The sequence below is a fragment of the Nesiotobacter zosterae genome (genome assembly GCF_033843645.1).
GTDB lineage: Bacteria > Pseudomonadota > Alphaproteobacteria > Rhizobiales > Stappiaceae > Pseudovibrio > Pseudovibrio zosterae.
The window spans coordinates 38,699-151,921 of record NZ_JAWXVZ010000005.1 but is presented as its reverse complement, the minus strand read 5'-3'; the positions used below and the strand labels follow the sequence as shown (position 1 = coordinate 151,921).

110 protein-coding genes (1 of these 110 running past the window's edge) are annotated in these 113,223 nt (G+C 54.5%); 46 read left to right on the top strand and 64 right to left on the bottom strand.

All coding sequences use genetic code 11. The annotated features are described in order from the left end of the window. Both Q3Y58_RS08955 and Q3Y58_RS08950 read right to left on the bottom strand, forming a co-directional pair. Positions 1-673 carry the 5' portion of an ABC transporter permease subunit gene (locus tag Q3Y58_RS08955; RefSeq protein WP_319621981.1) on the bottom strand. The gene continues 338 nt to the left of window position 1, outside the view, so only the first 673 of its 1,011 coding nucleotides appear in the window; its start codon is at positions 671-673; its stop codon lies beyond the left edge, outside the window. Between the two features lie 127 nt (positions 674-800). Beyond that, positions 801-2,390, bottom strand: coding sequence for an ABC transporter substrate-binding protein (locus tag Q3Y58_RS08950; RefSeq protein WP_319621980.1), 1,590 nt, complete (start codon positions 2,388-2,390; stop codon positions 801-803). A gap of 837 nt (positions 2,391-3,227) precedes the next feature. On the opposite strand from Q3Y58_RS08950, the gene Q3Y58_RS08945 reads away from it, so the two are divergent. The 3 genes from Q3Y58_RS08945 to Q3Y58_RS08935 all read left to right on the top strand — a co-directional run bounded on the left by Q3Y58_RS08945 (position 3,228) and on the right by Q3Y58_RS08935 (position 5,458). Further along, a complete protein-coding gene (locus Q3Y58_RS08945; RefSeq protein ID WP_274217081.1) occupies positions 3,228-3,440 on the top strand; it encodes a SlyX family protein in 213 nt (70 codons plus the stop codon). Between the two features lie 61 nt (positions 3,441-3,501). Then, positions 3,502-4,566, top strand: coding sequence for a succinylglutamate desuccinylase/aspartoacylase domain-containing protein (locus Q3Y58_RS08940; RefSeq protein WP_319621977.1), 1,065 nt, complete (start codon positions 3,502-3,504; stop codon positions 4,564-4,566). A gap of 202 nt (positions 4,567-4,768) precedes the next feature. Then, entirely contained in the window at positions 4,769-5,458 is a 690-nt protein-coding gene (locus Q3Y58_RS08935; protein WP_274217083.1) for a GntR family transcriptional regulator, read from the top strand. Between the two features lie 12 nt (positions 5,459-5,470). Here the strand turns inward: Q3Y58_RS08935 and Q3Y58_RS08930 are convergent, their stop codons facing one another. The 38 genes from Q3Y58_RS08930 to motA form a co-directional block, all read right to left on the bottom strand. Next, positions 5,471-5,785 (bottom strand): hypothetical protein, encoded by a 315-nt coding sequence (locus Q3Y58_RS08930; RefSeq protein WP_274217084.1) that lies wholly within the window; start codon positions 5,783-5,785, stop codon positions 5,471-5,473. After that, the gene (locus Q3Y58_RS08925; protein WP_274217085.1) at positions 5,757-6,245 is read right to left on the bottom strand and encodes a hypothetical protein; all 489 of its coding nucleotides are present in this window, start codon (positions 6,243-6,245) and stop codon (positions 5,757-5,759) included. Before Q3Y58_RS08925 ends, Q3Y58_RS08930 begins: the two co-directional genes overlap by 29 nt. Before the next feature lie 6 nt (positions 6,246-6,251). Next, entirely contained in the window at positions 6,252-6,692 is a 441-nt protein-coding gene (locus tag Q3Y58_RS08920) for a hypothetical protein (RefSeq protein ID WP_319621976.1), read from the bottom strand. Continuing rightward, positions 6,692-7,189, bottom strand: coding sequence for a rod-binding protein (locus tag Q3Y58_RS08915; RefSeq protein ID WP_274217087.1), 498 nt, complete (start codon positions 7,187-7,189; stop codon positions 6,692-6,694). The genes Q3Y58_RS08920 and Q3Y58_RS08915 overlap by 1 nt, the downstream gene beginning before the upstream one ends. 59 nt (positions 7,190-7,248) lie before the next feature. Further along, positions 7,249-7,653 carry a hypothetical protein gene (locus Q3Y58_RS08910; protein WP_274217088.1) on the bottom strand — a complete coding sequence of 135 codons (405 nt, stop codon included), beginning with the start codon at positions 7,651-7,653 and terminating at the stop codon, positions 7,249-7,251. A 3-nt stretch (positions 7,654-7,656) separates the two neighbouring features. Then, positions 7,657-8,397, bottom strand: a complete 741-nt coding sequence (locus Q3Y58_RS08905) for a flagellar biosynthetic protein FliR (RefSeq protein WP_319622121.1) — start codon at positions 8,395-8,397, stop codon at positions 7,657-7,659. An 11-nt stretch (positions 8,398-8,408) separates the two neighbouring features. After that, positions 8,409-10,484 (bottom strand): flagellar biosynthesis protein FlhA, encoded by a 2,076-nt coding sequence (gene flhA / locus Q3Y58_RS08900; RefSeq protein ID WP_319621975.1) that lies wholly within the window; start codon positions 10,482-10,484, stop codon positions 8,409-8,411. Between the two features lie 111 nt (positions 10,485-10,595). After that, on the bottom strand, positions 10,596-10,862 hold the full coding sequence (gene fliQ / locus Q3Y58_RS08895; RefSeq protein ID WP_274217090.1) for a flagellar biosynthesis protein FliQ: 267 nt from the start codon (positions 10,860-10,862) through the stop codon (positions 10,596-10,598). 58 nt (positions 10,863-10,920) lie between these two features. Continuing rightward, positions 10,921-11,352: a flagellar hook assembly protein FlgD gene (flgD, locus tag Q3Y58_RS08890; RefSeq protein ID WP_319621973.1), complete on the bottom strand. Its 432-nt coding sequence runs from the start codon at positions 11,350-11,352 to the stop codon at positions 10,921-10,923. Between the two features lie 14 nt (positions 11,353-11,366). After that, positions 11,367-11,801, bottom strand: coding sequence for a flagellar biosynthesis repressor FlbT (flbT, locus tag Q3Y58_RS08885; RefSeq protein ID WP_274217092.1), 435 nt, complete (start codon positions 11,799-11,801; stop codon positions 11,367-11,369). A gap of 13 nt (positions 11,802-11,814) precedes the next feature. Beyond that, complete coding sequence (gene flaF / locus Q3Y58_RS08880; protein WP_274217094.1) at positions 11,815-12,162, bottom strand: flagellar biosynthesis regulator FlaF; 348 nt, start codon at positions 12,160-12,162, stop codon at positions 11,815-11,817. A 34-nt stretch (positions 12,163-12,196) separates the two neighbouring features. Then, positions 12,197-13,258: a flagellar hook-associated family protein gene (locus Q3Y58_RS08875; protein WP_274217096.1), complete on the bottom strand. Its 1,062-nt coding sequence runs from the start codon at positions 13,256-13,258 to the stop codon at positions 12,197-12,199. Between the two features lie 2 nt (positions 13,259-13,260). Continuing rightward, entirely contained in the window at positions 13,261-14,727 is a 1,467-nt protein-coding gene (gene flgK / locus Q3Y58_RS08870) for a flagellar hook-associated protein FlgK (protein WP_274217097.1), read from the bottom strand. 14 nt (positions 14,728-14,741) lie between these two features. Continuing rightward, complete coding sequence (locus Q3Y58_RS08865) at positions 14,742-15,956, bottom strand: flagellar hook protein FlgE (RefSeq protein ID WP_274217098.1); 1,215 nt, start codon at positions 15,954-15,956, stop codon at positions 14,742-14,744. 115 nt (positions 15,957-16,071) lie between these two features. Further along, positions 16,072-16,629: a transglycosylase SLT domain-containing protein gene (locus Q3Y58_RS08860; RefSeq protein WP_274217423.1), complete on the bottom strand. Its 558-nt coding sequence runs from the start codon at positions 16,627-16,629 to the stop codon at positions 16,072-16,074. Further along, positions 16,595-18,076 (bottom strand): flagellar hook-length control protein FliK, encoded by a 1,482-nt coding sequence (locus tag Q3Y58_RS08855; RefSeq protein WP_319621972.1) that lies wholly within the window; start codon positions 18,074-18,076, stop codon positions 16,595-16,597. The genes Q3Y58_RS08860 and Q3Y58_RS08855 overlap by 35 nt, the downstream gene beginning before the upstream one ends. Continuing rightward, positions 18,073-19,278 (bottom strand): hypothetical protein, encoded by a 1,206-nt coding sequence (locus tag Q3Y58_RS08850; protein ID WP_319621971.1) that lies wholly within the window; start codon positions 19,276-19,278, stop codon positions 18,073-18,075. The genes Q3Y58_RS08855 and Q3Y58_RS08850 overlap by 4 nt, the downstream gene beginning before the upstream one ends. A gap of 3 nt (positions 19,279-19,281) precedes the next feature. After that, positions 19,282-21,228: a flagellar motor protein MotB gene (locus Q3Y58_RS08845; protein ID WP_319621970.1), complete on the bottom strand. Its 1,947-nt coding sequence runs from the start codon at positions 21,226-21,228 to the stop codon at positions 19,282-19,284. An 8-nt stretch (positions 21,229-21,236) separates the two neighbouring features. Next, positions 21,237-21,869 carry a hypothetical protein gene (locus tag Q3Y58_RS08840; protein WP_274217102.1) on the bottom strand — a complete coding sequence of 211 codons (633 nt, stop codon included), beginning with the start codon at positions 21,867-21,869 and terminating at the stop codon, positions 21,237-21,239. Next, the gene (gene fliF, locus Q3Y58_RS08835; protein WP_319621969.1) at positions 21,866-23,566 is read right to left on the bottom strand and encodes a flagellar basal-body MS-ring/collar protein FliF; all 1,701 of its coding nucleotides are present in this window, start codon (positions 23,564-23,566) and stop codon (positions 21,866-21,868) included. Before fliF ends, Q3Y58_RS08840 begins: the two co-directional genes overlap by 4 nt. Before the next feature lie 134 nt (positions 23,567-23,700). Next, positions 23,701-24,630: a hypothetical protein gene (locus Q3Y58_RS08830; RefSeq protein WP_319621968.1), complete on the bottom strand. Its 930-nt coding sequence runs from the start codon at positions 24,628-24,630 to the stop codon at positions 23,701-23,703. 258 nt (positions 24,631-24,888) lie between these two features. Beyond that, positions 24,889-25,596 (bottom strand): flagellar type III secretion system pore protein FliP, encoded by a 708-nt coding sequence (fliP, locus tag Q3Y58_RS08825; protein WP_413697804.1) that lies wholly within the window; start codon positions 25,594-25,596, stop codon positions 24,889-24,891. Positions 25,597-25,634: 38 nt separating this feature from the next. After that, on the bottom strand, positions 25,635-26,123 hold the full coding sequence (locus Q3Y58_RS08820) for a flagellar basal body-associated FliL family protein (protein ID WP_274217107.1): 489 nt from the start codon (positions 26,121-26,123) through the stop codon (positions 25,635-25,637). A gap of 9 nt (positions 26,124-26,132) precedes the next feature. Further along, a complete protein-coding gene (gene flgH / locus Q3Y58_RS08815; protein ID WP_319621966.1) occupies positions 26,133-26,840 on the bottom strand; it encodes a flagellar basal body L-ring protein FlgH in 708 nt (235 codons plus the stop codon). Further along, on the bottom strand, positions 26,837-27,361 hold the full coding sequence (locus Q3Y58_RS08810; protein WP_319621965.1) for a MotE family protein: 525 nt from the start codon (positions 27,359-27,361) through the stop codon (positions 26,837-26,839). The genes flgH and Q3Y58_RS08810 overlap by 4 nt, the downstream gene beginning before the upstream one ends. Positions 27,362-27,446: 85 nt before the next feature. Beyond that, positions 27,447-28,511 carry a flagellar basal body P-ring protein FlgI gene (gene flgI / locus Q3Y58_RS08805; RefSeq protein ID WP_274217424.1) on the bottom strand — a complete coding sequence of 355 codons (1,065 nt, stop codon included), beginning with the start codon at positions 28,509-28,511 and terminating at the stop codon, positions 27,447-27,449. Between the two features lie 65 nt (positions 28,512-28,576). Further along, positions 28,577-29,053 (bottom strand): flagellar basal body P-ring formation chaperone FlgA, encoded by a 477-nt coding sequence (flgA, locus tag Q3Y58_RS08800; RefSeq protein ID WP_274217110.1) that lies wholly within the window; start codon positions 29,051-29,053, stop codon positions 28,577-28,579. Between the two features lie 26 nt (positions 29,054-29,079). Continuing rightward, positions 29,080-29,868, bottom strand: coding sequence for a flagellar basal-body rod protein FlgG (gene flgG, locus Q3Y58_RS08795; protein ID WP_274217111.1), 789 nt, complete (start codon positions 29,866-29,868; stop codon positions 29,080-29,082). A 10-nt stretch (positions 29,869-29,878) separates the two neighbouring features. Next, on the bottom strand, positions 29,879-30,232 hold the full coding sequence (locus tag Q3Y58_RS08790) for a flagellar hook-basal body complex protein FliE (RefSeq protein ID WP_274217112.1): 354 nt from the start codon (positions 30,230-30,232) through the stop codon (positions 29,879-29,881). Then, complete coding sequence (flgC, locus tag Q3Y58_RS08785) at positions 30,232-30,651, bottom strand: flagellar basal body rod protein FlgC (protein ID WP_274217113.1); 420 nt, start codon at positions 30,649-30,651, stop codon at positions 30,232-30,234. The genes Q3Y58_RS08790 and flgC overlap by 1 nt, the downstream gene beginning before the upstream one ends. A gap of 3 nt (positions 30,652-30,654) precedes the next feature. Then, the gene (gene flgB, locus Q3Y58_RS08780) at positions 30,655-31,038 is read right to left on the bottom strand and encodes a flagellar basal body rod protein FlgB (RefSeq protein WP_274217114.1); all 384 of its coding nucleotides are present in this window, start codon (positions 31,036-31,038) and stop codon (positions 30,655-30,657) included. Positions 31,039-31,202: 164 nt separating this feature from the next. Further along, positions 31,203-31,670: a hypothetical protein gene (locus Q3Y58_RS08775; RefSeq protein WP_274217115.1), complete on the bottom strand. Its 468-nt coding sequence runs from the start codon at positions 31,668-31,670 to the stop codon at positions 31,203-31,205. Positions 31,671-31,699: 29 nt separating this feature from the next. Then, positions 31,700-32,764 (bottom strand): flagellar biosynthesis protein FlhB, encoded by a 1,065-nt coding sequence (gene flhB / locus Q3Y58_RS08770; RefSeq protein WP_319621964.1) that lies wholly within the window; start codon positions 32,762-32,764, stop codon positions 31,700-31,702. 49 nt (positions 32,765-32,813) lie between these two features. After that, a complete protein-coding gene (locus tag Q3Y58_RS08765) occupies positions 32,814-33,851 on the bottom strand; it encodes a flagellar motor switch protein FliG (RefSeq protein ID WP_274217117.1) in 1,038 nt (345 codons plus the stop codon). An 18-nt stretch (positions 33,852-33,869) separates the two neighbouring features. Beyond that, positions 33,870-34,292, bottom strand: coding sequence for a flagellar motor switch protein FliN (fliN, locus tag Q3Y58_RS08760; RefSeq protein WP_274217118.1), 423 nt, complete (start codon positions 34,290-34,292; stop codon positions 33,870-33,872). Between the two features lie 27 nt (positions 34,293-34,319). Next, positions 34,320-35,039, bottom strand: a complete 720-nt coding sequence (locus tag Q3Y58_RS08755) for a hypothetical protein (protein WP_319621963.1) — start codon at positions 35,037-35,039, stop codon at positions 34,320-34,322. Then, positions 35,020-35,997, bottom strand: a complete 978-nt coding sequence (locus tag Q3Y58_RS08750) for a flagellar motor switch protein FliM (RefSeq protein WP_274217120.1) — start codon at positions 35,995-35,997, stop codon at positions 35,020-35,022. The genes Q3Y58_RS08755 and Q3Y58_RS08750 overlap by 20 nt, the downstream gene beginning before the upstream one ends. 3 nt (positions 35,998-36,000) lie before the next feature. Further along, a complete protein-coding gene (gene motA / locus Q3Y58_RS08745) occupies positions 36,001-36,861 on the bottom strand; it encodes a flagellar motor stator protein MotA (RefSeq protein WP_319621962.1) in 861 nt (286 codons plus the stop codon). A gap of 154 nt (positions 36,862-37,015) precedes the next feature. On the opposite strand from motA, the gene Q3Y58_RS08740 reads away from it, so the two are divergent. The 4 genes from Q3Y58_RS08740 to fliI are packed head-to-tail and all read left to right on the top strand — an operon-like array spanning position 37,016 to position 40,474. Then, a complete protein-coding gene (locus tag Q3Y58_RS08740; RefSeq protein WP_319621961.1) occupies positions 37,016-37,789 on the top strand; it encodes a DUF1217 domain-containing protein in 774 nt (257 codons plus the stop codon). A 2-nt stretch (positions 37,790-37,791) separates the two neighbouring features. Further along, complete coding sequence (gene flgF / locus Q3Y58_RS08735; RefSeq protein ID WP_274217123.1) at positions 37,792-38,511, top strand: flagellar basal-body rod protein FlgF; 720 nt, start codon at positions 37,792-37,794, stop codon at positions 38,509-38,511. A 4-nt stretch (positions 38,512-38,515) separates the two neighbouring features. Then, positions 38,516-39,157 carry a hypothetical protein gene (locus tag Q3Y58_RS08730; protein ID WP_319621960.1) on the top strand — a complete coding sequence of 214 codons (642 nt, stop codon included), beginning with the start codon at positions 38,516-38,518 and terminating at the stop codon, positions 39,155-39,157. Next, positions 39,158-40,474 carry a flagellar protein export ATPase FliI gene (fliI, locus tag Q3Y58_RS08725; protein WP_274217125.1) on the top strand — a complete coding sequence of 439 codons (1,317 nt, stop codon included), beginning with the start codon at positions 39,158-39,160 and terminating at the stop codon, positions 40,472-40,474. A 99-nt stretch (positions 40,475-40,573) separates the two neighbouring features. Here fliI and Q3Y58_RS08720 read toward each other — a convergent pair whose 3' ends face one another. Continuing rightward, positions 40,574-41,260: a response regulator transcription factor gene (locus tag Q3Y58_RS08720; protein ID WP_319621959.1), complete on the bottom strand. Its 687-nt coding sequence runs from the start codon at positions 41,258-41,260 to the stop codon at positions 40,574-40,576. An 864-nt stretch (positions 41,261-42,124) separates the two neighbouring features. Here Q3Y58_RS08720 and Q3Y58_RS08715 point away from each other — a divergent pair. Next, positions 42,125-43,441 carry a UDP-glucose dehydrogenase family protein gene (locus Q3Y58_RS08715; protein ID WP_274217127.1) on the top strand — a complete coding sequence of 439 codons (1,317 nt, stop codon included), beginning with the start codon at positions 42,125-42,127 and terminating at the stop codon, positions 43,439-43,441. A 57-nt stretch (positions 43,442-43,498) separates the two neighbouring features. Here the strand turns inward: Q3Y58_RS08715 and Q3Y58_RS08710 are convergent, their stop codons facing one another. The 5 genes from Q3Y58_RS08710 to Q3Y58_RS08690 form a co-directional block, all read right to left on the bottom strand. Next, the gene (locus tag Q3Y58_RS08710; RefSeq protein WP_319621958.1) at positions 43,499-44,344 is read right to left on the bottom strand and encodes an SDR family NAD(P)-dependent oxidoreductase; all 846 of its coding nucleotides are present in this window, start codon (positions 44,342-44,344) and stop codon (positions 43,499-43,501) included. A 10-nt stretch (positions 44,345-44,354) separates the two neighbouring features. Next, positions 44,355-45,860, bottom strand: a complete 1,506-nt coding sequence (locus Q3Y58_RS08705; protein WP_319621957.1) for a capsular polysaccharide export protein, LipB/KpsS family — start codon at positions 45,858-45,860, stop codon at positions 44,355-44,357. Continuing rightward, positions 45,857-47,176 (bottom strand): capsule biosynthesis protein, encoded by a 1,320-nt coding sequence (locus Q3Y58_RS08700; RefSeq protein ID WP_319621956.1) that lies wholly within the window; start codon positions 47,174-47,176, stop codon positions 45,857-45,859. The genes Q3Y58_RS08705 and Q3Y58_RS08700 overlap by 4 nt, the downstream gene beginning before the upstream one ends. Continuing rightward, on the bottom strand, positions 47,166-48,527 hold the full coding sequence (locus Q3Y58_RS08695; RefSeq protein ID WP_319621955.1) for a capsule biosynthesis protein: 1,362 nt from the start codon (positions 48,525-48,527) through the stop codon (positions 47,166-47,168). Before Q3Y58_RS08695 ends, Q3Y58_RS08700 begins: the two co-directional genes overlap by 11 nt. Positions 48,528-48,631: 104 nt before the next feature. After that, on the bottom strand, positions 48,632-49,768 hold the full coding sequence (locus tag Q3Y58_RS08690) for a polysaccharide biosynthesis/export family protein (RefSeq protein ID WP_274217132.1): 1,137 nt from the start codon (positions 49,766-49,768) through the stop codon (positions 48,632-48,634). Positions 49,769-50,358: 590 nt separating this feature from the next. Here Q3Y58_RS08690 and Q3Y58_RS08685 point away from each other — a divergent pair. The 10 genes from Q3Y58_RS08685 to Q3Y58_RS08640 all read left to right on the top strand — a co-directional run bounded on the left by Q3Y58_RS08685 (position 50,359) and on the right by Q3Y58_RS08640 (position 63,362). Further along, entirely contained in the window at positions 50,359-52,287 is a 1,929-nt protein-coding gene (locus Q3Y58_RS08685) for an autotransporter assembly complex protein TamA (protein WP_319621954.1), read from the top strand. A 46-nt stretch (positions 52,288-52,333) separates the two neighbouring features. Further along, on the top strand, positions 52,334-56,713 hold the full coding sequence (locus Q3Y58_RS08680; protein ID WP_319621953.1) for a translocation/assembly module TamB domain-containing protein: 4,380 nt from the start codon (positions 52,334-52,336) through the stop codon (positions 56,711-56,713). A gap of 44 nt (positions 56,714-56,757) precedes the next feature. Beyond that, positions 56,758-57,297: a GNAT family N-acetyltransferase gene (locus Q3Y58_RS08675; protein ID WP_319621952.1), complete on the top strand. Its 540-nt coding sequence runs from the start codon at positions 56,758-56,760 to the stop codon at positions 57,295-57,297. 98 nt (positions 57,298-57,395) lie between these two features. Next, positions 57,396-57,953, top strand: coding sequence for a GNAT family N-acetyltransferase (locus Q3Y58_RS08670; RefSeq protein ID WP_319621951.1), 558 nt, complete (start codon positions 57,396-57,398; stop codon positions 57,951-57,953). 44 nt (positions 57,954-57,997) lie between these two features. Further along, entirely contained in the window at positions 57,998-58,534 is a 537-nt protein-coding gene (locus Q3Y58_RS08665) for a class I SAM-dependent methyltransferase (protein WP_319621950.1), read from the top strand. Between the two features lie 307 nt (positions 58,535-58,841). After that, complete coding sequence (locus Q3Y58_RS08660) at positions 58,842-59,420, top strand: YceI family protein (protein ID WP_319621948.1); 579 nt, start codon at positions 58,842-58,844, stop codon at positions 59,418-59,420. A gap of 55 nt (positions 59,421-59,475) precedes the next feature. Further along, positions 59,476-60,048 carry a cytochrome b gene (locus tag Q3Y58_RS08655; RefSeq protein WP_319621947.1) on the top strand — a complete coding sequence of 191 codons (573 nt, stop codon included), beginning with the start codon at positions 59,476-59,478 and terminating at the stop codon, positions 60,046-60,048. 37 nt (positions 60,049-60,085) lie between these two features. Further along, positions 60,086-60,646 (top strand): YceI family protein, encoded by a 561-nt coding sequence (locus tag Q3Y58_RS08650; protein WP_319621946.1) that lies wholly within the window; start codon positions 60,086-60,088, stop codon positions 60,644-60,646. Positions 60,647-60,810: 164 nt separating this feature from the next. Further along, positions 60,811-62,445 (top strand): fumarate hydratase, encoded by a 1,635-nt coding sequence (locus tag Q3Y58_RS08645; RefSeq protein WP_319621945.1) that lies wholly within the window; start codon positions 60,811-60,813, stop codon positions 62,443-62,445. 323 nt (positions 62,446-62,768) lie between these two features. Further along, on the top strand, positions 62,769-63,362 hold the full coding sequence (locus tag Q3Y58_RS08640; protein WP_274217141.1) for a L,D-transpeptidase: 594 nt from the start codon (positions 62,769-62,771) through the stop codon (positions 63,360-63,362). 74 nt (positions 63,363-63,436) lie between these two features. On the opposite strand, the gene Q3Y58_RS08635 is transcribed toward Q3Y58_RS08640, so the two are convergent. Beyond that, positions 63,437-63,763, bottom strand: coding sequence for a gamma-butyrobetaine hydroxylase family protein (locus Q3Y58_RS08635; protein ID WP_319621944.1), 327 nt, complete (start codon positions 63,761-63,763; stop codon positions 63,437-63,439). A gap of 184 nt (positions 63,764-63,947) precedes the next feature. On the opposite strand from Q3Y58_RS08635, the gene moaA reads away from it, so the two are divergent. Next, the gene (gene moaA / locus Q3Y58_RS08630; RefSeq protein ID WP_319621943.1) at positions 63,948-64,979 is read left to right on the top strand and encodes a GTP 3',8-cyclase MoaA; all 1,032 of its coding nucleotides are present in this window, start codon (positions 63,948-63,950) and stop codon (positions 64,977-64,979) included. Positions 64,980-65,051: 72 nt separating this feature from the next. Here moaA and Q3Y58_RS08625 read toward each other — a convergent pair whose 3' ends face one another. The 3 genes from Q3Y58_RS08625 to apbC all read right to left on the bottom strand — a co-directional run bounded on the left by Q3Y58_RS08625 (position 65,052) and on the right by apbC (position 68,273). Next, positions 65,052-65,228, bottom strand: a complete 177-nt coding sequence (locus Q3Y58_RS08625; protein WP_274217145.1) for a Flp family type IVb pilin — start codon at positions 65,226-65,228, stop codon at positions 65,052-65,054. Positions 65,229-65,809: 581 nt separating this feature from the next. Continuing rightward, the gene (locus Q3Y58_RS08620; RefSeq protein WP_319621942.1) at positions 65,810-66,775 is read right to left on the bottom strand and encodes a DMT family transporter; all 966 of its coding nucleotides are present in this window, start codon (positions 66,773-66,775) and stop codon (positions 65,810-65,812) included. A 283-nt stretch (positions 66,776-67,058) separates the two neighbouring features. Then, positions 67,059-68,273, bottom strand: a complete 1,215-nt coding sequence (gene apbC, locus Q3Y58_RS08615; protein ID WP_319621941.1) for an iron-sulfur cluster carrier protein ApbC — start codon at positions 68,271-68,273, stop codon at positions 67,059-67,061. Positions 68,274-68,578: 305 nt separating this feature from the next. On the opposite strand from apbC, the gene Q3Y58_RS08610 reads away from it, so the two are divergent. The 6 genes from Q3Y58_RS08610 (at position 68,579) to Q3Y58_RS08585 (ending at position 73,749) form a co-directional block, all read left to right on the top strand. After that, the gene (locus Q3Y58_RS08610; protein WP_319621940.1) at positions 68,579-69,037 is read left to right on the top strand and encodes a BLUF domain-containing protein; all 459 of its coding nucleotides are present in this window, start codon (positions 68,579-68,581) and stop codon (positions 69,035-69,037) included. 146 nt (positions 69,038-69,183) lie between these two features. Continuing rightward, positions 69,184-69,903, top strand: a complete 720-nt coding sequence (gene mobA / locus Q3Y58_RS08605; RefSeq protein WP_319621939.1) for a molybdenum cofactor guanylyltransferase MobA — start codon at positions 69,184-69,186, stop codon at positions 69,901-69,903. A 341-nt stretch (positions 69,904-70,244) separates the two neighbouring features. Then, positions 70,245-71,021, top strand: coding sequence for an ABC transporter substrate-binding protein (locus Q3Y58_RS08600; protein WP_319621938.1), 777 nt, complete (start codon positions 70,245-70,247; stop codon positions 71,019-71,021). Between the two features lie 86 nt (positions 71,022-71,107). Further along, positions 71,108-71,818 carry an ABC transporter permease gene (locus tag Q3Y58_RS08595; protein ID WP_319621937.1) on the top strand — a complete coding sequence of 237 codons (711 nt, stop codon included), beginning with the start codon at positions 71,108-71,110 and terminating at the stop codon, positions 71,816-71,818. Then, positions 71,815-72,723, top strand: a complete 909-nt coding sequence (locus tag Q3Y58_RS08590) for an ABC transporter permease (RefSeq protein WP_319621936.1) — start codon at positions 71,815-71,817, stop codon at positions 72,721-72,723. Before Q3Y58_RS08595 ends, Q3Y58_RS08590 begins: the two co-directional genes overlap by 4 nt. 147 nt (positions 72,724-72,870) lie before the next feature. After that, positions 72,871-73,749: an NAD(P)-dependent oxidoreductase gene (locus Q3Y58_RS08585; RefSeq protein ID WP_319621935.1), complete on the top strand. Its 879-nt coding sequence runs from the start codon at positions 72,871-72,873 to the stop codon at positions 73,747-73,749. Positions 73,750-73,806: 57 nt separating this feature from the next. On the opposite strand, the gene Q3Y58_RS08580 is transcribed toward Q3Y58_RS08585, so the two are convergent. The 3 genes from Q3Y58_RS08580 to Q3Y58_RS08570 all read right to left on the bottom strand — a co-directional run bounded on the left by Q3Y58_RS08580 (position 73,807) and on the right by Q3Y58_RS08570 (position 75,858). After that, the gene (locus tag Q3Y58_RS08580; RefSeq protein ID WP_461668048.1) at positions 73,807-74,295 is read right to left on the bottom strand and encodes an Lrp/AsnC family transcriptional regulator; all 489 of its coding nucleotides are present in this window, start codon (positions 74,293-74,295) and stop codon (positions 73,807-73,809) included. Between the two features lie 297 nt (positions 74,296-74,592). Continuing rightward, positions 74,593-75,237: a uracil-DNA glycosylase family protein gene (locus Q3Y58_RS08575; RefSeq protein ID WP_319621934.1), complete on the bottom strand. Its 645-nt coding sequence runs from the start codon at positions 75,235-75,237 to the stop codon at positions 74,593-74,595. A 9-nt stretch (positions 75,238-75,246) separates the two neighbouring features. Beyond that, on the bottom strand, positions 75,247-75,858 hold the full coding sequence (locus Q3Y58_RS08570) for a glutathione S-transferase (protein WP_319621933.1): 612 nt from the start codon (positions 75,856-75,858) through the stop codon (positions 75,247-75,249). A 203-nt stretch (positions 75,859-76,061) separates the two neighbouring features. Here Q3Y58_RS08570 and Q3Y58_RS08565 point away from each other — a divergent pair, with 203 nt between their 5' ends. Further along, complete coding sequence (locus Q3Y58_RS08565; RefSeq protein WP_319621932.1) at positions 76,062-77,600, top strand: sensor histidine kinase; 1,539 nt, start codon at positions 76,062-76,064, stop codon at positions 77,598-77,600. A 46-nt stretch (positions 77,601-77,646) separates the two neighbouring features. Here Q3Y58_RS08565 and cobT read toward each other — a convergent pair whose 3' ends face one another. Beyond that, positions 77,647-78,675 (bottom strand): nicotinate-nucleotide--dimethylbenzimidazole phosphoribosyltransferase, encoded by a 1,029-nt coding sequence (gene cobT, locus Q3Y58_RS08560; protein ID WP_319622120.1) that lies wholly within the window; start codon positions 78,673-78,675, stop codon positions 77,647-77,649. A gap of 151 nt (positions 78,676-78,826) precedes the next feature. Between cobT and Q3Y58_RS08555 the strand changes: the two genes are divergently transcribed. The 4 genes from Q3Y58_RS08555 (at position 78,827) to Q3Y58_RS08540 (ending at position 81,903) form a co-directional block, all read left to right on the top strand. Continuing rightward, the gene (locus Q3Y58_RS08555; protein ID WP_319621931.1) at positions 78,827-79,645 is read left to right on the top strand and encodes an adenosylcobinamide-GDP ribazoletransferase; all 819 of its coding nucleotides are present in this window, start codon (positions 78,827-78,829) and stop codon (positions 79,643-79,645) included. Positions 79,646-79,772: 127 nt separating this feature from the next. After that, complete coding sequence (locus Q3Y58_RS08550; protein WP_319621930.1) at positions 79,773-80,975, top strand: alpha/beta hydrolase; 1,203 nt, start codon at positions 79,773-79,775, stop codon at positions 80,973-80,975. A 26-nt stretch (positions 80,976-81,001) separates the two neighbouring features. Further along, entirely contained in the window at positions 81,002-81,202 is a 201-nt protein-coding gene (locus Q3Y58_RS08545) for a DUF1289 domain-containing protein (RefSeq protein ID WP_274217166.1), read from the top strand. Next, positions 81,202-81,903 carry a retropepsin-like aspartic protease family protein gene (locus tag Q3Y58_RS08540; protein WP_274217167.1) on the top strand — a complete coding sequence of 234 codons (702 nt, stop codon included), beginning with the start codon at positions 81,202-81,204 and terminating at the stop codon, positions 81,901-81,903. The genes Q3Y58_RS08545 and Q3Y58_RS08540 overlap by 1 nt, the downstream gene beginning before the upstream one ends. 6 nt (positions 81,904-81,909) lie before the next feature. Here Q3Y58_RS08540 and Q3Y58_RS08535 read toward each other — a convergent pair whose 3' ends face one another. From Q3Y58_RS08535 to betI, 5 genes are all read right to left on the bottom strand, one after another. Further along, a complete protein-coding gene (locus Q3Y58_RS08535; protein ID WP_274217168.1) occupies positions 81,910-82,731 on the bottom strand; it encodes a sulfite exporter TauE/SafE family protein in 822 nt (273 codons plus the stop codon). A 39-nt stretch (positions 82,732-82,770) separates the two neighbouring features. Further along, positions 82,771-83,823 (bottom strand): tRNA dihydrouridine(20/20a) synthase DusA, encoded by a 1,053-nt coding sequence (gene dusA, locus Q3Y58_RS08530; RefSeq protein WP_319621929.1) that lies wholly within the window; start codon positions 83,821-83,823, stop codon positions 82,771-82,773. 244 nt (positions 83,824-84,067) lie between these two features. Then, positions 84,068-85,552: a betaine-aldehyde dehydrogenase gene (gene betB / locus Q3Y58_RS08525; protein ID WP_319621928.1), complete on the bottom strand. Its 1,485-nt coding sequence runs from the start codon at positions 85,550-85,552 to the stop codon at positions 84,068-84,070. Positions 85,553-85,562: 10 nt separating this feature from the next. Beyond that, positions 85,563-87,215 (bottom strand): choline dehydrogenase, encoded by a 1,653-nt coding sequence (gene betA, locus Q3Y58_RS08520; protein ID WP_319621927.1) that lies wholly within the window; start codon positions 87,213-87,215, stop codon positions 85,563-85,565. Positions 87,216-87,245: 30 nt separating this feature from the next. Beyond that, positions 87,246-87,845: a transcriptional regulator BetI gene (gene betI / locus Q3Y58_RS08515; protein ID WP_319621926.1), complete on the bottom strand. Its 600-nt coding sequence runs from the start codon at positions 87,843-87,845 to the stop codon at positions 87,246-87,248. Positions 87,846-88,120: 275 nt separating this feature from the next. On the opposite strand from betI, the gene Q3Y58_RS08510 reads away from it, so the two are divergent. From Q3Y58_RS08510 to Q3Y58_RS08485, 6 genes are all read left to right on the top strand, one after another. Continuing rightward, complete coding sequence (locus tag Q3Y58_RS08510; RefSeq protein ID WP_274217173.1) at positions 88,121-89,080, top strand: choline ABC transporter substrate-binding protein; 960 nt, start codon at positions 88,121-88,123, stop codon at positions 89,078-89,080. A 92-nt stretch (positions 89,081-89,172) separates the two neighbouring features. Beyond that, entirely contained in the window at positions 89,173-90,021 is an 849-nt protein-coding gene (choW, locus tag Q3Y58_RS08505) for a choline ABC transporter permease subunit (protein ID WP_319621925.1), read from the top strand. Beyond that, positions 90,018-91,076 carry a choline ABC transporter ATP-binding protein gene (gene choV / locus Q3Y58_RS08500; protein ID WP_319621924.1) on the top strand — a complete coding sequence of 353 codons (1,059 nt, stop codon included), beginning with the start codon at positions 90,018-90,020 and terminating at the stop codon, positions 91,074-91,076. Before choW ends, choV begins: the two co-directional genes overlap by 4 nt. 96 nt (positions 91,077-91,172) lie before the next feature. Next, entirely contained in the window at positions 91,173-91,652 is a 480-nt protein-coding gene (locus Q3Y58_RS08495) for an Lrp/AsnC family transcriptional regulator (RefSeq protein ID WP_274217177.1), read from the top strand. Between the two features lie 193 nt (positions 91,653-91,845). After that, positions 91,846-92,967 carry a saccharopine dehydrogenase family protein gene (locus Q3Y58_RS08490; RefSeq protein ID WP_319621923.1) on the top strand — a complete coding sequence of 374 codons (1,122 nt, stop codon included), beginning with the start codon at positions 91,846-91,848 and terminating at the stop codon, positions 92,965-92,967. Positions 92,968-93,082: 115 nt separating this feature from the next. After that, on the top strand, positions 93,083-93,568 hold the full coding sequence (locus Q3Y58_RS08485) for a hypothetical protein (RefSeq protein WP_319621921.1): 486 nt from the start codon (positions 93,083-93,085) through the stop codon (positions 93,566-93,568). Positions 93,569-93,599: 31 nt separating this feature from the next. On the opposite strand, the gene Q3Y58_RS08480 is transcribed toward Q3Y58_RS08485, so the two are convergent. Next, a complete protein-coding gene (locus tag Q3Y58_RS08480) occupies positions 93,600-94,376 on the bottom strand; it encodes an SDR family NAD(P)-dependent oxidoreductase (RefSeq protein WP_319621920.1) in 777 nt (258 codons plus the stop codon). A gap of 439 nt (positions 94,377-94,815) precedes the next feature. On the opposite strand from Q3Y58_RS08480, the gene Q3Y58_RS08475 reads away from it, so the two are divergent. Next, the gene (locus Q3Y58_RS08475) at positions 94,816-95,583 is read left to right on the top strand and encodes an IclR family transcriptional regulator (protein ID WP_319621919.1); all 768 of its coding nucleotides are present in this window, start codon (positions 94,816-94,818) and stop codon (positions 95,581-95,583) included. A gap of 57 nt (positions 95,584-95,640) precedes the next feature. On the opposite strand, the gene Q3Y58_RS08470 is transcribed toward Q3Y58_RS08475, so the two are convergent. Then, positions 95,641-97,137 carry a CoA-acylating methylmalonate-semialdehyde dehydrogenase gene (locus Q3Y58_RS08470; RefSeq protein ID WP_319621918.1) on the bottom strand — a complete coding sequence of 499 codons (1,497 nt, stop codon included), beginning with the start codon at positions 97,135-97,137 and terminating at the stop codon, positions 95,641-95,643. A gap of 153 nt (positions 97,138-97,290) precedes the next feature. Here Q3Y58_RS08470 and Q3Y58_RS08465 point away from each other — a divergent pair, with 153 nt between their 5' ends. Both Q3Y58_RS08465 and Q3Y58_RS08460 read left to right on the top strand, forming a co-directional pair. Continuing rightward, positions 97,291-98,169, top strand: a complete 879-nt coding sequence (locus tag Q3Y58_RS08465) for a LysR family transcriptional regulator (RefSeq protein WP_319621917.1) — start codon at positions 97,291-97,293, stop codon at positions 98,167-98,169. Between the two features lie 166 nt (positions 98,170-98,335). Next, on the top strand, positions 98,336-99,259 hold the full coding sequence (locus Q3Y58_RS08460) for a pirin family protein (RefSeq protein ID WP_319621916.1): 924 nt from the start codon (positions 98,336-98,338) through the stop codon (positions 99,257-99,259). Here Q3Y58_RS08460 and Q3Y58_RS08455 read toward each other — a convergent pair. The 3 genes from Q3Y58_RS08455 to Q3Y58_RS08445 all read right to left on the bottom strand — a co-directional run bounded on the left by Q3Y58_RS08455 (position 99,256) and on the right by Q3Y58_RS08445 (position 103,148). Then, positions 99,256-99,963, bottom strand: a complete 708-nt coding sequence (locus Q3Y58_RS08455; RefSeq protein ID WP_319621915.1) for a DUF6030 family protein — start codon at positions 99,961-99,963, stop codon at positions 99,256-99,258. The two genes, Q3Y58_RS08460 and Q3Y58_RS08455, sit on opposite strands and share 4 nt — an antisense overlap. 195 nt (positions 99,964-100,158) lie before the next feature. After that, positions 100,159-101,658, bottom strand: coding sequence for a phosphomannomutase/phosphoglucomutase (locus Q3Y58_RS08450; protein ID WP_319621913.1), 1,500 nt, complete (start codon positions 101,656-101,658; stop codon positions 100,159-100,161). Positions 101,659-101,741: 83 nt separating this feature from the next. Continuing rightward, entirely contained in the window at positions 101,742-103,148 is a 1,407-nt protein-coding gene (locus tag Q3Y58_RS08445; protein WP_319621912.1) for a mannose-1-phosphate guanylyltransferase/mannose-6-phosphate isomerase, read from the bottom strand. A 198-nt stretch (positions 103,149-103,346) separates the two neighbouring features. Between Q3Y58_RS08445 and Q3Y58_RS08440 the strand changes: the two genes are divergently transcribed. The 7 genes from Q3Y58_RS08440 (at position 103,347) to argE (ending at position 112,140) form a co-directional block, all read left to right on the top strand. Beyond that, entirely contained in the window at positions 103,347-104,627 is a 1,281-nt protein-coding gene (locus Q3Y58_RS08440; RefSeq protein ID WP_319621911.1) for an acetylornithine deacetylase/succinyl-diaminopimelate desuccinylase family protein, read from the top strand. A 34-nt stretch (positions 104,628-104,661) separates the two neighbouring features. Continuing rightward, entirely contained in the window at positions 104,662-106,170 is a 1,509-nt protein-coding gene (locus Q3Y58_RS08435) for an ABC transporter substrate-binding protein (protein WP_319621910.1), read from the top strand. Between the two features lie 178 nt (positions 106,171-106,348). Then, positions 106,349-107,296 carry an ABC transporter permease gene (locus Q3Y58_RS08430; RefSeq protein ID WP_319621908.1) on the top strand — a complete coding sequence of 316 codons (948 nt, stop codon included), beginning with the start codon at positions 106,349-106,351 and terminating at the stop codon, positions 107,294-107,296. Positions 107,297-107,298: 2 nt separating this feature from the next. Continuing rightward, positions 107,299-108,156, top strand: a complete 858-nt coding sequence (locus Q3Y58_RS08425; protein ID WP_319621907.1) for an ABC transporter permease — start codon at positions 107,299-107,301, stop codon at positions 108,154-108,156. Further along, entirely contained in the window at positions 108,156-109,805 is a 1,650-nt protein-coding gene (locus Q3Y58_RS08420) for an ABC transporter ATP-binding protein (protein WP_319621906.1), read from the top strand. The genes Q3Y58_RS08425 and Q3Y58_RS08420 overlap by 1 nt, the downstream gene beginning before the upstream one ends. A gap of 204 nt (positions 109,806-110,009) precedes the next feature. Further along, positions 110,010-110,912 carry an ROK family protein gene (locus tag Q3Y58_RS08415; RefSeq protein ID WP_274217196.1) on the top strand — a complete coding sequence of 301 codons (903 nt, stop codon included), beginning with the start codon at positions 110,010-110,012 and terminating at the stop codon, positions 110,910-110,912. Between the two features lie 82 nt (positions 110,913-110,994). Beyond that, positions 110,995-112,140 carry an acetylornithine deacetylase gene (gene argE / locus Q3Y58_RS08410; protein WP_319621905.1) on the top strand — a complete coding sequence of 382 codons (1,146 nt, stop codon included), beginning with the start codon at positions 110,995-110,997 and terminating at the stop codon, positions 112,138-112,140. The last annotated feature ends 1,083 nt before the right edge of the window (positions 112,141-113,223 follow it).

The following is a 113,223-nucleotide window of genomic DNA, read 5'->3' as shown; positions in this document are numbered from 1 at the left end:
TCGCTGACCGGGTCTGACGGGCAATCACCGCCAGCGGAATGGTTCCCAGAACAACGGTTGGAAGGATGAGGTGGTTCACAGCGGACCAGAATGCCCCTTCCTGATCGGAGAGCAGTGTGTCGATGAGCATGAACCCAGTGACAGGATCAATCCAGTACATCAGTGAGATACGACCGGAGACAGGCGTCCACTGGAGGATACCGGAGAACAGGATGATGAGCAGCAGACCCCACCAGAAGATCGGCATGGAGTAACCGACCAAAGCGGTGGTCATGACGGTGTGATCAAGGGTCTTGCCGCGACGCACTGCCGCCAAGATGCCCGCCGGGAGCCCCAGAACTGCTGCGAAAATGATCGCGCAGACGGAGAGCTCAACCGTCGCAGGGAACAAGGCCATGAACTCGCTCAGAACCGGCTGCTTGGTGACGATTGACGTGCCCAGATCACCTTGCAGGATGTTCCCAAGATAGGTCAGGTATTGCTGCCAGACCGGCTGGTCATAGCCGAATTGGACCATGAGTTCCTGATAGCGTTCCGGGCTTACGCCCCGTTCACCCGCAAGAAGAAGGATTGGATCACCCGGCAACAAGCGAATGAAAAAGAACGAAGTCAGTGTAACTCCGATGAATGTGGGGAGTAACAGCCCCAGTTTTCTCAGTATGAGACGAAGCATTCTGCTGACACACTTTTTGTCGGTTTGGAACACAACGACCAACAACAATCGTCGTGATACGTGAAAATACAAAAATGTATCCCGGCGAATACTCGCCGGGATACGCAAAGTCCAGCGGAAAATTATTCTACTTCAGGTCAACAGGGTAGAAGTAGTGCCCGCCAAGAGGGTCGATTTTGTAACCAACAACGCGGGTGCTGATTGGCTCAGAAACCAGTGAGTGAGCAATCGTTGCCCAAGGAGCCTGCTCCTTGAATACAACCTGTGCCTCTTCGTAGAGCTTGGTGCGCTCTTCTGCTGAAGAAACGGCTTTCGCCTTCATGATCAACTCGTTGAAGCCTTCATGGCACCACTGAGCACGGTTTGATCCGCCAACACCATCACAGCTCAACAAAACGGAGAGGAAGTTGTCAGGGTCACCGTTGTCACCGGTCCAGCCGAGAAGGATCGCACCGTCACGGTCGATATCGGTTGACCGCTTGAGGTACTCGCCCCACTCGAAGGACACGATCTCCACCTTGACGCCGACCTTGGAGAAGTCTTCCTGAATCAGCTCAGCCATACGGCGTGCGTTCGGGTTGTACGGGCGCTGAACCGGCATGGCCCAGATCTTCATGGAAAGATCCGTTACGCCTTCAGCTTCCAGTATCGCCTTTGCAGCTTCCGGATCGTAGGGATCGTCAACGATTTCATCGTTGTAGCCCCACATGGTAGGTGGCAGTGGGTTCTTTGCTGCCTTACCAGCGCCCTGGAAGACCGCATCAATGATGGCTTCCTTGTTGATGGCCATGTTTAGCGCCTTGCGGACCTTCGGATTGTCGAACGGTGCCATCTGGGTGTTGTAGCCCAGGTAACCGACGTTCAGGCCTTCCTGCTGCATCAGGTTGATGTTTTCATCAGCCTTCATTGCGTCGAGATCAGCTGGATTTGGGTATGCCATCACGTGACATTCGCCGGCCTTGACCTTTTGATAGCGAACGGATGCATCAGGGGTGATTGCGAAAACGAGGTTGTCGATCTTCGCAGGCCCAGCCCAATAGTCCGCATTTGCCTTGTAGCGAATGACAGCGTCCTTCTGGTAGCCAACCATCTGGAAAGGACCTGTACCGACCGGCTTCTGGTCGAATACGTCTTTGTTATCCATCATCTTTTCCGCGTATTCAGCGGAATGGATGGATGCGAAGTCCATTGCAAGGTTCGCGATCATCGGCGCTTCCGGACGCGTCAGCACGAACTTCACGGTGTAGTCATCGACCTTTTCGATGGACTTGATCAGATCCTTCATGGACATGGAGTTGAAGTACTCATAGGTCCCGCCGGATACCATGTGGTACGGATGGTCCTTGTCGTACTGACGCATGAAGGAGAAAATCACATCGTCCGCGTTGAAGTCGCGGGAAGGCGTGAATTCACGTGTGGTGTGGAACTTGACGCCCTCACGCAGCTTGAAGGTGTATTCGAGACCGTCCTCAGACACTTCCCAGCTTTCTGCAAGCGCAGGAATTACTTCCGTGGTGCCATACTTGAACTGCACCAGCTTGTCGTAGACCTGACGGGAGCTGGCATCAAATGTGGTGCCAGACGTGTACAGCGCAGGTGTGAAGCCTTCTGGAGATCCTTCAGAGCAATACACAAGCGTTTTTGCCATGCTTGGATTAGCAAAGGCCAGTGCGGCGACCAACGCGCCCCCCATGAGCAGGCTTTTCTTAAGTTCCATTTTATTCCTCAAGGTATTCAACCGATTGTTACAACAAAGATTTTGCGTGGTTGCTTGTTCCGCAACCTTGGAGCACCCTTCCCCGCCTCAAACGGCGTGCAGGGTGTTGAAGCATTTGCGGCTTATGAGGAAAGAGAAAGAGACACACGTTATCTGGCTTCCTTGACAATCTCGAACTCGCCCGACCGTCTCCTATTCCTCCGGCTAGCCCGAAGGAGAGTGGTTGTTACCCAGAATATCCCTTGGGCCTCATTTTCTTTCCCACAAACCTGCCAAGGGAGTAGAAAATTCCACCCTACGGCATTCAATTAGTCTTTGTACGTAGCATTTTTTACTTTACATGCGCATTTGTGCTACCAGCGCAAAAATAGGGCAGAAGAACTGACCAATGGAGCCATGCAAGCCTAATATTTAGGCATCTGAGCAATGAAAAGCCCTTCCCTTCGGGCCGTTTTGAGGGGATCAATTTTGTGGACAACACACCATCTGCGCAGTTTCCTCATGTGGACTTCAGCTTGCTGACACATTCAGTTTTCGTTTTTTGAGTCGATTGACGATTCGATACTGACCCTTAGGCGCAGTTTGAGAAAAAGCTGACGCTAGGGAGCCCTTTAAGCACCGTTGACAGAAAATCATCGAACCATTGAAATGCGCTCACTCTCCACAACCATAATGCGCCAACAGCCGGGAACTGCATATTTTGCAGTCAGTTGCGCGGCAAAGGCTCTGAATTTGTTGGATTTTCATTGAGTTTTGTCCGGCATCACCCCATTGTCATCGTTCATGGATAAATCGGCAGTGTCTTCCGTCAGAGACTGCTCACAAAAGGGGTGAAAAATGATTGAGGACGTCGAACAGCGCATTATGGATCTTGAAATTCATGTCGCACATCAGGCAGATACCCTTGAGACGCTCAATCAGGTAGTGACATCACAAGCCAAAACGATCGACCGGCTGATGAACTCACTCAATCAAATGAAAGAGCTCGTTACGGATCTGCAGGATCTGGTTGATCAGGCTCCAGCGGACCGCAAACCTCCGCACTACTGACCTCTCTCGGTAGTGCTCTTCCAGATGTAGAACAATGACGCTCAGACCTGCGTGAGGATAAATGAAGCGCACTATTGAAACGATTGAAGGGGACACCACGGGTGTGTCCTACAGCATTCCGGTTTACTCGTTTGCCGGCAAAAACGCGGACGAGGCCCCCTCCGCTTATCTTCAGGCGGGCTTGCATGCAGACGAACTGCCCGGCCCGGCCGCCCTGCACTTCTTTTTGGAAATGCTGAAGGAAGCGGAAGCAGAAAACCGCATCCTCGGAAAAATAACCGTTGTGCCGCATGCAAACCCGATTGGGGCAAACCAGTTCCACTTTGGCAAGATGGAAGGCCGCTTCCATCTTGGGACGCGAGACAACTTCAACCGAGCCCACCCTCACCTTGCTACGCCCGACGCCGCTCTTCTGAATGAAGACGAGAGCGCAATGAGCGCGGACAAGAAGCTGAAATGGCGCCTTGCCAAACTGTCTCTTGGCCATGACATCATCCTGGACCTGCACTGTGACGATGAGAGCTTGAACTACGTTTACATTGCAGAAGAGCTGTGGCCGCAGACGCAGGACCTTGCGAGCTGCCTTGAGGCCGATGCCGTGCTGTTATGGTCTGGCGATGCCGATCAGCCGTTCGAGTCTGCTGTTCTGGCTCCCTACCTAGGCCCGGACTACAAGAATGTGCTCGCAGAAAAGCTGGTGGTCTCAACACTGGAATTGCGTGGCCAACGCGATGTGGACCTGACCACAGCCCACATGGATGCACGCCGTCTGTTCCGCTTTCTTGTGGCACGCGGCGTAATCGAGGCCGATGTGGGCCAAAAGCATCCTGCAGACTACAAGGGCACGGTTGTTCCGCTCATCAACATCGACATGCTGGAAGCGCCAGTACCGGGCGTGATCCTTTATCATGTAGAGCCGGGCTCTGAAGTGGAAGAAGGCCAGCCGCTGGTCACCTTGCTGCAGGAGCCGGGAAACCCTGAAAAGGATGTGACGCTGAACGCGCCACAGGCAGGACTAATCCTAACCCGTAGAAGTCACCGTTACACGCGTTCCGGTGATGCACTATTAAAACTTCTGGGAACAAAACCGAGCAAAACCGGCAAGGGAAGTATTCTGGAAAGCTGAGGGCAAGCCTCATCTGGGACAAGTGTTAGAAAAGGTCTGGTGTGACACATGTTCGCATGGTTTCAGACCTTTTTTAATTAGCGTAAAAGCTGTAAAACTTGTTCCATCGATTTGACAGATATTTCTGCTGTCATCATCATTGGAAGCACCTGCCCATCGACAGGTTGCGATCGTGTGTATGCCTTAACAAGAAAGTGGCCCCATGGCGATTGACCATATACTGGCAGAACATTCGCGCGAAAGCTTGGCTGACAAAGCCTATCGTCTGATTGAAGAGTTGATCGTCAATCTTGACCTTTCGCCTGGAATGGTTCTGACAGAGAGTGATCTTTGTGAACGGACCGAGATTGGTCGTACCCCTGTGCGTGAAGCAATCAAGCGCCTTTCCACTGAAGGGCTGATTGTTATTCGTCCTCGAAAGGGACTGTTTGTTTCTGAAGTTGAACCACATGAGTATGTGCTCATGCTGGAAACACGAAAGCCTCTGGAACAGCTTCTTGTTGCATCAGCGGTAAAGCGTGCAACACCGGCAGAACGTGAAGCGCTGCATGAGTGCGCAGAAGAAATCCTGAAACAGGCCCGTGCAGAAGACGTCAAAGGCTACCTGCGCGCTGACAAGATCTTCGACGAAGTTCTTTGCGCTGTTTCAAGAAACCCCTACACAGCACGCGCCTGCGCCCCGCTGCAGACCATGAGCCGCCGGGCATGGAGCGCCTTCCGCGGCGCAGAAAAGCTCGAAGACTCTGCCATGCTGCACCGGGATGTTGCTGCTGCGCTTGCGGAGAATGATGCGGAGAAGGCTGAAGCGGCAATTGCCGAGCTGATGGACCACCTGACACGCTTTGCTGTTGAACAGGCAGAGCAGCATGAACAGATCGCGCTGGCCCGCTAAGCCTGCGCGATTTTAGATGGGTTCGAGGCGAGCGGTTCTGCCGCTCGCTCCCATCAAGATGGTGTATTGATGCCCCTGCTCGATAGCTACGCGGCGTCCACCATATAGCGTTGTTGCACGCACCCGCATATCCCCATGAGCTGTAGAGACCGTCCAGATACCGCCGTGCTGTTCGTAGAACCGTATGGGCGCGTACAGGATTTCGGAGCGCATTGGCGCCTCAGGCGGGCGCACGATCACGAGAAGATTGGCACGGATGTCGTGCCCCTCCTCATCCTGGTCGATATAGCCGACCGCCCTATGAATTATCTGATAGTCCGCGCTCATCGTCTGTCGGCTGCTCAACATCTCGTGGAATGTGGAAAGCAAACTCCTGAACAAGAACATCCTGAATGATCCCAACACCAAAGCGTGCGTTCACTTTGGCTTTGATCTCTTCTGTGATGTCCTTAAGCTCGGTGCGTTGCAGCTGCGCAAAGTGCTTGTCGGCGCGGCTGTAGATCAGGCGAAACGCCTCATCAACCACGAAGGCATGAGGCGGCACAGCAAGCTTATCCAGCGTATCTGCATCAATGGTGAAGACGAACTGGGCGATGATGTAGCCGTAGATTTGACCATCTTCCAGAACCGGTACGTTGATGGGCTGGGTCTTCTGATAGTCCAGCCCTTCAAGGTGGGCTTCCTTTTGCATCATGGGGTCGTTCTGGGTCTTCCAGAGCGCTGTGGCATAGCCTGCAAACAGTGTAACGCCGCAAATCCAGATACCGGTCAGGAGAACTTTAAACATGTGTTTCTACCACCCACCCGCAGAAGCGTCGTACGTGCCATCTGAATCCATTTCACGAATGGCGCTGGCCAGCTTGCCAGAAAGGTCTTTCACTGAATCAAGCTGCGTAGACAACAGCTTGAGGTTCAATGCGACCCGTTCCTGAAGGTTTTGAAGACGCTCTACAACAGCGGAAGGAAGATCATCCATGGAAATGCTCTCGCCAGCACGTTCCAGCTCCAGCATGACCTTGCTCTTGCGAAACGAAGCTTCTTCCATGTTGTAAGGCTTGTGAGTAGAGATCGCGTCAATCTCTTCTTCAATCACCTGCTCGGCGCGCGCTATAATCGCTTCAAGGCGCGCCAGATCCTGACTGGAGATGTACTGCGGCTCGCCCGTTTGAACCGGGGCGACCTGCTGATGCTGTTCATTTTCTGCGACCAAACTCGTCTGGGTCGTTTCAGACATTAGGCGTCACCTTTTTGTGTTTCAGTCTGGAGGCTTTCAGGAACCAGCTTCTCAGCAAGGCCAATGCCGCCACTGCGCGCCATCTGGGTGGCAAGCTGCTCAGCCATCAAGCCCTTCCACATGTGGCCTGCGGTGCCACTGCCAAAGAAGCTTTCCATTTCGCGAGGAAGCATGGACTTGACGAAGGTTTGCAGAACGGCGGCCTCAAGACGTTCGCCAAGAGATTCCTGCGTACGGTTTGAAATGTTGTGCTGGGCGAAGGAAGTGAGCGTTTCAACAGGTGTGCCGGAACTGGCCAACCCAACTCCGGAGGCCGCTGGCCCCACCTTTTCGGCGCGGCTCATGGCGCTTGCCCAGTCAGCCTGTTCGCCAGCGATGGGCAGATCGGCGGAGACTTTCACCGGCTTTGCCAGTGTCTCACGCGCAGAACTTGCTTCGAGCGGATCAGCCTGCTTGAGCACATCAAGAACAAGGTCACCAACCGGAGAAACAGCCATACCCAAACACCTCAAATCCCAAGAGCACGATTAGTGTGGCAAACACTAACCATCGAGGCTTATCCCGACCTGACCAGATTTTTGAGCACTTGAAGCTCACCGATCTCGGTCAGTGTCTTCTTTTCCTCGTTGCGGTCATGCTTTTGTTTGGCCACGTCACGCTGTTTTTGAGCCATGTTGGTCTTGCGCTTCTCACCAATCAGCTTGTCCGTAAGGGACTTGACCAGAGCTTCTTTGCGGAACTTTTCTTGCGCGGCGGTTTTGAGCTTGCGGTCGATCGACTTGTTTACGACTTCACCTAGAGCCCCCTCTTGCGAGCCCCAATATCCTGTCAGTTCAGCACTTTTCTCTTCAAGCTGTGTGATTTCGCTGTTGGCCACGGCAATCTCATAGCGCAGAGCATCTTCCTGCTGGCGCTGTACTTTCACGATGCGCTGCATGCGCAAAAACCGTTTCTTGTCCATGCCCTACTCCAACATCAACCATGTTCCCAATCCGTTGAAGAACAGGGAAATCATCTCTGAAATCGTGAGATACAAAACGAACACACCTCCGATCACGATCAGCGGCAGACCGACGAAGTACACCGGCATCTGTGGCATCAAGCGGTTGGTCAGGCCAAGCGCGAGGTTGATGATGATGCCGAAGACAAAAAATGGCGCCGTAATGCGCAGCGCCAGAAGCGCGCCGCGTGTCAGACGATCTGCCAGCTGCATCGTGGCCGCATCCGGCATGAAAAGGCCCTGCACCGGAACGGCGGCGTAGGACTCGGCCAACGCCAGGAAAACATCCAGATGAGCCCCGGAAATGAACAACATGGCGGTGGCTGACAGCGTAACGATACCCGCAAGCGGCGGAATTTGCTCGTTATCTTCCGGGAGAGCGGCAGGCATGCTGAAGCTGGAGGCATTGGCCGCAGCGCCCATCAACATCTGCAGCATTGCGAAGAAGGCGCGGCCAAAAATGCCGATGACAATTCCGATCATCAACTCGGACAGGATGATAAGATAGAGAAACGAAGTACTGGCATTTGAGACCACAGGCAGCACGTTGGCCATCATGAGCGGTGCGACCGCCAGACTTGCCGACAGGGCAATGAAAAGACGCACCTGCATGGATACCCGTGGGGAGGCATATCCGGGCATCACCATGAGACACCCGCCTAACCTGCAAAAAATAACGAAAGCCGATAGGAGAAGATCAGGCATCTCCGTCAGATTCACGATACGGTCCCCAAGGTCTCCACTTCGATGCCACGCGCCACTTCCATATGCGACAGGATCGGCAATGCCGGGAACATGCGTTCTGTAATCATGCGCACGTATTGGCGCGCTTCAGGCGACACAACAATTGCAAACCGGTGGCCTTGAGCAATTCTCTGACGGATCGCCTCGGAGACATCCTTGGCAAAGTCCTCCACCTGCTTGGGCTCCATGTCGAACTCGATGGCCTCACCGCTGGCATCGCGGCGCAGCGCCTGATGGAAAGCAAGGTCCCAGCGATTGCCAAGGCGAAGCACCTTCAGATGCCCATCGTCGGCAATATCACCGCAGATCTGGGTCGCCATGCGCACACGTACGTGATCAGCAATCTGTTCAGGACGGCGGGCATGCGGCGCAATTTCCGCAATCGCTTCAAGAATGAGCGACAGATTTCGGATCGAGATGCGCTCCGCGAGCAGCAGTTTCAAGACGGCCTGTAGACCTGAATAGCTCACGTGCTGCGGAACGATATCGTCTACCAACCGTTTGTAGGCGGGGTCGAGACGGTCGATGAGTGCGCGCATATCCTTGTAGGAGAGAAGCTGAGACAGGTTGTTTCGGATGACCTCTGACAGGTGTGTCAGAACCACGGAGAGGTTGTCGACCGTTGTGTAACCGGACCGCTTCACCTCGTGCTCGAACGCTTTTGGCACCCACATGGCGCGCATCCCGAACGCGGGTTCGCGTGTTTCCGTGCCCGGCAGAGCAGGAAGGTCCCGATCACCACCGATGACAAGAAGCTCACCCACCTTGATGTCCTGAGCCGCGACCATGGTCCCATGAATGCGGAACTCATAGCTCTTCGGCTCCAGATCAATGTTGTCAGTGAGCTTGATCTCGGGCACCACGAAACCGTACTGCTCGGCAAATTTCTTGCGCATTTTGTTGATGCGGGACCCGATCTCCGGCTTTGCGGCCAGAAGACGCGCGGTGAGCTGCTTGCCGAGGCGTACTTCGATTTCCGCCAGCTCCAAGCTATCCTTTACAGATTCCCGCTTTGCTTCCGCCTCGCGCTGAGCCACGGCCTGCTGTGCGGCAAGTACCTTTTGTCTTTCCGCCTCAAGCTTTCTTGGAATGCTGTAAGCGGCAAAGGCCAGAACACCAGCCAGGAAGGTGAACGGGAGGAACGGAAGCCCCGGCAGCAGACCCATAAGCAGCATGAGCATGGCTGCCACGCCAAGTGCACGTGGATAGCCACCAAGCTGGCCCATGACTGCCTGCTCGGCAGAGCCTTTGGTCCCGCCCTTGGACACAAGGAGACCAGCTGCAAGAGACACAATCAGAGCCGGAATCTGAGAGACCAGACCGTCGCCCACAGAGAGCTTGGTGAAGACGTCAGCGGCTTCGGCCAATTCCATGTTGTAGCGGGTCACACCAATGATGATCCCGCCAAGGATGTTCACCGCCGTGATGATAAGGCCTGCGACCGCATCGCCGCGCACGAACTTGGATGCACCGTCCATGGCGCCAAAGAACGAGCTTTCTTCTTCAAGCTCGTGGCGGCGGCGCTGTGCTTCCTTGTCATCGATCATGCCTGCGGACAGGTCCGCATCAATGGCCATCTGCTTGCCGGGGATCGCATCCAACGTAAAGCGGGCTCCGACTTCCGCGATACGGGTCGCACCCTTGGTGATAACGAGGAAATTGATGGTTACCAAAATTGCGAAGACAATCAGACCGATGACGAAGTCACCGCTCATCACGAATTTCGAGAAGCCGTGAATCACATAGCCTGCCGCAAGTGGCCCTTCATGGCCCTCGGCCAAGATGACGCGGGTTGTCGCAATGTTCAGCGCCAACCGCAGCATCGTGGCAATCAGAAGAATTGTCGGAAACGAAGAAAACTCAAGCGGCCGCTGAATCCAAAGCGCCACCATCAGAATAAGTACCGAGAATGCAACGGAAATTGCGAGCCCCATGTCAATCATGAAGGTTGGCATGGGAAGGAACAGAACAGACAGGATGAAGATTATGCCGACCGCAAACCCAAGGTCACGGCGGCTGGATCCTGCTGCTTGCACTGCGTCGCTCATTATTTATTTCACCCGAAATCGACAAGGACTGGTCCAACGTAATCTGGACCATGCCGAGCGAAACTTGTGCGAGCGTGGAAGCACGACGGATTGTCTTGGAGAACCTTCGGCTTAGAAGCCGTTTTCGATGCGTCCGTAGAGCATTTCTGTCAACGCAAAGATCTGCGCCCCAATGAAGGGACCAGTGACGGCGACCATGATCAAAATCGCAACAATCTTGGGAATGAACGTCAGGGTCATTTCCTGAATCTGCGTCAATGCCTGAAACAACGCGATTACAAGACCGACAGCCATGGCAACGCCTACGGCCGGACCGGTGGCAACCAGCACAGTCCAGACCGCGTTGCGCATTATATCGAGAGCGTCAGCTTCGTTCATTCCACTGCCTTATGGAGCCCCGAGGCTCAAGCATGTATTGGAAGAGGGCCATCCGGCCCTAGCTTTCCGTTGGTTTGGAGATGGTTACACCAGGCTGAACCAAAACGGCCGTTCCACCTTCCAGAATGGCTACGTTCCCCTCAGAGGTCACCTGAACAGATTCAACAATGCCTGAGACCTTGCCATCGTTTGTTGTCACCGTCATGCCGATGAGGCCTGAAGCCTGATCAATGGAGCTCTGCTTCAGCATGGACTCCAAGTTCTGGTTCATCAATGTGGACTGCTCCACGGCAGAGAACTGTGCCATTTGGCCCATGTACTCGGCGGTGTCCATTGGCTCGGTTGGATCCTGGTTCTTCAAGGATTCCATGAAGAGCTTCAAGAAGGCCTGATAGTCCAGATAGGCATCTTCCCGGTCCATCTGTGCTGTCGTTTGTGCCGTCGCTTGGGCGGCTTGGCTCTGAGTACCGGTAACGCTTGAAACGGTCATCTATTTGCTCCTGATCAAGCAGCGCGGCTGCTTACTTGCTCAATGGACGGCATCTCTGGCGTCACATCGGACTTGGAAAGCACTTCCGCTTCAACTGGGAAGAGCTTTCGAAGGGTTTTCAAGGCATCAAAATAACGACGCCGCTGAACGAGGTCCTCGATCTTGTCCAAGCCCTCATGAATGTCCAGATTGGCCACCGCCACACGCAGCGCAGAGAGCATCTCCTCGAACAGGTTGATCACCTGCCCCTCACTTGAGGGGTCAATCAGCGCATTTTGAACGACGAAATACATCTGGCGCAGTGGCGTGGTGGTGTCTTCCGGCTGCAATACGTGATTTTCAAGAAGGAACGTAGCGTCGTTCAACAGGTTGATTGTGGTCTTCTGGTCAAAACTCAATACAGCGCCGTTGATGAAGACTTTTTCACCAGCCCGAAGATGAATGCGCATGTAGCCCCTCCCCTTAGTTCAAGCCGTCACGAATTGTTTCGTTGATCTGAATGAGCGAAGCGAAGTCTTCGCTCTCGCCTGCGCGGATCTTGTCGGCCTGCTTGATGCAGAAAATGCCAATCGAGATCAGCTCCGCGCGCAGATCCGTAGGCAGTGCATTATCGTCGCTGCCCAAGTCGTCAATCAGAAAGGACCAGAGCTGACGGATTGTGGTGAGAGCCTTGTAGGACTCATCAGAAGTAGGCCCATTATCGCGCGCTTCTTCCAACTGCTTGATGGCAAGAGTGAAGACTTCGCGCTCCTGGGAGCGCTTGTCGACCGCCGAGTCCTCTAAGGTTTCCGCGTAGGACATCTGGTACATGACAACACCTATTCTATCTTTTTAATTCAACCGCTTAGCGGAGAAAGTTCAACAGGCTCAGATTATTGAGCCGCGCAGTGATCGCGTAGTTTGTCTCGAGCTGATCCTGGGTATCCCGCAGGCGAACTGCGACCTCATTCGGATCAACATTCTCAATGTCGTTGATGCGAATGTTGAGCGTCGTCATACGCGTCTCCAAGCTCTTCTCAGCGAGCTCAAGACGCTGCTGTCTCGCGCCGATCTTGGTCTGGATGAAGTTCACTCCGTCAATACCTGTGGTAATGGCTGCTACGGAGTTCTCGATAACAACAGCTTCGACCTCTGGCGATAGATCTGCGGTACCAATGAGACCCACCATCGCATATGCCTTTGCCAGTTCCTTGAAGGCCTGATCGTTGGCTGAGAGCGTCGTCTCAATATCTACGCCGGTCTCTATGTTTGCGCTCATCACGCCATCTGTCGCGCCGGACCAGTTTGCTGTCCAGTTTGCCGCAGAAAACTCGTTGGTGGCACTCGCCTCATCATTGAAAACATCATCCAGAAAGATCTGCATGTCTGCTTCAGTGATATTGGAGGTCTGCGCACCATCGGTGATTGGGAAACCAAAGTGAGTATTGAAGGCAGCTTCAATTGACGCCTTTGCTGCATCCTCGAACTCTTGCATCGGTCCGGAGCTGACATTCTCGCCACCAAACAAGTAAACGCCGCCAGCACTGGAGTTCATAACGGAGGTCAGCGAACTCATTTCTGTATTTGCCAGTTGCGAGAGGGTGATGATTGCCCCTCCGGTATCGCGCACACCGATCATTTGGGAACGGAATGCTTCGGCATTGTTGCGGATGGTGTCCACTGCTTGATAGGAAACATCAAGCTTCATCTCCGTCTGACTGTTGGACAGATCGAGACGCTCAGCGTAGTAAAAATCGTTCTTCAGCGATGCGGCTGTACCTGCCTGCGCGCCAACAGAAAGAGCCATGTCGGCATGCTTTCCTGTTGCGTTTTCAATGTTCAGGCGGTTGAGATCGTTGTTCTCATCCTGGATGTACTTGATCATCCGGGAAGACATGGTCAGGCTTGAAACGTTGTAGAGAGTCATTGTTACCTCACCGTAGCCAGAAGTTCTTTGAACATTTCATCAATGGTGTTGAGGAGAGAGGCAGATGCCGAGTAGGCATTCTCGATCTCCAACATGCGCTGCATTTCCGTGTCCAGATTGACACCGGTCGTGTTTGAAAGGGTGTCGACCGAGGAGTTGAAAGCGGCAGAGTCAACCAGAGCGATATCAGTTGAGCGCTGACGCTCTGCTGAATACCAACTTGTCGAGTTTGTTGAGAAGGTCAGAAGGCTCGAGTTCGGGTTGACGCCACTGGCAGGATCGAACGTGCGTCCCGCGGTCATGCCGTCGACCGTGTCGTTCAGCCGCTGCGCGAAACCATCCGTCCCCGCAGTGTTGTAAACGTAGTTGGCACCGTTGATGCCACCGTTACGGAAAACGTCCAAATCACCGCCCTGAGCAGGATCTACCGCAGCATTGACCGAGATATTGGCAGCAAGGCCCGGAACATCAGTGGCAGTTGGCATGCCCGGCCCGCCTGGCCAATCGAACAAGCCTGTCTGATCGGCGCCGCCACCTACCTGATCAACTTCTTTAAAGATGTCGATCAGTGCATTGGCGGTTTCATCCAACTGGGTCTGAAGGGTATTTGCCGTCACGTCGCGCAGCTGAGCGTAACCGGCCAATTTGCCGCCAGATATCGGCTTGGTAGCATTTGGACCTGCAACCGCAATTCCGTCCACATAGACATCGTTGCCGGTTACATTTGCATCATAAGCTGCAGTTGGCGCGAAAGTGACTTCGCGCGGAGACGTCTCAAACAGGGTAATGCCGCTATCGGTATAGAGCGCAATATCGTTGTTGTCGCGGTAAACAATCTCGATGCCGATTTCTTGAGACAGTGCAAGGAGTTGTTGATCACGCTGATCCAACAGCGCGTTCACATCATCGCCGCTCGCAGTTCCTTTTACGATCTTGGTATTGACCTTCTCGAGGTCCGCCAAGAGCGTATTGATGTTCTCAACCGATGCCTCCATCGACGCATCGGCTTCAGTACGCAGGTTTTGCACGCTCCGAGAGGCATTCCGCAGATTGGTTACCAGCTCATTGCTGGTATTTACAACGGTCTGCCCGAGCACAAGGTTGGTCGGATCGTTAGCATAGGCACGCAAATCAGACTCCAACGAACCAAGGTTCGAGGAGATGCCGCCTGAGAACGGATCACTAGTGGTCGTTCCCAGGCGGTCAAGTAGGGTCGCATAAGTCTCGGTGGCCGTCGCAGTACTGCCGTTTCCTATGACAGCTTCCAATGCCGTGCGGTTTGCAGCCCGCTGGGCATTGGAGACGTAGATACTGTTATTGCTATCTGTAACAATGGTGCTTACAACCGCCGTCTGGCGGCTGTAGCTACGATTGTTCACGTTCGCAATGTTTTGCGTGTTGATAGCGATTTCAGCGGAACGCGCCTGTAAGGACGCTTGAGCTGTCAGCAGTGCTGATGTCAGAGACATAGTTCAACGAACCCTTAACGCAGATTTACTAGTTCCTGAAGAACTTCAGAGCTGGTGGTGAAGACCTTGGAGTTTGCACTGTAGGTACGCTGTGCCTGGATCATCTCAGTCAGCTCGGTTGCAAGGTCGACGTTAGATCCCTCAAGCGCGCCGGAGAGCATCTCACCGAAGCCCGCATCACCGGGCAGGCCAATACGCAGCTCACCGGAAGCGTTCGTTACGGAGTAAACATTGCCGCTTTGTGCCGTCAGCATGTCCGGGCTCGGCACATCACCAAGCGGGATCTTGTAGATTGCGATTTCATCGCCGTTGCCGAAGATCGCGTTCAGCGTACCGTCCTGATCAATGCGGATCTTTTCGACGGAAGATGGCGCGTTGCCGTTTACATCCACACCGAGTACAGAGAAGTCATCTGTTGCAAGATGCTTGGTTCCGCTCGCGTCCATCGTGATGGCCTGCGTTGGCGCACCGGTGGTGAGGTTGTCAATATTGATATCGAAAGCACCACCTGCAGTAACCGCACCGGTCGTCGGGTCAAAATCCATAACCGCGGTTGCCGGGTTCAGCGCCACGTTATAGCCAGCGCTGCCAGAAGTCGCTGTGACACTCCACTGGTTAGCGCCAGTTTTCTCGTAGGTGAAATCGACCTTTACCTCGTTGCCAAGGTAGTCGTAGGTAACAATGGATGTGGTTTCGGTGTCACCAACTGCCGCGCCAGATGGCAGCCCGGTGTTGAGCAAACCTGTATCAGACGGAACAGCCTGCATTTCCATATTGGCAACATTCACGGTCTCAAGGCCTGCAGTGCTGTTGGCCGCTGAGTTGATGTTGCCATTGATGTCAATCGGATAACCCTGAAGGTAGTAACCTGCGGTGTTCACCAGATCGCCGTTTGCGTCGATCACAAATGAGCCCGCGCGGGTCAGATAAGGCGTACCAGAGCTGTCGTTCACGATGAAGAAACCGCTACCGGTCACAGCCAAGTCGGTTCCACTGGTCGTGAAGTTGTACCCCCCCTCCTGGGAGATAGACTGAGTAACCGAAGTGCGCACTGAACCGGAGTTATGGCCAGAGCCGCTTCCGCCAATCACCATTGAGGAGAACTGGGTCGCGACACCCTTGTAGCCAACCGTATTCACGTTCGCGACGTTATCAGCAACGGTAGACAGTTTGTTTGCCTGAGCGTTCATCCCGGAAACGCTCGTGTTCATGATACCGTAGATACTCATCTATCTATCGCTCCTAAAGACCGCAGGGACCCTTGATGTTCCCTAAGTTAACTGTTGTAAACTTGCCCGAGCCTGACTGGTAAAACCTCGCCCAGAACGGAAAAGTTGTAGTGTCTCACTTGCAAAACTGCCGAGCGTTGGAAGTCCACTTCCCGAACCCGCTTGCCACCATGTTGGCAATCACCCGGCAGATGTATCGTTTTTGGGCAGGATTGTTGTTTGGACCGGCGTGATACCTGGCCACAGCCATGGTCCAAGTCCCTTCCCTGCGTTTCAATTCACTGAGAAAACGCGCCGCATAGGTGACGTTTTCCCTTGGGACCAACATCTCACGCACGGAAGCGAATTTTTCTCCGTGGTAGTGAATGTTGATCTGCATGCACCCGACATCGATTAGCTTTTTGCCGCGAGCTTGTGCTCGGCGGATTTCCCGAACCGCATCAGATGCGTTCGGAGCAAAATGGGAGTCCCCCTCAATGTTCAGAGCAAACGGATGCAAGGATCCGCGCCGCCCTGTTTCAGTAAGCCCAACGGAGTACAAAATGCCCAGCGGCACGTCGTAGAGCGCAGAAGCACGTTCCAGCTCACGCTCGCAAAGCCGAACTCCTGTTTTTGACCCCGATGCAGCCAGAACCACGCTAGAGGTAAATGCCGTCGCGCAAATCACGAGCATCAACGCCAGTACGCGTTTCACCGCCCATGCCCTCCTGGTAGCTCTGATCACGTCCATTGTGTTGGCGCTGCTCGTCACCACGGCTTTCACCGCCCTGACGCCCCTCACCAGCCTTGTCGCCTGACGCGCCACGATCGCCCTGACCAGAGAACTGCTGCTTCAACTGGTCTGAGCCATCGTTGCGATGGTTGATGGTGATGTTGGTGCTGTCCGTGCGATAGCCGGCATCACGCAGCACCTTGGTTAGTGCCAGCGCATCACGCTGGAGCATGTCCGCAGCGTCCTTGCTGCTCGCAGTCATCGTGATTTCGAGTTCATTCCCAACCAGCTGCATGGACACTTTTACCGTACCCAGATTGTCTGGGCGCAGCTGGATCTCCAAAGTCTTGACCGGATTGCCGTTTTTCACGTTTTGAGCAGTTTGCGAAAGCTCACGAGCGAGCTTGGCCGGATCACCCAGACCATTGTCGGGACCAAGTAGTGCATTGGCTACCTGGCGGGTCGGCCCTTTAAGGTCAGCAGCTGGCATGAAATGCGTTTCAGCTTTCAAGACCTTTACGTCACCCGCCTCTTTTGGAAGCTCGCCCTCAGCGCCCGACTTGGCCGCGACCAGATCAACGGTCACCTTCTCTGAAGCATTCGATGGCATCAGCTTGCCATCAGCAGACTGTTCAGCGACAGCGACTTTGGCAGCTGAGGCATCAGTGCCCAAAGACGCGGCAGCCGCTTTTCCTGCCTCTTTTCCTGCTGTTGCTGTGGCCGCAGCAAGATCAACGGTCTTACCTCTTTCGCCAGAGGCTTGAGCTGGGACAGCAACTGCAGCTGCAGATGTGGCAGCCGATGAAGGCACTTGAGCCTGCGCACTCGTTTGTGATGAAACCGCGGCCAAAGCCACTGCCAATCCTTGGCCTGCGCTTCCAACCTCTGAGGAGACTGCGCCTGCGGCTTCACCGTCTTGGCCAGCGCCTGGGGTAACTTCAAGTTGCGTTTCAGAAGGCAGTTCTGCGTCTTTAGCTTTTGCAGAGCCGCCGCTGCCAGTCGCAGCCAAAAGGTCTTTTAGGGCTTTTTCGGCATTCTCAAGCGTATCACCCTCACTTGCCCCTAAAAGCTTTGCTTCCAGCCCCTTTCCCTCTTCCGAGGCTTGACCTTGTGTTTGCGCAGCTCCCTTTTTGCTGCCCTCCACTTTGGCCAGCAGGCTGTGCAAAGCTGTTTCAGTGCCATCAGGTGCAACACCGGCCTTTGCCGATGCTTTTGGTGTTTGCTGGGCAATTTCGCCCTTCACCAAGCTTGCAGGGAGCTTCTGCTCCTTGCCTTTTCCGAGCTGCTCGAAAACAGCATTGAACTCACCGCTACGGCCCTGTGCATCGGCTTTCTCGCCGAGGGCGTTCTTTGCGGCTTTGTTTTCTCCACCCATACCGGGGGTCATAAGGACTTGTGCGTTACTCAAAATTCTGCGTCCTTCAGTGTGGTGTTCGCACTGTCCAGGGAGGCTTGAGCCTGAGCGAGAACGCTCATATCCACGCCGTTCCGCTTCAAAACGGCCTGAGACAAGTGCGGTGCAAACATCGATGCATGTTCGATCTGAGGGGTTGGCCAATCGCGGATGGAGTTCGCAACACGCGTTGCCGCGTCAGCCAGAACCTGGTTTTCCGGAGAGAGCGACCAATAGTCGAGCTGACCAATGCCGTTCAGCGCATCGCGCCAATCCTCTGTTGAGGCAAGGGAGGCGGCGATGAACAGATCTGCCTTGAGATGCTCTTCTTCTGAAGTGCTCTCCATGTCCTTGATGACTTTGCCCGCCTTGGAGGCAAACTCAGTATTGCCGCTCACCAACGATGCACGAGACAGCGTCAAAAGCACATGCCGACGAGAATCCTCATCAAAGTCCGCAAGGAGTTGGAACACTTTCTCCCAGTCGCTTTCACGCTGCAGGTAGTAAGGCGTGCTCATGGTCGCGGCCATCTTGTCCCTGAAGTCAGGGGCAAAAACCGAGTCCGGGTACTGAAAGAGGTAGCGCTGCGCGAGGCGCTCGAACTTGTCGTGATTGCCAAGGCGCGCAGCCAGAGGTACCTGACGACGAAGCGCACTTTCCTCGACCAATGTGCCCGGCATCAAAAGGCGTGCCAAATCAAACCGTTTGTTAGCCTCTTCAGGCTTGTTTGCGCTCAGCAGAATACCCTGCGCAAGCGCTACCTGTCCCGCCAATCCGGAAGGCAGACGGTGAACATCCACCTTCAACAATAGATTTTTGGCGGCCTGACGGTTGCCTTGAGAATAAGCCATCGCGCCAGCAAACAGGTTCTGGTCCGTATTGAACACAATGCCTTGACTGGCCAACTGCTGAAAGACGGAGCCTGAACCACCGCTCAGCATGAACGCCACAGCTGCGTTTGCCTGTTTCGGGATTTCCCAAACCTGCGGATCAACCGTCAAAAACCGGCGCCCCAGAACAAGAAGCGAAGGCTGAAGAAGGTCATAGGCCTCAAGATTGCCACGGATGATCTCATCCTGAAGGATCTGCATTTCCAGAACCATCAGATCCGGATCGGCACTGACAGATACCTGTGCCGTAGCCGGGTTGGTACCAACCCCGGCACCAACCAAGCTTAGAGCGACAAACGCGGCACGAAGATGTTTTCCAGCCCGCATCCGTTACACCTCGGTATCGTTTAGAAGCATGATTTCGATACGGCGGTTTTGTGGGGCCAGTGTATCCCCAGCGATCTTGGGACGCTTGTCTGCATACCCTTCGATACCCACGATGCGGTCTTCCGGGATGCCACCGCGCAGCAGCATGTAGTAGGCCATGTGGGCACGGGCTGTAGACAGACGCCAGTTATCATAGTCACGCGACCGGAACGGACGGCTGTCCGTATGCCCGCGAATGACGATGGCACCCTTCTTCGACTTCAGCACCTCGGCAATGCGCTCCATAGCAGCAACAACCTGTGGGCGAGGCTCAGCAGACCCCACGGCAAACATACCGAAACGCTCGTTATCCATGATCTGGATCAGAACACCGTTAGCGTTTTGCGAGAAGTCTATACTTGCGCCCGATGCAACACCCTTCAGAGCGTTACCAATTTCAGAACGGATTTCCGCAAGCTCTTGAGCGTCAACAGGTTTCGCCTGGGGTACGGTTGGTTTCGTCTCTCCGATGCCCTGTTCGCTCTTGTCAGAAACACCCACAAGCGCAACGTTGGTTTCACCGTCTAGCGGCTGATCCGAAGTGCCATCTTCTCCCTGCGAAGAAGTGCCAGTATCCGTCTCAGAGGATGTGCCGTTTTCAGCCTCCCCAGAAGATCCGTTCTCTGTGAAGTTAGAGGTTCCGTTCTGGTTGACGTTGGACGTGCCGTTGAAAGGAAGCTCTGAACTGCCGTTTTCTGTTTGCTCGGAAGTTTCATCAACGGACACGTTGAACTCTGTGCTCTCCGCATTGTTTGCGGCGAGTTCGGCCTGTTCCGAACCGTCGGCTTCCGATTGCGTCGCCCGCACTGCCCGAGTCTCTGCAACAGCGCCTGCGATCTCTGCAAACTCCTGCTGTTCAGGATCAAGGCCAACGTTTTCCGGAGATTGGCCCAGCACGATCACACGGCTGTTGCTGCCGCCTTCTTCCTGCGTTTCAGCGCGTTCGAGCAAGCCAGTTTCCGTGCCCTGCTCCAGTCCTTCGGTATCAGACCCAGCTTCCGGACGATAAACGACGGAAGACCCACTGGTGAGCGCTTCTTCTGAGCCCTCCATGTTCGGGTCGCTGATGCCTGCACGCGCAAGATCTTTTGCATCTTCCAGAACACGGATTTGCTCTGCGGAAAGTTCTGTTACGTCGAGACCGTTCTCAACCTCAGTCACGATCGGAACGCGGGCCAACAATGGCGAGTTGCCCGGAAGCTCCTCACTCTGCCAGCCAGATGGATCGAATGGATCGCGGAAACTGGACCCATCAGCGAGACCCTGGCCGTCAGGATCGCGGTTAGGACGGGCAAACAAGACCGGCGTCGTTGCTGCTTCCATGGAACCCGGACCACCCTGACCTGCGGAGCCGTCCGTTTGAACCAGAGCCTCGGCTTCAACTGCCAGTGCAGCAAGGATCGCATAAGGATTGTCGAAGAGTTCTTGTTCAGTATAGCGCCCTGCTTCACCGGCCTGCGGGGTGCGCATGCGGGAAGCTTCGCCCGGAACACTGTCAGCTGTCTGGCCGGGTCCCTTGGGCTGCTTGTCAACATCTTCGGTGATTGGCTCAGCTTTGTCGCTGCCGCCGCCGGTGGTGGGGCCCTCAAGTTCAGTGCCACCCTCACCGGCCTTTTTCATGTCGTCAACGCCTTCGTTGCCCTCAGCCGGCGGGTTTTCATCCTCAGGATCACGAAGACCTTTTCGCTCGGATGCAGTGTCTACAATCTTCATCGGATTGAAGTAGGCCACAACACCCTGACGCGTTGCGTTGTCAGAGGCATTGACCAGCCACATGACCAGAAAGAACGCCATCATTGCGGTGGTAAAGTCAGCGTAGGCGATCTTCCAGACACCGGATTTGACACCCTGGTCCATATCGTCATTTCGCCGACGAACAATGATGATTTCAGACTGTTCTTTTTCAGCCATTGCCACACTCAGCCTTGATTTGTTTCGTTAAGTTCAGCGAGCCAGTCCGCAAGACCGGATGACAACGTCATGTCGGAAACTCGGACCTCCAAATCGGCGTCCTCGGTTTCCTTGTATTTCATGATGTGACACATCTCGCCTGAAGAGCGTTGAAAGAGGTCGAAGAGATCTTTGGGGCCACTCACTTCGACCACACTCTCCTTGTTGCCGGCCAAGTGCCGGCGGAGAACCTGTGATAAACTGAGGATCGCTTTTTGGCGCGCTTCCTCGTGCAGGAAAGGGATAAGGATATCCGCCACAGTTGCGGACACCCGTTCCTCAAGAATGGTTAGGGAGCGCTTGATTTCCTCTTCGAGGATGCGACCCTGTTCTTCTTTCCAGGCCTTCTGTGTTGTTTCAAGCTTCTCGTCGAGTTCTTGCTTCATGGCCTCGATGCGTGCGTCACATCCCGCCTTTGCAGCTTCTTCCCCCTCAGAAAAGCCGTTCTCATAGGCTTCAAAAACTCGGTTTACCCAGTCTCCGCCCTCACCGTAGGCCTTGGGCAGAAACGCCACTACATCGCTTTGCTCAAGTACATCGCTCTGCGCAGAAGCTGTTGCGTTGGTAAAATCAGCAAGCGTTTCGGACAGCGCCTTACTCATGAAGCACGATCCTGATTGTACATCCACTGCTTGAGAATGATGGCCGCCTGAACGTCATCCAGATCAACGGCACGCTCAAGCTTGCGCAGGGCAACGCGGTTGACCATCGTTGGATCATCGTCTTCATGGGCCTGCGACATGTCGGCAAGGGCAGCAAAGGCACCCTCTGCACCTGGCGCTGCGCCTTCAATCATACCTGGTGCTGCACCACCTGCGGCCAGAGCAGCCTGACCTTCAGGCAGGGCTGCAATGGCAGTGGAAGCTGCTTTTTCGTCTTCCATCTCCTGCTGGCTTGGCAGCAGGAAGGCAACTGCTGGACGCAGACCGAACCAGATGATCATGAGCGTCACAACAAGGATCGCAAGCGCGTTCACCAAGCTGCCCATGTTACGCATCAAAGCGTCCATGATTGTTTGCTGCGGGATTGGCTGGAGCTGACCTTGAGGTGTGAGAAAGTTCACCGCACTGACGTTGATCTGGTCACCGCGCTGAACATCCAGACCTGCTGCTGTAGCGATGATCTGTTGGATCTCGTCCAGCTTGCTCTGAATTTGCTCAGGCGTCACTTCCTCGCCATTCGGGCTATCTGCCAGAAGGCGTGCGCGGTCCACAACAACGGCCACAGAAAGACGATCGATCTTGTAGTCATCGAAGATGGTCTCAACTGTGCGGCTGGAGATTTCGTAGTTGGTCAGTTCTTCGCGGCGTTCATTTTGCTCAGAAGAGCGTTCCCCGCCCTGCGCATTGACATCTTCTTCAGGCAAGTTCTGCTCGACAGTAACAGGCGTTTCAACGCTGGCGTTCTGCGACTGTTCGTTTTCGCGCACCACACGGAAAGAGCGTTCCACGCGGCTTTCCGGATCAAAAGTGGTCTCGGAGACGCGTTGCGTATCCGTATCGAGCTGCGCTGAGACGCTGACCTCAAAGTTACCGATACCCAAGTAAGGCAACAACGCACGACGGATCGACGACTGCGCTCGAGAGACCATGGTCTCTTCCAGCATGACCTTTCGACCACTCGACGCATTTGACTCGCTGTCCCCGGCAGCAAGAAGCTGCCCTTCGGTGTCGAGGATGGTGACACCGTCAGGAGAAAGGCTTGGAACGGCAGCTGCCACAAGATGACGGATGGACTGGGCTATACCGTTGATCTGGCCCGCATCCGCCCGAATGAGAACAGAAGCGGTCGGCTTTTGATCTTCACGGCGGAACGTTGCCTTTTCGGGAATCACCAAGTGAACGCGCGCGGCTTTAACCCCGCGCATTGACTGGATTGTTCTTGCGATTTCGCCTTCAAGCGCACGCACGCGCGTCACACTCTGCATGAACGAGGTCAAACCAAGAGACCCCATCTCATCGAAGAGCTCGTAACCGGCGCCGGAACCACGCGGCAACCCTTTTTCAGCAAGCAGCATCCGCGCCTGTGCTGTTGACCCCACATCAACAGTCACCACAGAGCCGTCGGAGCTCACATCAAACGGGATACCAGCATTTTGCAATGCAGTGCCGATCTGGCTTACGTCATCACGCTCAAGATTGGCGTAGAGAATTTCTTGCTGTGGACGTGACAGGAGATATGCAGCAACACCAATCGCTACAAAGGTGACTAGTCCAACAAATCCAAGGGCGATCAACCGCTTTGTGCCTAGTTGAGCCAAGTTGGAATAGATTTTTTCTGCATTTTCGCGGGCAGCCATACGCACCTCTGATGCTATACATTCGTGCCCTATTTTGACCAATAACCTTGCGCGAAGGTGGTGCAGCAAGATTTGGCGGAAAACCTAGGGTTTTCCGCGGTGGCCGCGGCAGGAAATCCACCGCGGCGCAAGCTTCAAGCCGGTATCGGCAAGTTTTGCAGGGACATCAACCGTCCGTTGGCGATTCCCTCTCGGCTCGCGCCGAGGTGTGCCTTGGTCAAACCGGCAAGCTCGAACGCGCGCTTGAGCGACAGAGCTGGATCGACCTTGTCGTACATTTCCAACTTGCGCCTTGAGATCTTCTCTTCCAACGCTCGCTTGTGCGCAGAAAGCTGCGCCTGATAACTTTCAAGCGTATCAGCAGCCATTCTCAGACCTTGCTGGACAACGGTTGTCACACCAATCAATTGACGGAACTTGCCTGGATCTTCAAAAATCTCGTCAAGCTCGGTGAGATCCAGATCAAGGATTGTGGCAGGATCTTGAGTGAACGCTCCAGCCCCAACCAACGGCTTGTCGAGAAGTCCTTCGCCTTCAACACCAATCAGCAAGAGCTTTGAAACATTCAAGAGCATATGGGTCACCGTCGCAGATCCATCTGCGTGACCGTCAATGTCGACAGGTACTGACTTGAAACTGATCGATGCACCGCTGCCGCGCCGCAGGCGGCCAATCAGCTCCTGCTTGTGCGCTAGTGAGTTGGCACAAAGCGACAGCCGCTCCTGCAGATGCGCAATTTCGAACTGAATTTCGCGACGGTCCGCGAGCGGCTCAACAGCCTTCTTCAGAAGGTGCCTTATTTGCGTGAGATGGCCAATCAACTCCACCTGAAGCTCTGCAATTTCGAAAGCTTCACGCATGCCATCACCAACCACTTCGCGGTAGGCAGAGCATATTTGTGTTGCGGCCACATTCGGAAGGTCTTGATGATCGACAGCAAGCGCCAGACCTGCCCCCGTCTCCCAAGACGTAACATTCACCACGCCCTCGAGAACTCGCTGTGATGGGCGAACCCGGCTTTCACAACGATTGTCTCTGACGGCCCTGAATGGAAAAGGTCCCATGCCCTCACCTTTCCATGGACTTTCACCGTTGCTTTGAAGATCGTGGAGCTAACAACAACGACCAATCAGAAACTCATAAAACGGCGAATCTCAAACTCGTACTTTTAAACTCGCCGTCCAGTATAGGGAATGAACTTGCTCGAGACTGACCGTAGCTACAATTTTAATTAGTTTGCCGGATATGGTTGTACGTAGTTCATACGAAAAAGCCGATCCAAGGTCGACTTTTTCAGAACTCTTTGTGTTCATGAGGGAAATCTAGACAAACGACCTTATGAGACCGGCAGTCAACAAATGCCACCCGTCCACCAACACAAAGAACAGAACCTTGAATGGCAGAGAGATCACGGTTGGGGGCAGCATCATCATACCCATGGACATGGTGAGAGTTGCCACAATCAAGTCAATGACCAGAAACGGCAGGGCAATCAGAAAGCCGATTTCAAAACCTCGGCGTAGTTCTGAGACCATGAAGGCTGGTATAAGAACGCGAAGATCGATCTCTTCAATGGGCGTATTGCGATCATAGTCGAATGATTCAACGGCGAGCTCATCAAACAATGCCAAGTCCTTTTCACGGACATTGTTCAGCATGAACTCCCTGAAGGGACCGGTGATCTTGTCGTAGGCCTCTTCCTCAGTGATCTCATTGTTGATCAAGGGCTGCAAGCCGTCTTCCCACGCCTTATCGAAGGTGGGTGCCATGACATAAAAGGTCATGAACAAGGCCAGAGAGATGAGGATGATATTTGCTGGCGTGGTCTGAAGTCCCATACCAGAGCGCACGAACGACAGCGCCACCACGAAGCGGGTGAAGCTGGTCACCATGATCAGAATGCCGGGCGCAAGCGACAGGACCGTCAGGATCGCGATGTATTGAATGATGCGCCCGGTGGTGCTGGCCTGCCCATCCGGCAAGATGGAGGACAGATCAATTTCCTGGGCCAAGCCCGCCGTTGCGCTCATCAAGAATACAACGGCAAAAAGACTAAGCGCTTTGATCTTCACTGAATGACCACCGATTCTAGGATGAGTTCATGGACAGCGTCGCCGCCGCGCATGCGGGCGCGCTCGTTCAGATCGTCCCGCAGGCGCAAAAGGCCACGTGACCCTTCCAACTGACGCGGACCCAACGTGCGGGCGTACACCAGCAGATCTTGTTCGATTTCCTTTGCAAGAACATCGCGATCCTTGCCGCCCATCTTCGCAGTCTCCACGACCAGTGAAGACTCGATGCGGATCCAGTTCTCAGAGGAAGACAAGAGGTTCGTCACGATCGGGTTCAAGGAAACAATCTGACTTTCCTCGGCATAAATCGGATTTACGATACCCTCGTCTTCCACTTCACGTGCAGCGATCAGTTGATCATGCACCTGAACAACCAAATGACCGCCAAGCAAGTACCCACTAACCAACGCCACAACCGTGACGATGAAAATGGCTATGATGTTTTCAATCAGAGAAGACTCTCGCTTTAGAAGTCCACCAATCATGAGCTACTCCTAGTACGGCGAGATGATGTCCATCACCTGTTGACCCCAGCCTGGCTGCTGGACCTCGGTGATGCGACCACGACCGCCATAGGAGACACGAGCCTCAGCGATCTTGTCATAAGGAATTGTGTTACGCCCGGTGATGTCCTCAGGGCGAACAATGCCGGCGACAGAAAGAACGCGAACCTCATAGTTCACACGGACTTCCTGCTGACCGCTGATAATCAGGTTTCCGTTTGGAAGCACCTGTGTCACGATCGCAGCAATGGAGAGATCGATCTGCTCAGACCGGTCAATTGCGCCCTCACCTTTGCTGGTTGTTGAGCCAGTGGCCCCGATATTGCCGTTTGCGCTGCCACTGGAAATCGCCCCCCAAGCAAAAGCGGCGTCAGCAGAAGTACGCGCATTTGAATTGCGTGAGCGCTCAGACTCGTTGTCCAGCTCCGCTCTGTCGTCGATCTCGATGGTAACAGTCAGGACATCACCGATCTGCTTTGCGCGCGGATCGCGGAAGAAGTCCTGCTCACCCTCAGCCCACAGACCATGAAACGCCCGCTTTTCGGTTTTGGTCTGCATGGATGTGGCAACGGGAAGAGCCCCCACATTTGGGGCCAGGCCATTACCCAAGGGGGTCAGCTCCGGCTCTTTGCCGACGTTTTTCAACGAATTACAACCGGCCAAGGAAAGAGCCAGAAGGAGAAGAGCGGCTTTCTTCACGAGTCGGCCCCTTTTTTGTACTTTTGCGTCAACAGCGCCATGGTGTCTGTCAGGTAAGCGGCGCGCTCTGCTGGCATCTCCGCCAGAATCGCGCCTGCCTGACGAGGCTTGAGCTGCATCAGCACTGAAACTGCGGTGATATCGTCCAAGGTGGAAAGCTGAGTTGCGGCCGCCTCAGAGCGCATTTTCGCGTAAATCTCAACCACATGCCCCTCAGCGCGCTGCAGGATCTGCTCGCGCCGTTCAACCCAATTACGAAGTTCTTCGATCTTGGCGTCCAGCTCGATGATCTTGGCGTTCATCTGCTCTTCAGCATCGAACATCGCCCGCAACTGCCACTTCATACGAGCGGCATCGGCATCTTCTGAGACGTTCTGACAATAGTTCAGTGCGTCTTCGATGCTTTGCTGCTGCTGCTTTTCGCTCATCTCAGCTTCCTGAGCTGAGACGGACAGCGTCAGAGCCAGCACCGCAGCTGCGCATACACCCGTAAGATTTAGCGATTTTCTGCTAAAAGCCATCGCACCCTTGTTCCCGAAGAATGAATTGACCCGATCATGGGGTTAGAAACTTGCCCGTGGCTTGTAGAGGCACACAGGCCGCCAATTACTTGACGACCAGTGTTGCCTGAAGCGCGCCTGCTCGCTTGATGGCTTGCAGGATTGCGATAATGCCACTTGGCTTGAGGCCAATGCGGTTCAGCCCGTTCACCAGTGTCTGAAGGTCGGTCCCGCCAACGATCTGAAGCTGGCCATCTTCTTCCGTCGCTTCAATTTCGGTGCGCGGTACAACAACCGTTTCACCCTGCTCTGCAAACGGATTCGGTTGGGAGACCTCAGGCTGCTCTGAGACGCGAACAGTCAGGTTGCCATGAGTGACAGCCACTGTAGAGATGGTCACGTTCTGCCCGATGACCACGGTGCCTGTGCGCTCGTCAACAACCACTCGCGCTGGCGTATCTGGCTGCACGAGAAGGCTCTCAATCTGAGAGATGAAACGCACAGCGCTCAACCCATTGGGGCGCTGAACCTCAATGGACCGATAGTCGTTTTCCTTGGCAAGCTTGCGTCCGTAGCGCGTCGTGGTGAATGCATTGATCGCATCCGCAACACGCACAGCCGTCTTGAAGTCCGGGTTTTTCAGCTCGAACACCAGCTTCTGCAAGTTGCTGAAATAATCTGGCAGGACGCGTTCAATGAGTGCCCCATTAGCAATCATGCCGGAGGTCGGAACGCCTTGCGTCAACGTTTCTGCATCCCCCTCAGCGTTGAAGCCGGATACGGATACAGAACCTTGCGCCACTGCATAGACATTGCCATCAGCACCCATGAGCGGGGTAACCAAAAGCATCCCACCCCGCAGCGACGATGCATCGCCCAAAGAGCCCAAGGAAATGTCGATGCGGGACCCATTGCCAACAAAAGGGGGAAGTTCGGCTGTGACAACAACCGCGGCAACGTTCTGAGCACGAAGCTGCGATTCACGCACGTTGACGCCCATACGTTCCAGCATGGATTGCAGTGACTGTTCGGTAAACGGCGAGTTCCGCATGGTATCGCCCGTACCGTTGAGGCCGATTACAAGACCGTAGCCAACGAGTTGGTTGTCGCGAATGCCGCGAAGCTCAGCAATGTCTTTGATGCGCACGAGCGCATCGGCGTTGACGACCATCAGGCAGCTGAGCACCGCCGCGCCCAACACACTCTTGAATAGCTGCGAAACCCTTGCCAACACCGTCAATCACCTTTTATCAGCAGGGTGCCGTTGAGTTGAACGACCCCTGTTACCTGCTGCCCTGTGTCCACGTTACGGGCCTTGATCAGCTCACCTTCAGCGCCGGACTGAAGCGGCTCTACCACCGCTCTGATCTCCAGACCGTTTTCGCGAAAGACCAAATTTGTGAGCGTGCCACGCTTGACCACGAGAGGTTCTTGAAGTGCGTTCAAAGGCATGGGCTGACCCGGCACCAATGTGCGACGCACTTCTTTTCCGATCGCATCCTCTGCATTGAGAACCACGGCCATTTCGGCAACACCACGGTTCAGGAAAACCTTGTCCTGAAGCATTCCCTCACTGATGATATCGCCTGGATAAATCACCATGGAGGGGGTTGGCAGCTCTGTAGTTCCCCGGTCGGAAGCGTGAGCGAACGACGAGAAAAGACCTGCCAGAACCAACGCGGTTGCGCCTAGGATGGAGCGTTTTTCTTTCACAGTGAGACCACCTTCAAGGAGGAGTATTAGCGGATGCCCTTGCTGACGGTGCCAGCCATATCGTCTGCGGCCTGAATGACCTTTGAGTTCATCTCATAGGCGCGCTGCGCGCTGATCAGCTCGGTAATTTCCTTCACTGGATCGACGTTGGCGCTTTCCAGATAGCCCTGATGAACAACACCAAAGCCCGGATCACCTGGCACGCCTTCTGTAGCTGCGCCTGAAGCCTCAGTTTCGCGGAACAAGTTACCGCCCAGAGCCAAAAGGCCCGCATCATTGACAAAGGTTGCCAATGACATCTGGCCGAGATCCTGCGGTGCCTGATCGCCGTCAAGGATCGCGAAGATTTCGCCGCTCTGGTTGATGGAAACGCGGATCGCGTCTTCCGGCACTGTGATACCCGGCTGAACTTCATAGCCATCGAGTGTCACGAGCTGGCCCTCATTGTTCACATTGAACGCGCCAGCACGTGTGTAGAGGGTTTCACCATCAGGGCCGGTTACCTGAAACCAGCCTTTGCCATCAATCGCCAGATCGAAGGTGTTGCTGGTTTCTACAAGCGCACCTTGAGCATGAAGCTTGCGGACTGCTGCCGTCTTCACACCCAAGCCCTGCTGGATACCTTCAGGAATTGGAGACTCGCCGGCTTGCGTGGATACACCTGCAGCCCGATCCACTTGGTAAAGCAGATCAGTGAACTCTGCACGCGAGGCCTTGTAGCCCGTGGTGTTCATGTTGGCGATGTTGTTGGAAATAACTTCCAGATTGGTCTGCTGGGCAGCCATACCCGTTGCAGCAATTGCGAGAGCTTTCATGGGGCTAACCTCAGATTGTCATTCTGGAGAATTCTTGATAGGCGGAGACCACCTTGTCGCGAATGGCGATGGCGCTCTGAAGCTGAACTTCAGCGTTCATGACAGCTTCAACAACTGCCTGCGCTGAAACTTCGCCCTTGATGCCCGCAACTGATGTTACTTCAGCAGTCTTGAGCGTATTGGCCGTCTCTTTCATGGCGTCTGCCATTACATCCGTGAAACTGGCTTCCTGCGTGGCAGTTGTATCGCTCACTGGAGCGTACTGACGAGATTCCGCAACACCGCCGATAGAACCTGTTCCGGCAAGGCGGGAGCTGGAAGACAGACTTCCAATAGCACCAAGGCCTTCGATAAAACCAACCATTAACGCGACCTCAACAAGTCAATTGTTCGGGTAATCATTTCACGTGACTGCTTCATCAAAGACAGACCAGCTTCATAAGAGCGCGTCGCTTCGCGCATGTCTGCCAGCTCGATGAGCGTGTTCACGTTCGGGTACTTAACATTACCGTCCTTGTCCGCAGCTGGATGGGACGGATCATATTCAATTCGGAAAGCGCTATCGTCTTTGCCGATACCATCGATCTCAACAAGCTCAGCGCCCAGTGCGCGATCCATTTCACTTTGAAAAGTGATGGTCTTGCGCTGGTATGGATCGGATCCTTCGGTCTTGCCGGTGGACTGCACGTTGGCAAGGTTCTCTGAGACCACACGCATGCGCTGAGATTGCGCATGAAGGCCAGAGCCACTGATTTTCAGAGAGGCTACGAGTGGATCAACCATGATTTAGCGCTTTCCCAAACTTGCGAGCATCAGGCCGTGAAACTTCTGCACAACAGCCGTATTCAGCTGGTGAGCACGAGCTACTTCACCTGACTTGATCATTTCCTGCTCAAGGGAGACGGAATTCTTAGAAGCTGAAACCTGCCAAGGCTCTGCTTCTTCTGTTCCAATATCGCGAGCATTCCTGAAGTCACCGCCGATATGACCTGCACTGGTTGCGGCCATACCCAACTGGGTCTTGTCAAGCACATCGCGAAACGGCTCAACTTCCTTGGCTGCATATCCAGGTGTATCTGACTGAGATACGTTCTCAGCAATTGTCGCCTGCCTTACTGACAGCCAAGTCGACTGGCGCGAAGCAAGATCGAACAGGTAAACCGGTTCCAAAACGCTACTCCATGGATAACAATAGTGCCCTTGGGTACCAATTGAATCTTGCACGGGGCTGACGGCTGCAACGAACCGCGTCACGAACTCGTTTTTTTGGGAGTGCTAAAACAAAAAGCCCGCAACTGATGTGCGGGCCTGAAAAATCCAATAGAGGCTGAAGTTTAGCTGCGCTTTACCAAAGCATCTTCCAGAGCCTCAGTAAAGCGCTGAGAGTTGTCTGCAATGTCATCCTGAATGCGATCAAACGCGATGAACTTGACATCCACTGCCGACTTGAGCGGCAACAAGAACAGCTCGAACATCACCTTAACTCCCTTGTTCTGGAAGTTCAGATGAAAGCAGATCGACTGATCCCCTCCCCAATTGAGATCAATGGTGGAGGTACCTGCATAGGTGAGTGTGCCTTCTTTAAAGGACAACTCAGCGGAGGACTCTATCAGATCGGAAATATTCGCCGTCTCGTTGCCCAAAATATGTCGGGCAAGACAGGTCAAGTCGACAAGCCGAAGCTCAGCCGCAACAGGACGTACGGCCTCAGCAAGCAAAGCCTCGCGCTCCGCATGTTGCGAAACCGAGGTGTCTACTTCAGCACCCGATATTAGACTTTCGGCGAATGCAACTGTTTGCATAGTATCCTTACACGCCGCTACAGCACTACTCATCTTCTACTCACATACACGTAAGAAATGATTTCTGCAACAGCTCTGTAATATTCAGGGGGAATATACTGATCCACAGAAACTGCTGCATACAGCCCGCGAGCGAGCTCCTTATTCTCCACCACTGGCACGTCGTGCTGATAGGCAAGTTCTTTAATCTTGAGCGCAACCAGATCCTGCCCCTTCGCGGTAACACGTGGGGCGGAGTTCTCACCGCGGTCATAGTAGAGCGCAATTGCAAAGTGCGTTGGGTTGGCAATGACCACCGTCGCCTCTGCAACGTTAGACATCATACGCTTACGTGCACGATCACGTGCCAGCGAGCGCATCCTGGCCTTTAGGATTGGATCGCCTTCGGCCTGCTTGAACTCATCCTTGATGTCTTGCCGGGTCATGCGCAAGTTCTTGCGCCACTGGAACCGAGCCAGAACCAAATCGAAACCCACAAGCGCAATGGTTGCAACACAGATCGCGGAGAGCAGCTTGATAGCAATCTCGAGAATGGTTTGCGGCAGAAGTGTTGGATCTTGATACATGGCAGTCAGCGCTGCTGCCTGTTGAGAGCGCAACACAATGACCGCCACCGCGCCCACAATGGTGAGCTTGATCAGAGACTTCACGAACTCCATCAACCCATTCATACTATAGATACGCCCAAAACCTTTCAGCGGAGATATACGGTTCATCTTCGGCTGAATGCGATCAAGAACCATTCGCGGTGAATTCTGAAGAAACGAAGACGCCAGACCCAGAATGGCAAGTAGAGCAGCGCACGGCAAAAGGAAGCTGCCAAATTCCAAAGATACGACCCGTAGCAACTCAACCCCATCCTCATCACTGAGCATGCGGATCTCACCCGGGTTATCCAGAAACCAGCGCAGGAACCCAGTAATACCGGCTCCTGCATCATTGAGCATGAAGGTGAGAATAAACATCATGCCCACAAAGGAAGCGAGTACCGACGCCTCTTTAGAAACGGGAATATTCCCCTTCTCAATGGCATCGCGAACCCGCTTCTCCGTGGGTTCCTCGGTTTTACTCTCTTGATCCTGATCTTCGGCCATGCCCCCTCGCCGCTTTTAGAAAGCGCCATACTCCTCCCGGCATGCCGGACTAGATGTACACCTCGTCGCCACGTCCAAGATCAAGATCAATCTCGCCGCTGTTGGCCTTTTCCAGTGCAAGGTCGGTGATCTGACGGCGCGCATCGAGAACTTCGCGCTGCGGTGAAGGCTCACCGGAGGCCAAATCATTTTCAACAATACGCTTTGCACGCGAAGAGATGGAGGACAGTATTGCCTGACGGAACTCGTTCTCCGTCCCCTTAAGGGCCAGCGTGATCGTGTCCGTGTTTACATCGTCGAAGATCGCCATACGGGTCCGCTGATCCAGATTGACGATATCGTCGAAGGTAAACAGAAGACCGGCCAGCTGCTCTGCAGATTTTGGAAGAACTTCACGCAGATTGCTGAGCGTATCTTCCAGATCGTCGCGCTCCATCTTGTTGAGGATGTCTGCCATGCGAGCATGCGCATCGGTACCAACTGTCCGAGCGAAGTTCACCATGAAGTCTTCGTGAAGCGTCTTTTGAACCTCGTCCATGACGTCTTCCACGATCGGCTTCAGAGTGAGCATCCGACGCACGATCTCATTACGCTTGCGACGTGGGATCTGAGAGATTACACCAGCCGCCGCATTTGGAGAGATCTTGGAGAGAATGAACGCAGCCGTCTGCGGGTGCTCTTTCGACAGATAGGTTGAGAGAACGTGATCAGAGATCTGCGAAACCTTGTCCCAGATGGAGCGCTTGGAATACCCCATCACGTCAGACATGATTTCAGCAACCTGCTCTTCAGGCAGGATGCCGCGCAGCAGCCCTTCAGCGCCCTCAGCGGTACCGAACAGGTTCACACCGCCTGAGAACAATTCAATGAACTCTTCAATGAGTTCATCAAGCTCATTCGCAGGGACCGTGCCAAGTTCGGCTGCGGACCGAATGATCAGGCGCATCTCGTCGTTGTCGAAATGCTTGAGCACCCGCGTCGCCTTCTCATTGCCCATTGCAAGGAGAAGTGCCGCCGCCTTTTGAGTACCGGTCTTCTTTACCGCCGTGCCAGGGCTTGTTCCCTGAACCTGAAGCGCTGTGTTCATACTGATTTCCTAAAGGTCTTACGCGTAACTACCCTTCGCACCAACAATCTCGGTGAGAGAAACACCAAAACGGGAGTTATCGTCTTCAACAACAACGATTTCACCACGTGCTACAGTGCGACCATTCACCACGATGTTGACCGGCTCACCAACGCGGTGATCGAGTGGAATAACCGCACCGCGTCCCAGCTTGAGAAGGCTGGCTACAGGCATGGTTGCTGACCCCAGAACCACCTGCATATCTACCGGAATGCCCAGAACGGCATCCAGGTTGCGATCTACGTTGCTATCGCTCATTCCATCATTATCAGCGGGCGCGGCAGGTGTAGCAGCTGCGGGAGTGGCAGCCATGGCCTCCTCCATGCTCATATCAGCCTCTGCTGCAGCAGCTTCCCACTGAAGGGCAAGAGCCTCATCGCTCATATCGTTGGAATTGGTCATTACCTGTCACTCCAAAAGAGAGGTCATTTAGTCTTTGACATTCACGCTTCTAAAAGGCGCAGCCTGTCCAAAGCTGACTTTGCGCACGCGCAAATTCTGTTTATCAACGGCAGAGACAGCAGTCGCTGAACCATCGGCATTCTGCTCGCTCACAGGCCTTTGACCAGCACTCTTTGCTTCACTTCCATGGCCAGCAGGAGCCGCAGCCCCAGCGCTCGCCGCCCCTGGCTTTGCACTACCCGGTTTCGCGGCAACACCTCGACCAGCTCCCGGCTGCGGGCGCTGCGCCGTTGCAGAGCCCTTGGACGCAGAGGCTGCACGCCCACGATGAGCAGGTGCGCGACTGCCACGCCCGGGCGCCTGAGAAGCCCTATCAGGGAGGCGCGCAGAGACGTGAGCCAAGTCCACGCCAACCTTGTCGGAAGCGGCCTGCAACCACTCTACATACTCTTGCATGGCGCTCATTTCGTCCTGCGCCTTCTGGATGACGGCGTTCATATCAACCGTTGTCTCTTTGGCAACATCGATACGCTCACCAAGCGTCTTGGTGATTTCTTCACCACGCACCTTCAGCTCCTGAAGCGAGACGTTGATGCCGTCCATCGCCTCTGAAGTCTGATCAAAGATGCGCTGATAGTCTTCGTGATGCGAGGACATGACGCGCAGCTGGCGATACATGAGGACCACCCGCCACGTGGTCACCAGGAGAGCAAGGAATAAAAACCCGTCAATTAGATATGATGTCATCGAGAAGATCTCCGTCTTGCTGGATCAACTCGTCAATTCGAACGGTATATGATCCGGCAACCTGCCCAAGTTTACAGTTGAACAGGGGTTGTCTGTTGCACTCCAGCCGCACAGGTGTTTTAGGTGTTGCATTGAGTTCCAGAACAAGCCCAACTTCGAACTGCGCCACTTGCTCAAGCGTGAGACGCTGCTCCTCCAGGACCGCTGTTAGCTTCACCTCTGTTTTTTGAATTTCATGCTGGAATTGTTTGGTCCAGCGCGTGTCACGTCCGGCTACTTCGCCAGACAATACTTGCGTCAGATTCTGTCGCAGCGGGTTCAGAACCGACTGCGGAATTACGATAAAGATCTCGCCCTCACGGCCAATGAGTTCGGCATTCATCTGGCACACAACGCATTGGTTGCTGCGCCGGCCAGTCTGAGCAAACTCGGTACGCGTTTCGAGACGCTCAACCTTGATGGTCACGTCCGCAATGGCCTCAAATGCGCTCTCCATGGCCGAGGCTGCCTCCTCGAACATCTTGTGCGCGAGACGCTGCTCTACACTGGTAAGCGCGCGGTCCTCATCAAAGGCCTCTTCCTCGCCGTCACCGCCAAGGAGAAGCTCGACCATCGAGAATATGAACTGCTTGTCAAAACCAAGGAGGATGCGTGCATCCCATTCTTGAGCATGCAAAACCGCAATGATCGCACGATCCTCATACTGATCCAGAGCATCGCCGATACGGTCGTTTCTTACGGACTGCACGGCAATGTAAGGCGCACTCGCCGCCATCTGACGAAGCGTATCGATGTACTGCCGCGCCATCCGGTCGAACACCACGTGCAGCATCGGCAGACGATCAACACCAATGCCAGCAGCATCCAAGAGACGAGATGGCAGATCGAACTTCTGCGCCTCGGTTTCCTCGGTGTTCTCGTATCCACCCGGCTCGATCACATCACCTTGATATTGCATGGCTTATGCAGCTCCCGCGTTCATTGTTTCTTCCTCAACCTCATCAATCGATGGGCGCTCGTCAGCGGCAATGGTCTTACGTCCATGCTCCAGAGCGATCTGAGGGGCTGCACCATTCATGAATGCAAGAAGGGTTTGCTTGACTTCGATGTAGAGGCGATAGCGACGCTCACGAACCGTCTTGATGCGACCGTTGATCGGACTCACGATGCCGTAGGACAGAAAAATACCAAGGAAGGTACCCACAAGAGCCGCACCAATGAGCGAACCGAGAATTTCAGGCTCCTGATCAATCGCGCCCATCGCCTTGATGATGCCGAGTACCGCTGCCACAATACCGAGCGCAGGCAGCGCCTCTGCGATTGTTGACAGAGAATAGTAAGGCTTTAGCTCCTCACGACCAATTGTGTGAAGCTCCTCATCCATAAGCGCCTCAATTTCATGAGGCCGCACATTGCCGATCACAATCAAGCGGAAGTAGTCGCAAATAAAGTTGGTCAGCGAGCTGTTGTTCAAGACGCCAGGGAAGCGCTGAAACAGCTCCGACTCGCTCGGATTATCGATGATTGCTTCGACATCATTTCGCCCCTTGGCACGCAAGGTACGCATCAGCCCATAAAGAACACTCAGCGTATCCAAGTGATCTCGTTTTGTTGGCACGGCATATAGGAATGCCTGCATGATGCCTTTGCCGGTATCCTTCATTGTCTTAAATGAGTTACCGACAACAAAGGTGCCAAATGCCGCCCCGCCAATAATGACGAACTCGAAAGGCTGCCACAACACACCGAGGTGACCGCCCATTGCCATGTAACCACCGAGCAAAGACCCGACAACGATTACCAGTCCGACCGCAATATTCAAAACGCGCTCCACTCTTCGAGCCAATTCCATATTGGGACATTCATAGGAGCGCATGCTTGTCTGAAACTGGCGCAAACTGAAAAAGTTCTCATCAGCTTCAGGCAAGCCAGAAAACGTAGTTTAAGGGCAAGTATGCTTTTTGTTGAGGTGCCCTATGCTTGATACAGCGTTGCGTTATACCATGCTCACACGTGACATGGATAAAACCATCGAGCGAACTTCCAAAGATCCGATCGTCGATCGCGAGACACAGTACTACCAAGAAAACATTCGCAGTATCAAAAGCATAGATGATTTCATGGACAATGACCGGATATATCGGTATGCCATGAAAGCTATGGGCCTCGAGGACATGATCTATGCAAAAGGCCTTGTTCGTGACGTGCTGGAGCAGGGCATCACTGATCCGACCAGCTACGCCAATCGCCTTCAAGATAAACGATACAAAGAGCTTGCAACTGCCTTCAATTTCGAGACCTACGGCTCGACAGCCACAAGCTTTGACCGCGCACAGCAAGACGTTGTCGACGCCTACGTGCTTCAAACACTTGAGCTGAATGAAGGTCAGGACAACGAAGGCGTGCGCCTCGCGCTCTACTTCAAACGAAAAGCGCCTGAGCTGACCAACACCTATGAGATTCTTGCAGATCAAGCGCTTTATGCCGTTGTACGCACCGCCATCGGCATGCCTGAGGCGATGGTCGGCGGCGACGTTGACGCCCAAGCGAAATACATAGAATCGCGTCTTGATCTTGAGATCCTCAAAGATCCCGAGGAACTGGATAAGTTCTTAACTAAGTTTACCAACCTCTATGATGTGCAGAACAATATCTCGATAGCCCCTACCCTCTCCCTGTTTCAAAACAACGGATCCGGCGTCAATCCAGATGTTCTGCTCAAGGTCAACTCTCTCAAGTTTGGCGGGTAAAAATGGAATCTTCGCTTTACGTTCAACTGTCTGGCCAGCTTTCACTCGAGCGCCGCATGGAAACAGTGGCCCGCAATGTGGCCAACATGGACACGGCAGGGTATCGCGCTGATGCTGTGAAGTTTAACAGTGAAATCAATCGCGCAGGTGCCGATCCCGTTGCCTACGCATCCACCGGCGACAATTACATAAATCGTCAGGGCGGCCCGATTAAACAGACAGGTAATCCCCTTGATGTCGCAGTCGCTGGCAATGGCTGGCTCGGCATCGAAACCGGCAACGGGCCAGCGTACACCCGTGATGGCCGCATGCAGATCTCCGTTGACGGTCTCCTGCGCAGCGTTGAGGGCAATCCGATTCTCGACGCAGGCGGCGGCGTGATCGCGCTCGATCCTGCTGGAGGGCAGCCTGAGATTCTCCGCGATGGCTCTGTGTTCCAGAACGGCCAGCGTGTCGCCGTTATCGGTCTGTTCGACATTCCAGAAGGTGCCAAGCTTAGCCGCTTAGGCGGGTCTGCCGTTGTGCCAAATCAACCTGCCCAGCCCATTTTCGAGTTTACCGAAAACGGGCTCGAACAAGGCTACGTTGAGGGCTCCAACGTGAACCCAATCATGGAAATCTCCCGCCTGATTGAAATCAGCCGCGCCTTTGAAAGCACAAACTCAGCCATGCAAACGGCTGAGTCCGCCAGACAGAATGCAATCCGCCAGCTCGGAGGCTAATCCAATGTATGTTGATGGTGTTTATTCCAAGACTGGCCCACAGTTGGATCCGGACCTCAAAGCACAACAAAACCAGAGCGCTGCGTCAACGGCACCGGATTTCACGATGGATGAGTTCATCGACATGATCAATCCGCTGCAACACATTCCGGGCGTCAACACGCTCTATCAAGGCATGACAGGCGACACCGCCTCGGTACGCTCCCGCGCAATCGGCAGCACCTTGTTCGGCTTGATCGGCGGCCCGCTCGGCATGGTTGGCCTTATGGGCGCAAACATGGTTCAGATGGCCATGGACGGCACGCTTGAACAAGAAAGCCAAATGGCAACTGGCGCTGACGCGGTGAACCAGAAGCTCGCTGCGCTGGAAGGCAACGCACCGCCAACCGCCGTTGCCGGGGTTGATTACAACCAGATGGGCACCGACGTACCGCCCCTGTTCGGCAACGTGGAGATGAATCAGTCCTTGTCGTCCCGCGCCCTTGAAATTCCATCCGTGAGCGAAGCGGATCTAGTGGCAGCCCTTTCAAAAAACACCTCTTTCTCAGAGCCTCCAAACGTTACGGCGCTGGCGAATGATCCTCGCAACGTCTTTCCAGAAGACGTCTTGAGAGAGCTACAGGCCAAGCACCTGGGCAACTCGTAAATGCACCATCTTGAGAGGCTTCAAAAGCTGACGAGAAGCATCCCGGCAGATGCTTGGGATATCGATATCAGCGGCACGCTCAGTGAAGTCACGGCAAACTATCTGCGGGTAAAAGGGCTTTCCAGCGGGGTCAGCTTGGGCGACCAAGTCTCGTTTTCGAACGGGCGAGAGACCTGCTTTGGCGAGATCATCAAGATTGATGCTGAAAGCGTCATCGTCAAACCCTATGCCACCCGCAACGACCTGGGACTGGGCACCAAAATCAAACGTAGCGGAGATTTGAGCCTGCGTCCTGATGCAAGCTGGAAGGGCCGGGTCATCAATGCCATGGGCAAACCGGTTGACGGAAAAGGGGCACTGGGACGCGGTGAAGAGGACATTCCCTTCAATCAATCCCCTCCCCCTGCCATCAACCGAGCCCGGGTTACCAAACACGCGCGAACTGGGGTTCGCGTCCTCGACATATTCACCCCTATGATGCACGGGCAGCGCCTTGGCATCTTTGCCGGTTCGGGCGTTGGCAAGTCCACAACGCTCTCAATGATTGCTCGAAGTAACTCCTTCGATACGGTTGTGATTGGCCTCATTGGCGAACGTGGGCGAGAAGTTCGTGAGTTTATCGAGGACACGCTTGGCGAACAGATGGGTAAATCTGTTGTTGTCGTCGCTACGGGTGATGAAAGCGCAATGATGCGCCGCCTGGCCCCTAAGACCGCTGTTTCCGTAGCAGAATACTATCGAGACAGAGGCGATTCCGTTCTACTGGTACTGGATAGCATAACCCGCTATGCGCACGCATTACGCGACGTTGCTTTGGCTGCAGGTGAGCCCGCTGTATCGCGTGGCTATCCTCCGAGCGTCTTTACCGAGCTTCCAGCTCTTCTGGAACGCACGGGACCCGGCGTCGAAGGCAGCGGCATGATCACTGCTGTCATCTCCGTGCTTGTCGATGGCGACGATCACAACGATCCAGTCGCAGACAATATTCGTGGTCTTCTGGATGGTCATATTGTTCTGGACCGCCACATTGCAGAGGATGGCCGCTACCCGGCGGTCAACATTTTGTCTTCTGTCTCTCGACTTGCTCAGCACGCATGGTCTCCTCAAGAGCGGGAACTTGTGCTCAAACTACGATCGATGGTGGCCAAGTTTGAGGACACGAAAGATCTTCGCATGATGGGCGGCTACAAACAGGGCGTAGAGCCGTTTCTGGATCAAGCCATAGAACTGGTACCCAAGCTCTATAATGCGCTCTCACAGAGCAGCACAGCCCCTTCCAGCACTGATGCGTTCACGGAACTGGCGCAGATGCTCTGAAGCTGATGTTTTCATAAAGCCAAAAAGGACCTCACAGCATTGCGCGGTGAGGTCCTTTTTTATGGAATGAGGTGACTTCGATCTAAGATGGAAGAGGCATTAGCGAGCTTCTTCCATGGTGCTGATGATGTAGCCGAGGTAACGCTTGGAGTCGATTGGATCGTATCCAAGGCGATTACGGAGTTTCTTGCGCAGCTTGCTGATGTGGCTTTCGATAACATTCTCGTCTACTTCACTTTCGAAGATGCCGTAGACGAAGTTGTAGATCTGAGCCTTTGTCAGGCGGCGCCCGTTGTTCTGAGCAAGATACTCGAGAATACGGCGTTCGCGACGTGGCAGTGGCAATACTTCACCCTTTGCCTCAGGATCGCGACCATCAAAGAATACTGTTAGGTCACCCAGTTCGACCTGTACTGACTGTGTTTGCGTACGACGCTTGATCGCGTTCACACGTGCAAGTATTTCCTGCACATGGACTGGTTTGCGAACAACATCATCAACGCCAGCAGCAAACAACTTCAAGGTCTGCTCCAGCTGTGTGGTGCTGTTCAACGCGATTACCGGCTTCTGACCACAACGACGCCGGATAATCTGCGGATACTGTTCGCGTTCAAGGCACTCACCAATCAAAATGGCCTCTACCGCTTCAAAATCTGTGTCTGGTGCAGAGCTAATCCAATCATGGAACTCTGACGGCTTGAACCCACTAGAGGAGATACCCTCTCGCTTGAAACCCGACGTATAGCCTTCGGTTACAAGCTCCTGTTCGTCAACAATTAGATACATGACCCCAATTCCAAATACCCCACGGACACTCATGGCAGTAATACAGGTCATTATTGGCTGTCAATTTAAGTTTTTGCGAAATTATTCAGTTTATCTAAGGGGTTAACCGTTTGTTAACTAATCTAATCTTCGCAAAATCTACGGACATTTATTTAAAATTTTATATTATCTGCTATTCAAATGGAAATATCCTCGGAATCTCAAGGCATAAGATGCATTTTGCAAGAGTGACCGAGTCAGTCCGACACAAGTTCGTCATGAGATGAATTGGTCATATAAGGGTCCAATTAACCAATTCAGCTCATTAAATTCCACGCAATTTTATGGGATAAAAAATCAGGGATTTCGCCGCTTTGATGGATAAAAGACGCGAGAATCGGCAAAGGATTCGATTTAGAGCAGGTAAGCTATGTGATCTTTCGGACCAATTTGTGGCTGATTGCATCATTCGGGACCGGACACAATCCGGTGCGAGGCTACTCGTAAGCGATGCCGATGCCGTTCCCATCGAAGGACAGATATACTTCGACGACGATAGTAAAATTGCTCTCTATCGTCAGGCATGGAAGAAGAACTCGGAAGTTGGAATCCAGTTTCTATCGGAACCATGCGAGGTTAAGGATTTCACGGCTAAGGACCTGCGCGCCCTGCGCGGGGTGTACTACGCCTTGACCGACAAGTAGGTTTCTAGCCCTGCCTGCACAGGACCATTAGTATAAATGTATGGTTGCAGCAGGTTCTCCCCTGCCTCCCACACATTTAGTAGGCCAAGGTCTTTAAATGCCTAAAACTTCGCGCTAATGCTTTCCCCCATCCAGAACCAGCAGGAATGGGTCAGTCTTTTGGCTGGCGACAGGAGCTACAATGATCATTTCAGTCATCGGCAGCGGCTATGTAGGGCTCGTCTCAGGAGCCTGCTTTGCAGACTTTGGCCATGAGGTTATCTGCGTTGATAAGGCGATCGAAAAGATCGAAGGGCTGAAGCGCGGAGAAATTCCGATTTTTGAACCGGGCCTTGATGAACTGGTCAAGCGCAACAGCGATGAAGGCCGCCTTTCCTTCACCACCGACTTGCCTAGCGCAGTCAAGAAGGCAGACGTTGTCTTTATCGCAGTAGGCACGCCTTCTCGTCGCGGAGATGGCCATGCTGACTTGAGCTTCGTTTACGACGTCTCCAAGGAGATTGCAGGGGCGCTGGACGGCTTTACTGTAGTTGTCACCAAATCAACGGTTCCGGTGGGCACCGGCGATGAAGTCGAACGTATAATTCGTGAAGCAAACCCGGATGCCGACTTTGAAGTGGTCTCCAATCCCGAGTTCCTTCGCGAAGGTGCCGCCATTGATGACTTCAAACGCCCGGACCGGATCGTTGTTGGTCTATCGAACGAGCGCGCACGCGATGCAATGACCGAGGTTTATCGTCCTCTATACCTCAACCAGTCCCCTATCCTGTTTACATCACGCCGTTCTTCCGAGCTGATCAAGTACGCCGCCAACGCGTTTCTTGCCATGAAGATCACCTTCATCAATGAGATTGCTGATCTGAGCGAAGCTGTGGGGGCAAACGTCCAGGATGTTGCTCGCGGGATCGGTCTTGATAATCGCATCGGGGCCAAGTTCTTGCACGCGGGACCTGGATACGGCGGCTCCTGTTTTCCAAAGGACACCCTCGCACTTGTCAAAACCGCGCAAGACAACTCCTCTCCTGTGCGCCTGATCGAGGCTACCTGCTCCATCAACGATACCCGCAAGCGCTCAATGTCTCGCAAGGTTCAAGCTGCGGTCGGCGGAGATGTCCGTGGCAAGAAAATTGCCATTCTCGGCCTCACATTCAAGCCAAACACCGACGACATGCGAGACAGCCCTTCGCTGTCAATTGTGCAAGCCCTGCAAGACAAAGGCGCACTCATTCATGCCTATGACCCGGAAGGCATGGAGAGTGCCGCCCAGCTCATGGACAATGTGGTGTTCGGCAAAGACGCCTACGAGATTGCCCAGGACGCAGACGCTCTGGTTATCGTGACCGAATGGAACGCTTTCCGCGCCTTGGATTTTGCGCGTCTTAAAGAAACCATGAAGGCCCCTGTTCTGGTTGATCTGCGCAATATCTACCGCCGGGAAGAGCTTGAAAAGCACGGGTTTACATACACCTGCGTTGGTCGTCCCGATCAGGAAATTTGATCGGCTGATCACAAGACAAACACCAAAGGCCCGTTTTCCCACGGGCCTTTTCTTTACCTAGTCGGTCTTCTCTGTTTCCCGCAGCTCTGGAACGTTTGTCTGATCCAAGTTTCTGTAACTTGGATCCTCCAAAATTTTGGCTCTGAACAAGCCCATAGTGAGATCTGACAATGGTGGGATCAGAAATGTCTTCTGCAGCCATATGCCGACGACCAAAGGTATTGGAAACGCAATCACCGACCACTTTCTGTGAAGTCTTGCCTTGATTATCCGCGCAGCTTTTTCGGCTGATATTTTAAAAGGCTTTGCGCCAAGATGCCTTGCAGTCATGCTGCTGGCTACAAATCCAGGATAAATGACCGCAACCGCAACGCCAGTACCCCGCAACTGGCCACGCAATGCAGCACCATAATAGGCAATTGCTGCCTTGGTTGCCGAATAACTTGGCATATCTGGAAGTGCTCTCAGGCCAGCAAGCGATGATACAAAAGCAATCTGGCCATGGCCCCGCGCTTTCATGCCGGGCAAAACGGCCTGTGCAGTCTCAACTGCGGCCGTATAGTTGACCTGCGTCAGCCGGTGCGCCTCCTCCGGATCTTCCAGACCGGTCTCATCCTTTGTGCCACAGGTTACTCCGGCGTTCGCAATCGCCAAATCCACCGCGTAACTGTTGTCGAACGCCTGCAGTGTTGCGCGCAGCACTTCATGGTTTCTCACATCCAACTCGATTACATGCACGTGGGCGCCTTGGGCAGCACAGTTGTTGGCAACGGTGCTGAGCTGCTGGCGGTCTCGCCCGATGAGCGCGAGGCGAATGTTTGGGCCCGCATAGGTCTTGGCAAGAGCCGCGCCAATTCCCCGACTGGCTCCAGTAATGACGATTGTCATTTCGGTTGTCGTCATTCCCCTCTCCTCATAGCCCGAGTTTCCGCGCAGCCCAAGAGATGTACTGCAAAGCCAAACGCTTCGAACGCCCTGCAGTGCGTTCCCTCATTTCCATCAATCGGCGGATAAGGATCTCAGGTGTCGTAACGTTAAGAGTTATCGGGTCTATGGCTCGCATGTATTCGACCAGCGTGATGTAAAGGAGCTCTTCGAGGCTTCTCTGCCGCACCCGCAAGAGACTTTTCGTGCGATCATCGGTCAGCCCCCACCCCGCATAGAACGGCAGCCCGTAGGCTGTGACCGGTTTGTCTCGAACCAGCGCCTCAAAACCCGCAAGAGAGGAAAAGGTCACCACACGATCTGCCCGCTCTATGAGATCGATGATATCGGCATTCGAAACAACTTGATCACAAAGCCCTGCCGCAACGGCCTCTGACACCTTTCCTTTGCGAAGGTCCGCCGCAACATCAGGATGCGGTTTGTAGACCACGTAAGCCTCCGGGAAGTCTTCTCTGACATTTTTCAGGAGATCGATATTGATGTTTGGACTGTTCTCGCAGTCCAACAGATCCGACTGCCCCTTGCGCACTGCCATGTCATCAGCAACCTGTCCAGGAACCAAAACAACTTCCTGCCCAGGGCCTGCTGCTAGTTCAGGGGTGGCACCTGTCAGATTGTATTTGGAAACCCGCGCCACTTCCAAAATCCGTTTGAGCTCTTTGCCACGTTCCAACTGTCTTGCAGAAAGGTCGAGCTGGTTCAGAAGTCTAAACAATCGACTGTCGGACCGAGGATCGTAGTAGATGCCACGATCATCAAATGCCACAGAAGCCCCCGAAATGAGGCCCGCCCCCAAACCCACAGAGCGCACGAACCCGTCTTCGATGCGCTGGAAAATGATTTCTTCCTGCCGGCACACCTCAATGATGCTGTTCGGAACAGAGTTCCCCCATCCAATCAGGCGGCTGCGTGTTTTTGCTGCTTCTTTAAATCCTGTCTCTGGATCTTTCACAAAACGCACATTGCGCCCACGACCGATCAGCTTTCCAATGCCGCGATGGTTCCAGGGTTTGACGCCAACGCATATGGCGGGCTGAAGCGTTTCGGCGGCATGCCTGATTTCAGCCTCTTTGAGATCCAGCGCTTCGCGCTCACCAATGCGTATGCCGTCGTTGCATAGCCACACCTTCTGCCTATCGGCCGCGAGCTTTGGCGGCACAGGTCCTCGCTCATAATTTGACTCCGAAACGGCGACCAACTCACTGGCAGCGCTGTAAATTTCAAAGCAACGCACGGTTGTTCCCGCGACCTGATGGCTGACATCCTGCGCTGGTTTCGACCAAATGTAGACAGTGTTTCCTGACTTCTGCGCCCAGCGCCGTGCGTTCGCCAACTCAACGCTTTCGCGCATCACAAAGCCAATTTTCGCAAGCGCAAGGGGCGCGCCCGGTACCCCTGCTTGAAGGTTTAAAGCGCGTACCAAATCCTTGGCAAACCTGCGGCTTTCGGAGTCAAAGCAATAAATGGGTGTCATGACGCGACCTCCCCAAGTTCACCTTGTTCAAAATTCGGCAGTACCTTTTGTTCCTCCGGCGGCTCGGAAAGTTTCGTGACGAAGGACTTTACTGCGGTTTCCAGACCGGCAGCGTTATGGATCGCACCTTTGACCTGCGTGTGTTTCTTGAGCAGGCGGACAAAATCGGCGAGCAATGCCGAACTGGGCGCGCAAGGCGCACGCCAAAAATCATGTAGTGGCTGTTGATCTGTAAGCCCCTCAAAGCAATAGATGGGCGAAGACAATGCCTTAACAGGGACACCTTCGAGCATGGCTTCAAGGCCCGCGGTCGAGTTGACCGTAACCACCCCTTGAACCACCTTGAGCCACTGCGCCATGGCGCCACCGCGCACGAAATGAACCCTCTGCGCGCAGCCGAGTTCCGCGCTGAGCCGTGCCACTTGATCTGGCCACTTTTCAAAGCCTGCATCCAGAGGGTGTTCTTTGATCACCAAGTTTGCATCGATCGGAGAACTAGTCGCGAACGACCTCAGAATAACTTCGAGCGCAGGGAGCATGCTGCCAAAATCCGATTTGGCTCGGATTTGATAATCGCCTTCAAGCTGAAGAGGGAACAGAAAAACGTTTTTCCTGCCTTCCAGCGAATTCTGGAGAGCACTCGCGTGCTCTTCGGCTCGGCGTTCGCCAAGGAGTTTTATCGCCCAACGCGCATATTCTTCCAAAGGGTTGTAAAGTGTATGCTTTTGGTAGCGCGGATAGAAGTACCACAGGAAGTAGTTACTCAAGTTGTATAGGAGATCTGGCAGCACCTGATAGCGCAGGAACCGTGATGGAAACTCTGCTTCCTCTCCAATGTTCGGCAGCACCTTTGCCGAGCGTTGTATTTCTTTCGGATCTTTAGGAAATCCGCCATATGGCTGCGCCTCTTGGCGCTGCAGTGTCATGAACCCCGGTCGAACCAACCCCATTTCACTTACATAAACGCGAATGCCGTTTTCACGCGCCAAGTCGATCGCGCATCGATGATAGAAGCGCTCGTCCCCGTGGCAGATCAGATCAGTCGGCCGCCAGGATTTGATGAGGCTCTCGAAATAGGCTCGCCAATCCTTCGCTCTCCCCCGATAGCTTCGTGTCTCTCGGCCATGCCAATAGATCCAGTCTCCAACGCACAGGTTGATGCGCAAGACCGGCGCGCCTTGCCCAATCAACTCCCGACCCACTCGGCAATAAAGAGGTGACAGAGGACCCTGGAGAAACAGGTAGCGGCGTTCGGGCAAGTCTTGCCGAGTTTCCTTGCGCCTATGAGTACGATGGGGCCGCTCCTTAAAGCTCATGTTCAAGCCCTGCCCAATCGTCTTCTTTGTGCTGCTTTTTGCCTCTTGTCTTGATTTGCGCTCGTGATGTTACCGGGATGCCTTGGGCAATCGCCTTTTTCAGGCGCGGCGGTTCATTTTCCAACGCGCCCGGCAAATTTACAGTCTCGGCGATGAGCCTTTCAGCGGCGGCTACTGCGGCAGCTTTACGCCCCACTCGAGTATAAAAGTTGCCTTTAACCTGAATGGTGCTGGCCAGCACCTGTTCAAAGGCGCGCAGTAGTCGCTGGTCCGGCTTTTCTGGATCATACCAAAACTGATCCAGTCCACCTTGAAACGTCAATCCGTCAATGTCGTAGATGGCAATGCCGAGTATCTTTACGGGGCACTTCAGCCTGAGGGCGTGAAGCCCTGTGGTGCTATTCACCATTATGGCACCGCGTGCGGCTTTCAAAAGCGTGGCCAGGTTCCCGCCATCAATGACATGAACCCGCCTTTTGACGTGATACTTGCGTGACAAGCGGCGAATGATTGCGGCCCAAGGTTCAATTCCATTGTCAAGCGGGTGCACTTTGAACACCAAGTGCTGAGCCTTGGGCGCATGACGAGCGAAACTCGCTATTGTCAGCTCGATTGCTTCACTCAGATGATTAAAGCGCGAGTTGTAGCGCAGCTGATAATCACTTTGCAGCTGAAGCGGAAAAACAAAATAACCGGCAGCAATCTCGACCACATCTTCAATGAGCATGTTGGCCCCCTCGTCCTTTCGTCTCGCCATTAGAAGCCGAGGGATCATTGCCAGATATTCAAAGAGCGGATTGTAAACCTTGTCGTCGTCGAAAAGGTAATAGGGCCAGGGGAAGAAGAAGTTGAGCAGGTTGTAAAAAACCTCCCCGAATGCCTCGTTAAAAAACGGGTACGGATATTCAACTTCGGTGGAGACAGGCATCATGTTCTGCGCCAAGTCTCTGATCTTCTGCGGTTCTTCGGGAAAGCGCGAGTAGGCTCCCATGCCATCTCGCTCAAGGGTCACCCAATCTGGCCTCAAGTACCCAAATTCATAGGCATAACAGGGAATGTCGAGTTGGTTGCAGACTTCATTGGCGACGGCATGGTAGGGGAACCTGTCCTGATAGTAGACAACGTCCGTCACTTTGTTTTCAAAGAGAAACCGGCGCAGGTAAACTTCCCAGTTGGCGAGCCGCCCACGATAGGAAACGGAGCGTTTGTCGTGCCAAAAAACCCAATCACCAATGCATAGGTTGATGCGAAGAGTTTTGGCTCCTCGTGCTTCAAGTTCGTCTGCCAGCTTTCGAGCAAAAACGGAGGGTGGACCTTGCAGAAACAAGAAAACCCTTTGCTCTGCATCCATGGCCCCACCCCACTCAAGCAACCCTAGCCTCGCATTGTGCGCGGCCTCTTACTCAACTCAAATGCCCTATGCCTGTTTTAAACCGCCGCCAGCGGCGAACAATCCTAGAAAAACTCCAAGCGGTTTACCGTAGAAACGTTTGAGATCAGCGGTGAGATGATCTGCAGGAACTTGCCGAACTCTGCGGTTGGATGGTTAGCGACATATAGGATGTCCTTATCCTTCATTTGCACAAACCGCGCCCGAAGGAACCCGTCCGCATTTCGCAGGTTCAGGCGATAAACCACCGGCACCAAGGTGTAAGCCGAAACGTGAGCATCAAACCGCCCCGGTGCCATTTGACGAACCAGCCCCGCCTCCTCGAACCTGAACAGGAAGATGCCAGCAGGATCGGCAGTGAAGTCCCGAATACCGCCCACATAGGCCAGCGCTTCTGCGAGCGTAACTTCCTGCGTCCGGAATGGAACCAGCTGTTCCTTGGTCACCGCCCCAAACACTGAGAAGCTACGCGGGCGATGGGAGAGCAAAATGTTGTCTCCCGAAGACACCCAAATGTTGTTCTGCGGATTTTCGATCAGGTCTTCAAAACGGGCGGTACCTGAACGCGATCCGCGTTTGAGCGTCACGACGGTTTCATAGGAGGCTTCACGTGCCCCTCCCGCTTCGGCAACCAGCTCCAGCAGTTTGGAGCCACGAATTGAGATCGGATAGCGCCCTGGCTTGACCACGTCCCCCACGACAACTGCGCTGTTGCTCTGGTTGCTCAGGACCGTGATCAGCACCTGAGGTTCGATCGCCTTTCCGATCAGCTTGTTCTGGACCGTCGTTCGCAGCCCTTCAACGGACAGACCCGCAGCGCGAATACGGCCAGCGTATGGGATGAAGATGAAGCCGGCCTCGTCAATGACTGTCTCGATGCCGGATTGCTTCGAGCGCTCGGTAGAAAACAGCCCATCGGGTGCGGCTTCCCAAATATGAATATGGATGGCATCGCCCACACCCAGCCGTGTCCCTCTTCCTGCCACGGGGACAGCGCCAAACCGATTGGCAAAACTCTGCGGCTTGTAATGACGCAAAACAGAGATTGCCTGATCATCAAGACCGATCAGTGTGTAGTTGGCAAGAGCTGCGTCCGACGCAACTTTCTCAGAGGTAATTGCCGCTGAGGATGGGCCCTGAGCCGGCAGCGCACCACACGCTGCCAAGATAACCGAAATCAAAAAGACTGTTATCCAGCGCATCAAGAGTTCCAAGCGAATTCGCAAACCAAGATTCAGGCTCCGAGCGATTCCCGAAACCAGACGGGCCAAATTTGACGCAGAGCGGAAAATTAAACAAACGCAACAAGTTAGTAGGAATTAGTTGTTAGGTACTATTAACCATAAAGCAATCAGAGAAAGGCGCCCGCCTACTGTTGGTATTGCCGATTCTACTCAGGCGGATTGTGGTCTCCTTCGGGGTTCACAACTCTGAATTCCAAACAAATACTCTCATAAACCCTAGGCAATCGGCTGCACCCGAGATCATCCACAATTTGTTGGCAGTCTTCCTCAATCTCGTCGGATATCTTCCCGATCCTTCATCGCGGTTGCACATGGGCCAAGAAGTGTTTGCAAAACAACGGGTGCCATGGCATGGACCAAGAACAACAACAGCCTTGAAGGCATTGGGGGTTTTCCTTTTAGCAGGCTCATCCCCTCAGAACTGATGTTTGGTGAGTTTTCGCGGATCCTGCTTGGGGCAACGACCTTATAAGGTTGAAATGGCAGGGATCTTGTCGGAGTGGTTTGTGGGGCTTGGTGTGTACGCATCTGCGTCAAAGAGCAGGCATATGTTGAAGCGGCTGGGTGTAATTACCTGCGTCGTTGCAGCTCTTGCCATGCCCGCAAGTTCTGCAGCGGAAGCGTTTAGCCTGTTTGGGTTCCACCTCTGGGGTGAAAAAGAGCCTGAAGCCAATCTTGCAGATGCTATCCCCGAACCAACAGATTTTGCGGTAACGCTCGAACTGTCCCCCGATCCGGCCACCAGTGAAGTCAACACAGACTTGAAGTCCGCGCTCGAAACCAACAGTGAGCTGTTCAGCAAACAAGACGCCCCCGTTTCAGGTGAGGCAGGCGTACTGGCGCTGGCTGCAGGCGATTTTGAGCGTCTAGTTGGCACGCTCTACACACAAGGATACTATGGCGGCGTCGTCACTATCCTCGTAGATGGCAGACCTGTCGATGCAGTGATAGAAGACCCCACCCCGATCTCCGCCCGCCCCATTCCGGTTGATATCACGGTTACGGCCGGACCTGAGTTCACTCTTGGCACCGTGGACATTCACTACAATGTTGCACGCGACGCCACTTTGGGCCAGCTGCCTACGGCGGAGGCTTTGGGTCTGCAACAAGGAGCCCCAGCGTTCTCGGAAAAGGTGCTGACTGCAGAAACAAGAGGATTGCGGGCATTTGAAGACCTTGGATACCCGAAAGCGGCAGTCAAGACACGCCGTCTGACGGCAAACCATCAGACCAGCACCCTTGATGTCACGCTCGTCTTTGATGGTGGCCGCCTGGCGAAGTTCGGCCCGGTAACTGTTTCCGGCACCGAACGCGTCGATCCCGAGTTCATCCGGACATACGCCAACATCCCAGAGGGTGAGCGTTATGACGCGAAAATCCTGAAACGCGCTGAGACCCGCCTCCGAGACCTTGAGGTTTTTGCAAGTTTGCGTGTGCAACCCGGCGAGACAATAGCCCCCGATGGAACTCTCCCGATCAATATTACCGTGTCCGAACGGCCGCGGCGCGTTTTCGGGTTTGGCGCAAACTGGTCAAGCAACGAGGGGTTTGGCGTTGAAGGCTATTGGCGCCACCGTAACTTGTTTGGACAGGCAGAAAAACTTCAGCTTTCTGGTTCTGTGGGGCAAATCGATGCCGTAGACCCGGAAGATCTGGAATATGCGCTGCGCCTTGCCTTTGAAAAACCGGGCGCATTTGGCCCCACGACAGCTTTCACGACCAGCGTTGCAGCCGTTCAGGAGCGCCCTGACAACTACAGGTCCCGTTCGATTTCCGCTGACGCATTCTTCGTCAAAGAGTTTGATGAAAAGCTATCTGCGCGCGTGGGCGGAGAGCTTTACTTTGCTAACGAAGAGGATGTTTTTGGCAACAACAACTATTTTCTCGTTGGCATTCCCGGATACGTGACCTACGACAGCCGCAACAACGAGTTCAACCCGAGTTCCGGCATCTTTGCGGAAGGGTTTATAGAACCTGCCATCGATGCGCTGGACAGCTCCCCACTGCTGTTCTCCAGATTCACGGTTGCGACCTACAAGAGCCTCGATGAAGCCGAGCGTTTTATACTGGCAGGACGCTTGGGGACCGGGGCGATCTACTCCGACAGCGTTGAGGACGTGCCTGCATCCCGGCGCTTCTTCCTTGGTGGCGGCGGTTCAGTGCGTGGCTACGCCTACAAAAACATTGGCCCGCGCGAAGGGGATGAAGTCATCGGTGGCCGCTCCTACCTGTTCTTGAACGGTGAGCTGAGAACCAAGATTACCGACACCATTGGATTGGTCGGCTTTGTCGACGCTGGTGCGGCCTACGACACATCCCTGCCCGACTTCAGTGAACCGCTGCAGGTTGGTGTTGGCGCTGGTCTGCGTTACTTTACCCCTGTAGGGCCGCTTCGCCTTGACGTGGGCGTTCCGCTGGACCCAAAAAACAATGATCCATCCTTTGCCATATACGTGGGTCTGAGCCAGTCATTCTAGTTTAGAATACCTGCTGGGCTCCCCACCACAGATGAGGACGTTACCCGTGATCCTGCGCATTCTTGGAGTGTTGGCCCGTTTGGTCTTGACCGTAATCGCGCTGGTGGCCATCAGCTATGGTGCGTTGGTGGCAACCAGCCAGGTCGAGCAAGGGCGCGTTGCACTTGGCAATGTGATCACAACATTTGTACCGGGTATTGAGGTGGATGCCCCTGCCCTGAGCCTCGGCGGCAACCTTGAAGTGGCACGTGTCGCCTTGCGCGACGCAGATGGGGAATGGCTCTCGGTAGACGGCATCGCGTTGGATTGGTCCCCCCTTGCGCTGATCAGAGGCAACGTTGAGATTGAACGCTTAAGCGCCGCCTCAGTCAGCGTTGTACGCCGGCCTTCCTTAGCTCCAGAAACGGAAACAGACACGGATTCAACAGCAGAACAGCAAGCGACCTCGCTTCCCTTTGCTGGCTCGGTGCAGGACTTCAGCGTTCAGGAGATATCCATTGCGCGCTCAGTTCTAGGCGAGCCGATTACGCTGAGCCTGAATGGCTCCGCTTCGGTGACGCCAACTCCGGAGATTGTGAGCCTCACTATTCAGGCTGAACGACTGGACAGCATCAAGGGGAGCGTGGACGCTACCGTCACACTCAATCTTGCGGACTTCCGATTTGACGTGGACACCATGGTGAGCGAAGCACCCGGTGGGCTGATTGCTTCGCTTCTGGAGATACCTCAATCCCCATCTTTTGATTTTGATCTGATTGGCAAGGGATCGCTGGATGCGCTGGAAGCCAACATGGCTTTGGCACTTGACGGTGTACCGACCGTTGGCGGCTCCATAACCATGGATCGCCAAGGGGCGGACAGGCTTTTCTCCGCTGACCTCAACGGCGATCTTCAAAGTGTCTTGCCGAGTGATTTGGAAGGTCTGTTTACAGGCCAGACCCAACTTGTTGCAAACGGAACGCTGGACGACACATTCTTCCCAACCAGGTTGGATGCCAGTTTGGCGACAAATGCCATTTTCATCAAAGCCAACGGTTCAATCGAGAAAGGCAGCCGCACCGCTCTGCTAAAGGCGAATGTTGGAACACGCCAACCATCCGGCAGCAAACTCGCCCTGCCAATTCCAGAAATAGGCCTGAGCCTTGACCGCTTTGATGCCACACTGACAGCAGATGGCGCACTGGAAGCTCTAGATTGGACACTGGTTGCGGAAAGCGCCGGTGTTGTATCGGAACTTGGAAACATGCAGTCGCTTCGTCTGAATGCCCAAGGGACCGGTGCCTCAGCGCTAGCCGATCAGCTCAGAACGCCACTGAAGGCCAATATGGTGATGGAAGGCGTTGAACTGAAAGGTGGTGAGTTTGCCAAGCACCTGCCGACCGCAGCCTCTCTTTCCATGGAAGGTGCTGTGGATCTCAGTGCCCAAACTGCCCGCATCAGCTATCTGTCTGCGGTGAGTGATGAAGCCTCTCTTCGATTGGAAGATGTAGTGGCTTCAACTCAAGAAATAACCGCACTGGGCATGATGCAGGCTGATGATCTGACCCGTTATGCTGGCCTTGCCCAACGCCCGCTTGCAGGCGCAGCCACACTCAACTTCGAGCTGGTAGGATCGCCTCAAGAACGCAGTGCGAATATCCGTTTTCGAGGTCAAACGCAGGATCTCCAGATTGGGGTGCTGCAAGCGGACAACCTGCTGCGCGGCGTCACAACCCTTTCAGGACACATGGATGCACGCATACCAGAAGACTTTCCGGCGCAAGGGAAGCTGGTGATCAATGATGCGGAGATTTCTTCTGACCAGTTTTCAATAAGCACCCGCACTTCTTTAGAGAACGGCGCAGTTGACGGCGAATTCCAGCTTTCCATTTCCGATCTTTCAATGCTGGATTCACGCGTTACCGGAGAGTTGTCTGCCACTTCGACCATTCAAGGCCCGGTTGATGCCGCTCAGCTTGATGTTGAAGCGACCACTCAAGATCTGGAGATGCTTGGCACGCCGGTGGATGACCTAGAGCTCAACAGCTCTCTGGTGCTTAGTGCCAGTGCACCGGAGGCGGATGTTTCCCTAAGGGGATCGCTGCGCGACAGGGAAATCCTGCTCACTGCCAATCTCAAGCCTTCCGGAGATGGCGCAGCCGTTGAAAATCTGGAAGTGCGTGTTGGCGACAATGAAGCTTCAGGCGAAGTTCAAATCGCAAATCTGGGGGCTCTTCCCGCTGGCATTACTGGTCATCTGGATGTGAACGCTCCGCAACTGGCGCAGATTTCCCCTTTGGTGCTGGCCCCCATTGACGGTGCTCTGGTGGGCCGCGTGCAGGTTCAGGATCTGGGCGGAGAAATGCGCATCGATCTTGATACGCAAGCCAGTGCGTTTGTCTGGGAGAGCATTGCACTTGAAAGCCTCAGTGCGCAGGCTCGTATCCTCAAGGCCCTTTCAGAACCGGAAGTGGATGGAGAGGTAACGCTCTCCAACCTAAACGCTGGGGCCGTTGTGGTTTCAAGTGCGAACGCAACCTCACGCACCCGTGGAAACGAGACGGCTGTTGTCCTCAACTCCGTTCTTGATGGGCCAGGAGACACATTCGACGCAGAAGTTGTGCTGCGCCAGCTCGACGACGGCCTTGAGGTGGACGTCAATCAGATCGCAGGCGCTTACCGCGGGCTTGAAACCAAGCTCAAGGAACCAAGCCGCATTTCCGCAAAAGCTGGCATGGTGTCCTTGAACAGGCCCCTCATCCTGGCTCTTGGAGATGGCTCGGTGACGGTGACCGGCGCTGGCGGGGAAAACCTTGATCTGGCATTGCAGGTGGACCAGCTGCCGCTGGAGCTTGTGAATGCTCTGGCTCCAAGCCTTGGGCTTCAGGGCCGCGTCAATGCAACAGCAGAGGTGACCGGTGCCCCTGCCTCACCGTCAGCGCAATGGCAAGTGAACGCTGAGGGCGTAGGCATCGCCGTAATGCGGCAAAATGAGATTTCACCTTTCGCGATTACCTCGAGCGGGAACTTGCGAGACAATGTTGTAACGCAAGAAACAAAAGTCACGAGCAATGCGGGACTTGATCTTGCTTCCACAGGCAAGGTGTCTCTCGCTCAAGGAGGCAGCCTTGATGTGCAGGCCTCCGGGCGCGTTCCACTGGAGGTTCTGCGGGCGCGCCTAATCCGCACCGGGCTCACCGGCTCTGGTTTCCTCAACTTGTCTGCCAAGGCCAACGGCGCGCTTTCTGCCCCCCAATTTACGGCCACCGCAACACCTGACGGCATGGAGATCACGCAGCTTGCGACCGGCCTCACGCTTGAGAATTTCAGCGGTGCTGTAGAAGCCAATCAGGAACGGGTTGCCGTGAATAATCTGGGCGCAAACCTGCGCACCGGAGGCACTATTCGGGTCAATGGCACGGTAGGCCTGAATGAAGGTCTCCCGATCGCGGTGACAGCCGTGGTTGATCAGGGCCGCTACATTCAAGGAACGCTGGCTGACGTTTTGATTGATGCTGACATGAACATGTCGGGCCCACTTGCGGCCCAGGGCCAGGCACCAAGGCTGAGCGGTACGGTTACAATCCAACGCGCCGACATCGGCATTCCAAGCTCATTTGGCGGTGGTGTCAGCCCCGTTGTTGTGCGCCACCTCAATGCACCAAAACCTGTCATGGATCAGGCTCGTGCGCTCGCCATTGATGCAGGTGAAACTGGCGACCAGTCTGCCGGTGGGAATGGAGGCACCCCCATCGAACTGGACCTGAACGTCAACGCACCCAGCAAGATTTTCGTACGCGGCCGTGGTCTCAACGCGGAAGTTGGCGGTTCTTTGCGCCTTGCAGGTACCACCAGTGACATCGAAGGCATTGGCGGCTTCCAGTTGATCCGAGGCCGTTTCGATATACTGAGCCGCAGGCTGGAGTTCCAACAAGGCTCCGTTACTTTCGATGGCAGCCTCACCCCCTACCTGAACTTTGCCGCCACCACTGCCACTTCCTCGGCAAATGTCACCATCGGCATTGTTGGCGAAGCAACAGAGCCGGAGATTACTCTAAGCTCCTCGCCAGAATTGCCGCAGGATGAAATTCTGGCGCAGCTCTTGTTTGGACAGTCGGTTACAGATTTGTCCCCTGTTCAGATCGCTCAGCTGGCCAGCGCTGTGACCACGCTGGCTGGCGGAAGCTCCGAAGGCCCGTTGGGCGCACTGCGAAACGTCTTGGGCCTGAGTGACATCGATGTGAATGTGAATTCGGAGGGCCAAGCCGAGCTGTCGGCGGGTACCTACATCAACGACAATATCTATCTGGGCGTCAAACAGAACGCCAAAGACGGTTCAAACGCCGCCAATGTTGATATTGAGGTGACGAAGGACTTGCGCATTCGCGGCGAAGCAGGCTCTACTGGAGACACTAAAGCGGGCTTTTATTTCGAGCGCGAGTACTAACTCTCCAAGGGCTTCAGGGCCCAAGAAAGCTGCATTGGAAGAAAATGACTGTTTGCCGTGAGGCATTAGCGCCACGCCTTGAAAGTGAGCGCCTCATTCTGCGTGGCTTCGAGCCAGCAGACCTAGATTCCAGTTATGCGCTTCGCAATCACGAAGTCGTTTATCAATACATTTCCGGCAAGCCTTCAACACGGCAAGAGTGCTGGTATCGCCTATTACGTGCGACGGGCATGTGGGCGTTCAAAGGCTATGGATCATGGGCGATAGAGCAGAAGGATAGCGGCGCCTACCTTGGTGAAATTGGTCTCTTTGAGACAAAGAGCAACTTTTCTCTTGCCAACGGCAACCTGCCTGAAATGGGCTGGATGCTCTTTCCAGAGTACTTCGGCAAGGGTTTTGCCAATGAAGCCGCACAAACCGTTCTTGCTTGGGCGACAGATCACTTGAAAGATCGCGAGATTTACTGCCTCGTAGATCCTGTGAACACGTCCAGCGTCAGACTCGCAAAGCGGCTCGGATTTGTTGAAACAGGCCGTTATCTCAATGATGGGATTGAAGACTTGGTGTTTCGAAAGGTGCTATAGGGTTGCCCACATGAATGGACCCCCCTTAACCTGATCTCTGTTTTCAAAGACCTTCCCGGTGTTTCCACTCCAAATCCCACTCATCATGGACATCTGTCATGACAATGATCGGCGGCCCTGCCCCTCGGCTTGAAAGCGAACGCCTAGTCTTGCGCGGCTTTCTGCCAAAGGACCTTGAACCAAGCAGCAAACTCTGGATGCAGGAAGAGGTCTATCGCCATATCTCAGGCAAACCCTCCACACGGTCAGAGTGTTGGTCACGTCTTTTGAACTTCTCCGGCATGTGGAACCTTATGGGCTTCGGCTACTGGGCTGTCGAAGAGAAAACAACGGGTGCATATGTGGGCGAGATCGGCTTTGCTGATTTCAAGCGTGAGATGTCCGTTCCCATTGAAGGAAAACCTGAGATGGGCTGGATCCTCTCTCCTGATTTCTTTGGTAAAGGGTTTGGCACAGAAGCCGTCACGACCGCACTCCTCTGGGCGGACCACCATCTTCCCTTTTCCGAGGTGGTGTGCATCATCGCGCCTGAAAACACTGCCAGCCAAGGCCTTGCTCGGCGCGTTGGCTTCATTGAGGAAGAACCGGTTCTTTTCAAAGATGAAAAGACCCTGTTCTATCGTCGTCAGCTCACAGCGAAGGCACGCGCGCGATAGCTGAGACACAGGTGTGCAGCTTGCTCTTTGCTGGGGAGGTCTGTATGCACGTGGCCAAACCACAAGCAGATGGCAAGATGCAGAAATACGACAAGATCTATTCAAAGAACCAAGACTACTTCGGCCATACCTCGAAGCAGTTCACTACCATGTTCAACAATCTGGATTTCGATGCCGGGCTTATTTTGGACGTTGGTGCCGGACAGGGCCGCGATGCAATCTATCTGGCCAATCGAGGTCATCATGTGATTGCGCTGGACAGTTCCGCAGTGGGCTTGAAGCAGCTCGAAGAACGCATTGAAAATGAAAAGCTCTCAATTGAAACCGTGCATGCGGATGCGATTGGCTATCATTGTTCCCATGAGTTCGACGCTATCGTGTTCGATCGCTTTTTCCATGAGCTGCCATCCAACAACCGAGTGCGTGTTTTGGAGAAGTACATGGGCATGCTCAAAAGCGACGGCTACATGCTGGTGGCAGATGACAAAAGCGTGCTTCCCCAGCTCCGCGATTCTCTGAAAAAAGCCGGTTTCGATATCATCCGAGACAAGAATGGTATCTTGTTCAGCGTCAAACCCTAGCTCTCTTGAGCATTTCGACAGTGGATTGGTGCTGCTTCAAGCGGTCATTTTCAATCACGGATTGGTGATGGCTGGCTCTAATCGCGCGAGCCGCCATGCGCCTCTCTGATTGATTTGGCGCTGAAACGCGCGGTTTCCTTCGCAAGAACGTTAAACAATAAATGGAAATAGGCCCGCAATGCGCCAAACTGTTCATTTATAATGAACAGTCAGTTCAGTTGCAATTTCACAAGAACCTCACAAAATCCCATCATGGTTTTTACGCAGATCGCTGGACGCGATTGACCGAACAGGAAGGTACTTGGAAATGATGAACCGCTTTGCAGCACTTGCTCTGACAACTGCTCTCTTCACCGCGCCAGCTTTGGCCGATCCAGTCGAATACGAGTTCGACATGTCCCACGCGAACATCGCGTTCACCTACAATCACCTTGGCTACTCCACCACCGATGGCCGTTTTGGCTCGTGGGAAGGCAAGCTTCTCATCGACGAAGAGAACCCTGAGAACTCAACGGTAAACATCACCATCGATGTAAACAGCCTCGACACTTTCTGGGAAGCTCGTGACAAGCACCTGCTTTCCGCTGACTTCTTCAACGCGGAAGCTCATCCACAGGCAACTTTCGTAAGCACCAATGTTGAGCGCACAGGCGAGACAGAGCTGAAGGTAACCGGCGACCTCACCATCAACGGTCAGACCCAAGAAACCGTTCTGAACGTAAACGTGAACAAGATTGCCGAGCATCCAATGCTCAAGAAGCCAGCCATTGGCTTTACAGCAACCACAACTCTTCTTCGCTCCGAGTTCGGCATGGAACAATACGTTCCTTACGTATCCGACGAAGTGGAAGTCGTGATCAACGCTGAGACGCTGATCAAGCAGTAATGGAAAGCGGGCGAAGGCGTTTTAATTGTCTTCGCCCAACGCACCGAGGTCAGACATGATAAAAAACACTCCTCTCAATTACGGCTTGGTCGCAATGAGCTTTCATTGGCTCATGGCACTCCTGATTATCGGTCTCATCGCCCTCGGCTTGTACATGGTCCGTCTTCCCTTGACGGATCCAGAGACTTTTCAGCTTTATCAGCTGCACAAGTCTTTTGGTTTTGTGGTTTTGGTTCTGGCTGTCATGCGCCTCGTCTGGCGCTTTTTGAACCCATCTCCGGAACTGCCAGCGGGAATGCCATGGATTGAGCGCCTAGCCGCGCACCTGGGCCATGCAGGTCTTTATGGTCTGATGCTTTTCCTGCCGCTTTCTGGATGGCTGATGGTTTCTGCGTCCCCTTGGGGCTTGCCGACGGTCATCTTTGATAGTTTCAATCTGCCTCACCTGCCGGTTCCAGCGTTTTTGGGAACAAAAGAGCAAGCGGAAGGCCTGTTGAAGATCGTGCATGAATATGCAGCCTACTTCTTGATCCTGATGGTAGTCCTGCATGTTGCCGCCGCACTTAAGCACCATTTCATCTCCAAGGATGATGTGCTGCGTCGCATGACGCGCCTGAAGTCCGACTAACTCGGCCCTCTCACTAATGGATCGAAAAGGAACTGTGATGTCCTCTTTGAAAGCACTCGTTGCCGCAGGCGTTTTGGCAACCACCACGCTCTTTGCTGCGCCATCCTATGCAATAGAATGGACGGTCGACAGCGACAAGAGCGCCCTCACCTTCGACACCATGCAGAATGGGCAGCCGCTCTCCGGCACGTTCCAGAACTGGACTGCAGTCATCAACTTCGACCCGGCAGATCCGGAAAACGGCAAGATCGAAGCAACCATCTCTACCCAGTCGGCTGATACGGGCAATGGCCAGATCAACCAGACACTGGCTAGCGATGCATGGTTCAATGTTGCGCAGTTTGAAAACGCGGTCTTCAAATCCGAGACCATTGTCCCAACCGCCGGAAATGGCTTTGAGGCGCAAGGAACTCTCAGCATTCGCGGCATTGAGTTGCCTTTGACGCTCCCATTTACCTTGAGCATTAAAGATGCGACAGCGCACGCAGTTGCGACTGTTGATCTCAGCCGCACTTCCTATGAAATGGGCAAGGACATCTCCCCAGAAACAGTGCCAGACAAGGTCGTGGTAAAGCTGGATCTGTGGGCCACACGGTAACGGCGCATGAGTTATCCACGCGCACGCTAGGTAATCACTTTACCTAATCGGTTAAATTGCCAATCAAAAGGCCGGAGCGCTTTGCGCATCCGGCCTTTTGACTATAAAACCAGAGCCAACAAGGCCGAAGGCCGAAATGCTGCAGATAAACCAGAGATCTTGAGATGTCAGAGAACCTTCCTCCAGAGTACGTCCACTCCTCGCTTTTTCCGCTTGGCCCCGACGAAACGCCCTACCGCAAACTCACTGACCAATATGTGAGCACCGCCGAGTTTGACGGCGAGACCGTTCTGAAGGTGGAGCAGGAAGGCTTGCGCTTGCTCGCAGAGGAAGCCTTCAAGGATATCAACCACTACCTGCGCGAGGGCCATCTACAGCAGTTGCGCAACATTCTGGACGACCCGGAGGCGACTGAGAACGACAAGTTCGTCGCTTACGATCTTCTCAAGAACGCCAATATTGCCTCTGCTGGTGTGTTGCCCATGTGTCAGGATACGGGCACGGCGATCGTGATGGGCAAGAAGGGCCACCGCGTCTGGACAAATGGCAAGGATGAAGCCTCTCTTGGCGAAGGCGCGCGCGATGCCTACTTCCACAAGAACCTGCGCTACTCTCAGCTGGCACCGCTGTCCATGTTCGAGGAGAAGAACACCAAGAACAACATGCCAGCGCAGATCGATCTCTACAGCGAAGGTGAAGACGCCTACAAATTCCTGTTCATGGCAAAAGGGGGCGGCTCTGCAAACAAGACCTTCCTGTTTCAAGGAACCCCCAGCCTGCTGACACCAGAGCGAATGATCGAGTTTCTGAAGGAAAAAATCCTGACACTCGGTACTGCTGCCTGCCCGCCCTACCATCTTGCCATTGTTATTGGTGGCACATCTGCGGAAATGAACCTCAAGGCTGTGAAGCTGGCCTCTGCACGCTACCTGGACCAGCTACCGAAAGAGGGCTCCGAACTTGGCCATGCTTTCCGTGACACGGAGATGGAAGCGCAAATTCACAAGTTGACCCAGTCCACGGGCGTCGGCGCTCAGTTTGGCGGCAAGTATTTCTGCCACGACGTGCGAGTGATCCGCCTGCCACGCCACGGCGCGTCGCTGCCAATCGGCATTGGCGTTTCCTGCTCAGCAGACCGCCAAGCCACGGGAAAGATCACAAAGGACGGTATTTTCCTCGAGCAATTGGAACGCAATCCGGAGCGGTTCCTGCCGGAGGTGACCGAGGACGACTTGGCTGATGATGTGGTCAAGATTGATCTGACCCGGCCAATGAGCGAGATTTTAGGCGAGCTCACAAAGCACCCAATCAAGACACGCCTTTCTTTGACCGGGCCTTTGATCGTTGCTCGCGATCTGGCGCACTCCAAACTAAGAGACCTGCTTGAGAGCGGTCAGCCGCTGCCTGACTATATGAAGAACCATCCCGTCTACTACGCAGGCCCTGCCAAGACGCCTGAAGGGATGCCCTCCGGATCATTCGGTCCAACCACAGCGGGCCGTATGGACGCCTATGTGGACCAGTTCCAAGCTGCTGGGGGCTCCATGGTCATGTTGGCGAAAGGTAACCGATCTGCGCAGGTGCGCCGCGCCTGTCAGGCACATGGTGGCTTTTATCTGGGCTCCATTGGCGGCCCGGCCGCTCGCCTTGCTCAAGATTGCATCAAAAAGGTTGAAGTACTCGAGTTTGAAGAGCTCGGCATGGAGGCTGTCTGGAAGATTGAAGTTGAGGATTTCCCAGCCTTCATCGTGATTGACGACAAGGGCAACGACTTCTTCAAGGAGCTGAATCTGGGCTAATGGTCCCACGGCATGGGCTGGCCGTGGCCAGCCCATTTTCACGAGCTACCAGCCCTACGGCAATACCAGCGATTCTTTAGTTAGCGGAATTCAACAATCGTGATTCCAATTTGCACTTGATTGAATCTGATCTCTTTTTAACCAGATTTACTTGTTCTCCGCTGCAATTTATTAATTACACCAGACACTTCCCCGCAAAATTACTGCACACGCCAAAGCTGCGTTAACCGCTTTGCAACGCGCCGATGACAGCGTACACTTACTTGACGCAGAGGCACCCTCATGTAGTCGAGAAAAAATAAACATAATTACAGGGGATCACTATGCTCAGACTGTTGGCCATCGCGGCCATCCTGCTGACCGCAGGCTTTGCAGCAACATCATCTCAGGCCGCAAGCGGTAAATTTTTCGACCCAACCTCCAAAAAGTGGGTGTCTTACGGGGCAGCCAATTACGGTAAGTCTCCCATCAAGCGCAAGATGGTTTCATACAGTGGCCCCTATGGACCGGGCACTATTGTTGTAAACACACAAGAGCGGCGCCTCTACCACATCTATCCGGGCGGCCAAGCCATGAAGTACGGTGTTGGCGTTGGCCGTGACGGCTTTCAGTGGGCAGGGACACACCGCATCACCCGAAAAGCTGAATGGCCAGGTTGGACACCCCCAGCCGTGATGCGCGAACGTGAGCGTCGCAAAGGCCGTATTCTTCCAGCTTACATGGAAGGTGGTCCCAACAATCCATTGGGTGCCCGAGCGCTTTACATCGGCTCTACCATCTACCGTATCCATGGTTCCAATGAGCCATGGACAATTGGCTCAGCGGTTTCATCCGGGTGCATTCGTCTTGCAAATGAGGACGTCATCCACCTCTATGAGAACGTGCGAGTTGGTTCAAAGGTGGTTGTGCTTCGCTAGCCTCAGACTGCCCATTGGACCAAGCGGCCTTGCGAGCTTCGACTCCCTCGCAAGGCTGTTTTTGTTCTCAGACCCTAGTCCCTTGAAAGCCCCTTCGCCTCCAGCTCCTTCAGATAGCGCTCCCACAGTTTTGAGCGGTCTCGATTGAGCTCGTCAAAATAGCTCCACGTAAAAATCCCGGTGTTGTGGAGATCGTCGAACACAAGTTTTACGGCATAGTTTCCGACCGGCTCCACCCCGATTATCTGCACCTGACGCTTTCCCGCGACGGTCTTTCTCTGGTGCGGTGCATGCCCCTGAACTTCTGCACTCGGAGAATTTACGCGCAAGAACTCGGCAGTGAACTCAACGGCTTGCTTGTTGTCGTAGGACACAACGAGGGTTCGTTTATCTTGCTTCAATCGAATTTCAGTGGGCCACGGCACAGTCTCGGTTGCCAACTCTTTACTCCACGCTCTAACAGTTGCATTGCCCTGATGTGGGGCTTGGGTCAACAAAATGTCAATGCCCCGCCATTGACGCGTGTGCACCGATAATTAGATTGAATCCACAATAATACTTAGAAACCCATTTCAGGAGGGGCTTTTGGAGACGGCAAATTCCTTTGTGACCGCGCATCAGCCGCAATTGATTGACCCGTTCGGACGCGCCGTGACATATCTTCGTGTGTCCGTGACCGACCGCTGCGATTTCCGCTGCCTTTACTGCATGGCAGAGGACATGACGTTTCTTCCCAAGCGCGAAGTTCTCTCTTTAGAAGAGCTGGACCGGCTGTGTTCCGCGTTCATTGAGAAAGGCGTGCGGAAGCTTCGCCTAACTGGCGGGGAGCCCTTGGTGCGCAAGAACATCATGAGCCTCATCCGTTCGCTTTCAAGACACCTTCAAACAGGCGCTCTGGAAGAACTCACGTTGACAACCAACGGCTCGCAACTGGCACGCTTTGCCGATGAACTCGCGGCGGCTGGCGTCAAGCGCGTGAATGTGTCCGTCGACACTCTCAACCCGGTGAAGTTTAAAGAGGTCACCCGCTGGGGCGATCTGGCAAAAGTCCTGGATGGTATTGAAGCTGCAAAAGCGGCAGGCCTTCAGGTCAAGATCAATGCTGTTGCCCTTAAGGGCGTCAACGAACACGAAATCATCCCCATGATGGAGTGGGCCCACGACGAAGGTCACGACCTGACATTGATCGAAACCATGCCGCTTGGTGAAATCGACGGGGACCGAGTGGACCAGTATCTGCCGCTGAATACTGTTCGCGCGCGTCTGGAGGAACGGTTCACCTTGGAGCCGATCGCCTACAAAACCGGCGGACCTGCACGGTACTATTCAGTATCAGAGACCGGTGGACGCCTCGGACTGATCACGCCCCTCACCCACAACTTCTGTGAGGGCTGCAACCGTGTACGAGTGACCTGCACAGGACAGCTCTACATGTGCCTTGGACAAGATGATCAGGCCGATCTGCGTGAGCCCTTGCGGGCCTCAGAGGGGAACGAATTGCTGTCACAGGCCATCGAGGAAGCAATCAGCCGCAAACCAAAGGGCCATGACTTCGTCATTGATCGAGACACAAAAAAACCGGCTGTCTCACGTCACATGAGCGTTACCGGTGGGTAAACTTGTATCGCGAATGAAAAAAACCCGCCAGCACACGCTGACGGGTTTACGCATGGCTATCACTACTAGTGACTATGATCCTGTCAAGCCCTCTGCGGTGAGCTTATCATTGATTGCTGTAAACGCCTGAGAAAGCTGATCCCCCAGAAGGCCAACTGCCGTGATGATCGCGACTGCGATCAAGCCTGCGATCATTCCATATTCGATTGCGGTCGCACCGGACTCGTCTTTCAGAAACTTTGCAAACATGTGTTTTACTCCAACTGAACCCAAATTGCCCCTACATGTCCCGAGGGCATGGCCAGACAATACGGAGCAGTTTCTTTCCAATCTATGAACAAAAATGGGGCAGAACTGTCATGTCAGAATCCAGGGGTAAAGGCAGGCAGAAAGCTGAGCATCCGCTTCGGCTAAAATTAGATAAGCAATTGTTTTAATAAGACTATTACCATCACATATGACTTTTAAATGTTTTTACCGTGCATTAACTAAAGCTTTAACTAGGCTGTAAAAAATCACAATGGCGGCAAACTCGACTTAGATGAATGACAGTTTTGTTGGGACTCACTCATCAAGATTCCCCAAAAGATAAAGGGCGCTATTTGCGCCCCAAAATCCACTTCAGAAATGTCAGCGCCGCTTTGGACCTGGCGCAACTTCCCCTCATCAGGAGGGTGTTCATTGGCTTGCCGTTGATTTCGGAAGCCGAGGCAAAATGGTGCACGATCATGATGGTTCTCCTTTTCGAACCTTTGGTTTTCCGAGGGGGGACAGCACCGTCCTCGGTAAGCGTTCCAGCCCGGTCACCACAGCCGGGCTGGGAAGAAAATTCAGGCTGTGGCAGCTGCGCGCGTTGAAGCGGGGTCCTGAGAAGCGCTCGGGCGGCTTGCTGCTTTTTTGTTGACTTCGGCCTGTTCCACGGCCTGTTCTGCGCGCAGACGCAACCGCTCACGATGAACAGTGTAGAGGCCTGAGCCAACGACGATCACCATTCCGGTCATCGTGATCCAGTCCGGGAACGTTCCCCAAACAAGCACACCAATTGCTGTTGCCCACAAAAGGCCCGTGTAACGCATTGGAGCTACCGCGACGAGTTCGCCCAAGCGGTTGGAAACAATAGCGAAGTAATAGGCCCCGATGATAAAGGCAGATGACCCAAGGATCGGCCAGAGGTACCACGTGTCCACCGGCACCCAGACTTCGGTTGCGCCAAGCCCAGCCCCCATGAAGGTGACGGCAACGCAGACAACAAAAGTCACACCAAATGAAGGCAGGCCCTTTGGCATGCGCCGGGTCACAAGATCTCGGGTGGCCATAAAGAACACCGCTCCAAGAGCCAGCAGGGCCCATGCGTCGAAGCCATCAAGGCCGGGCTGGATAATCAGCATCACACCAACAAAGCCGGAGGCCACAGCGCTCCAGCGCCGCCAACCGACAATCTCGCCATAAACAATGGCGGCACCTGCGGTCACCATAAGCGGCATGGCCTGCAGCATGGCAGTTGCGTTGGCCATTGGCATCTTGGTGAGTGCAGTCAGGTACATCATCGACCCAATCACTTCCAACAGCGCACGGGCCAGAACCACTGGATGGCACAGGCGCCAACCAATCTTAAACTGCCCCAGATAGAGGCACACCATACCCATCAATGCTGTTGTTACGAGGCCGCGGAGGAAGATAACCTGCCCCAGAGGCATTGTCTGGGCGGTGTATTTCAATGTCGCATCATTGAACATGAAGAAGGCGGTCGACAAAAACATTGCCAACAACGCGCGGCCATTTTCTTTGGCAAGCATTCCCTGGGCACTCCAAATCGCCGGGAGATTTACAATTTGAGAAAGCGGCAACCGAAGGTCTCCACACAGGTCGCCACATCCCCTTCGATCCGGTTGTTACCGTAACGCGATTTGGAGTAATTTAAGACGCGACAATACGACGCCTTAGAGCTATTTCTATTGAAATATCAGATATTTACATAGTTGTACGCACTAGGGTTTAGACGTAGACTTTAGGCTAAGAAACCAAACTCCCGCGCAGAACAGACCGCGAGAGAGTTGCTTTTGCATCAGGAAAGGTTCTTTACTCGATCACGATCCGAGGGGCTGGCTTGGTCAGCACTTCGCCTTTGTTCTCCAGCGCTGTCTTGATCTCCTCACCAATCGTCATATAGGCATGGCTCACAGTGCTATCTGGCGCGGCAGCGACGATCGGCGTTCCTGCGTCCGACTGCACGCGTAGCTCCATGGTGAGCGGCACCTCTCCCAAAAACGGCACCTTCATCTTTCGCGCCTCTTCCCGCGCACCGCCATGGCCGAAGATCTCATGACGTCCCCCACAATCAGGGCACACAAAGTGGCTCATGTTTTCAATTACGCCGATAACCGGAATGCTCACCTTCTCAAACATCGCAACGCCGCGTCGCGCATCCAGCAATGCCAAGTCCTGCGGCGTGGACACCACGATACTGCCAGTGAGAGGCACTTTTTGCGCCATGGTCAGCTGGACGTCACCGGTGCCCGGCGGCATGTCCACCACAAGCACATCCAATTCGCCCCACGCCACTTCGCGCAGCATCTGGTTGAGAGCTGATGTCACCATCGGCCCTCGCCAAATCATGGCCGTTTCTTCGTCAACCAGAAAACCGATAGACATCAATTTGATCCCATGGGCCTCCATGGGCTTCATTATGCGCCCTTCGACGAGCTCAGGTTTGCCGGAAACCCCCATGAGTTTGGGAACTGAAGGGCCGTAGATATCAGCATCCAGCAAGCCGACGCGAAGCCCCAATCTGGAAAGCGCGATCGCCAGATTGGCGCTTGTGGTCGATTTGCCCACGCCGCCTTTGCCGGAGGCAACGGCAATGATGTTGGCAACTCCAGGCACCTCAAGTTTCCCCCCACCGCTCGGCCTTGAGGCTTGCGTTTCTGGCGCAGGGGACTTTTGCGCGGCCGGTCCAGAGCTGACAGCTGCGGCGGGTGCTGAAGGTAATGGGGCTGATGCCGGCGCCCTGCCCGGGGTTTTTTCAGCAGTAAGCACGGCCATCACCTTTTCCACGCCCGGCAGGACGGAGACAATTTTCTCCGCCGCCTTGCGCATACCTTCAAGGCGCTCGGCCTCATTTGCAGGAATTTTAATGGAGAAAACCACGCGCCCATTCAGAATGGAAATGTCGCTAACCAACTGTTTTTCGACAATGTTGCTGGTGCCTGTGGGATCCTTGACCTGTTGTAAAACCTCCAGCACGCGCTCGTTTGTCAGTTCATCCTCTTGCTGGCGACCCTTCTTCCAAAACATCTCAAAGTCCCTGTTCTATGAGGCTCCAGCCCAACCCGGCGAGCCTGTTTGGTCTTGCTGTGCCCCACATGTAGGCATCTCGTGCCGCCTTGTCACGCAGGTAGCACCGCACCTATCACATCTATTTAGAGGAAACATTAGCCAGCCTAGTTACTTGAAACAAAATCAACTAGAGAAAGCACTGTTGCTTATTACAACTTTGATTTTATTTCCTCACTATTAACAAGCGCAAATCTTTCAAGAGTTCCCATTAGTTTTTTGGAAACCCTGATCTCCTAAGCTTTCCAAAGGTTAAGGAGAAAAACATGAGTGTCTCGCAGCTCTGCTATCGCAGTCGCATCCACTGGCCCGCGCTCCGGCACGATCTGGACACGGAGATGGACCTCACCTTGATGCGTATTCGTCGTATCAATTCCAGAGCTGGGGTTACCGGTGCTCTCATTCTCACAGATACCCATGTTTTTCAGATGCTGGAAGGACCATGGGAAGCCGTCAAACGCACATTCGAATGCGTTCTTCAGGACAAAAGACACAGTCATTTGACAGTGCTTCATAACGGCACACAAGAAAACAAGTTGTTTTATGGCAGCTGGATGCAGTTCTTTGACCTGAGAAGCGAGGACGATAGTAACGCTCCAGATCCGTTTGATGACTTTTCAAGAAACGCTGACAGAATGCATCGCGACGGAGTGCTTGAACTCTTTCAAGTGCTGTCCCTGACACTTACCGAAAGGCAACTTACCAACCGCCTTTCCCTGATGTAGCCAGCTAATTACTGAATTGATTAAATTTTTGGGAAAACGCAAAATAGCCATTTTCACACGCATATGTTGAGATAACTTAGGGAAAACGCTTTTTTCAGATGCAACGCCAAGGCGAGACACCTGAAAAAACTACAGGAAAGATCCACATGTGCACCCCAAGCCATACGGGCAATCCGGATGCGACCTCAGCCGCTGCAGCCTCCTTCCAAAAGCAGGGGGTACGGGACCGCATTATCGGTTGCTTGCTGTGTGGCGGGCAATCTCGCCGTATGGGTGGGCATGATAAGACCTTGGCAGAGCTCAACGGCAGGAAACTGGTGAACATCACCGCCTCTCGCCTCGCCCCTCAGGTCAAGTCACTTGTCGTCAGCGTAAACAATCCGACCGAAGACCACATCGGCCTTGATGTGCCGCTTCTCCCCGACACTCTTCCAGGCCAACTTGGGCCCATGGCGGGTATTCTGGCGGCGATGGAGTGGGCTCGAGTGAACGAGCCGGACGCTATCTGGATTGTAAGCGCTGCGGCTGATACCCCATTCTTCCCACTGGATCTGACTGAGAAGCTTGCAGAACCGGCTGGTAGTATTGTGCCACTGATTACCATGGCCCAGTCCCGCGAACAGCTTCACCCAACCTTTGCGCTCTGGCCCATCTATCTGGCGGAAGACATTCGTACCTATCTGTTGATGGGAGGACGAAGCATTCAAGGCTTTGTTCGCGAACGCACCCCGCCAGTTGTCAGTTTTGGCGGACCAATCGTTGATGGTATTGAAGTCGACCCCTTCTTCAACATCAACACGCCACAAGACCTTGAGATTGCAAAGGTCGCAGATGCGAGCGTGATTGAAGCAGTCTTCAACCTCTAGTCTTTTGTTGCAGGCAACCAACTTCCCGCGCGCCCTGCAAGCCCTACACCACGCATACGTATATATCCCCAGATCCAGCGCCCTCGGCCCGCATACCCTTGAGATTCGAGGATATCGTTGGGTAAACTGCCTGTTTAACTGGTATATTAGCGGAATAATTTTCCCCAGATCCATCATATTGACGGCATATCATGCAATCTGACAGCGGATTTGACGAAAGTTTCAGCACTGGACCCGTCAATAAGCTTGATCCATGGAAAGATTTGATGTGAACTGAGTACGGGTCAAAACGGGGGCAACTCCACGAGAGCCCGTAACAAATAAACACCAGGGGAATAACAATGCGTTTTATGCGTTTTGCAGCTGTTGCGGCTTTGGCCGTAGCAACTATTGGGGGAGCTCATGCAAAGGACTGGAGCAAAGTTCGCATGGGCACTGAAGGTGCTTACCCTCCGTTCAACTATACTACTGCTGACGGCAAGTTGGTCGGGTTTGATATCGAAATCGGCAATGCCCTCTGTGAAGAACTCAAGATTGAATGTGAGTGGGTAACTCAGGACTGGGACGGCATTATCCCCGGTCTGGTTGCAGGCAAGTACGACACCATTCTGGCGTCCATGTCCATCACGCCTGAACGGCAGGAGCAGATCAGCTTCTCCAACAAGTACTACAACACCCCTCCAGCAATCGCCGTTCGTAAGGATTCTGAACTAGCTGGCGTCACTGCGGATGACCTCAAGGACATTTCCATCGGCGCTCAGTCTTCCACAACGCACTCCGTATACGCTGAAGAATTCTTCACCGAATCCGACGTTCGCCTCTATCCAACCGCAGAAGAGTACAAACTTGACCTCGAAAGCGGCCGAGTTGATGCGGTAGTTGACGACGTGATGGTGCTTTCGCAGTGGATTGATTCTGAAGAAGGTTCTTGCTGTAAGATCCTCGGCACCCTAAAGTCCGTCCCACGGATCCACGGTGAAGGTGCTGGCATTGGCGTTCGCAAAGGCGACGAGGACCTTGCCAACATGTTCTCCGAAGCAATTGTGGCGATCCGCGCAAACGGCAAGTACAAAGAAATCAACGACAAGTACTTCAAGTTCGACGTTTACGGCGAATAAGCCTGCGCGACATCGGCTGTGTTACATGAGCGGCGGGGATGTATTCCCCGCCGTTCGCCTTAGGTGCAAGAAGGAACACCTTAGCAATGAATGACATTCTGGTAATGCTCTCGTTCGGTCCAGATGGTTGGGGAGACCAGATCGCAGCGGGCGTTTATATTACCGTTACACTGGCACTCGCCAGCCTGCCGCTTGGCCTTGCCATGGGTCTTGTTCTGGCGCTGGCGAAGAAATCCGCAGAGCCTTCTTTACGTGCATGGGCTGACGTCTACACGACAATCTTTCGCGGCCTTCCTGAATTGCTGACCCTGTTTTTGGTGTACTACGGGGGCCAGATACTCATTCAGGAAGTGCTCAGTGTTTTCGGGGTGACCAATTTTGAAGTCAGTGCCTTCTTTGCGGGCATGATCGCCCTGTCACTTGTTTTCTCCTCATATGCTTCCGAGGCCTTTCTCTCGGCTTTTCGCGGCATTTCGCAGGGCCAGTATGAAGGCGCGCATGCACTCGGGCTTTCAAAATTCCAAACCCTGCGCTTGGTTATTCTTCCTCAATTGATCCGCCTGTCCCTGCCGGCGCTGGGGAACCTGTGGCTGATCTTGTTGAAAGAAACCAGTCTGGTCTCGATCATTGGTTTGAATGACATTATCCGCTATTCAAACATGGCCGCACGCACCACGAAGGAACCGTTCCTGTTCTTCTCCATCGCATGCGCCATCTATCTGGTTCTTGCGCTCATCTCTTCTGTTGGCATCTCACGCCTTGAAAAATGGACCAAGCGTGGGGAGGCCCCAAGATGACAAACAGCGTAACGAATACAGCCTTGCCAGACACCGCTGAACCGACAATTCAGAAGCCAGAGCCGCCAAAGAAAGGCTGGACGTTCGGGCGTGTTGTCGGGAACTTTCTGGTGACCCTTTGGATTATCGCAGGCCTTGGCATTCTTTATTTTCTGGTGGTACGCAACAACGTCACCATCAACTTCAATGTGGCTGAGGGCTTTCCTTGGGTTGATCTGAGTGCAGACCCAAAGTTCCTGCAACGCTATGGCATGAAGCTCCTTGAAGGTTTTTGGGTAACCCTTCAGGTCGTCGGTGTTTCGGTCCTTTTGGGCGCACTTCTCTCAGTGCCAATCGCCGCGATGCGCATGTCGAACGTGAAAGCTTTCTCGGTCATCGCATATGCGTACGTCTATTTTTTCCGCGGCACACCAATGCTGGCGCAGGTCTTTCTGATCTACTACGGCGCTGGATCTTTTATGCATGAACTCCGCGATATGGGGCTTTGGAGCTTTTTCAGAGATGCCTGGAACTGCGCCATCTTTGCATTCACGCTGAACACAGCGGCCTATCAGGCGGAAATTCTGCGCGGTTCGATCCAGAACATGCCAAAAGGTCAGTGGGAAGCAGCATCAGCTCTCGGTTTGCCGCGCTGGCTCACCTTCTGGAAGATCATTCTACCGCAAGCATTGATTGTGTCTCTGCGCCCTTACGGCAACGAGATCATTCTCATGATCAAGGGATCCGCGATTGTGTCCATCATTACAATTCTGGATCTGATGGGCGAAACACGCCGCGCCTTCTCTCGGACCTATGACTTTCAGGCCTATGTCTGGGCCGCCATCATGTATCTGGTCATGGTGGAAACGCTGCGCCGGATCTGGAACCAATTGGAAGCGCGCCTGACACGTCACCTTCAACGGTGAATTTCAGCCCCCGCCCTAATTGGAGCGGGGGCTTTTTTGTGCCTACCTGCACGTTCCATTGGCCTAATTGCTGGTTGCGCCACCAATCTGGAGCGCTAAACTCCGGCTCCGATCTGATCTAAAAACGAACAATCTGAGGGGGATAGCATGGCAAAAGTCGCTTTTCTTGGACTGGGTGTAATGGGCTACCCCATGGCAGGTCATCTGGCGACGAGTGGCAACCACGATGTCACCGTATACAACCGAACGACTGCAAAAGCGGAAAAGTGGGCCAAGGAATTTGGTGCCGCATTTGCTCCGACGCCTCAGGAAGCAGTTCAAGACTGCGACGTGGTTTTCTGCTGCGTTGGCAACGATGATGACCTGCGCGGGGTTACGATTGGTGACGAGGGTGCCTTTTACGGCATGAAAGCGGGTGCGGTATTTGTTGATCACACCACTGCGTCCTCCGAGGTCGCTCAAGAGCTTGCACAGGAAGCTGAAGCCAGAGGTTTTTCCTTTCTGGATGCCCCCGTATCCGGCGGGCAAGCAGGGGCAGAGAACGGGGTTCTGACCGTGATGGTTGGCGGAAACGAAACCGCGTACGAGCGCGCCCTTCCAATCATGGAGTGTTTTTCAAAAAAGGTTGGCTTGATGGGACCAAGCGGCGCAGGTCAGCAAACCAAAATGGTCAATCAGATTTGTATCGCAGGTCTGCTTCAAGGCCTTTCTGAAGGCATACATTTCGCAGAAAAAGCTGGCCTTGATGTGGAGAAGGTCATTGAAGCCATCTCCGGCGGCGCTGCGCAGTCCTGGCAGATGGAAAATCGATGGAAGACCATGCATGCCAATGAGTATGAACATGGCTTTGCCGTTGACTGGATGCGCAAAGATCTGAAGATCTGCCTCAAGACAGCCGACGAGATCGGCGCACGCTTGCCGGTTACAGCGTTGGTGGATCAGTTCTACGCTGAAGTACAGGCCATGGGCGGTGGGCGCTGGGACACTTCCAGCCTGCTGGCCCGCATGAAGAAAGCCGACAGCTGAGACAAAGAAAAGCCAGAGTGACCGCACTCTGGCTAATCACTTTTCTAATTGTTGCTGTCAGGCGCCAGCCACCTTCGGCTTTTCGCTGGGAACATATCCAAGCGGCAGTTCCGTGGTGTATTTGATCTGTTCCATCGCAAAAGTGGTCGACACATCTGCAATTTCGATCTTTGCGATCAGGCGTTTGTAGAATGCGTCGTAGGCATCGATATCCGGCACAGCCACGCGCAACAAATAGTCCACCTGCCCTGCCATGCGGTAAAACTCGACAACCTCTGGAAACTCCCTGATGACATCGGCGAATTTTCGCAGCCAGTCATCGGTATGCTGGTTCGTGGTAATGGCCACAAAAGCCGTCACCTTGGCATTTACCTTTTTGGGGTCTAGCACCGCAACACGGCGCGTGATCACGCCGTCTTCTTCCAGCTTTTGAATCCGCCGCCAACATGGTGTGGTTGAAAGGCCTACTCTGCGCCCAATTTCCGCGACCGGAATGGTGCAGTCTTCCTGAAGTATCGACAGGATGCGTCGGTCGATGCGATCAATCATTTAGGGCCTCTGGTTGTTATCATGGCGAGCAGCTAGTGGTTCAGGCGTATCATAAAGTGTCCCGCGCCTTGCGCTACGATCTGTTTTTTCTATTTCACCAGAATTGTAGATCAAAATTCTAACTGAATAGACTTTTTAATGTGGTGGTTTCTCTACATTTACAGAAATCACCATTAGTGTGGAACCACTTTCCAACGGCTCCGACCTTTTTTGATGTTCGGTCAGACGGAAGGTTGCAGACAGCTGCATTCCATGGCCCTTGCAGCAATGTCTGGCCAATTCCTACAAGGTCGCCTAAGCCATCAGCCGGGCGACCTCTTTTTTTACAAGCGGCAAGACCTGCTCCTCAAACCATGCATTCTTTTTCAGCCAGGCGTTGTTGCGCCATGATGGGTGCGGCAATGGCAGAACAGCTGGCCCCTCCCCATTTTCTCGACGCTTCGATGTCACCTCCCAGATCTCCTTAAAACTGGCGATGGTTTCTCGCGAGCGCTTTGATGCCAGTTCACCCAAGTGGTACTGATGCGCGTGCGCGCCCACTGCAAACACGGTTTCAAGCTGAGGCATTTGGCGAAACACATGATCATGCCATGTCCGCCGGCATTCCTTACGCGGCGGCTTGTCGCCCCCTTTGCTATCAAGACCGGGAAAGCAGAACCCCATAGGCACGATCGAAAGCAAATTCGGATTATAGAACTGAGCCTCTTCGATGCCCATCCACTCACGAAGGCGTACACCTGAGGGATCCGTAAACGGACGCCCGGAAGCGTGAACCCGCGTCCCCGGCGCTTGCCCACATATGCATAAGCGCGCAGTGCTGGAGAGGACCGCCACAGGCCTTGGCTCGTGAGGTAGAGGCGCCCACAAAGGTGCCTCTACACAAACACGGCATGAAGAAATCGCGTCCTCAAGCTGCCGTAAGGTATCAAATGCGCTCAAGGACAGGCCTCAACCGGCGATGCTTGGTCGTTGTTTGACCTCACCAAGCCAGCGATGAAGGTTTGAAAGGCTTTCCGGCACTTCAACCTTGGCAGGACGTGCGAAAATCATAGCCACATAGGTCGTAATATCCGCAATGCTGAACTTATCTCCGGCAACAAACTCATTCTTTGCAAGTTGCGCGTCGAAGACTTCCATGGCTTCCAACGCTCTCGGACGATTGGCCTCTGACCAGTCCTTGATCTGCGGCACTTCCAATTTGGCCATTGCTGGATGGGAATGACGGAACACACTGGCAATTGCCAGCAGAAGATTAAGCTCTGCGCGCCGGTTCCACATTTCAATAACCGCCTGTTCTTCGGCAGAAGACCCCATCAACAACGGCTCAGGCTGTAGTGCCTCGAAGTAACGGCAAATTGCCACCGATTCAGAAATCAGCGTCCCGTTGTCCAGCTCCAGCACAGGAACGCGCTTCATGGGATTGAGCGCTGTGAAGGTTGGAGTTTGAGCCTCCCCCTTCATGATATCCAGCACTTCGGTTTTAACGTTAATGTTCTTTTCTTTAAGAAAGATCTCTACACGCACCACGTTTGGTGCCCGCTCTGAAATAAAGAGTTTCAAAAATCGCCTCCCTCAACTCAAAGAAGAATCTATGAGATTTCGCAGTGTACTTGTTCCAGTATGACGCAGCAAACTAAACTACGCAATTTTGTATTTACCAAATATTTACCATAGTATTCAGAGCATTATTAAGGAAAAGTGTTCATGGTGGCCAAATAGGAAAGTATCCGCTCAGTCTAAATCAAAAACAGGCCACCTTCCTGATGAGCAAAGTAAACACGACGGGTCGCAATGAGACGAACAAAATTGACGGAGCACGCGCTGCGCGCCGCCGACAGTTTGCTCAAACTCTGCGTTCAAACAGTGGGAGACTGAATTCCAAGCCCGCTGAGCTTGGTTTTGAACCCGAGCTGGTCTTCATGTTCGTGAAGAACCGCCTGAGTGCCGCCTATGCGCTTCCTTTATTCATGAGTGTGGTCGCGGCCATTTCTTCACTATGGCTACCGTTGATGTGGATCTCGGGATGGCTGTTTGGTGCCCTTGCGCTTCATCTCCTCATCAACTGGCGCACCCGGCGCATTGAACTGAAGCTCCTGAGACGGCGAAAGCTGAAGTCCATCAAGCTCCAACTCACTTTGAGCGATGGTATCTATGGTTTGATCTGGACCAGTTTCCTGCTTTTGAGCCTGAAACCCATGCCCGTGAATGGCCTGGACGTCTTTCAGTTTGCCACGGTTCTCATTGTCATCGCAATGAGTACCATGCTGTCATCGGCGCTACCCACGGCCCTGTTGGCTGCGACAGTGCCGATCACAGCGACACTTGTTGTCTGCTTCATGAGCTACGGTTCCTCCATTCACTTCGCCATGGCTGCCATGGCCATCGGCGCTCAGGGGTTCTTCATCATTCTCAGTCACCAGCTTCACGCCTCGGCGCTGACCATGCTGGCGACACGCGCCGAAAAGGATGACCTGATTGCAGAGATGGAACAGGTGAACGCTCTGGCCTTGGAGAGCCGCCGCCGTGCAGAGGAAGCCAATCTTGCCAAGTCGCGCTTCCTTGCTACCATGAGCCACGAACTGCGCACGCCGCTGAACGCCATTTTGGGCTTTTCGGAGGTGATGAAAGATGAGGTCTTGGGCAAGATGCAGAACCAGACCTATCTGGATTACGCAAGCGACATCCACAAGTCTGGTCAGCACCTGCTCAACCTGATCAACGAAATTCTGGACCTCTCCCGGGTGGAAGCTGGCCGCTATGAATTGAATGAAGCGCCCCTTCCCCTAGATGAAGTTGTTGAGGCGTGCAAGGGCATGATGCAAATGCGCATCAAAGCAAAGAACCTTTCCTTAAGCGAACGCTACGAGGCTAACCTTCCGCTATTGGTTGCTGATGAGCGGGCCGTGCGGCAGATGGTTTTGAACCTGCTTGCCAATGCAGTGAAGTTCACTCCCGATGAGGGCGAGATTTTCATTACCGTCGGATCGACCGAAATGGGTGGCCAGTTCGTAAGCATTGCGGACAACGGTCCAGGCATTCCTGAGGACGAGATACCGTTGGTTCTGCAGGCCTTTGGTCAGGGCTCACAAGCCATACAAGGCGCGGAGCAAGGAACTGGCCTCGGCCTCTCCATTGTTCAAGCGCTGGCGCACATGCATGACGGACGCTTTGATCTGGATTCAAAGATGGGTGAAGGAACGATTGTACGCATCGAATTTCCGCCAAGTCGTGTTGTCCGCGATCCAAGCTCGCCGTTCACACACCCTGAAAACAGCTTCGATGGCATGTTAAAGGCGGGATAAGCCTAAAGCTCCCCGCCTCTTTAACCCAGCTCAAAGCCTGAATGGCTCAGTCGCCTGCTGCGTTCTTCACGCCTGCCATTTCAAAGGTTGCCATCCCCGAGTGGGTCTGCGCAGCTGCCTTCACGATGCCTGCGGCGACAGCTGCCCCAGTGCCCTCACCCAAACGCATTCCAAGGTCCAGAAGTGGATTTCCATTCATGGCTTCAATGGCCTTGCGGTGCGAAGGTTCTGCGGAGGCATGCGCAAACATGCAATGATCAAGGGCGGTCTTGTCCATCTGATAGAGAACAGCCGCTGCCGAGGTCGTGACGAAACCGTCGATAAGAACCGGAACGTGCTGCATGCGCGCGGCGAGAATGAGACCCGTCATCGCGGCAATTTCACGGCCACCGAGACGGCGCAACACTTCGAATGGCTCCATGGACTGGGGGCCGCCACAACGCGCCACCGCGTCTTCCACCGCCTTCACCTTGAGTGCCAATGCCTCGCCCTTGACGCCTGTGCCGGGCCCTACCCATTGTTCAGCCGTACCGCCGAACAGAGCATAGAAGATGGCCGCGGCAACGGTGGTGTTTCCAATGCCCATTTCACCAAGGCACACCAGATCAGAACCACCGGATAAAGCCTCCATGCCAAAAGCCATGGTGGCAGCGCAGTCAGCTTCCTCAAAAGCGTCTTCCAAGCAGATGTCGCCGGTTGGCACTTCCAATGCCAGTTCAAAGACCTTCAGGCCAAGATCGTTGGCGATGCAAAGCTGGTTGATGGCCGCTCCGCCTGCTGCGAAGTTGGAAACCATCTGCTCGGTCACTTCAATTGGAAACGCGGAAACGCCGCGCTTGGCAACGCCGTGATTGCCCGCGAAAACTGCAACCAGTGGACGGGTGACGCGCGGCTTTGGGTTACCTTGCCAAGCAGCCAGCCATTCCACGATTTCTTCCAGACGCCCCAGAGAGCCCTGCGGCTTTGTCAGCTCTGCTTCCCGCTTTCTAACAGCAGCTACTGCTTCCATGTCTGGTCCCGGCATCGCCTCCACGAGTGCTCGAAAATCGTCAAAGGGCAAACCAGTGGTGGACATGGACATAGTATTTCTCCAGCGCGAGTAGTCAGCGGTTCTGCGTGTCGGTACTGTGTGTTCTATAAGCAAGCGCGGGTGTTTTACAATCGCCGATGCGAGGCACATGTGCCCAGCCATTCCTTCAGTCAATAGGCGCAAAAAGTTACAGAGCATGCCCAACCAAGGCCCCGTGGAGAAAACGGAAACACGCGAACAGCCGTTAGCCGTTGATATCGTTACGTGCATTCGTTTCTTCTCACGCATTCCCGTCCCATGCATTGGCCTGAATGACAGGCTGGACCAAGCACCAGACTTTCGCCGTACTGCACGCGCTATCCCTCTGGCCGGGCTGTTGATTTCTTTACCCGCAGCGTTGGTTCTGCTGATTTTTTCCTTCACTGGCCTGCCAGTCTTGGCAACAGCTTTGATTGCTGTCGCAACGACAGCGATTCTCACCGGCTGCCTACATGAAGATGGCCTTGCCGATGTCTTCGACGGTTTCTTTGGCGGCACCACCCGTCAAAAACGCCTTGAGATCATGCATGACAGCCGCATTGGCACATTTGGGACGTTGGCACTGATTTTCACCGTAGGTCTGCGGATCGTTCTGCTTGGCACTGCCTTGGAAGAGATTGGCGGCTTTGCCACGGCCATGCTCTATCTGATGGCGGAGACCATCGGCCGCAGCAGTATGGTTGCAGCCTGGCACAGCCAGCCAAGCGCCAATCCGGGGGGCCTCGGACACCGGTTTGGTTTGCCGGATTGGGAAGCCGTGATCTGGAGCGTTCTTACGACACTTGTCCTGTGGCTCCTGACTTTGCTTGCGCTCCCCCTCTCACAGCTTCTTCTCGGTTCAATCGTCTCACTGGGCGTTGCTGTTGGCTTTGTTGCTGTGGCTCGCAGCAAGATAGGCGGTGTGAGCGGGGATGTTTTGGGCGCACTGCAGCAAATTTGCAGCATCTCGTTTCTATTTGGATGCGCCTTGCTGTGAGGCTTCACAGAGCTGACCTCGAATCATGTAATTGCTCTAGGTGAATTTTTGCGCCCCCTTATCAGCGGGTTGGCGCTGCGTTACTGCATAAGAAAAAATCAGATATCGATTTTAAAAGGATCATCCTTTGAGTGCGCCTGTTCGGTCTAGTTGGGTTGTTCGCGGCCTCGCCATCTTTTCTCTGGTCGTTGTTGCAGCGTGCGCCTCTCGCCCGTACAGCGGTGGCATGCAGGTATCGCTAAAACCTGCACAAGGCACGACCGAGACCGATATGCTAATTGCCACGACGCGTGCCCGCGCTGAAGAGCCGGACACGCTGTTTGGTACCCAGCGTCAGGAGCGCCTTGATTTCGCTGAGGTCACGGTTTCAATCCCACCAACACACACGCCTGGAAACATCGAGTGGCCGAGTTACCCTCCCGGTGATCCGAATACAGACTTTGTGGTGCGCTCTGCCGCCTTCATCGACGGCGAAACCGCGTTCCGCTCCGAACTGAGAAGCAGGCTGCGGGCCAAGCCCAAAGGCAGCCGCACCGCTCTGGTTTTTATCCATGGCTACAATACGCTGTTTGCGGAGGCGGTGTTCCGGTTCGCCCAGTTCACGGCAGACTCCAAGTTTGACGGGGTGCCCGTACTCTTCACTTGGGCCTCTGAAGGCGACGTGACCAGCTACGTCTACGACACCAACAGTGCGACAATCGCCCGAAACGGGCTGCAGCAAACGCTGCTCGACGTCGCTGCAACAAAGCCGGATGAAATCATCATCATGGCTCACTCACTGGGCAACTGGGCATTGCTTGAAACCCTGCGCCAAATGGAGTTATCCGGAAACAGCATCGTCGGTCGGTCCAATGTAACCGTGGTGATGGCTGCCCCTGATGTCGATCTGGACGTCTTCCAGCACCACATGGAGCTGCTGCGCAAGCCGAACAACCCGTTTGTAGTCCTTACTTCTCAAGATGATCGGGCCCTCGGCGTTTCCGGAACCCTGGCAGGCGGCCGGGGACGCGTTGGTTCCTTTTCCGATACGCAGGAACTGTCGGAGCTGGGTGTTATCGTACTTGATTTGACCGACCTTGAAGGCAACGACGCTGCCAACCACAACAAGTTTGCCCTGCTTGCAAATCAGATTCCGCAGGTTGCAAGCGCTGTTTCGCAGCAAATTGATGGCGACATCGCCCGAGAGCGTGGTTTTTCCCGTTCGGTGGGCGATGCGGGCCGCGACCTTGGCAGCTTCATTGGCAATGCAGCCAGCGTAGTTATTACGGTACCGGCCTCCATTGCGCGGGCTGGACGCACCACATCAGTGGTTCCATCAGGCGATTACTGAGTATAGAAGACACTGCTGCTTTACCGTTGGAGGCCCCTATCGTCGAAAGTCCCTGTATAAAGGTCTGTCAGATTGACAGGCCAACTGGATTGTGTACCGGCTGCTTGCGAACGCTCGAGGAGATCGCCACATGGTCTTCCATGAGTGATGCCGATAAACGGCTCACCAACAGCCGTGTGGCGCAGCGTCGTTCCGCTGCCGGTCAGAAACTGGAGCCCAACCTGTAATGCTGAAGTTCGGCCTGTACTTTCTTGTAGGTGCCATGATCATTGGCGTGGTTTCCGGTTACATGATGGGCCCGGACTTCTATTCCTCCGAGCTTCACGAGATCGGGCCGCAAATGGTCGGCCTTTTGAGCGTCTTGCTTCTCGTCAGCGCGGGACTTGTGGCACAGCGTCCGTCGGGTGGAGAGGTCTTGAAGTCCATCCTGCTTTGGGGCGGTCTTGGTCTGCTTCTCGTTGCGCTCTACTCCTTTCGCCACGAGTTCTCCATGATCAAGGACAGGGTGATGGCAGAACTGATGCCCGGCAACACCGTGACAACGGCCGCTGGCGAAATCGCCATTGCCCGTTCTGGAAACGGTCAGTTCGTTCTCAACGCTCTTGTTGATGGTACCAGCATTCAGTTTCTCGTTGATACGGGTGCTTCGCACATCACTCTTACCTCTGATGACGCGCGCCGCGCCCAGTTTCCAATGGACCGGCTCCGCTACACCGTGCCTGTTCAGACAGCCAATGGAACCGGCTTTGTAGCGCCGATCCGCATCGACCATCTTCAGATTGGGGATGTGACGCTGAACGATGCGCGGGCATTCGTGGCCCAGCAAGGCATGCTAAACTCAAGCCTTATGGGCATGAGCACATTGGACCGGTTCAGCGGCATTCGTGTGGAAGGCGATCGAATGATCCTGACGCCCCGGGGCAGCTAGGCCCGCTCAAATCAGGCTGAAGGCAAAACGGGCGCATACGAACAAGAGGAAGATCCCGAAAGCCACTTCCAAATGACGGCGCTTCATGTAGTGAGCGACACGCGCTCCGATCGGTGCCATGAAAATGGACAGGGGAATGATGATCGCAACCGCAAGCAGGTTCACATAGCCCAGTGACAGCGGCGGCAAATCCCCCTGCCCCCATCCTGCTGCGATCATACCCAGCACACCCGGAATTGAGATCAGCACTCCAACGCCAGAGGAAGTTGCTACGGCCTGGTGGATTGGCCTGTTGAACAGCGTCATGAAGGTGTTGGTCATCACCCCGCCGCCAATGCCCATCAGCGTGCTGAAAAAACCGATACACATGCCAATGAATGCGCGTAGGGGGTTGCCCGGAACATCGTCGCCCAAGCGCCAGCTTTCTTTGTTGAACAACATGCGCATGGCCACGAAGAAGGCTGTGATCATGAAAATGGCCTTCAAACCATCCCCTGAGATCCACGAGGCAACCCAGGCAGCAATCACGCCCCCGGCAGGCACAGCAACAAGCCAGCTTTTCAGGAGCTGATGGTCCACCGCGCCGCGGGCATTGTGAGCAAAGAATGAACGCAGAGACGTGGGCACAATCACCGCGAGGGATGTTGCCACGGAAACATGCATGGCAATGGATGGATCGACCCCTGCAGGCACAAGAACAGACAACAAAACTGGCACAAGGATCGCCCCCCCGCCAATTCCAAAAAGGCCTGCCATGAAGCCAGCCAAACCACCGGCGGCCAGAAGCGCTCCAACCAGAGGCAGGAGTTCAGCTGAAAAGTGATCCATCAGTATACCCAATAAAAACGGTGGGCGAACGCCCAACCTTTAAAATGCAGTTGCCCCAATTCCTTCAGGCTCGTCTGCGCCGAACCCACCCACCTTTGGCTGAGATACGGCAGCCATTGCCTGTTCAACCACTTCGATGCCTGCGCCCGTCTTTACCGCCTCTGTCGTCATGATGCGGCGGAAATGGCGAGCCCCCGGAACACCTTGATAGGTGCCAAGCATATGGCGTGTGATCTGGGAGAGCTTTGTGCCCTTCTCCAGCTCCTTCACGATGTATGGAATGTAAGCGTTCACCGCTTCTTCAGCGGAAATGTCAGGGGTATCGGCGCCATAAATCCGGCGATCCACGCTCGCAAGCAGCATTGGCGAGTGGTACGCCGCGCGGCCCATCATCACACCGTTTACTTTGCCAAGGTGCGTTTCCGTCTCTTCCAGAGTGGCGATGCCCCCATTTATGCCGATGAAGACATCTGGATGCTCTTCCTTGAGGCGGTAGACCAGCTCATAATCAAGCGGCGGGACATCCCGGTTTTCCTTGGGGCTCAACCCCTGAAGCCATGCTTTGCGAGCATGGACCCATATGGCATCGGTGCCTGCTTTGAGTACCTCGTCCACCAGCGCGCGAAGCGCTTCTTCGGGCTCCTGCTCATCAACGCCAATCCGGCATTTGGTGGTTACAGGAATGGAAACCGCGTCCTTCATGGCCGCAATGCACTCGCCAACGAGCTGAGGCTGAAGCATGAGACAGGCCCCAAAACTGCCATTTTGAACCCGGTCAGACGGACAGCCGACATTGAGGTTGACTTCATCGTAGCCCCACTCCTCAATCATCTTGGCGCATTCAGCGAGCGCTTTGGGATCAGATCCACCAAGCTGACAGGCTACCGGCTGTTCACTCCGGTCAAAGTTGAGATGCCGATCACGATCGCCGTGAATCAGCGCACCGGTGGTAATCATTTCCGTATAAAGCAGCGTGTTGCGGCTCAGCACGCGGTGATAAGACCGGCAATGTCGATCGGTCCAGTCCAGCATGGGTGCAACGGCAAAAACTGGCTGAGCAAGGTCGTAGAGTTTTTTGGTTTGTTCGGTCATTCACAGCCTATGGGACTTCATTGCCTTCGCATGCTCTGCAACGGAGCATCAGGCATTCTCATCATTCTGAAGATAAGTGGCAGACGGTTCGCAAGGCCGCCTCGCCGGACGCCCAGAACCTGCCTTCGTTGCTGCAACTTCTAAAGCTGTCGGCCTTTGAGCACAACAAAAAGATCGGATAGACAAAAACGGCGCGAGCAGCATGTGCCACCCGCGCCTCAATTGAATGCTGTTCAGAAAGTCGTTACCAGCCCGCTTCCACATCCCCCATTTCAACGTAAACGCTCTTGACTTGGGAGTACTGGTCCAACGCCCAATGCCCGTTTTCACGGCCAATTCCAGACTGCTTGTAACCACCAAATGGCATCTCTACCGGTGTCAGGTTATAGTTGTTGATCCAACAGGTTCCCGCTTCAATCTGGTCAATAACGCGGTGGGCACGCTGGATATTTTGGGTAAACACGCCAGCCGCGAGACCGAACTCCGTGTCATTTGCGCGAGCGATCACGTCGTCTTCATCTTCGAAGTCGAGCACACACATGACCGGACCGAAGATTTCTTCGCGGGCGATGCGCATGTCGTCCTTCACCTCTGTGAAAATGGTTGGCTCCACATAAAGGCCTTGAGGACACACACCAACATCTGCGCGCTTACCCCCATGAAACAGGGTTGCCCCTTCTTCCTGACCAACTGCGATGTAGTTCATGGTCTTGTCGAACTGCATCTTGGAGATCATCGGCCCCATTTGGGTTTCTTCGTTGAGCGGATCGCCCAGGAGAATGGCACTCGTGCGCGCTTTGAGGTTGGCCAGGAACTTGTCCTTGATGCTCTTATGCACGAACACGCGGGTGCCGTTTGAGCAGATCTGGCCGGAAGAATAAAAGTTGCCGTTCATGCACGCAGCTACCGCGTTTTCGATGTGCGCATCTTCAAACACGATGATTGGAGACTTGCCGCCCAGCTCAAGACTGAGGTGTTTGAGCGACTTGCTGGCGTTTTGCGCGATAATGCGACCTGTCGGAACAGAGCCCGTCAAAGACACCTTGTCGATTTCGGGGTGGTTCACCATCAAGCTTGCCGCTTCACGGTCGCCTTGCACGACATTGAATACACCATCGGGCAAACCGGCTTCAGTCAAGATTTCAGCGAGCTTCAATGCCGAGAGCACGGTCTCTTCCGAAGGTTTGAAAATCATGGCGTTGCCTGCAGCAAGCGCGGGAGCGGCCTTCCACGAGGCGATTTGAATTGGATAGTTCCATGCGCCAATACCTAGGCAAATACCAAGTGGCTCTCGCTTGGTGAACGCAAAAGCGCCACCCAGATTGATGTGTTCGCCGTTTTCAGTCGCCGCTATGCCTGCAAAGTAGGCGAGCGCCTCTGCACCCGAGGCAGCATCCGCGACCAACGTCTCTTGAAGAGGTTTGCCCGTATCCAAGGTTTCAAGAACCGATAGCTCATGGTTTTTGGCACGCATCAGCTCCGCTGCCTTGCGCAGCACCTCGGCGCGTTCTGCCGGGCTGGTTTTCCGCCAAATGGCAAAGCCGGACTTGGCGCTTTCAATGGCCTTGCTGAAGACTTCTGGCGTTGCAGCGTGAATCCGCGCAATCACTTCTTGGGTTGCGGGATAGATTGAGGCGATCTCCGTGCCAGCCACGCCCTCTACATAGGCACCGCCAATGTAGTGCGAGGCTTGCGGCTGCGCCCGCAGCGATTTCTTGTCAGTGGTCATGATCTCGTCCTTATCTTTGCTGCGTTTGCCAATGGGGGTGGATCCACGGCACATCCTGCACCGGAGCCAGCGGTGTTTGACCCAGAATATGGTCTGCGGCCTTCTCACCCACCATCATGGAGGGGCCGTTCAGGTTACCATTGGTGATTTGCGGGAAGATGGAGCTGTCGACAACCCGAAGGCCTTCCACGCCAATAACGCGGCATTCTGGATCGACGACCGCGCCCTCATCCTCTGCATCGCCCATACGGCATGTCCCACAGGGATGATAAGCGCTCTCTGCGTGTTCCCCAATGAAGGCGTTAAGCTCTGCGTCGGTTTGAACCGCTGCACCCGGCTGAATCTCCGCCCCGCGGAATGGCGCAAACGCGTCCTGGCCGAAGATCTCTCGGGTCAAGCGGATACACTGGCGGAAGTCTGCCCAGTCTTCTTCATGGCTCATGTAGTTGAACTTCACCTTCGGTGCTTCCAACGGATCTGCGGAATTCAGCGTGACAGCGCCCCGGCTTTTCGAACGCATCGGGCCCACATGAGCCTGAAAGCCATGGCCTTCTGCTGCGGCTTGTCCGTCATAGCGCACGGCAAACGGCAGGAAGTGGAACTGGATGTCTGGATACTCCACCCCTTCCTTGGAGCGGATAAACGCGCAACTTTCAAAATGGTTGGACGCGCCCTTGCCTGTCTTGGTGAAAAGCCACTGGGCACCTATCAGCGCCTTGGAGAACAGGTTCCAGTACTTGTAAAGGGTGATGGGCTGAATGCAGGCCTGCTGGATATACAGCTCAAGATGATCCTGAAGGTTCTGCCCTACCCCGGCCCGATGAACAAGCGGTGTGATACCTTGAGCCGAAAGGGCTTCAGCGTCACCAATGCCCGACAACATCAGCAAGCGCGGTGAGTTGATTGAGGACGCGGAGATGATTACCTCGCGGGTGCAGGTAACCTTCTCGACGCGGTTGCCCTTTCTGTACTCCACCCCAACCGCGCGCTTGCCTTCAAACAAGATGCGCTGTGTCAGGGCTCCCGAAATCACTTCAAGGTTCTCGCGGGACTTGGCAGGCTTCAGGTAGGCGTTGGCGGCGGACCAACGACGACCGTTGTAGACGGTCATCTCCATCTCGCCGAAGCCTTCCTGCTTGTAGCCATTGTAGTCTTCGGTGGTTTGGTACCCAGCCTGTTCGCCCGCTTTGACGAATGCATCGTAAAGTGGGCTCCAACGCGCACCGCGCGTTACATGCACAGGACCTTTTCGGCCGCGCCAGCCCTCATCCCCGGAGTGAGCCTGTTCCATGCGCTGATAGTAGGGAAGAACGTCCGCATAGGACCAGCCCTTCGCACCCATCTGTTCCCAGGTATCGAAGTCCTTAGCATGCCCACGAACATAGACCATGCCGTTAATGGAGGACGAGCCGCCCATAACCTTGCCGCGCGGCGTCACAAGACGGCGTCCGCCCAAATGCGGCTCCGGTTCTGTCTGATAGCCCCAGTCGTAAAATGGCATGTTCATGGGATAGGACAGCGCTGCTGGCATCTGGATGAATGGCCCCATATCGGTGCCTCCCATCTCCAGAAGCAAAACCTTGTTGCGCGGGTCTTCAGAAAGGCGGTTTGCCAGCGCACAGCCAGCAGAGCCCGCCCCTACGATGATGAAATCTGGTTGCATAGTGCTCAATTTGTTGTTTTTGACAGCCCGTCAGACGTCTTCTGTCGCCGGCTGTGCCTGAAGTACGAGTTCAACGTGATCCAATGCCGTTTCTGAGGCTTCTTTTGGGTCTGGATGGTCACCGGCAAGCGCCATCTGAAGCCAAAGCCCATCAATCAACGCCGCTGTGGATCTGGCGGCCTTAACCGCTTTCGCCCGTGGCATAACGCCTGTGAACTCGTGGATAAGGTTGGATATCAGGCGACCATGATAGACGCGCAGCAGTCGCCGAGTTTCTGTTTCGGTTCGCGCCTGAACGTAAAACGCCAGCCAGGCTGAGATGACCTCAGGCCGGAACTGCTCCGCACTGAAGCTCCCTTGCACGATTGCCCGAATTCGCTGCTTCGGGTCGGTCAACGGCAGCATGCGGGACTTGACCTGCATGGCCAGATCCTTGAGCAGCTTGACCATGGTCGCGTTCAAAAGCAGCGCCTTGGAGCCAAAGTAATGATGCGGCAGGCCCGTGGAGACCCCGGCCTTCTTGGCGATCTGAGCCATTGTCGCTTCAGAATACCCACGATCATGAATCACGGTAATCGTTGCATTGATGATGGACGCCTTGCGATCCGCTACAGTTTGCGCTCGCCCCATACCAATTTCCCCTTACACACAAGAAAATTGATTGAACAGCCAATCAATATTTTCCCTCTTTTAGAGTACCTTGGAGCGATTGAAAAGTATTGATTTGCATACCGGTGTATTTTTTCGCAAAAAGTTCCCCTTGATATAAATTGTTGCACCGCCTAATAGCTAAGGAGGCGATCACAAGACGCACATCAATTGGCCGAAGAAAATTAAAAGAGGCAGCATTATTGCAAGTCAAACAAAGATAAGGCCAATTAAAAACTCTAAAATGGGGGATTTACATGACTTTTACTCTACAGAAAACACTTGTAACCCTTGGCTCTTCGCTCGCAATACTACTTAGCGCAAGCGCAGTGCAGGCGAAGGATCCGGAAGCGTGTGAAACCGTGCGCTTCTCAGATGTAGGCTGGACCGACATCACCGCCACCACTGCAACTGCTGCTGTTGTATTGGACGCCCTTGGGTATGAGCCAGAGGTAAAAGTTCTCTCCGTACCAGTTACTTACGCATCACTTGCCAACAACGATCTCGACGTTTTTCTTGGCAACTGGATGCCTACTATGGAAGCAGACATCGCTGCTTACCGTGAAGCAGGTACCGTTGAAACCATTGCAACAAACCTCGTCGGCGCCAAGTATACATTGGCTGTACCAAAGTATACTTACGAAGCAGGCCTAAAGTCCTTCGCCGACATCGCCAAGTTCCGTGATGAACTGGATGGCGAAATCTATGGCATCGAAGCGGGCAACGACGGCAACCGCTTGATCCTGGACATGATCGAGGCCAACGCTTTCGATCTTGAAGGATTTGATCTGGTTGAATCGTCCGAGGCAGGCATGCTTTCACAAGTCTCTCGGAAGGTTCGCCGCGAGCAGCCAATCGTCTTCCTTGGCTGGGCACCACATCCGATGAACTCCAACTTCGAGATTGAATATCTTTCAGGTGGCGACGACTTCTTCGGCCCGAATTATGGCGGCGCGGATGTTCGCACCAACGTGCGTGCAGGTTACACCGCCGAATGTCCGAACGTCGGCAAGTTCCTGACCCAGCTCACCTTTACGCTTGAGATGGAAAACGAACTGATGAACGCCATTCTCAACGAAGGCGAAGACCCACAGGATGCCGCTCGTGCATGGCTTAAGAACAACCCAGAGGTAATTGACGCCTGGCTTGACGGTGTCACTACTTTTGACGGCCAAGACGGCCCGGTTGTGGCCAAGTCCGCCCTCGGCCTTCGGTAACCTATTCATTCGCAAGGTGGCGGGGGACGCGATACAGTGCCCCTCGCCACGCGTTCAGTGCTGTTCAAAACACTAAAATTTGAGGTATTCGCGTGGATTGGCTAACCGACCACAAACTTCCCATTGGCACCTGGGCCAAATGGGCAGTGGACTGGCTTACCGACAATGCCACAGCCCTTTTTGATGGTATCTCTATCGCAATCGAAGCGATGATTGATGCGGTCTTGTGGGCGCTAACAACACCGCATCCGCTGATAATCGTCGCACTAGCCACAGCGCTCGCCTACGGCGTGCGCCGCAAGATTGGCTTCTCTGTTTTCGTCGCGCTCAGTCTGCTGCTGATCATCAACCAAGGCTACTGGTCCGAAACCACTGAGACCCTCGCCCTGGTCTTGTGTGCAGCCTTCATCTGCATGTTGATTGGTGTACCGATTGGCGTTTACAGCGCCCATCATCCCAAGTTTTTCGAATGGATACGGCCTGTTCTTGATCTGATGCAGACGATCCCCACCTTCGTCTATTTGATACCAGCCCTCATCCTGTTTGGATTGGGCGTTGTGCCGGGTCTCATCTCGACCGTCGTGTTTGCACTGCCTGCCTCCATTCGCCTCACGCAGCTTGGTGTTGTTTCCACACCAACGCATCTTTTGGAAGCAGGTGAGGCATTCGGGGCGACTTACTGGCAAAAGCTGTTCAAGATCGAACTTCCCTACGCCCTGCCAAACATCATGGCTGGCCTTACGCAAACCATCATGCTCTCACTCTCCATGGTCGTTATTGCCGCCCTTGTTGGCGCAGACGGTCTTGGCGTACCCACCCTTAGGGCACTTAACACGGTGAACATTGCGAAGGGCTTTGAAGTGGGCACGGCAATTGTGCTGGTGGCTATCATCCTGGACCGTTTCTTCCGCAGCGATCAAAAGACGGAGACAAACAAATGAGAGACTTGAACCCAAGTCGCGCCATCTCCTTTGAGAACGTCTCCATTGTCTTTGGCAACAATCCTGAGGCAGCGCTTGAACTGGTGGACCAGAACCGTTCGCGAGAGGACATCCTCAAGGAAACAGGTCAGCTGGTTGGTGTCGCCAACGCAAGCTTTGACATTGAGGAAGGCGAACTGCTGGTTCTCATGGGCCTTTCCGGCTCAGGGAAATCGACCTTGTTGCGCGCCATCAATGGCCTCAACCCGATCAGCCGGGGGGCGGTTCATGTTTCCAATGGCGATGCATTGGTCAATCCCGGCACTTGCAGCACCAAGGACTTGAGAGAGCTGCGCCGCCACGGCGTTGCCATGGTGTTTCAGCAGTTCGCGCTGCTGCCATGGCGCACGGTGCGCAGCAACATTGGCTTTGGCCTTGAACTCTCTGGCATTTCGGGCGTAAAAAAGCGGGAGTTGGTTGAACGTCAGCTGGAACTTGTGGGGCTCAAAGACTACGCAAACAAGTATGTCCATGAGCTTTCAGGCGGCATGCAGCAGCGTGTGGGCCTTGCCCGCGCCTTTGCAACAGACGCCCCTATCCTGTTGATGGACGAACCCTTCTCAGCCCTCGACCCGCTCATTCGCGCGCACCTGCAGGACGAGCTTCTGGAACTGCAACAACAGCTCAACAAGACAATCGTGTTCGTCAGTCACGACCTTGATGAAGCAGCCAAGCTTGGCAGCCGCATTGCAATCATGGAAGGCGGCCATGTTGTTCAGATCGGCACTCCGCAGGAAATTGTCACCAAGCCAGTGGATGAGTATGTGGCAAACTTCGTGTCCCACATGAACCCACTCAATGTGCTTCGCGCCAAGGACATCATGACGCCCGTCGCGGTGACTGAAGCACCTGCACACGAAGCTGGCCGCCCGAACTGCCTTGCAGACGCGCCGCTCCGGCAGGTCATTGAGGTCAAGAAGGCCACCAACGAGCCCATAACAGTGCTCGATCATGGCAAGGTTGTTGGTAGCATCACCGAGTCCGACATTCTGAGCAGCCTCAGTTCGTCGTCCTAGCCTCGCTTTTTCTGTGTGATTTTGTCAGAGGCATCAATATCGCCCTGACAAAATCACGGAGGCCCGGTTATATTGCCGGAAAAGGACCCATCGCTAATGCCTGACATTAAAGACGACCTCGACCGCAAACTGATTTCCATCCTGCAAGCCAATGCACGGGAACCCGTGTCTTCTATTTCAAGACGCCTCAATGTAGCCCGGTCTACAGTTCAGGAACGCATCACGCGGCTGGAAAGAAATGGCGTCATTGCAGGCTATACAGCGCTCTTGGGAGATGTCCACGCTGGGCAGCAGGTTCAAGCCGTTGTCATGCTCTCCGTGGCACAGCAACAATCCAAGACACTGGTAAAACAGCTGGAATCCTATCCGGAAATTCGCGTTTGCTACACCATCTCCGGTGAGTTTGATCTGTTCTTGATCGTGGAACCGAGCCGCCTTGAGGAGTTGGACGATATTTTGGACGAGATTGCAGCCATCCCGGGCGTGGTGCGCTCCCGAAGCTCAATTGTGCTCTCCAAAAAATTCGAACGCCAAAAGCCGATTGCACCATCAAATCCGCTTAGCTCTGCTCTTTAAAGTTGCAGAGCCCGCGGATTGTGAGTTTACATTGATTCTAACTCCCCTAGCGGAACTCGACAGAAATCCGTCAAAATACCTATTTCATCAGCGCAATCACGGATATTACCGACAATTCGGCAGATTGCCCTCTCACTTTCGTAAGTATCAGCCCGTATACTTGTGCACTTAGGCATTCGAGTGGAGGGCTCATATGACGAAATGGCATGTCGGAATTGTCGGCGCTGGCAAGATTGGCGTCATGATTGCAGCGCTTTTGAAAGAGAGCGGCGATTACACCATAACAATCTTTGACCAGAACGAAGACGCCTTGAAGGCTCTCAAGGATGTTGAGCGGGTTCGGATAGACGTCAGCGATGAAGATGCATTGACTGCGGCGCTGGAAAACGTGAACGCGGTGTTGTCCGCTGCTCCTTTCTTCCTTACCCCGGTTATTGCCAGAGCCGCCAAGCGCTCCGACACGCATTACCTAGATCTGACAGAAGACGTATCTTCTACCAATCTCGTAATGGATCTGGCCAAGGATGCCAGCTCTACCTTCGCACCGCAATGCGGCCTCGCACCAGGCTTTGTCTCAATTGCCGCCCATGATCTGGCCCGCAAGTTCGACAAGTTGGAGAACCTTACTCTGCGCGTCGGTGCCCTGCCCCGCTACCCCACAAACCGACTGAAGTACAACCTGACATGGTCTACCGAAGGCCTGATCAACGAGTATTGCAACCCGTGCCTTGCCATTGTTGATGGCACGTTGACGGAGGTCGCGCCGCTTGAAGGACTGGAAACGTTCTCGCTTGAAGGCGTAGACTACGAAGCGTTCAATACCTCTGGTGGCCTTGGGTCCTTGCATGAAACTCTTCGCGGCAAAGTTAACTCTCTCAAGTACCTAAGCATCCGCTATCCCGGCCACCGGGAAATCATCAGCCTGCTGCTTCAAGATCTGGGCCTCAAGAACCGCCGCGATCTTTTGAAAGAGGTGATGGAGACCGCGCTGCCGACCACCAAGCAGGATGTCGTTGTAGTATTCATTACAGCAAGCGGCATGATTGACGGTCGTCTGGAAGAACGTTCCTACCTGAACGAGATCAACGCTGGCCAGATTGCAGGCACTCACTGGAGTGCGATCCAGATCACAACGGCTGCCGGCATTTGCGCAACGCTGGACATGATCCGCGAGGGACGCCTTGCCAAATCTGGCTTCATCAAGCAGGAGGACATTCCTCTTGAAGCGTTTCTGGCGAACCGCTTCGGCGCGCTTTATTTGGGGCACCGGTCAATTCAAGACAACGGGGAGCCGAAATTGCTCGCCGCAGAATAACAAAAAGACCGCTTTAACTGTTTTCGGCCTGAATTGAATGGATTCAGGCCGTCTTCTTGATCACTCAGGAAAGGTCAGGCACGGTGCATCTATAAAAACCAGAAGAAGATGCCCCATGTTTTCACGCCCCAAAAACCTAAAAACGCTCGCCAGTGCCCTTGCATTGATCTTTGTCTACGCTCCCACAATCGCAGCACAGACCACTCTTCAAAAAGCAACATTGCCACCACTTGCGGTTTACAAGGAGCTTGCTGAGGGCTCCCAGTTCACGAGCTGGGTCACATTTCAGGAAACGGCCGACCAGCAGATCATCCACTTCAAACCGATCCTGCTTCTGCATTGCCGGTTGAAGGAGCTGCGTTATTCCATTGACAACAAGGGCCTTAAGGAACGTTTCCCGGTTCCGCCCTGCAATTCTGTGGCGCCCTTTGCCATGCCGAGCAGCACCTCATTGGCAGACACCGCTTTGGTCCTTGCACCCGGGACGGCTGACGCCGTTGCTGTTCAAGTGATCTGGCAGGATGGGTCTGCCAGCCGTGTTGGATACTTCGAACCGTGCCGGGACGTCGGTTCAGTTCCCTGCGCCTATCCGCTGAATTAACTTCAAGCAGATAGGCCCAGAAGTATCTCGTTCAGCTCGGGCCAGTTGGATTGATTGCCCCCCGAGACGCGCTCAAGCCCCCATCCACCGGCAAATTAACGCCGGTAATGAAAGAAGCCTGATCACTCGCCAAAAAGAAGACCGCATTAGCCACTTCAACCGGTTGTGCAATACGCTTCAACGGGACGGACTTGGCGTAATTCACAAGGTCACTTGGCGCAGCCCCTCTTGCAAACAACTTGCTGGCAAGCGCCATGGGCGAAACAGCGTTCACCCGAATGCCGTAGTCTGCATAGTCCAGTGCCATTGATTGTGTCAGGTTGAGAACGGCACCATTTGCAGAAGTAGACACAGCTGTACTACCACCGGTAAGCCCATCAGCATCCGAAGTAATGTTGACCACGGCACCACCGCGCTGCTCCATCATCATGGGCAAGATGTGTTTGCACGTGAGAAACACACCCTTCACATCCACGTCGAAAACCCGCTCCCACGCGAAGACTTCCATCTGGTGTACCGCGCCACACTTCAGGTTGGCTGCGTTGTTCACCAGAATATCGCATCCGCCAAGGCGCTCTGCCACCGCACCCGCTGTTTCCTTGACGCTCTGTTCTGAAGAGAGATTACAACGGCAATACTCTATGGTGACTGCGTCATTGATTGCTTTCAGTTCGTCGGCTACGGCTTCCCCATCGTCGCGATGTTCGATGCCAGTGAACAGCACGTGGTTGCCAGCTTCTACGAAGCGCTTCACCACATCCTTGCCGAACCGTGAGGTGCCGCCAGTGACAACAACTCTTTTGTTCATTTTTTACTCCACGCCACAAGCGCAACGCTTCCCAGCGCTGCTTATTCTCTCCAGAACCCGTTAGAACCACGTGTCACCGGAAAGCTCACCCAAAGGCGGTTCCCAATGAACCTCCGCTAATTTGCCACACGGGATCATTAGGTGTACGCCGCGAAAACCACAGGGTGATCAAAGTGTTCAATACCAATCCTTGAGTGTGTATCACGCACACATTTAAAAACAATGACGTGTTTACTAACAATGGATAGGTTGCATGCACTACGTCATAACCCCATGCGACAGTGTGTTTTTTCCCAATGGTTTGACAATAAGGAACCAGTTCGAATATTTTCAACAGAGGGCAGTTCTTGAAAATCATCTTCTGCGTTAAGCGCAAGCACCCGTTGTGATTGAGAGACCTTCGTGAACCGGCGGCACTAGGTAAGAAAGTTTTTGAACCTTGGAACAGAAGAAGACAAACCAGTCAATTGACCGTGCCGTGAGCATACTCAGCTTCATTGCAGAGAATGGGAACAGCGCACGCTTGATGGATATGTGTGATGCTCTGGACCTGAAAAAGAGCACGTTGCACGGCATTCTCGCCACCATGCAGATCCATGGGCTGATCACTCAAGACACAGACACCTCCCGTTACTCGCTGGGCATCAAGCTGTTCGAGCTGGGCAAGATCTACGAGGAGAATTTCTCCTTGCGCCAAGTCATCCGGCCAACTCTGGAGCGGCTGTCAGCGGAGTTCAAGGAAAGTGTTCATGTGGGCATCTTGACCGAAGATAGCGTGCTTTACATGGACCGTATCGACTCGCCCTACTCCATTCGCGTTGCTGCAAAGGCAGGCCACAAAGCGCCGCTCTATTGCACCGCCATGGGGAAAGGTATCCTGGCCTACTCCAGCGAACAGCGTCAGGAAGACTACCTTGCCAAAGGCCCGTTTCCGCGGCTGACGGAAAACACGCTCTGCACAGCAGACGAGCTGCGCGCCGAGTTGCGGGCCATCCGCCAACGCCAATGGTCCATCGACAACGAAGAAGTCGAGATGGGTCTGATCTGCATCGCCTCACCTGTGGTGAATGGCGATAGCAAAGTAATTGCCGCCATCGGCATCAGTGGCCCAAAGCACCGGACGGATGAAGCAACTCTAGACTCCTGGAAAGCCGCCATTCCAGCGGCGGCACGGGATCTGTCCCAAACGATGCGCTTTACCCGCTAACAAAAAAACGGGCCCCACATCTGAGGCCCGTTTTTTGTTTTCTTTACCAGCCAAACTCTACTTCATGGTTGGGATCACGAACTCTGCGCCGTCTTTCAGGCCTGACGGCCAGCGGGCGGTCACTGTCTTGGTGCGAGTGTAGAACTTGAAACCATCCGGACCATGTTGGTTCAGATCGCCGAAGCCAGAGCGCTTCCAGCCGCCAAACGTGTGGTAAGCCAGCGGCACCGGAATCGGAACGTTTACACCAACCATGCCAATGTTGATGCGAGAGGCAAAGTCTCGTGCCGTATCCCCATCGCGGGTAAAGATGGCTGTGCCGTTGCCGTATTCATGGCTCATGGGCAGGTCCAGCGCCTCGTCATAGTTTTTAGCGCGCACCACAGACAGAACCGGACCGAAAATCTCTTGAGTGTAGATGTCCATATCCTTGGTCACATGGTCGAACAGGCAGCCGCCCATGAAGTTGCCGTTTTCATAGCCCTGCAGTTTGAAATCACGGCCATCGACGACCAGTTTTGCACCCTGCTCCACGCCACGGTCCACCAGTCCCTTGATCCGTGAGAGCGCCTCTGGCGTGATCAACGGGCCAAAGTCGACATCGTCACCGGCTGTATAGGGCCCGATCTTGAGGCCTTCCACACGCGGAGCCAGCTTCTCAACCAGCCGATCCGCTGTATCTTCACCAACAGGTACTGCCACAGAGATGGCCATGCAGCGCTCGCCCGCTGCGCCGTAGCCTGCGCCAATCAGCGCATCCACGGCCTGGTCCATGTCCGCATCCGGCATGATGATCATGTGGTTTTTAGCCCCGCCGAAGCACTGAACGCGCTTCCCGTTGGCGCAGCCGCGGGTATAAACGTACTCGGCAATTGGCGTGGAACCCACAAATCCAACGGCCTGAATGATCGGATCATCAAGAATGCCGTCCACGACTTCCTTGTCTCCGTTCACAACGTTCAGAACGCCTTCAGGCAGGCCTGCTTCCATCATCAGTTCAGCCAGCATGACCGGCACCGTTGGGTTGCGTTCGGATGGCTTCAAAATGAACGCATTACCCGCCGCGATGGCAGTACAGAACTTCCACATCGGAATCATGGCTGGGAAGTTGAAGGGCGTGATGCCAGCTACAACGCCCAGCGGCTGGCGCATGGAATACATGTCGATGCCCGGCCCAGCGCCTTCCGTAAACTCACCCTTCAGGAGATGAGGCGCACCGATACAGAACTCCGCCACTTCCAGACCGCGGACAATATCGCCCTTTGCATCCGGAAATGTCTTGCCATGCTCGCTGGAGAGCACTTCGGCCAGTTTGTCCATATCGCGGTGAAGCAGATTGACAAACTGCATCATGACGCGGGCCCGGCGCTGCGGGTTGGTAGCGCCCCAGCCAATTTGTGCCTGTGCAGCGTTTGCGACTGCTTCACGCAATTCATCAAGGTTTGCCAGCGCGACCTTGCCGGTCACTTCACCGGTTGCCGGGTTGAAAATGTTACCAAAACGACCAGAGCGCCCAGGTACGCGCTTTCCTCCAACAAAGTGGCCCAGTTCCATCTGCTTCCTCCCAAATAGTTTCCAGATCACGCTTTTCAGCAGATTACCAGATTTTACGTAGCCCCAGAATGAACTATATTTATTGCAGTTCAACCTGATAATTAACGAAGCCGTTGTGCAAAAATTGAAGCACCTAACCGCATTGGAGGCCCTATGAACTGGGATGACACCCGCATTTTCTTGAGTGTCGCACGCAACGGACAAATCCTCGCCGCTGCCCAGCGCCTTGGCATCAACCACGCGACGGTCGCCCGTCGGGTGACAGCCTTGGAAGATGCGCTTCAAACAAAGCTTCTTGAGCGCGCAACAACGGGTTGCTCCTTGACGGCGGAGGGCGAACGCTTTCTGGAATACGCAGAGGTGATGGAGGCGCAAATGCAGGATGCGCAAGCTATCATTGGCGGCATGGATGTGGAGCTTTCCGGGACCGTGCGCATTGCCGCGCCGGATGGCTTCGGCGTGAACTTCCTTGCGCCTCGCCTCGGAGAGTTCAACGAGAAGTACCCCAATCTCACTGTTCAACTGGTCCCCCTCCACCGCAGCTTCTCCTTGTCGAAACGAGAAGCAGACATTGCGATCAACGTGGGGCGCCCCGAGCATGGCCGCCTCGTGACCCGCAAGCTGGTGGACTATTCCCTCAATCTATATGCTTCCAGAGAGTACATTGAAAAATACGGCGTGCCGGTTACTTCCGATGATCTCAAGCAACACCGACTGATCGGGTATGTTGACGATCTCGTGTTTACCCCTTCCCTCAACTATACCGAGGAAATCCTGAAGGGGTGGCGCTCTTCACTGGAGTTCGCCAGTGCGCTTGCCCAAACAGAAGCCGTTCGCGCGGGCGCAGGCATTGGGGTGCTTCATGCTTTCATTGCCAATCAGGACCCGACATTTGTGCGCGTTCTGCCGGAGCGGCGCATTGAGCGCAGCTATTGGTTGCTTACCCATGAAACCACAAAGAACCTTCGCCGGATCAAGATGCTAGGTGACTTCATTGTTGAGAGCGTACTGGCCGAGCGGCATTTGTTTTGATCCTTGTTCATTCATCGAAACAGCAACAATAGGCCTTCAACCTCAAGATTGTTCACTAAAACGCGTACTGTGTGTTCACTTTCAATCCGCGCTGAGAACGGTATGTTGATTTCAACGCAGACATACGCACCGCCAAAGGGCGATACCCGATTGAAAGGCCATAGCCATGACATTGCCAAACCAGCCAGATCCAATTCCAGGCGATGAGCAGAGCATCAACGCGATCGAGCAGGTCATTGTGCCGCGCGCCCATGACATCGGCAATTTTGAGGTGCGCCGCGCACTGCCGACAAAGAGCCGTCAGATGGTTGGTCCTTTCATTTTTTGGGATCAAATGGGCCCGGCCGAGTTTCTGCATGGTGGCGGGATCGACGTACGCCCCCACCCACACATCGGCCTGTCGACCGTAACGTACCTTCTGGAAGGCGAAGTCTACCACCGAGACAGCCTCGGTAGCGACATGATCATCAAGCCTGAAGAGCTGAACTGGATGACCGCAGGTCAGGGAATTGTTCACTCCGAGCGCGAGCGTCCTGAAGTGAAAGGTACGCCGCGCAGCTTGTTCGGCATTCAGAGTTGGGTTGCCCTTCCAATACACATGGAAGAAACGGCTCCAGCCTTTGAACACTATGGCAATGACAAGATGCCGGTGATCACCGACAACGACAAGCGCGTGCGGTTGATCGCAGGGTCGCTTTATGGCCAGACATCACCCGTGAACACAGCCAGCGAGACACTTTATGCAGACATCTCGCTTAACGCAGGGTCTGTTCTTCCGGTCGATCCAACCCATGAAGAGCGCGCCATCTACACGTTGACTGGCCGCATCGAGATCAATGGCGACGTGTTTGAGCCGGGTCAACTTCTCGTTTTGCGCGCTGGCGATGCCTTGACCGTTCGCGCCAAGGACAATGCACGCATCATGCTGTTTGGCGGCGAGCCGATGGACGGCCCTCGTCACATTTGGTGGAACTTCGTTTCCTCCTCAAAGGAACGTATCGAGCAGGCTAAGGAAGACTGGCGCTCCATGAAGTTTGGCAGTGTACCGGGCGATGTGGAAGAGTTCATCCCTCTTCCCGGCATGAGCTAAAATCCATTAGGGAACAGCACAAAGGGTGGGTGACCGCCCTTTGTCCGCCTTGCAAGCAAGTGTCTGCTCACGGGTTTGGGCTCGCCCTCTTCGGTGAGGCCTGACAGCGTCAACACCTTCCAATGCACCCCGCCAATGCGCTGGTCGAAACTGCGCCCTTCCCGGAAAGCGGTCAGAACCTCTTCAGGCGGTGCCTCGCCAAGATCAGCCAGTACCGTTTCCAGTGCATTGGTTATGAGACCAATAGCGGGGCGCATGAGTGCATCCTGACCCGCCGTACCCTGAAATCTGATCGAAGCTACATCGGAGACTGACGGCCCGCGCATGGAAAAGAACACCGTCGCCTGATCGGCCGCCTGTGCGGTCTCATCATCACGCCTGCTTTCAAGGAGCGGTGCGCGTCCAATGGTAATCACATCGGAGCTGCAGCCATATCCGCCCCCCATGGTGAGACGACGCCATCCCTTGTTTTGAAACCCCTCCTCAGCAAATCTTTGGCACAGGTCCTGCGGCGTTGCCTTGATAATGCGGCGAAACTCCTGCTCAAACTCCACTTCTCTGGCCAACATGCGTGCGCTGGTAGGGTCGAGCGTGGATGGACTTGCCGCATCATCACCACCAAGGGCCACAAACCAGTGTGCAATTTCTATCCGGTCCCCGGAACTCAAAAGCGCCCAGTAAAGCCCCAGCACACTGCAAGCCATAAACACACTGACGCACAGCGTGGTTGCCACTTGCACAGCAAAGTGGCGCGACCGCCTTTCTGACCCGGATTTTACATTTGTTGGCTTGCTTTCCCTCACAGTCCCAAGGTTGCGCCAAAACAAAAAAAGCGCCACCCCTCGTTCTGAAGGGTGGCGCCTGAAACTTGAGCCGTTCGCTACGAAACGGGTCAGAAGCTAGAGAGTCTGATTGTACTCACCGACCTCTGGGTTTTCACGAAGGACCGCGTCAACCGCCTTGAACATCTCGTGCAGACGCTCCTCGGAGACCGGGCTTTCCACCACCACGACCAGCTCTGGCTTGTTGGAGGAAGCGCGAACGAGGCCCCAGGTACCGTCCTCGGAGACAACGCGAACGCCGTTTACTGTGATGAGGTCTGTGATGGCTTGACCGGCGACCTTCTCCCCATTGGCGTGCATGTCCTTGAAGCGCTTTACCACTTTGTCCACGACATCGTACTTTTCTTCATCAGAGCACTTGGGCGCCATGGTTGGAGAGCCCCAGGTCTTGGGAAGAGCGCGGCGCATGTCGGCAACGGTCTTGTCTGGATTGCGGTCCATCATGTCGAGAACCGCAATGGCGGAGACAAGGCCATCATCATAGCCACGGCCAATTGGCGCGTTGAAGAAGTAGTGGCCAGACTTTTCAAAGCCCGCAAGGGCCTGAAGGTCGGTCACGCGGCGCTTGATGTAGGAGTGGCCGGTCTTGAAGTAGTCGGTCTTTGCCCCGTTCTCCTTGAGGACAGGGTCAGTGTTGAACAGGCCCGTGGATTTTACATCCACTACGAACTGGGCGTTGTCATAGATGGCGGACAGATCGCGAGCCAGCATGACGCCAACCTTGTCTGCAAAGATCTCTTCACCTTCGTTGTCCACGATCCCGCAGCGATCGCCATCACCGTCAAAGCCGAGCCCCACTTCCGCGCCGGTTTCAAGCACCTTGTCGCGGATTGCATGAAGCATCTTCATGTCTTCAGGGTTCGGATTGTAGTTCGGGAACGTGTGGTCCAGCTCACAGTCGAGCGGGATCACCTCAACACCCAGCGCTTCTAGAATGCGCGGTGCAAACGCACCGGCCGTTCCGTTACCACAGGCAACCACAGCCTTGATCGGGCGCTTGAATTTCTCACGTTTTGTCAGGTCGTTGAAGTAGCGCTCTGCAAAGCCGGCATGGAACTCATAGGAGCCCCCGCCCGGAAGCTTGAAATCGCCAGCAAGAACGATGTCGCGCAAACGTCCCATCTCATCGGGACCGAATGTCAATGGGCGGTTTGCACCCATCTTCACCCCTGTCCAGCCATTGTCATTGTGCGAGGCGGTGACCATTGCAACGCAAGGCACATCCAGTTCGAACTGGGCAAAGTAGGACATGGGCGACATGGCAAGGCCAATGTCGTGAACCTTCATGCCGGATGCCAGCAAACCGTTGATGAGGGCCATCTTGATAGACGCGGAATACCCTCGGAAGTCGTGACCTGTCACGATCTCAGGGCGTACACCGAGCTCATGCACCAGAGTGCCGAGCCCCATGCCCAGCGCCTGAATGCCCATGAGATTGATTTCTTTTTCAAACAACCAACGTGCGTCGTACTCGCGGAACCCCGTTGGCTTGACCAGAGGTGTCGTCTCATATTCAAGAGTGTTCGGGGTCAACTGAGCAACAGGTTTATCAAACATAAAAGCTCCTAATGCGAATAGGTTGGGTGTTATCTAACAGCCTCTTATGACGTTTTGCCAACCGGCTAAACAAGTCGCAGGCCCTATTCATTGGTTGTTGTCGGTTCTCGCAGGATGTCATCGTCATGAATCAGAGCGCCAGATTGCACCTCGATCATGCGCACATCAATCATCCCCGGATTATGGAGTTTGTGAGGCGCGCCAAGGGGCACGAACACGGATTCGTTTTCACTCACATATTTCGTTGAGCCATTCACAGAGACTTCCAAGGTTCCCCCCATGACGACCCAATGTTCGGCGCGGTGGATGTGCCGCTGCAAGGTGAGTCCCTGCCCCGGTTTGATCATCATGGATTGAACACGGAAGCGGTCTCCGCGTGAGATCTCCTCGGTCCATCCCCACGGGCGATATACCCGGCGGTGCTGCACTGTCTCCGGCCGCTTTTCCGCCTCCAGACGGGCCACGATGTTTTTCACCTGCTGGGCGTGTTCTTTGGAGGCCACCAGCAGCGCATCCTTGGTGTTGACCACCAGCACGTCGTTGAGGCCCAGTACACTCACCAGCGCATCATCAGAGTAGACGAGGCAATCCTTGCTGTCTTCAAAGATGGCTTCGCTCAGCGAGGTATTGCCGTCATCGTCCTTGGGCATAGTCTCCCAAATGGCCCGCCAGGACCCCAGATCGTTCCACTGAGGATCCATGGGAACGCAGCGGATACCCGGTTGCTTCTCCATAATGGCGTAGTCGATGGAGATGCTCGGCACCTTTTCAAAGGCGTGCGCATCAAGACGCAGGAAATCAAGATCAGCGCGGGCGCCCATGTAAGCTTCGCTGACCGCGTTCCACACATCAGGAGCATAGGTCAGGAAGCTCTCTTTCATGGCCTTGGCGCTGAACAGGAAAATCCCGGCATTCCAGAGATAGGTTCCCTCCGAGACGAAACGTTCGGCGACTTCTTGCGTCGGTTTTTCAACGAACCGGTCCACCATCAACGCATCAGCGTCGGACGGGATGAACTTTATGTAGCCATAGCCTGTGTGCGCCATTTCCGGCTTGATGCCGAATGTGACGATGGCCCCATCCGAGGCGGCTGGCACACCCAGTTCCACGGCTGTTTTGAAGGCGTCTTCGTCGCCGATGAGATGGTCAGAGGGCAGCAGCAGCACGAGCGCTTCTTCATCTGTCTCAAGCGCCATCATGGCTGCAAGCGCCGCAGGGGCTGCAGTGTTGCGCCCGCACGGCTCCAAAACGATGCTCTGGGCATCTACCCCCAGTTCCTGCAGCTGTTCGCCAATAAGGAACCGGTGGTCTTGATTGGAGATCACCAATGGGGCAGCAAAGGCATCGCCCATGGTCCGCTTGCAGGTTTTTTGGAAGAGGCTCTCGCCATCGAACAAGGGCAGAAACTGCTTTGGTCTTTCGCGCCGTGACAAGGGCCACAAACGTGACCCGAATCCGCCCGACAAAATCGCAGGAATTATTTTCGGCATCTGTTCCAAGTCCAAATTCAACCTATACGGCAAGCAGCTCCGGTTTCAATCTATCCGCGCCATCAACAACGACAATAAACTTAACTAGCTGCAATAGTTCGCTTTTTCTAGGGCAAGAATATCACTGTCACCAAAAGGCTTCCCATCTTAGCATCTCTACGGCAAGATACCTCCGTTATTTTACGGAGATGCTGTTCAATGCTCGGGGACCTTGGCAAACGAATTGAGAGTAAACGCGAGGAGCTTGTTTGCCTGACCCAAGACTTGATCAGGATACCAACCGTGAACCCGCCTGGAGAAGCCTACGCACCTTGTGCAAAATACATTGGTGAGCGCCTGTTCTCCCGCGGATTTACAGTGGAATACATACGAGGCGAAGGGACGCCCGGCGACAGCGCCAAACACCCGCGCATCAATGTTGTCGCCCGCCGCGAGGGCGCTCGCCCAGGCGCAACGGTCCATTTCAACTCACACATTGATGTGGTGCAAGCTGGTGAGGGTTGGACGGTGGATCCTTTCGCCGGAGTTGTGCGCGATGGCCGGGTTTATGGTCGGGGGGCCTGCGACATGAAAGGCGGGCTTGCAGCCTCCCTCATCGCAGTTGAAGCATTTCTTGAATGCTTCCCGCATTTTCCCGGAGCTATCGAGATTTCTGGCACGGTGGATGAAGAATCAGGTGGTCTGGGCGGCGTCGCCTATCTGGCGCAAAAGGGCTATTTCTCTAAACCACGCGTGGACCACGTCATCATCCCCGAACCGCTGCACAAAGACCGCATTTGTCTCGGGCATCGGGGTGTGTGGTGGGGCGAAGTTGAGACCCATGGCACCATTGCGCATGGATCCATGCCGTTTCTGGGGGACTGCGCCGTACGCCATATGGGAGCGTTTCTGGAGGCTCTGGAGAAGCGCCTGTATCCCAAGCTGGCGGCAAAACACACGGAAATGCCTGTGGTTCCGGAAGGTGCTCGCAAGTCTACACTCAACATCAATTCCATTCATGGAGGTCAGCCAGAAGGCTTTGACGGGCTTCCCTCCCCTTGTGTGCCGGACAGTTGCCGGATCGTGCTGGACCGCCGCTATCTCATTGAAGAAAATCTTGATGACGTAAAAACCGAGGTCATCGCTTTGTTGGATGAGCTCAGCAAAGAACGGGATAACTTCCGATACACGATCAAAGACCTACTTGAAGTCATCCCGACCATGACCGAAAAAGACGCGCCGGTCGTGAAAGCTGTGGCAGAAGGCATTGAAGCGGTTCTGGAAAGGCCCGCCGAAATGGTGATTTCACCCGGCACCTATGACCAAAAACACATTGCGCGTCTGGGTCACTTGCACGACTGCATTGCCTACGGTCCGGGGCTTCTTGAAATGGCTCACAGGCCCGATGAGTTTGTCGTGATTGATGACATGGTGGACAGTGCCAAAGTCATGGCGCATGCAACCCACGCACTACTGTTTGGTGGAACAGGCGCACTTTAAGGCTTTGACGCCGCCCGTTTTGGAGGGGGATACTATGAAAGTTCAAGGGACACTGAAGGCCCTGCGTTCACTCGCAGTTGGCGTGGCCTTGGTGGTAAGTGCTTCACCACTGGCGTTATCCGTGGCGCACGCAAAATCTACTCTTTCTCTGGGCATTGTGCTGGAACCGCCGCATCTCGACCCGACTGCGGGGGCGGCCGCAGCCATTGATGAAGTGACCTATGCCAACGTGTTCGAGGGATTGACCCGCATTGGCCCGAACGGTGAGGTTTTGCCTGCGCTTGCCAAATCCTGGGAGATTTCCGAGGATGGCCTCACCTACACATTTGAACTTCAAGACGGCGTCACGTTCCACGATGGAACGCCATTTTCTGCCGAGGATGTGAAGTTCTCACTGGACCGCGCCCGGGCCGAAGACAGCACCAACGCACAAAAGCCTCTGTTTGCAGCCATATCAGCCGTCAATGTAGCGGATGAAGATACGGTTCAAGTCACCCTGTCAGAACCTGTTGGCAGCTTCCTGTTCAACCTTGGCTGGGGCGATGCGGTGATCGTTTCCAAAGAAAGTGCGGCGGGAAACAAGACCAATCCAATAGGAACCGGCCCTTTCAAGTTTGACCGTTGGATCAAGGGGCAAGAAATTTCGCTGGATCGCTATGAAGGCTATTGGGGCACGCCCGTTGCCTTGGAAGAAGCATCCTTCAAGGTTATTGCTGATCCAAATGCCGCTTTTGCGGCCATGATGTCAGGCGACGTTGATGCATTTCCGAACTTTCCAGCACCTGAAACACTGATCCAGTTTGAAGCGGATCCGCGTTTTACAGTGGCTGTGGGCTCTACAGAAGGCGAGACCATCCTTGCAATGAACAATGAGAGCGGCCCGCTCTCCAACAAGCTGGTTCGTCAGGCCATTTCGCACGCGGTCAACAAGCAAGCGCTTATTGATGGTGCCATGTTTGGTCGTGGCACGCCCATTGGCTCCCACTTTGCGCCGCACCATCCGGCCTATCAAGATCTGACGGGTACCTACGCCTATGACGCTGAAAAGGCCAAGGAACTGCTGAAAGAAGCCGGCTACGCGGGGGGCTTTACCGCGACCTTGAAGCTGCCACCGCCTCAGTATGCGCGGCGCGGCGGCGAGCTGATCCGCTCTGACCTGCAAAAAGTTGGCATCAATCTGGAGATTGTTCCGCTGGAGTGGGCCCAGTGGCTTTCTGAGGTGTTCCGCGAAAAGAATTACGACTTCACCATCGTGTCTCACACGGAGCCGATGGATATCGGCATTTATGCCCGCGATGACTACTACTTCAACTACAAGAACCCGGCGTTCGGCGACATCATCACCCAGCTCAATCGGGAAACCGACAAGGAAAAACGCTATGCCTTGATGAAGCAGGCGCAAGAAATGATCGCAGCCGATGCTGTGAATGTTTTCCTGTTCCAATTGGGCAAGGCCGGTGTTTGGGATGCCAATCTTCAGGGCCTGTGGGTGAACTCGCCGATTCAGGCAAACGACATCACCGGCGTTTCTTGGAAAAACTAGATCAAACAGCAGGATGCGGGTGAAGCCTGTCTTCATCCGCATGGCTGATATTACCCGGAAAGGCACGCATTAAAAATTGCATGTGCCCGCCGGATAGGTTAGTCCCGACACGAGATGGGCGGGTTTGCCCGCCCTGCTCTTTCGCCCGGACCTTTGTTCCTCAAGCCGTTGGTTTGCCATGTTTTCTTACGGAGTGCTGCGCCTTCTCGGCTTATCACTGACACTCTTTGCGGCAAGCATTGTGGTGTTTGTCGTGCTTGAGGTGCTGCCCGGAGATCCAGCTCAGGTGATGCTCGGAATCAGTGCGCAAGAAGATACGTTGGCGGCCTTGAGGGAACAGTTGGGCCTGAACGCCCCCATCCTGACCCGGTATGTGGACTGGGTTCTTGGCATGCTGCAGGGCGATTTTGGCATAAGCTATACCTACAACGTCTCGGTTTCCGAGCTGATAGCGGAGCGCGCAGCCGTCAGTCTGCCGCTTGCCGCAATCGCCCTGATCCTGTCCACCGCAATTGCGTTTCCCATTGGCATTATGGCGGCTCGGTTCCGTGGCAAGGCGCTGGATACGGGGATCATGGGGCTCACTCAGGTGGGCATAGCTCTGCCGAACTTCTGGTTTGCGATCCTGCTTGTTTATGTGTTTGCAATCACCTTGCGGTTGTTGCCCTCAGGTGGTTTTCCCGGCTGGGACCAAGGTGTTTTCAATGGTTTGGAAGCGCTTATTCTGCCAGCAATTGCCCTTGCCTTGCCGCAAGCGGCGATCCTTGCCCGCGTAATGCGCTCCGCCCTGATTGATGTGATGAGCGAGGACTACATTCGTACCGCCCGCGCCAAGGGCCTTTCTGCACGGGTAACCCTGTGGCGTCACGGCGTACGCAATGCCCTTATTCCAGTGCTGACAATCCTCGGCCTTCAATTCTCATTCCTTATCGCCGGCACCGTCATCATTGAGAACGTGTTTTATCTGCCGGGCTTGGGTCGCCTGATTTTTCAAGCCATCACCCAGCGGGACCTCATCACTGTAAAAAGCGGTGTCATGGTATTGGTGGCATTGGTCGTGCTTATCACTTTCATCGTGGATCTGGCTTATGCAGCAGTCGACCCACGCCTGCGGCGGGGGCGCTGAGTATGGACACTTTTGAAGCCCCAATCCACCCCTTCCGCCGGGCATGGAAGAGCCGCTCCTTCCTTATAGGCCTCTGTCTTGCCTCACTAATTTTGATTGCGGGCTTTATCAGCCTGTTCTGGACCCCTCACGCCATTGACAGCCTGAACGTGGCAAACCGGCTTCAAGCTTCCAGCAGTCAGCATTGGCTGGGGACCGATCAGTACGGCCGCGACATCCTTTCCATGCTGATGATTGGCGCGCGAACCTCCATCGTTGTGGCGCTGATTGCTGTAGGCATCGGCCTGCTCTTTGGCGTGCCGCTCGGACTGTTGGCCGCCACAAAACGCGGGCTTGTGGAAGAAGCGGTTATGCGCACCAACGACCTGATTTTTGCGTTTCCAGCAATTCTCTCGGCCATCCTTATCACCGCGCTCCTCGGACCGGGAGCTGTGAACGCAGTAATCGCCATTGGCGTTTTCAACATTCCCGTGTTTGCACGTGTTGCGCGTGGGGGTGCCCTGTCGCTTTCAGGACGGGATTTCCTGCTGGCGGCACGCCTTTCTGGCAAAAGCGGCCTGCGCATTACGCTTGAACACGTGCTGCCGAACATCGCCAATCTTTTGATCGTACAGGCGACCATACAGCTTTCACTTGGCATATTGGCAGAGGCTGGCCTGTCCTATCTTGGCCTTGGGCCGCAGCCGCCGCTGGCGAGCTGGGGGCGCATGCTGAATGAAGCGCAAACCATGATGGCGTTTGCACCGCAGCTGGCGCTGTATCCCGGATTAGCCATTGTTGTCAGTGTGTTGGGCTTCAACCTTCTGGGAGATGGGCTGCGCGATCTGCTTGATCCTCGCCTGAGACGGAGGATCCGCTGATGGCCGTTTTCTCCGCAAAAAACCTGAGTGTTTCCATAAACGGAACACCGATCCTGAAGAACGTGAGCTTCTCCCTTGCCAAGGGCGAGATACTCGGGCTAGTGGGCGAAAGTGGCTCCGGCAAATCCATGAGTGCCTTGGCGGCCATGCAGCTGCTGCCAGATGGCGCCACGCAAGACGGTTCCATTCGCTATAAAAAGCATGAGATTGTAGGCGCTTCCGAGCGCACCATGAATGAGGTCCGGGGTCGGTCCATCTCCATGGTGTTTCAAGAGCCCATGACGGCGCTGAACCCCACCAAGACCATCGGCGATCAGGTGAGTGAAGGCTTGCTGTGGCACTTCAAGATGACCCGGCAACGGGCACTGGAGCGCACTCAGAAGGTGCTGGAGCGTGTGGGCCTGCCCTTCGACAATCATATGCTGGACCGTTATCCGCACCAGCTCTCAGGGGGACAAAGGCAGCGCGTCGTCATTGCCATGGCCATCGCCTGCAAGCCGCGCTTCTTGATTGCGGATGAGCCAACAACAGCGCTCGACGTGACCATTCAGGCGCAAATCCTTGCTCTGCTTAAGGAAATTGTTCGCAAGGACCAGATGTCCCTGCTGCTGATCAGCCATGACCTTGCCGTGGTGGCCGATATGGCTGACCGAGTTGCCATCATGAAGGACGGGGAAATCGTTGAACATGGGCCAACCGGCCAGCTGTTCCGAACCCTGTCCCACCCCTACTCACAGGAACTGGTTGAAGCCTCCAGCCACATTCCCAAAGCGCGCACGCGGCCGTTGGACCCGGAAGCCAAACCATTGCTTGCGGTTGAGGGGTTGGTGCGCACCTATCCGCTGCCAAAACGCTCTGTCTTTGAAAAGCGTCAGTACCATACGGCCGTGAACACGGTGTCTCTGCGCATACTGCCCCATGAATCCGTTGGGCTTGTGGGCGAAAGCGGATGCGGAAAATCCACCCTTGCCCGAACAGTGCTTGGTTTGGAAGAGCCCACCAAGGGGCATATCAGCTTTCTTGGCAAGAACCCGTTTGAGGTGTCTCACAAGGAAGGAAAGGCGCTAAAGCGCGGAATTCAGGCGGTTTTTCAGGATCCCTATGGCAGCTTTGACCCCCGTCACACGATCGCCAAGACGGTAGCAGAGCCGCTGCACCTTTTGCGTCACGAGATCTCCGAGACGGCCAAGAACGGCAAGGTGATTGCCGCGCTGGAAGCCGTGGGCCTGAAGCCGCAGGATGCCCACAAGTACCCCCACGAGTTTTCTGGCGGGCAGCGGCAACGCATTGCCATTGCCCGGGCGCTTGTGACCGAACCACAGCTGATTGTGGCCGATGAGCCGGTATCCGCTCTGGACGTTTCCATCCGTGCTCAAATTCTTGATTTGCTTGCAGATTTAAGGGACAGGCTGGGCGTTGCCTATCTGTTTATCAGTCACGATTTGTCCGTTGTGCAGGCCATTACGGACCGGGTGATCGTGATGAATGGCGGCCGGATTGTCGAAGAAGGAAGCACCGAGCAGGTGTTCCGCCACCCAAAGCACCCCTACACCCGCATGCTGGTGGCCGCCGCACCCGACCTTAACGCGTCTTTGAAGCGGCGCCACAAAGCCGAGATCAAGGCCAGAACGGCTCGGCAAAAAAGCTAAGGCCAGCGCCTTGGCCTTTGAAGGGGGATAACTTTGCGCTGATCTTGCGTCGGTTTGAATGAAACGCGCAGTTTCTGCACCATCGCGAAAACAGCCCCCCCTACAGGGCCTGAATACCCAACTATGTGATTGCGCGGGCTGGTGAAATATGAGGGAGTTCTCATAGACTACGCCAAGCAAATCAAATGGGAGGATGTTCAGGCCATGAGACTTGGACTTGATTGGGGTGGCACAAAGATCGAGATCATCGCACTGTCTGATCAGGGCGAAGAGATGTTTCGCAAGCGCGTGGACACGCCGCGCGATGACTACAATGGCTGTATTGATGCGGTTGTCGGTCTGGTTTCAGCCGCTGAAGAAGCGACCGGCCAACGGGGCTCTGTCGGCATTGGTATTCCGGGTTCCATCTCCCCTTCTTCAGGTTTGGTGAAAAATGCTAATTCAACCTGGATGAACGGCAAGCCATTGGACAAGGATCTGGAACAGGCGTTGGGCCGCCCGATCCGCATTCAAAACGATGCCAACTGTCTTGCGGTTTCCGAGGCAACGGATGGTGCCGGGGCAGGCTTTGCCGTGGTCCACGCCATCATCATCGGCACGGGGTGCGGCTCCGGCATTGCCATCAACGGCAAGCCGCTGCGCGGTGCCAACGGGATTGGAGGCGAATGGGGCAGCACATCGGTACCCTGGCTCCGGCCTGAAGAGCACCCCGGCCCGACAAACTGGACCGGGCAGCACAGCCCGATTGACCTTTTATGCTCCGGCACCGGCTTTCAGTGGGACTATGAAAACGCCACTGGCACGAAGCTGAAGGGGAAGGAAATCGTGGCGCTGATGCGCAACGGGGATGCGCAGGCTCGTGGGACCTATGAGCGCTATGTCAGCCGCCTTGCCCGCGCCATGGCCATGGTCGCCAACCTGCTGGACCCGGATTGTTTCGTGCTTGGTGGAGGAATGTCTAACCTGGAAGAACTCTACGAGGACTTGCCAAGTGCGATGCGTCCCTACATCTTCTCTGATGGGTATGAAGTTCCAATCCGCAAAGCCTTGCATGGAGATAGCTCTGGCGTGCGCGGTGCTGCGTGGCTCTGGAACGATGCCATTTGAGAAGGCGGGTCCTTCCCCTGCTGCAACAAGTTCCCCGTGAGAGGACGCCTCTCGCGGGTTTGAAAAATGAGAAATGAGTGGAATGAACAGTACAGAAATCCTTAGCAAACTGGTTGGCTTTGATACCGCGAGCGCCAACTCAAACCTGCCACTCATTGACTGGGTTGAAGACTACCTCAAGGAATTTGGGCTGGAGCCTTACCGGGTCTATGACCACACTGGCGAAAAGGCGAACCTGTTTGTGACCATCGGCCCTGACGACGCGGCTGGCTACATTCTCTCCGGACATACGGATGTGGTTCCTGTTACCGGGCAAGACTGGTCGCAGGACCCGTTCACCTTGACCGAAAAAGACGGCAAGCTTTATGGCCGTGGCACCTGCGACATGAAAGGCTTTCTGGCCTGCTGCCTTGCCAAGGTGCCAAAGATGGTGGAAGCGCGTTTGAAAAAGCCGCTGCACCTGGCGTTTTCCTATGACGAGGAAGTGGGCTGCATCGGTGTGCGCGGTCTTCTGGAGGACCTGAAGACCAGGGATCTTGACGTTGAAGCCTGCTTTGTGGGTGAGCCAACGGACATGCAGGTGGTGTTGGCGCACAAATCCAAGGCATCCTATAGCGTTGTGTTTACAGGACTATCCTGCCACTCCTCGCTGGCACCGCACGGGGTGAACGCGGTTCACTACGCCGCTCGCTTCGTGAACAAGATTGAGCAGATGGCAAAGGAGCTGGCCGCTGGCCCACGGGATGACTTGTTTGATCTGCCGTTTTCTACGGCGCACACAGGCGTCATTCGCGGCGGGACAGCACTGAACATCGTGCCGGAACAGTGTGAGCTGATGTTTGAGTTCCGCGTGTTGCCGCGTGAGAGCCTTTCTGCCTGTGTTGCGGAAATCAAGCGCTATTCCATGGAAGAACTGCTGCCTGAAATGCGAGAGGTCTATCCTGAGGCCAATATCGAGTTCATCCCGTCCTCCGAAATTCCGGGGCTGGATACGGAAGCGGAGGAACCGGTGACCATTCTGGCCAAGCGCCTTGCCGGGCGGAACGATCATGCCAAGGTGGCCTATGGCACGGAAGGTGGCCTGTTCCAGCAAATGCTGGGCATTCCGACCGTGGTGGTGGGCCCGGGCTCCATCGAACAGGCGCACAAACCGGACGAGTTCATCAAGATCTCCGAGATGCAGAAATGCGAGCGCTTCCTGGATCAGCTGATTGAAACGGCTTCCTAGCGGCGCTAGCCCCTGCCCTGCGGCTCATGGCTTATGGCTTGTGGCTCTGGATGCCGGACCGGCGCTGCGCTGGTCCGGCATGACATCCAAGGGGATGGTAGTCGCGCGTGTTCCATTGCCCGGCAACCCCGTGCTTGATTACTAACTGTCATCCCGCACTTGATGCGGGATCCAGCCGGGCAAGCGCACCACCCGCCGTGCCCTGTGGCTCTGGATACCGGATCAGCGGCTCGCTGCGCTCCCATTGTCCGGCATGACGCTGGTGGGGAGGATGGATGCGGGAGGTCTTTCAGGACGTTTCAGCCATAGTGAGTGAGGTCAAAAAGGCCTACCGATACACACCACCGTCACCCTGCAACACACTAAACGCCCACCCAGCAACACACCTCGCCGTCATCCCGCACTTGATGCGGGATCTAGTCGGGTGACTGCCCACCCGCCGCGCTCTGTGGCTCTGGATACCGGATCAGCGGCTCGCTGCGCTCCTCTTGTCCGGTATGACGCCGGTGGGGTGGATGGATGTGGGAGGTCTTTCAGGACGTTTCAGGCATAGTGAGTGAGGGCGAAAACGCCTATCGACATACTACTGCGTCACCCAGCAACACACCAAACGCCCACCCCGCAACACACCTCACCGTCATCCCGCACTTGATGCGGGATCCAGTCGGGTGACTGCCCATCCGCCGCGCTCTGTGGCTCTGGATACCGGATCAGCGGCTCACTGCGCTCCCCTTGTCCGGCATGACGCCAGTGGGGTGGATGGGGTTGAGGATCACACTGGCGCTGAAAGGGCTGCGCACCATCCCGCAATGCGTTTTCTGTTTACATGGCACCAGATCTCTTGAGGGCTGGCAGCATTGCCTCAGACCACCACTGTCATCCCGCACTTGATGCGGGATCTAGTCGGGTGACTGCCCACCCGCCGCGCTCTGTGGCTCTGGATACCGGATCAGCGGCTCGCTGCGCTCCCCTTGTCCGGCATGACGCCAGTGGGGTGGATGGGGTTGAGGATCACACTGGCGCTGAAAGGGCTGCGCACCATCCCGCAATGCGTTTTCTGTTTACATGGCACCAGATCTCTTG

Excerpts from the sequence above, each read along its gene's own strand:
- Q3Y58_RS08495 (WP_274217177.1), top strand. The coding sequence starts at position 91,173 with ATGCCTGACATTAAAGACGACCTCGACCGCAAACTGATTTCCATCCTG.
- Q3Y58_RS08755 (WP_319621963.1), bottom strand. The coding sequence starts at position 35,039 with ATGACATCATATCTAATTGACGGGTTTTTATTCCTTGCTCTCCTGGTG.
- fliN (WP_274217118.1), bottom strand. The coding sequence starts at position 34,292 with ATGACCAATTCCAACGATATGAGCGATGAGGCTCTTGCCCTTCAGTGG.
- Q3Y58_RS08650 (WP_319621946.1), top strand. The coding sequence starts at position 60,086 with ATGTCCTCTTTGAAAGCACTCGTTGCCGCAGGCGTTTTGGCAACCACC.
- Q3Y58_RS08840 (WP_274217102.1), bottom strand. The coding sequence starts at position 21,869 with ATGAGTAAGGCGCTGTCCGAAACGCTTGCTGATTTTACCAACGCAACA.
- Q3Y58_RS08705 (WP_319621957.1), bottom strand. The coding sequence starts at position 45,860 with ATGACACCCATTTATTGCTTTGACTCCGAAAGCCGCAGGTTTGCCAAG.
- Q3Y58_RS08465 (WP_319621917.1), top strand. The coding sequence starts at position 97,291 with ATGAACTGGGATGACACCCGCATTTTCTTGAGTGTCGCACGCAACGGA.
- Q3Y58_RS08555 (WP_319621931.1), top strand. The coding sequence starts at position 78,827 with ATGCCCAACCAAGGCCCCGTGGAGAAAACGGAAACACGCGAACAGCCG.
- flhB (WP_319621964.1), bottom strand. The coding sequence starts at position 32,764 with ATGGCCGAAGATCAGGATCAAGAGAGTAAAACCGAGGAACCCACGGAG.
- Q3Y58_RS08445 (WP_319621912.1), bottom strand. The coding sequence starts at position 103,148 with ATGCCGAAAATAATTCCTGCGATTTTGTCGGGCGGATTCGGGTCACGT.
- Q3Y58_RS08790 (WP_274217112.1), bottom strand. The coding sequence starts at position 30,232 with ATGGTTGGTTTTATCGAAGGCCTTGGTGCTATTGGAAGTCTGTCTTCC.
- Q3Y58_RS08850 (WP_319621971.1), bottom strand. The coding sequence starts at position 19,278 with ATGCGGGCTGGAAAACATCTTCGTGCCGCGTTTGTCGCTCTAAGCTTG.
- Q3Y58_RS08625 (WP_274217145.1), bottom strand. The coding sequence starts at position 65,228 with ATGTTTGCAAAGTTTCTGAAAGACGAGTCCGGTGCGACCGCAATCGAA.
- Q3Y58_RS08480 (WP_319621920.1), bottom strand. The coding sequence starts at position 94,376 with ATGAACAAAAGAGTTGTTGTCACTGGCGGCACCTCACGGTTCGGCAAG.
- Q3Y58_RS08945 (WP_274217081.1), top strand. The coding sequence starts at position 3,228 with ATGATTGAGGACGTCGAACAGCGCATTATGGATCTTGAAATTCATGTC.
- Q3Y58_RS08830 (WP_319621968.1), bottom strand. The coding sequence starts at position 24,630 with ATGGGACCTTTTCCATTCAGGGCCGTCAGAGACAATCGTTGTGAAAGC.
- Q3Y58_RS08865 (WP_274217098.1), bottom strand. The coding sequence starts at position 15,956 with ATGAGTATCTACGGTATCATGAACACGAGCGTTTCCGGGATGAACGCT.
- Q3Y58_RS08660 (WP_319621948.1), top strand. The coding sequence starts at position 58,842 with ATGATGAACCGCTTTGCAGCACTTGCTCTGACAACTGCTCTCTTCACC.
- flgI (WP_274217424.1), bottom strand. The coding sequence starts at position 28,511 with ATGGTCGTCAACGCCGATGCGCTCGTGCGCATCAAAGACATTGCTGAG.
- Q3Y58_RS08425 (WP_319621907.1), top strand. The coding sequence starts at position 107,299 with ATGGACACTTTTGAAGCCCCAATCCACCCCTTCCGCCGGGCATGGAAG.
- flgC (WP_274217113.1), bottom strand. The coding sequence starts at position 30,651 with ATGGTTGATCCACTCGTAGCCTCTCTGAAAATCAGTGGCTCTGGCCTT.
- Q3Y58_RS08665 (WP_319621950.1), top strand. The coding sequence starts at position 57,998 with ATGCACGTGGCCAAACCACAAGCAGATGGCAAGATGCAGAAATACGAC.
- flhA (WP_319621975.1), bottom strand. The coding sequence starts at position 10,484 with ATGAGCGACGCAGTGCAAGCAGCAGGATCCAGCCGCCGTGACCTTGGG.
- fliQ (WP_274217090.1), bottom strand. The coding sequence starts at position 10,862 with ATGAACGAAGCTGACGCTCTCGATATAATGCGCAACGCGGTCTGGACT.
- Q3Y58_RS08685 (WP_319621954.1), top strand. The coding sequence starts at position 50,359 with ATGTTGAAGCGGCTGGGTGTAATTACCTGCGTCGTTGCAGCTCTTGCC.
- Q3Y58_RS08730 (WP_319621960.1), top strand. The coding sequence starts at position 38,516 with ATGTATGTTGATGGTGTTTATTCCAAGACTGGCCCACAGTTGGATCCG.
- Q3Y58_RS08740 (WP_319621961.1), top strand. The coding sequence starts at position 37,016 with ATGCTTGATACAGCGTTGCGTTATACCATGCTCACACGTGACATGGAT.
- Q3Y58_RS08435 (WP_319621910.1), top strand. The coding sequence starts at position 104,662 with ATGAAAGTTCAAGGGACACTGAAGGCCCTGCGTTCACTCGCAGTTGGC.
- flgD (WP_319621973.1), bottom strand. The coding sequence starts at position 11,352 with ATGACCGTTTCAAGCGTTACCGGTACTCAGAGCCAAGCCGCCCAAGCG.
- Q3Y58_RS08690 (WP_274217132.1), bottom strand. The coding sequence starts at position 49,768 with ATGCGCTGGATAACAGTCTTTTTGATTTCGGTTATCTTGGCAGCGTGT.
- Q3Y58_RS08620 (WP_319621942.1), bottom strand. The coding sequence starts at position 66,775 with ATGCTTGCCAAAGAAAATGGCCGCGCGTTGTTGGCAATGTTTTTGTCG.
- Q3Y58_RS08920 (WP_319621976.1), bottom strand. The coding sequence starts at position 6,692 with ATGTCTGAAACGACCCAGACGAGTTTGGTCGCAGAAAATGAACAGCAT.
- Q3Y58_RS08470 (WP_319621918.1), bottom strand. The coding sequence starts at position 97,137 with ATGGAACTGGGCCACTTTGTTGGAGGAAAGCGCGTACCTGGGCGCTCT.
- Q3Y58_RS08420 (WP_319621906.1), top strand. The coding sequence starts at position 108,156 with ATGGCCGTTTTCTCCGCAAAAAACCTGAGTGTTTCCATAAACGGAACA.
- flgF (WP_274217123.1), top strand. The coding sequence starts at position 37,792 with ATGGAATCTTCGCTTTACGTTCAACTGTCTGGCCAGCTTTCACTCGAG.
- Q3Y58_RS08750 (WP_274217120.1), bottom strand. The coding sequence starts at position 35,997 with ATGCAATATCAAGGTGATGTGATCGAGCCGGGTGGATACGAGAACACC.
- Q3Y58_RS08590 (WP_319621936.1), top strand. The coding sequence starts at position 71,815 with ATGACAAACAGCGTAACGAATACAGCCTTGCCAGACACCGCTGAACCG.
- Q3Y58_RS08645 (WP_319621945.1), top strand. The coding sequence starts at position 60,811 with ATGTCAGAGAACCTTCCTCCAGAGTACGTCCACTCCTCGCTTTTTCCG.
- fliF (WP_319621969.1), bottom strand. The coding sequence starts at position 23,566 with ATGGCTGCCCGCGAAAATGCAGAAAAAATCTATTCCAACTTGGCTCAA.
- Q3Y58_RS08765 (WP_274217117.1), bottom strand. The coding sequence starts at position 33,851 with ATGAACACAGCGCTTCAGGTTCAGGGAACAAGCCCTGGCACGGCGGTA.
- Q3Y58_RS08455 (WP_319621915.1), bottom strand. The coding sequence starts at position 99,963 with ATGGCTTGCAGTGTGCTGGGGCTTTACTGGGCGCTTTTGAGTTCCGGG.
- Q3Y58_RS08710 (WP_319621958.1), bottom strand. The coding sequence starts at position 44,344 with ATGACGACAACCGAAATGACAATCGTCATTACTGGAGCCAGTCGGGGA.
- Q3Y58_RS08925 (WP_274217085.1), bottom strand. The coding sequence starts at position 6,245 with ATGTTTAAAGTTCTCCTGACCGGTATCTGGATTTGCGGCGTTACACTG.
- Q3Y58_RS08655 (WP_319621947.1), top strand. The coding sequence starts at position 59,476 with ATGATAAAAAACACTCCTCTCAATTACGGCTTGGTCGCAATGAGCTTT.
- Q3Y58_RS08820 (WP_274217107.1), bottom strand. The coding sequence starts at position 26,123 with ATGATTGGTGGACTTCTAAAGCGAGAGTCTTCTCTGATTGAAAACATC.
- betA (WP_319621927.1), bottom strand. The coding sequence starts at position 87,215 with ATGCAACCAGATTTCATCATCGTAGGGGCGGGCTCTGCTGGCTGTGCG.
- Q3Y58_RS08720 (WP_319621959.1), bottom strand. The coding sequence starts at position 41,260 with ATGTATCTAATTGTTGACGAACAGGAGCTTGTAACCGAAGGCTATACG.
- fliI (WP_274217125.1), top strand. The coding sequence starts at position 39,158 with ATGCACCATCTTGAGAGGCTTCAAAAGCTGACGAGAAGCATCCCGGCA.
- flgG (WP_274217111.1), bottom strand. The coding sequence starts at position 29,868 with ATGAAAGCTCTCGCAATTGCTGCAACGGGTATGGCTGCCCAGCAGACC.
- Q3Y58_RS08460 (WP_319621916.1), top strand. The coding sequence starts at position 98,336 with ATGACATTGCCAAACCAGCCAGATCCAATTCCAGGCGATGAGCAGAGC.
- fliP (WP_413697804.1), bottom strand. The coding sequence starts at position 25,596 with ATGAGCGCAACGGCGGGCTTGGCCCAGGAAATTGATCTGTCCTCCATC.
- cobT (WP_319622120.1), bottom strand. The coding sequence starts at position 78,675 with ATGTCCACCACTGGTTTGCCCTTTGACGATTTTCGAGCACTCGTGGAG.
- Q3Y58_RS08565 (WP_319621932.1), top strand. The coding sequence starts at position 76,062 with ATGAGCAAAGTAAACACGACGGGTCGCAATGAGACGAACAAAATTGAC.
- flbT (WP_274217092.1), bottom strand. The coding sequence starts at position 11,801 with ATGCGCATTCATCTTCGGGCTGGTGAAAAAGTCTTCATCAACGGCGCT.
- Q3Y58_RS08950 (WP_319621980.1), bottom strand. The coding sequence starts at position 2,390 with ATGGAACTTAAGAAAAGCCTGCTCATGGGGGGCGCGTTGGTCGCCGCA.
- Q3Y58_RS08700 (WP_319621956.1), bottom strand. The coding sequence starts at position 47,176 with ATGAGCTTTAAGGAGCGGCCCCATCGTACTCATAGGCGCAAGGAAACT.
- Q3Y58_RS08600 (WP_319621938.1), top strand. The coding sequence starts at position 70,245 with ATGCGTTTTATGCGTTTTGCAGCTGTTGCGGCTTTGGCCGTAGCAACT.
- choV (WP_319621924.1), top strand. The coding sequence starts at position 90,018 with ATGAGAGACTTGAACCCAAGTCGCGCCATCTCCTTTGAGAACGTCTCC.
- betI (WP_319621926.1), bottom strand. The coding sequence starts at position 87,845 with ATGGGGCGAGCGCAAACTGTAGCGGATCGCAAGGCGTCCATCATCAAT.
- Q3Y58_RS08490 (WP_319621923.1), top strand. The coding sequence starts at position 91,846 with ATGACGAAATGGCATGTCGGAATTGTCGGCGCTGGCAAGATTGGCGTC.
- Q3Y58_RS08595 (WP_319621937.1), top strand. The coding sequence starts at position 71,108 with ATGAATGACATTCTGGTAATGCTCTCGTTCGGTCCAGATGGTTGGGGA.
- Q3Y58_RS08905 (WP_319622121.1), bottom strand. The coding sequence starts at position 8,397 with ATGCCTGATCTTCTCCTATCGGCTTTCGTTATTTTTTGCAGGTTAGGC.
- Q3Y58_RS08535 (WP_274217168.1), bottom strand. The coding sequence starts at position 82,731 with ATGGATCACTTTTCAGCTGAACTCCTGCCTCTGGTTGGAGCGCTTCTG.
- Q3Y58_RS08775 (WP_274217115.1), bottom strand. The coding sequence starts at position 31,670 with ATGCAAACAGTTGCATTCGCCGAAAGTCTAATATCGGGTGCTGAAGTA.
- dusA (WP_319621929.1), bottom strand. The coding sequence starts at position 83,823 with ATGACCGAACAAACCAAAAAACTCTACGACCTTGCTCAGCCAGTTTTT.
- Q3Y58_RS08675 (WP_319621952.1), top strand. The coding sequence starts at position 56,758 with ATGACTGTTTGCCGTGAGGCATTAGCGCCACGCCTTGAAAGTGAGCGC.
- apbC (WP_319621941.1), bottom strand. The coding sequence starts at position 68,273 with ATGTTTTGGAAGAAGGGTCGCCAGCAAGAGGATGAACTGACAAACGAG.
- Q3Y58_RS08910 (WP_274217088.1), bottom strand. The coding sequence starts at position 7,653 with ATGGACAAGAAACGGTTTTTGCGCATGCAGCGCATCGTGAAAGTACAG.
- Q3Y58_RS08930 (WP_274217084.1), bottom strand. The coding sequence starts at position 5,785 with ATGAGCGCGGACTATCAGATAATTCATAGGGCGGTCGGCTATATCGAC.
- Q3Y58_RS08415 (WP_274217196.1), top strand. The coding sequence starts at position 110,010 with ATGAGACTTGGACTTGATTGGGGTGGCACAAAGATCGAGATCATCGCA.
- betB (WP_319621928.1), bottom strand. The coding sequence starts at position 85,552 with ATGACCACTGACAAGAAATCGCTGCGGGCGCAGCCGCAAGCCTCGCAC.
- Q3Y58_RS08450 (WP_319621913.1), bottom strand. The coding sequence starts at position 101,658 with ATGTTTGATAAACCTGTTGCTCAGTTGACCCCGAACACTCTTGAATAT.
- Q3Y58_RS08440 (WP_319621911.1), top strand. The coding sequence starts at position 103,347 with ATGCTCGGGGACCTTGGCAAACGAATTGAGAGTAAACGCGAGGAGCTT.
- Q3Y58_RS08485 (WP_319621921.1), top strand. The coding sequence starts at position 93,083 with ATGTTTTCACGCCCCAAAAACCTAAAAACGCTCGCCAGTGCCCTTGCA.
- Q3Y58_RS08715 (WP_274217127.1), top strand. The coding sequence starts at position 42,125 with ATGATCATTTCAGTCATCGGCAGCGGCTATGTAGGGCTCGTCTCAGGA.
- Q3Y58_RS08695 (WP_319621955.1), bottom strand. The coding sequence starts at position 48,527 with ATGGATGCAGAGCAAAGGGTTTTCTTGTTTCTGCAAGGTCCACCCTCC.
- flaF (WP_274217094.1), bottom strand. The coding sequence starts at position 12,162 with ATGTACCAGATGTCCTACGCGGAAACCTTAGAGGACTCGGCGGTCGAC.
- argE (WP_319621905.1), top strand. The coding sequence starts at position 110,995 with ATGAACAGTACAGAAATCCTTAGCAAACTGGTTGGCTTTGATACCGCG.
- Q3Y58_RS08540 (WP_274217167.1), top strand. The coding sequence starts at position 81,202 with ATGCTGAAGTTCGGCCTGTACTTTCTTGTAGGTGCCATGATCATTGGC.
- Q3Y58_RS08670 (WP_319621951.1), top strand. The coding sequence starts at position 57,396 with ATGACAATGATCGGCGGCCCTGCCCCTCGGCTTGAAAGCGAACGCCTA.
- Q3Y58_RS08860 (WP_274217423.1), bottom strand. The coding sequence starts at position 16,629 with ATGCTCGTGATTTGCGCGACGGCATTTACCTCTAGCGTGGTTCTGGCT.
- Q3Y58_RS08810 (WP_319621965.1), bottom strand. The coding sequence starts at position 27,361 with ATGGCTTTTAGCAGAAAATCGCTAAATCTTACGGGTGTATGCGCAGCT.
- Q3Y58_RS08610 (WP_319621940.1), top strand. The coding sequence starts at position 68,579 with ATGAGTGTCTCGCAGCTCTGCTATCGCAGTCGCATCCACTGGCCCGCG.
- Q3Y58_RS08875 (WP_274217096.1), bottom strand. The coding sequence starts at position 13,258 with ATGACTCTCTACAACGTTTCAAGCCTGACCATGTCTTCCCGGATGATC.
- Q3Y58_RS08585 (WP_319621935.1), top strand. The coding sequence starts at position 72,871 with ATGGCAAAAGTCGCTTTTCTTGGACTGGGTGTAATGGGCTACCCCATG.
- mobA (WP_319621939.1), top strand. The coding sequence starts at position 69,184 with ATGTGCACCCCAAGCCATACGGGCAATCCGGATGCGACCTCAGCCGCT.
- Q3Y58_RS08940 (WP_319621977.1), top strand. The coding sequence starts at position 3,502 with ATGAAGCGCACTATTGAAACGATTGAAGGGGACACCACGGGTGTGTCC.
- Q3Y58_RS08935 (WP_274217083.1), top strand. The coding sequence starts at position 4,769 with ATGGCGATTGACCATATACTGGCAGAACATTCGCGCGAAAGCTTGGCT.
- Q3Y58_RS08845 (WP_319621970.1), bottom strand. The coding sequence starts at position 21,228 with ATGGCTGAAAAAGAACAGTCTGAAATCATCATTGTTCGTCGGCGAAAT.
- flgK (WP_274217097.1), bottom strand. The coding sequence starts at position 14,727 with ATGTCTCTGACATCAGCACTGCTGACAGCTCAAGCGTCCTTACAGGCG.
- Q3Y58_RS08430 (WP_319621908.1), top strand. The coding sequence starts at position 106,349 with ATGTTTTCTTACGGAGTGCTGCGCCTTCTCGGCTTATCACTGACACTC.
- Q3Y58_RS08640 (WP_274217141.1), top strand. The coding sequence starts at position 62,769 with ATGCTCAGACTGTTGGCCATCGCGGCCATCCTGCTGACCGCAGGCTTT.
- Q3Y58_RS08510 (WP_274217173.1), top strand. The coding sequence starts at position 88,121 with ATGACTTTTACTCTACAGAAAACACTTGTAACCCTTGGCTCTTCGCTC.
- Q3Y58_RS08915 (WP_274217087.1), bottom strand. The coding sequence starts at position 7,189 with ATGGCTGTTTCTCCGGTTGGTGACCTTGTTCTTGATGTGCTCAAGCAG.